This window comes from Cutibacterium acnes, from assembly GCF_003030305.1.
In the GTDB taxonomy this organism is placed as follows: domain Bacteria; phylum Actinomycetota; class Actinomycetes; order Propionibacteriales; family Propionibacteriaceae; genus Cutibacterium; species Cutibacterium acnes.
Window position 1 is genome coordinate 344924 of the sequence record NZ_CP023676.1, and the last position, 110610, is coordinate 455533.

A 110610-nucleotide genomic window follows, 5' to 3' on the forward strand; every position below is an offset into this window, starting at 1 on the left:
GTGAGTACTCGGCCAAATTGACGGAAATTCCGGGTATGGGTCACATTGAGCCCGTCCAGGAAAGGGTCGACGCGAATAACAGGGCGGGTCCTGGGGCAGATGCGAGTGGAGTTTCGACGGAACCTTACGGTGCTGTCCGAGTGATCTTCGGCTTGATGACGACCCATGCGAGGGCTGCGCCGACGACGAGCGCGACGGCACTGATGGCGAGCGGGACATGAGTCCCTTGACCACGGGGGGAAGCCACAGGGTGTAACCATAGAAACCGCCCATGAAACACAGGTAGATGGCAATGAGTTGCCACACGTGTGCGCTGCGGGCGGCGGCTAGGTACCCACCGTCGCCATCGATGATGGGTTTGTTGGCCTCGTCGGCAGCCAGTTCGGCCTCGATGTATTCGCGTTCGGCGCCGGATGCCCATTTCGCATCATGAGGGTGGTCGGTCCAAGAATATCTCGGGTCACAGGCTAATGAGGCTACCTCGTCGGTGCACTAGACCGTCATCGAGTAAGGATTCCAGGCACCTCGATGCCTGATCGGGCTCGGGCCAGGCGGAAAGAGCCATCTGGACCTTCACCCCGCGAGGGCTGTTGCGCACCACGTCCATAATCACGCCGCGGCACTGGCGGTCCGTGCCCTTCCATGGCTGTCCTCGACGGGCCGGGGCATTGTCCGGCTTGCCGTCGATCACCCACCTGCAGCTATCCCGGATCGGGCAGACCTCACACTGCGGAGACCGCGCCGTGCATACCAGTGCCCCCAATTCCATCGACGCCACCGCCCACTTGGCCGCTCGGACGTCTTCGTCGGGAACCAACGCGTCGGCGACTACCCGCTCAGCCCTCGTCACCGAGGTTGGACAGTTTGCGATCCCAGACTCTGCTCTAGCGATGAGGCGACGTACATTGGTGTCAAGCACTGTGGCGCGGCCGCCAAACGCAAAGGAGACGACTGCGCTAGCGGTGTAGTCGCCAATACCCGGGAGGGCGACGAGCTCGTCGTAACTGTTGGGCACAACCCCGTCGTGCTCGGTGGCGATCGCGACGGCACAGGAATGCAGGCGTAAGGCCCGGCGCGGGTAACCCAGGCGCCCCCACGCGGCAACCGCTTCCCCAGAGTCCTCCTCCGCCAAATCATCAGGGGTGGGCCAGCGGTTCATCCACTCGTGCCACGGCCCGATCACCCGGGACATCGGGGTCTGTTGGCTCATGACCTCGCTAACCAGCACGCCCCACGCGGAGGTGCCGGGTCGGCGCCACGGCAGATCGCGTCCGTTGGCGTCGAACCAGGCACAGATTGCCTCGATGACCTGCGAAGTCAGCCCGGTGTCAGGCACTGATCACCTGGGAAGCCGCCTGGGCAGCCTTCGGCAGGGCGGCGCGGAAAACCTCGAAAGCTTCGTCGTCGTGAGCGTCGGAGAGGAACCAGGCCTCAAAGCACGATGGCGGCAGGTTGACCCCGGCATCTAGCATCGCGTGGAAGAACGCGGTGTAAGCCTCGGCATTCTGAGACTTGGCGTTGTCGTAATTGCGCACCGGAGAGTCGACGCCGAGGAATACGCTGAAGAGATTTCCGGCGTTCTGCAGGCGGTACGTGACGCCGGCTGCGTCAAGCGCGGATACGAGCTCACTGCGCCATTTCTCAGAGCGCGCATCGAGGCGCTGGTACACCCCGGCGTCGGCCAGCTGCAGGGTTTTGACACCCGCGACGGTGGCCAGCGGGTTACCGGACAAAGTGCCGGCCTGGTAGACGGGGCCGGTAGGAGCCAGCAAATCCATGACCTCGGCGCGCCCACCTAGGGCAGCCAGCGGCATACCACCGCCGACGACCTTGCCGAACGTGAAAATATCGGGAGCGAAGTCCTCGCCGGCCTGCTGTTGCAAACCCCAGAATCCCGACGGGCTGCACCGGAATCCGGTGAGTACTTCGTCGGTGATCATGAGGGCACCGTGCTCGGTTGTGAGGCGACGAATCGCGGCATTGAAGCCGGGTTCGGGGGGAACAACTCCCATATTGGCCGGGCAGGACTCCACGATCACTGCAGCAATCTGGTCGCCACGCTCGGAGAACACCGCGTCGAGGGCGGCGACGTCGTTGTAATCCACCACAATAGTGTCGGCCGTCGAGGCGGCTGGCACACCGGCCGAACCGGGCAGGCCAGCCGTCGCCACGCCGGAACCGGCGGCGGCGAGCAGGACGTCAGAATGGCCGTGGTAGTTACCGGCAAACTTGACGATGACGTCACGCCCAGTGGCGCCACGGGCTAAACGGACCGCAGTCATTGTCGCCTCAGTGCCTGTTGAGACGAAACGCACCTTCTCGACCGGAGCCATCCGCTCGATGATGGCATCCGCTAGTTCGGTTTCGGTGCGGGTCGGGGCGCCAAAGGACAGCCCTTTCGACGCGGCCACCTGAACCGCAGAGACGACCTCGGGACGGGCGTGCCCAAGCAAAGCCGGACCCCAGGTGCACACCAGATCGACGTAGCGCGTGCCCTCGGCGTCCCAGATCCACGGGCCTTGGGCCTTCTCAATGAAGCGAGGAACCCCGCCCACCGAGCCGTAAGCCCGCACCGGGGAATCAACCCCGCCGGGAATGACGGCCTGGGCGGCGGAGAACAGTTCGGCGTTGGAGGTCATTTCTTCCTTCCGGTGTGGGGGTTTGTGGTGAGCATGATCACGACGGGTCAGAGGTCCTCGCGAAACATCTGCGCCGCCTCGATTGCCCAGTAGGTCAAGACAAGATCGGCACCGGCACGCACGATCGAGGTCAGGGACTCTCCGATGCAACGTCGACGATCGATCCAACCGTTTGCGGCAGCGGCCTCGAGCATGGCGTATTCTCCAGAGACCTGGTAAGCGGCAACCGGTACCTGCGACACCTCGGCGACATCGGACAACACGTCGAGGTAGTGGGAGGCGGGCTTCACCATGACCAGGTCGGCTCCCTCGGCGAGGTCGAGAAGGGTTTCGCGCAGGCCTTCCCGGCGGTTCGGTGGATCCTGCTGGTAAGTCTTGCGATCACCCTTAAGGGAACAGTTGACGGCGTCGCGGAAGGGGCCAAAGAAGGCTGAAGCGTACTTAGCTGAATAGGCCATGATGGACACATCGGTGAATCCCTCGCGATCCAGAGTATCGCGAATGACAGCGATCTGACCGTCCATCATCCCCGACGGGGAGACCATGTGGGCTCCGGCGCGCGCTTGGGAGACCGCCATCGCGGCATATAGCAGCACAGTGGAGTCATTATCGACGCGACCATCAGGGGTCAGAGCTCCGCAGTGTCCATGATCGGTGAACTCGTCTAGACAGGTGTCGGCACAGATCACCAGATCGTCGCCGACGGCCTCGCGCACCGCGGAGATGCCGGCGTTGAGGATGCCTTTCAGGTCCCAGGCCTGAGAACCGATCTCGTCTTTGTGCTCCGGGATACCAAACAGGTCAATACCACCAATACCGGCCTCGGCAGCTTGGGTGGCGAGCTCCTTGATCGACTCGGTGGAGTGCTGGAATTGGCCGGGCAGGCTGGTGATCTCGACGGGGGAATCGATCCCCTCTTTGACGAACGCCGGCAGCATTAACTGGGCGGGGGCGACGCGGGTTTCGGCGACCATCCGGCGCATCGCAGGAGTGGTGCGTAGTCGACGCGGACGAGAAACAGGACGCAGCCCCTCGGGCAATGGCTTGACCCCAGCCATGCGGGGATCACTGGCATCAGGCAGGTACGGGTTCATGATCAACTTCCTTCGCGAACGGCCGTCGGTCAGGCGACCAAGGACTCAACCGCCTCAAGGACGGCTTCAGGAGTGGGGGAGGAGGCCACCGCATGCGCTGGGTGACCGAGTACTTCGAGTGTTCTTGCAGTGGGCTTACCGAGGGCGACGAGCTTCTGACGACGCCATCCCAGCGGCTCCACCAGCTCGACGAGGGCACGTCCCACCGAGGAGGCAGTGACGACGACGACCCCGACAGACGGCCACGACTGGGCGATGACCTCAGGCAGTTTCTCGACGGCAGCGGTGGTATAGATCTCCAATCGGTTTACCGTGCAGCCGACCTTCGTCAGCCCCAGCGGTACGGTATCGGCGGTTAACTGGGACGCTGGTAGGAGGATACTGGCGACTCCACCTGGCCACTCGGCGACCAGACCAGCGCCGCTGTGATTCTCGGGGACGAAGTCGACGTCAATCCCACGTGTGCGCAGCGCAGCAGAGGTAGCGGCGCCGACCGCAGCTACTTTGATGTTGGGATTCGGCAACGGGGTAGGGAGCAGTCCGACGGTGGTCTTCGAGGTGACGACCAGCCAGTCGGCCTGCCACAGGTCAGGGGCAGTAAGCCTCTCCGCATCCGGCAAGGTGACGGTGCGCGTCAGCGCTGTGTGGATCACTCCATAACCGGCCTGCTTCAAAGTCGTCACGAATTTGTCGTGGGAGTCGTCACGGGGAACAACAACTGGGGGCTTGACGAGATCGGCAGGATTTGTGGTCATCGAGTGCTTCCTGAAGCTTTGAGATCTGCAACGTCGGCGGCACCATCGTCCAGTAACTCTTCGGCAGCCGTCACCCCCAGCGTATGCGCCGCCGCCAGCGCTGGTTCGACCTCCGCGGGTAATTCGACGCTGACCTGTTCCCGAACGGTGCGGGAACCGTCGACAGCAGCCACTACAACATCCAGGGTTAACACTTGTAGGGATTTTCCCGAAACAGGCTTGAGTTGAGCTAATGCTCCGATGGGGGCAGCGCACCCCGCCTCTAGATGGGAGAGCACCGCACGTTCGGCGGTGGCGGCCAGCCTGGTTCTGCGGTCGTCAATCCGTGCCAGCGCTTTGGCGAGCTTGCCATGACGTGAATCAGCGGTCCGGCATTCGACGGCTAGCGCTCCCTGAGCAGGGGCAGGCAGTACTACCGACGGGTCGAGGAACTCAGTGACGGCGCCGCTATGACCTAGTCGAGCTAGTCCGGAGGCTGCGAGCACGACGGCGTCGAGGTCCTCCTTGCCACCGTTTTTGGCGTAGCGGCCGAGTCCTTTGACGCGACCCAGCCGAGTGTCGACATTTCCACGGATATCGACGATCGTCAGGTCCGGTCTGACCGCCAACAACTGTGCGGCCCGACGTGGCGAGCCCGTCCCGACGCTAGCTTCTTGCGGGAGGTCGTGAAGGGTGAGCCCATCGCGGGCCACCAAAGCGTCACGCGGGTCTGCTCGAGCTGGAACGGCACCGATCGCCAGTCCTAACGGACGTCCTGTCGGTAGATCTTTGAAGGAGTGGACGGCAATGTCGGCTTCTCCCTCGAGGAGGGCCGCACGGATCGCCGAGGCGAACACCCCGATTCCTCCCATGGCCGCTAACGAGGCCGTCGAGGTGTCCCCGTGAGTAGTGATCGTCGTCAGATTGACGTCCAGCCCCTCCGACCTGAGCAGCCCCGCAACCATCTCTGATTGAGTAGTGGCCAGAGTGCTGGCACGGGTTCCCAGACGGATCGCAGACATATTGCCTATTGTGGCACTCAGTACCGACGCCGATTCCAGCCTGCAATCAGACAAGTTGACGGACAGTTCGGCGGGCCTGCGGCACCAGAGCGGCAATGCCCGAACCCGATGCCCACGACCCCACTAAGCCGATCCGTCCCTGTCCAGACTGGTTCAATACCTCTAGCTGGCGGTGCAGACCATCGCGCCATGCTCGGGCCTGTGGAGTCGTCGGTGCGAGGGAACCTGTCCAGTGAATGATCTGGGAGTCTACGACCTGCTCCGCCGAGAGGTCCACGCCGAGTAGGACGGAAGCGTCCGTTAGAGCCTGATCGACGCTCAAAGCGACATTCGCTTCACCAGATCGACCATAGGAAACCCGTAGCAAGTGGAGACCTTCGGGACACGATTCTCTCAAGCTGGGCCACTTCGCCGACATGTGAGTAAGTGCCTTGGCAGTAACGGTGGTCGTTCCGGGGGCCACCAGCATGCCGTTTCCGCGTGGGCTCGAGTCCAGCGCGGGTGCCTGCAAGGCGAGATTGACGTGGCCGATCGGCGCGCCCGGTGCCAACTCGGGCCCAACGGTGTCGATGACATTGCTGAGCAGTTTTGTGGCAGGTCCAGCTGAACAGGCCACGACGACCCGAGGGGTCAGGAAGGAACGAATCTCGCCGTCGGTGACGGGGGGCAAAGATGGATCCGGATTGCGGGAGGTACCAGCGGTCTCCACTAGCCACTGATCTCCGTGGCGGGTTAGCCCGCGAGCTCCTACTCGGGTCATGGTCGTCGCGCCGGCCTGTTCTGCCTGACGACGCAGTTCGGCCGGCATGATGAACATGCCACCGGCTACCGACGCGACTGCAGGCCCCGCTGGCATCCGTGAGCGGCACAGCGCAACTCCCGCTGCTAGCGATCCGGTGGCCTGGGCGGCGGCCCTCAGACCGGGGGAGACGACGTCGACTGACAGTAGATGTGGGTCGGCGGCGTGGATTCCCCCGGCGATCGGGGTGACGAGACGCCGCAATACCTCTGACCCCATCCGGGAGGCAACGAGCGTACCCAGGTCGCGAGGGAGATCCTCAGGCATGGGTGCGCGATCAAGTTCGGCGGCGCGGGCAGCCTCTTCCGCTCCCAGGGCGATGATGACGGCTGGGTCCGACAAGTTCGCCGGGATGCCAAGAATGGCATTATCGGGCATCGCGAAGCAGGCGTCATCGAAGTACACCCAAGACGGGGCGATGGTCGGCTTCTCAACCGTCAATCCCAACTCGGTGGCCAGTTCAGCGGTGTCTGGTAGACGGACCGCCCACCCCTCGGCCCCGATGTCGTAGCTGATTCCGGCCAGCGTCGACCTGGCAATCAGCCCGCCGGTGTACCCGCGGGATTCGACAAGTACCGGGTGCAGACCTTCCTGGGTGAACTGCCAGGCGGCCACGAGGCCAGCCATGCCCCCGCCAATGACGACGGCGTCGACGTGCTGCGGATCAGAAATGTTCATCGTCGCTACTCGGCTCACAGGGAGTGCACCAGCTCCACCAGCCGTGTCAAGACGTTGGGGTCGGTGTTGGAGGGCACACCGTGACCCAGATTGACGACGTGTCCAGGGGCCTGACGTCCTGCCGCGACGATATCGCGGGTGGCGGACTCCAGCGGTTCCCATCCGGCGAAGAGCAAGGCGGGATCGATGTTGCCCTGAACCGGCATCTCCATCCCGGAGACCATAAGAGTGGCGCAGGCCTCATCGAGGCTAATCCGGTGGTCGACACCAAGTACTGGGTACCGTGACGCAGTAGCTGCCACCTGCGCAAACTCAGATAGCAGATGGGTGGCATTGATGCCAAAGTGAACCACCGGGATGTTCGGATCGACGGTAGCCAGAGCCCGCTGAGAGAACGGTGCGACGCTGGCTCTATAATTGCTTGCGCTCAGCGACCCAGCCCAGGAATCAAAGAGCTGGAAGGCACGCGCCCCGCCGCGCAGCTGAGCAGCCAGGAAGGCAGCATCCAAGTCGGCAACCCACTCCATCAGCCTTGCCCAGGTCTGTGGGTCTGAGTGCATCATCGCTCGGGCAGACAGATGGTCGCGGGAAGGGCCGCCCTCGACGAGGTAGGCGGCGATAGTAAACGGGGCACCCGCGAAACCGATGAGCGGTGTGGCGTCGCCTAACTCGGTGATCGCCAGGCGTGTAGCCTCCTCGATAACCGAGGGGTCCTCGACATGACGTCGAGTAATGCGGTCAACGTCGGAGGCAGTGCGGACGGGTTCGTCGAGAACGGGCCCGACTCCTGGCTCAATGCGCACCTCTGCCCCCGCCAGAGCTAGCGGCACCATGATGTCGGAGTAGAGAACGGCCCCGTCGACGTGGTGGCGGCGCACAGGTTGGCAGGTAATCTCGGCGGCGAGCTCAGGGTTGAGGCAAGACTCGAGCATCGTGGTGCCCTCTCGGGCTTCGCGGTACTCCGGTAGCGAACGGCCTGCCTGGCGCATAAACCACACCGGGGTGACGGTAGGGCGGTGCCCAGTCATGGCTTGCAGAAGCGGTGAATCTGCCATGAAGGTAGTGGTCTCAGTCATCACCCCGATTGTGCCCCACCACGTGCAGATGCCGCCCACAGGACGGTTATTGGGCGAGTTATGAGCTTCGTATGTACTGGGGTTCGTCGTTACAGCATGGTTGAATAACGCTTCGTGGGATTGTGTGTCTTGACCGTGGATCATGCCGAGCAGGGGCTTGACGTCGTTTCCGAGGCGGCCGCGCAGGTTGACGGACTTGGCCTGGCATTGACCGATCATCCCCAGATCCGGGGCGCCCTTGTGCTGTCAACGTGCAACCGGGTGTGCCTGATCGTTGAAACCTCCCCTGAAGCCGTCGCGCAAGGGTTCGACGAGGCCGCGTTACGCAGGTGCATTGCCGATCACGGAGCAAACGTGTTAGCTGAATCTGCCCAGCTCGTCTGTGAGAACGACGCCGTTTGGCGTTTGTTCCGTGTGGCTGCGGGCATGGAGTCGATGGTTTTTGGGGAACGTGAGGTCGCCGGACAGATGAAGCGTGCTCTCAGTGAGGCGCGCCGTGAACAGACCGTCTCCTACACCATTGGTCACGTCGTTGAGGAAGCTCTCAAGACGTCACGTCATGTCGCTACCGAGACTGCGTTGGCTGCTGAGGGACGCACCGTTGTCGCGGTCGGGCTTGACCTCGTTGCCCAGCGGATGGACTTGGATGGCGCTCGGGTGCTCGTTATGGGGACTGGCTCCTATGCCGGTGCGTCGTGCGCCCAGCTGAGTTCTCGGGGAGTCGCCGAGATTCAAGTCCATTCAGCTTCCGGACGTGCCGCCGGATTCGCTCGACGCCACCGGGTCAGTGAGGCTCTCGACATCGACGCCGCGCTGGCACAAGCTGATCTTGTCGTCACCTGCCGTGGGTCGGGAGTTCCTGCGTTGTCTGCTGAGGCTGCTCGGCGCGCGGTCGACGCTCGAAGGGGCCGCGATCTCATGGTGCTCGATTTAGCAATCAGCGGGGACGTTGAGGAGCCTGTCCCCGCTGGGGTAGAGGTCATCGACCTTGAGACGATCCGGCAGGCTGTTCCCGCCTCTGCGGAAGCTGAGCGGGCCGCCGCCGAACACATCATCGCTACGGGAGTCCGTCACTTTGCCGTAGACCTCGAACGTCGTCGGATGGCCCCGGCTGTCGTCGCTCTGCGCGACGTCATTTCAGATCTCGTTACTGCTGAACTGGAGCGTCTGCCCGAAGAAGGCTCGGTCCCTGTCGATGAGGTAGCGGCGTCTCTTCGACGACTCGCTGCATCTATGGCGCACATCCCGTCGGCTCGAGCCAGGATGGCCTCTGAGCAGGGCTTGGGCGATCGCTGGCTTAACTCATTGTCGGATGTATTGGGGATTGACGTGGATATCGCGGCACCCGTCATCGACATGTCCAGCTTCGCCAATGCTGACTGCATGACGTGTCCGGTTACCGGCCTGCGGGTGGAGGACCTTGCCACAGATGCGGCACCCCGAGGTGAGGAGAGGACATCGTGACCGCTAATCCCTACGCTGCTCCCACGGACCCGTTGGCCCCTTATAGCGCCGTGCTTGTCGTTTCTTTTGGCGGTCCGCGTTCCCCTGAAGAGGTCATGCCTTTTCTGAGAAGGGTCTCCCACGGTCGCATTCCTGAAGAACGCTTGGCTGATGTCGCCCGACACTATGACCGTTTCGGCGGTGTCAGCCCGATTAACGATGCGACGGACGTTTTCGTCAACGCGATTGGGAATGAACTGCGCCGTCACGGAGTACGAGTTCCAGTGCTGTTAGGGAACCGCAACGGCACCCCCTTCCTTGAGGAAGCGCTGACTGACATGCACGCGCACGGGGTGCGTCGGGTGTTAGCGGTTGTCACCTCTGCCTACGCCAGTTACTCCGGGTGCCGTCAGTATCGCGAGGAGATCGCGACTGCCCTGGCTCACGCCGGTATCACCGATATGCAGGTCGACAAGGTACCTCCCTTTAACGAGGCGCCGGGATTCATTCGCGCTAACGCGGAAGCTCTGATGCAGGCGTTTATGCGGATCCCGCCTACTCCTCTTGAGGCTACCCGCGTCGTTTTCGTCACTCACTCCATCCCTGACTCTATGCAGGACGCATCTGGCGCTGGGCAGCCGGGGACGGATTACATTTCTCAGCACAAGGCGGTTTGTGAGAGGGTCGCTGGTCAGGTGCGCCAGGTCTTCGGGAATATGCCGCAGTGGGACTTGGCCTATTGCTCGAGGTCGGGGCGACCCAGCGACCCGTGGCTTGAACCGGACATTATCGATCACCTCCGCAGTCTTCCCGAACAGGGCGTGCAATCTGTTGTCGTCGCTCCAATTGGCTTCGTTGCTGACCACATGGAGGTCGTTAATGACCTTGATTACGAGGCCGCCGAGGCAGCTAAGGAGTCCGGGCTCGCCTTCACGCGGGCGGCGACCGCTGGTACCCATTCCGCCTTTATCGCTGATCTCGCCGGGCTCATCTTGTCCCAGGCCGCGGCGGCTCGTGGTGAGGGTGGCAATCTAACGTCGTGGCCGGCTCCTTGCGTCGCCGGTTGTTGCCGACGCTACCCGGACGCTCAGGACATTCCAGCCGTCTCCGGTGGTGATGTCGAGTCCGTAGCTGCCGGTGCCGATGTAGTCGATGCTGAACCAGGAGGTGTGGATTTTGTGCCAAGCGGCTCAGCGAGTGCAGTCGATCGCCCGGGGCCAGAGGCGGTCGAACTGGAGACTCCTCCTTCCCCCTACAACCCGTTGACTAAGGAGACCCCCATGTCTGATCATTCGAGTGCTGATTCGGTGATTGAGGGACCACGCGACGACGAAGTTCCCGCCGGCTCCTACACCGCACCGACCGATCCCCGCGATACCCCGGTCATTCCCGAGGAGGTCAACGCCTCCAGCAAGTGGGCGATGTACTCGGTATTCCGCGTCGCGACCGCGCTTCCTGCCGAGGATGACGAGCGTCGCCGCCTTGTTGAGGGCTCCGACGAGTGGGCGGGACAGTCCGGTGTCGACACCCGAGGATGGTACGACCTGTCGGGCCTGCGCGCTAACGCCGACCTGCTGGTGTGGTGGGTTAGCGACGATCCGGCGGTGCTGCAGGATGCCTACCATCGTTTCCGCGCATCTGGGCTGGGGCGCCACCTGGAACCGGTGTGGTCGAACGTAGGAGTTCATCGTCCTGCGGAGTTCAACAAGTCTCACCTGCCCTCATGCTTTGCCGGCATCGCCCCGAGGCGTTGGGCTGCGTTCTACCCCTTCATTCGCTCCAAGGAGTGGTACCTCCTTCCGGCGGCTGATCGTTCCCGCATGCTGCGCGAACACGGCATCGTCGGCGCGGCCAGCTCCGACGTCAAAGCGTCGACGTTGGCGGCATTCGCGCTCGGGGACTACGAGTGGATTCTCGCGTTGGAGGGTGACGACCTCGCCCGTATTGTCGATGTCATGAAGGACCTTCGTTACGTTGAAGCCCGTCGTTATGTCGACGTGGATACCCCCTTCTTCACCGGCGAGCGCGTTTCTCCGGTGGTGTGGGCCGACCGTCAGATGAGAGCCTGATGACGTCATTGCGTGGTCTGACTGACCCAGTGGGGCCAGAATCTCCGCAAACATATTGGGTGCGCCGACTGATGTTGTTGGTTGTCGTGGTCGTCGTCGTGGCGTTGGTAATTGCCGGAATTGCCAAGCTGGCAGGGGGGTCGAAAGAGTCGGCTGCTCCAGCGGCTTCGTCGTTCACACCGGACCCGTCGTGGACGGACACTGCGTGGGCGTCGGTGACTCCTTCAGCAAGTTCATCCGCAGTGAGCCCAAGTAGGTCTGCGCCCCGGACGGAATCCCCATCGCCGTCGGCCTTGGCATCGACTCCGTCGGCGTCGTCAACGATGTGTGAGGGTTCGCAGCTGTCGGTGAAGGTGACCGGAGATACCAAAAAGCCCCATGTGGGTGACACCGAGACTTTCACCGTAGAGGTGAGTAGCTCAACTAGTTGCCACTGGGACACCCAGAAGGTGAAACAGACCCTCACCGTCACGTCTGGGTCGGATCGCATCTGGTCGACCGATGATTGCGGTTCCTGGGGGCCGAAGGGTGTGCACGAGATCAAGTCCAAGAACCCTTGGACCTACAAGATCTCATGGCCGACGAAGCGTTCTACGGGTAAGTGCAAGCTGTCTCAGGAGTCCCTAGGTGCGGGGTACTATGTCGCCACTGTAAATCTCGGTGGCGGCCCTAGCGGCCGCTTCGTTATGCGGATGGGTACCTGAACCCTGTCGACACACGTGTCAATGCATATGCGGATCTAATGATGATGGGTGCGCTGATCGCCTTCAAAGATCGACTCTAACCCTTGGCGAATTTCACGGGCCCGTCTGAGGCCGACCCCCTTAATATCGCCGAGCTCGGAGGTGGATGCTGACACCAGGCTTTGCAGATCGCTGAAGTGGTCAATAATCCGCTGGATTGTGCGTGACGACAGGTCCGTCATGAGTGTCAGCTGTCGATGACCGCGTGCCCGAATGGGGGAATCCAGCGGGTGTTCAGCAGGACCGAGGTTGATGGTCTCGGCCACCATGGTCACATTGAGCAGATCTTCCCAGGACAGTTTCTGTAATCCTGACAGGGAAAACCCGCCAGGAGCGACGGAATTGGGACGATAGTCATCAGTGAGCAACCGGCCTAGGTCTTCTACGCCTAGGGACAGTTCGTTGCGTTGTAATTGGACAAGGCGTCCCTCCACACCCAGAGCAGAGACATATCCACGGACCTCGGCATCGATACGACGCCACATTTCGACCCGCTGGGCGACAGCGGCGACGTCACGCACCTGGACTTGGTCGCGAATCTCTAAGGTGGTGAGGTTCTCGGCCTCGTCGACCAGACGCCCGCGGTAGCTTGCCAGGGTGGCAAGGGCCTGATTGGCTCGAGCGAGCAACTGTTCAGGCCTCTCGATCAGGTACCGACGGCCGTTAAGGAAGAGCGACATCACTGACATCGACGCCGAGACGACTACCACCGGCACACCGGTTTGTTGGGAGAGCCGATCTGCCGTGCGGTGACGGGTACCAGTCTCCAACGTGGGCAGGCTACCGTCGGGGACGAAGTGGACCGCAGCTGCTTTGATGCGCTCGTGATCACTCGAGACCACTAGCCCACCGTCCATCTTGGATAGCTCGCGCAGAGCCTGCGGGGTGAGTCTGACGTCAAGGGGGAATCCGCCGGAACAAACCCCGTTGATCTCTGGCCCATCACCGAGCACGATGAGACCACCAGTGCGTCCGTTAACGATGCGATCTAGTCCTTCCCGGATGGGCGTGCCAGGGGCCAAGAGGGCCATTAGATGGCGCACCTGTTCCGCCTGCATCTCCCGGGACGTCTCGGGATCGGGCTGGACGTCGTTCATGAGTCGACTCTAGTTCGCTGTGCCGCGGTTCTCACCTCAGATGTCCTTACTATCACTGGTTTACTTTCCGCTGTCGGCGCAGGTTAAGCACCGAAAGAGCTTCGGCCACACTCCCGACTTCGATGACGTGCAACCCGTGCATCGTCGGGATCTTGGTATGTGCCTCCCGAGAGTTGCGTGGCACCACTGCCAGGCCGAACCCCAACCGTGCCGCCTCACCCACTCGTCTCTCTAGTCCTGGAACGCGGCGCAAATCTCCCGCCAGACCGACTTCTCCCAGAGCAACGACTCGGGTCGGGAAATTGGTATCAAGAACTGCGGAGGCGACCGAGACCGCGATCGCTAGGTCAGCTGACGGGTCGGACACCCGGGCGCCACCCACCGTCGAGACGTAGACGTCTCGGTTGCTCAACGGCAAACCTGCTTTACGTTCCAGCACGGCCAGAATCATGGCCACCCGACCGCCCTCGACCCCATGGGTGATGCGACGCGGGTATTTCTCGGAAGCTGACGGAGCTACCAACGCCTGCACCTCTGAGAGTAGGGGACGGCGTCCCTCTATCGTCACCGTCACACAGGTGCCCGGCTGAGGATCGGCGTTGTCTGAGGTGAATAGGCCAGACGGGTCCGGAACCTCCATGATTCCGGCGTCGGTCATCTCGAAGCAGCCCACCTCGTCGGCTGGGCCGTAGCGGTTTTTCGTGGCGCGGACCATACGGAATCCGGAATGGCGGTCACCCTCGAAGTTGAGGACGACGTCAACGAGATGTTCCATGGTGCGCGGGCCAGCGATCGACCCTTCTTTGGTGACATGGCCGACGATGATGACTGCCATCCCGCGTCTCTTCGCCACCCGCACCAGGGCCCCGGTGACCTCCCTAACCTGTGAAACGCCGCCGGGGGAGCCGTCAGCCTGGCTGGTGCCAACCGTTTGTACGGAGTCCAACACCATGAGGGAGGGCTCGGTTTGCTCGATATGTCCAAGCACCGTACCCAGATCGGTCTCAGAAGCTAGGTAGAGTTCGTCGGCTAGCGACTTCGTGCGACCAGCCCGCAGCCTTACCTGGGCAGCCGACTCCTCCCCAGTGACGTAAAGGGTGCGCCTGCCCGCTTTAGCCCATTTGGCCGCAACGTCGAGCAACAGGGTCGATTTTCCGACTCCTGGCTCTCCGGCGAGCAAAACCACGACTCCAGGCACTAGACCACCACCCAGTACCCGGTCGAGTTCGCTGATCCCGGTGAGATGACGATTAGCGGCTTGTTCACTGACTTGACCGATGGGCACAGCCTTCGACGTGGGCGTCGATGAGGTGACCTCAGTGAGCTTCGGTGCCCCCTTTTCAACTACCGAACCCCAGGTTTGACACTCGCCGCATCGGCCAACCCATTTGGTCGTCGTCCAGCCGCACTCGGTGCATACCCACGTCGGAGTTTGCGTCTTCCTCGCCATGGCGTTTACCCTGCCAGCAGGAACCGACAGGTTCGACTACGACGGTGTTCCACGCTGTGTCCCGGTCAGCCCACCGGCGGGTAATGCGGCCACCACATGGCATCTTGCACTGCCTGGACGACGTTGCTGGGCTTTTTGGTGGCAAGGCCCTCCTCGATGGCAGCTTGCACGACCGCCACTGCAACGGTGGCCGAGGAGGCACGTAGGTTCTCCACCGCCGGTAGCAGGGATGACCCAGCCGGACGCGGGTCAACTTGGGAGGCCACCGCTTCGGCGGCGGCACGGATCATGCGGGCGCTCACCCGTTCGGCTCCCGAGACGATAACTCCTAGTCCTAGGCCCGGGTAGAGGAGGGCGTTATTGCCCTGCCCAATCTCGTAACGGGTGCCTTCATAATGGAAGGGCGCTACCGGAATTCCAACGGAAACCAGAGCTTTCCCCTTTGACCACGCAATAACGTCGGCAGGCATCGCCTCGATCTTCTCAGTCGGATTCGACAGCGGCATGATGATGGGGCGCTCGACTTCTCGGCACATTTCCTCGACGACCTGCTGGGTAAAAGCGTCGTGGTCAGTGGAGGTCCCGATGAGGATCGTCGGGTGAATTCGTCGGATCGTCTCGGTAAGACCAATGTGTCGATTCGTGTGAGCCCAATGACGAGTTTTCTCAACTGGCTTAGCGTAGGGCTCTTGGTAGTCGGGTAGGCCCTTCATATCGTCAGTGACCAGGCCATTGCGGTCGACGAGCCAAATCCGATCGACTGCCTCCTGCTGGCTTAACCCGTCACTGATCATGGCTGCGCGGATTTGGTCAGCAATTCCGGTGCCAGCGGTACCTGCCCCGTATACGATCAGGCGCTGATCAGCGAAGGATTGCCGGGTCACCTTAAGCCCGGAGATGACGGCTGCCAACACGATGGCTGCTGTGCCTTGCATGTCGTCATTAAAGATGCGGTGGTTTGCGGCATTCTGTACCAGAATGCGGCGAGCATTAGAAGCACCGAAGTCCTCGAAATGTAACAGTGCGTGTGGGTACAGCTCGCTTGCAACTTCGAGGTACTCGTGGATCAACTCGTCGTAGCGTTCCCCGCGCACCCTGGCGTGACGATTGCCAAGATAAGACGGGTCGTTGAGCAAATATGCGTTGTCGGTGCCGACGTCCAGATTGACGGCGATAGTGCGTTCCGGCCGAATACCGGCGGCCGCAGTGTAGACGGCGAGCTTGCCGATGGAGATATCGGTTCCGTTGACGCCCCAGTCTCCAATTCCCAGGATTTGTTCGGAATCGGAAACGACGAGCAAGTCGACGTCATCAGGCCCCAGCTCGAGAGTCTCGAAGGAGGGGCGGACGTCCTCGATATGGTCTACTGACAAATAGACCGCCCGGGAGCGTCGGTAGGCGTGGCTCCACTTCTTAATAGCCTCACCGACGGTGGGATCATAGATTACCGGCAACAGCTCGACGAGGTGATCGACGAGGAGTTTGTAATAGAGGGTCTCGTTACGGTTTTGGAGCTCCTCCAGGAAGACGTAGCGATCAATATTGCAGCCCAATCCCTGAAGCTGGCGGTAACAGCGTTGGGCCTGTTGCTCCAAGGTTTCGACGGCCGCCGGAAGGCGTCCGATCATGCCGTGCTCCAACCGTTCAGCTCGGGTAAAGGCCGTCCCCCGATTCGTGATCGGGTTGGTCATGGGCTCAGGTTTTCGTGACACGGCTATCTCCCGGTGGTGGCTTCTCTTCTCACACTACCGGGAGGATCTGTCAGTGCTGAAACGTCAGATGCGAACACATCCGCGTGAGGGGGTGTCGAAGGTTACAGCGTCAATGCCAGGGTGGCCGTTCGGACTGGCGAAATTGAAGGTGATTCCCTCGACCTCGTCCGGGATCGTCTCCCCCAGCCAATCCTCTACACGCTGACGCGATCCGGACATCTCGACGGAGGTCAGGGTGACGTTGCCGCTCAGGCTGGAAGGCAACAGTTCGGTCGGAGAAGTCCACTTGATGAAGAAGGGTAACTGCGGGTCTGCCATCAGGCCCTTAATCCCGATTTGACGCCATTCGAGGTGACGACCGTCGGGGAAAGTACGCTTACCGGGCACCGACTGGCGCTCAAGGCGCTTCTCATAAGGAGCGAGATCGTCGACGGAGACGGCCCACCCCATCCAGCCGCCGCCCTGCTCTTGGCGTGCACGCACTGCCTGTCCGAAGACCGCTTTTTCTGCGGCTGGGTGATCGAGGACCTCCACAATCTCGATGTAACGCGGGCCGGACAGCGGCAAGATGCGATTGCGGGTGCCGAAGCTGGGATGGACTCCGCCGTTGATGAAGGAGGTTCCCAAGATTTCGCCGAGGCGAGCGGCGTCCTCATCGAGACCTGCGGGGCCAGCGGCGAACATGAGATGGTCGACATGCATGGCAATATTGTCCCCTTTGTGCTTCCCATGATGAAATCGGCCCTCGGCTGGCTGTCGTAATGGGGTCTAGCATCACGATTCATCGTGACGTGAGCGCAGCGCATCCGGTGCCTCCGTCACGGTATCGGTTTGGGCACGGTAGGTTGAGCATGTGCCTGACTGTTTCGGACTTTCTGAAACGACGACCACGTCTGCCTCAGTCGCCCCCCGTGTGACGTTGTCGACGACCTCGGTCTACCCTGAGTCGACCGCCGACGCTTTCGCTCGCGCTAAGGCTATCGGTTATGACGGAGTCGAGTTGATGGTCGGTATCGATCCAGTCGCCGCAGACGTTGACCGGATCGTCGATTTGTCGGCTGAGTATGGCGTCACAGTGTCGTCGATCCATGCGCCGTGTCTGCTCGTTACGCCAAATGTGTGGGGTAGTGACCCGTGGGGCAAGTTGGATAACGCCGCCGAAGCTGCTGGACGGCTCGGCTCCAAGCTCATTGTCGTTCACCCTCCCTTCCGCTGGCAGCGTGACTATGCGGGTAGATTTGAAGAAGGTATTGCCAAATTCAACGAGAAGTACTTCCCGCTCGTCTTTGCCGTAGAAAACATGTATCCGTGGCGTACTCCAGCGGGTCGCTTTGCTGCTTATTCGCCGGGGTTTGACCCCACAAACCTCAGTTACGACCACCTCGTCTTGGACCTCTCTCACGCCGCAACCGCCCAGATGAACTCTCGTACCCTGGTTGATCTGTGGGGTTCACGATTGCGTCACATCCACCTGACGGACGGCTCTGGTACCTTTAAGGACGAGCATCTTTTACCCGGCCAGGGAAACCAGCATGCCTGGGAGGTCATCGAGCGAGCGGTAACGGGTGGATTTGACGGGGACATTGTGTTAGAGGTCAACACTCGTAAGTTCTCTGGCGAGGGTGCGGGCCAAGGTGCTCGCTTCGAAGCATTGTCTGAAACTCTGACGCAGACCAGGTTGGCGATTGATCGTGGCATCTTTGCTCGCCGATCTGGCCAGGCGTGGGAAGGGGCCCGGTAGTGACGGAGAGTCGACATGATTTCCGGGGCAGAGCTCTGCTGGCATCGGGTCGACGTCTTGCGATGCGATTGGCGATGGACCCCACGATCGCTCACAAGGTGTCCCGATCTCGAATCGCTCGTGAGATTGCTGTGACGTACGTTGCGGGGGAAGACGTCGCATCGGCGGTCGATAAGGCTGCTGATCAGGTGTCTAAGGGCCTAGACGTCAGCCTGCACCCCCTTGATCCCGATCCCGCTGACCTAGCCCAGGCCCGACGAGCAATGGTCAGGCTGTGCGGGGTTATCGAGAGACTCGGCGCTGATCCGTCCTTTAATGGTCATGCTGAAGTGTCGATTAGCTTGGCGGCTCTGGGGCTGAAAGTCAGCGACGATCTGGCCCGGGACCACGCCCGACAGGTCTGCCAGGTTGCTCGCGACAACCACGTTGCTGTGACCGTTGACGACGAAGGCCCCGACATCCATGACCGCTCGCATCGCATTGTGATGGATCTGCTGAGCGAATACGAAAACACCGGCATCGTCATCCAGGCTGCACGCCACGATTCCCTCATGCAGGTTCGAGAACTGGCTGCTCCGGGACGCCGCATCAGGCTGTGCAAAGGCTCGTACACCGGCCCTCGTTCCGTTACTTTGATCCGTCCACACGACGTCGATCTGAGAATGGCGGCTTGTCTGCGCGCTCTCATGACCGGTCCTTCGACGGTGATGTTAGCCAGCCATGATCCCGTCTTTGTGGCGCTCGGTGAGCAACTTATGGCAAGTCTGGATCGTCAGCTGGAGTTCCAAATGCTGCAAGGAATCCGTCCCTTAGAGCAGCGGAGACTGGTGGACATTGGCCATCGGATGAGGGTTTATCTGCCCTATGGCCATGACTGGTACCGGTACTGCACTCGACGAATCGTCGAGAGGCCGGGCAATATTTGGCTGTTTGGGCGATCGCTGGTGGAGAGGCGTTGATGATGCGGAATAACACGAGCACCCTCGGCCCTCGCCGGTGCCTGGATGAGAGGCCTCGTCGGGGGATGATGAGGGATCGCGCGGCGGATCGGCGCCTGCTCTGGGAGACGATGTTCGTGCTGGCTGTCAGCTTGGGGCAGTCAGCGTGGTACTCAATTCTGCGGATGATCGAGCGCCTCACTCGAGGTGTGCCGATGAACCAGCAGACCTCCACGCTCAACTCCTCCGTGACTCCGGGGCGTCCATGGCTCGATCTGCTGTATCAACTGTCTGACATCGCTTTCGGAGTCGTGCCAGCCTTGCTGGCGGTCCTCCTGCTTGCCCAGGTCAAGCCGCCGCGACAGGGCGTCCGTCGCGCTTTGGGGCTGGAAGCGCCAGGATGGGGACGTGACGTCGGAGCTGGGGCGATGCTGGCTGCCATTATTGGTATCCCCGGGCTTGGTTTCTACTGGGCGGCGCATGCTCTCGGCTTCAACACCACTGTTCGGGCCGCTGACCTGCAGCATGTGTGGTGGACGGCCCCGGTTCTCATCGGGCTGGCAGGGATGAACGCAGTCCTTGAGGAAACTGTCATGATCGGCTACCTCTTTACGAGGTGGGGTCAGATCGGATGGTCGACGACGATGGTTATCGTCACCTCGGCCATCATCCGCGGCACCTACCACCTCTACCAGGGCTGGGGCGACTTCATCGGCAACATCGTCATGGGCCTATTCCTGGGCTGGGTTTTCTCTCGTCGCTGTCGGCTCTTACCCCTCATCGTGGCGCACGCCTTCCTCGACATTGTCTCCTTCCTGGGATACGCCTATCTGGCTGGTCGCGTCAGCTGGTTATAAGGCAATTCGGACACTCACCGAACCTGTCGTCCCCTGCCCGTACCATGGGGATCATGAAGCTTGGAGTCTTCGGAGCCACTGGACAGGTTGGCCGGGTGATGCGCACCCTGCTAGCCGAGCGTCATTTTCCCGCCGATGAAGTGCGGTTCTTCGCTTCCGCCCGTTCGGCTGGTCAGAAGTTGTCGTGGAATAACGGTTCGGGTGACAGCGAAGTCGTCGTTGAGGACACCGCGACGGCTGACTTTGCTGGACTTGATATTGCGATCTTTTCTGCGGGTGGCGGAACCTCCCGCGAGTTTGCCCCTCGCGTGGCGGCTGCCGGGGCTGTCGTTATCGACAACTCCTCCGCCTGGCGACGCGATCCTGACGTCCCGCTGGTTGTCAGCGAGGTCAATCCCGAAGATGTCGCTAAGCGTCCCAAAGGGATCATTGCTAACCCCAACTGCACGACGATGGCCGCAATGCCGGTGCTCAAACCGCTACATGACGCTGCCGGTCTGACTCGCCTTGTCGTCGCTACGTACCAGGCTGTTTCGGGGTCTGGGGTGGCCGGAGTACGAGCCCTCACCGACCAAACCACGGCTATTGACGATCCGGCAGGCCTGGCGCTGGACGGCCGTGGTGTGCCGGTGGCGGACCTTGGGCCTTACGTCGCACCGATCGCGTTCAACGCTCTTCCGGTGGCGGGAAACTTTGTTGACGATGGCAGCGGCGAGACTGACGAGGAACAGAAACTTCGCAATGAGTCTCGCAAGATCCTTCATATTCCTGATTTGCTGGTTGCGGGGACCTGCGTGCGGATTCCGGTGTATAGCGGTCATGGGCTTGTCGTCCATGCTGAGTTCCGTGAGAGCCTCAGCCCTGAGAAGGCCACTGAGCTATTGACGCAGGCACCTGGAGTCAGGGTCGTCGACGTCCCGGATCCCCGGTCGGCAGCCGGAATTGACCCCTCGTTGGTTGGTCGTATTCGTGCTGACCAGTCCGCACCGGCTGGCAAAGGTCTGGTGTTCTTCTGCGCTGCGGACAATTTGCGCAAGGGCGCGGCCCTCAACGCGGTGCAGCTCGCTGAGCTGGTGGCTGCCGAATGAGCGGGAAGATTGCCGTCCTGGGCTGTGGAGCGATGGCTGGGGCGCTTGTTGGTGGACTCATTGACGCTGGACAAATGAAGGCCGAGGACGTCGTGGCAACCGCGCGATCGGCGTCCCATCGCGACGAAATCGCCAACACTTTGGGTGTAACTACGAGCGGTGACAACACCACAGCTGTGCGGGACGCCGACCTCGTCATCCTCGGCGTCAAGCCTTACGCGGCCGTTGACGTGCTGGAAGAAGTCTCGGGTGCTCTGAAAGCTGATGCGGTGGTTGTCTCCATTGCTGCCGGTGTCACTACTGAGAAGTTGCTCATGGCATGGCAGGGAAAGATCGTCCGTGTAATGCCAAACACCCCAGTTCGGGTGGGCAAAGGGGCGTTCATTGTGAGTTCCGCTCCCGGCTCCGAGGATGCGGCTAAGAAGGTGGGTGACCTACTCGAATCGGTGGGAGTCGTCGTCACTGTGCCTGAGGAGCTGCATAATGCTGCCACAGCCGTGTCGGGATCGGGTCCGGCGTACGTTTTCTTGGTAGCAGAGGCCATGATCGATGCTGCCGTCGCGCTGGGTGTGCCGCGCGACCAGGCTAGCCAACTTACTGTAGCGACGTTAGCCGGTTCGGCTGAGTTGTTGGCAGGAGGCGAGCACCCTGCGGTCCTGCGATCCAAGGTGACGAGCCCGGGTGGTACCACTGCGGCTGCCGTAGCCGCATTGGAGGCCGGAGGTGTGCGCTCCGTTTTCGCCGATGCGATGACGGCATGTCGGGACCGCGCCGCTGGCCTGTCCTGATGAGTTGGTGCGGCGATTTTGGATCCCATGGTCGACACAGCGTAGAGTACCCCTCTGTCCGCCTTGTCGGTGGGCCAAGAACTTCGCACCTACCTGGGTGCACCAAGCTTTCAGTTTCAACGAAAGAGGTTGACCGTGGGATCCGTGATCAAAAAGCGTCGCAAGCGCATGGCGAAGAAGAAGCACCGCAAGTTGCTCAAGAAGACGCGCATCCAGCGTCGTCGCGCCGGCAAGTGACACTTCGGGCGGTTGTGACATGTGGCGGCATCAACATGGCATGGCTGCCCTCCGCAGCGGTGAATTACGGCCCCTCGACCCGCTGGTCGAGGGGCGCGTCATTATTGTCACCCGACAGGGCTGTCATTTGTGCGATGAGGTCATCGGCCTCGTTGCACGTTTGAGACAGGAACATCGCGATCTCGTGCCTGAACCGATGATCGTTGACGTCGATGCCAATGAGGACTTTCGCTCCCGCTGGGGCGATCATGTCCCGGTAATTTTCGTTGATGGCACGCTTATCTCCTATTGGACCCTTGGCGCTGACACCTTCCTGTCAGCCTTACGTGATGGCCCCTCGCTCCCGGCAGTGTTGCCCTGATAGCCGGGACGTCCAGTTGACGGGCAGGTTTGCGCCTTTCCTCACAGACCAGCACTATTGACCTCGATGCCCGATGCCGGAGCACACCGCCTGGCATGACGACAGACACCGGAAGGACTCCAGATGACTGACGAGGCTCACCAGCCGACGCCGCAGCCGGCCGGTGATCTGGGCACTGCGTCGTCTCAGGCCAGGGTGCAGTTTGTGGGTACCGGTCCAGGAGATCCGAATCTGTTGACCCTTGGAGCTGTTGACGCCATCAATCGCGCTCAGGTCATCGTCATTTCGTGCGCTGAGCACCGCATGCTGCTGGGCAGTGATTTTCTTGGACTTCGCCCCGACGTCAGAATCGTGTTGGCGGGTGGTGTTGATGAAGAAGCCGCCGTCCTACCCAGTCAGCCAGGGACTGGCGCTCCGACTCCCGTCGACGTGGACGAACACTGCGCTGACGTTACTGCCACCGTTATTGATGCCGCCTCCCAAGGCCTTGAAGTCGTTCGTCTCGTTTCTGGGGATCCTTTCCTTGATGGCGATATTGGCGCGGAGGCTGCCGCTGTGGCTCGCGCTGATTATGACGTCGACGTTGTTCCCGGTGTCACTGGCATGACCGCTGTCCCGGAGTACGCCGGACTGACCTTGCATGGCCATGACGTCCAGCTCATCGGGGACGCTGCATGTCAGCGCGATATTGCTGGACATGGTTCGAACTGGTCAGATCAGGGGCTTGTCGTCGTCAATACCGAGGCAGGCAAGCTTAAAGAAGTCGTCAAACACGCGATTGAATCTGGACGCGGTGAGGATGAGCCCGCGGCCCTTATCTGCCATGGCGCGACGACCCAGCAGACCACTCATACCGTCACCCTCGGTGAGTTACCACAGACCGCTAAGACAGCGCGCCTGGGTGACGCTGAGCCGGTTCACGTCGCCATCGGCAAAGTTGTCGAAGCCCCCGAACGTGAGCAGCTCGATTGGTACGAGTCCAAGCCGTTATTTGGCTGGAACATTCTCATCCCGCGCACCCGTGACCACTCCGCGACCCTGCCCTCGCGACTACAGAGTTACGGTGCTCATTCCCTTGATGTTCCCACGATTTCGATGGAGCCTCCGCGTACTCCTCAGCAGATGGATAAAGCTATTCGCGGTCTTGTTGAGGGACGTTACGAGTGGGTCGTCTTTACTTCTGCCAACGCGGTACGTGCCGTTTCGGAGAAGCTAGAGCAGATCGGTCTGGACGCTCGCGCGTACTCAGGCTTGCGGATTGCCGCGATCTTCGACTCGACTATCAACGCTTTGGCTGAATGGGGTGTTCGACCCGATTTCGTGCCATCGGGCGAGCAGTCCACCCGAGCTCTGGCCGCGGTATTCCCGGCCTTTGACGAGGCCCTCGACCCCATTAACCGCGTTTTCGTGCCGCGTGCCGACATCGCCACTGAGTCCCTGTCGGCCGACCTATCTGAACTGGGATGGGAGGTCGAAGACGTCGTCGGGTATCGCACCGTGCGAGCTGCCCCGCCGCCAGCTGAGACCCGTGAAGCCATTAAGACCGGCAAATTCGACGCCGTCGTGTTTACCTCCTCGACGACTGTGCGCAACCTCGTCGGTATTGCCGGAAAACCACATAAGCACACCGTGGTCGCCGCCGTTGGTATGCGCACCGCTGAAACCTGCCGTGAGCACGGCCTGACCGTCGATGTCATAGCCCCCGAGCCGACTGCGTTGAGCTTGGCTGACGCCTTGGCGGATTTCGCTGCGAAGCGCCGTGACGACATGGTTGCCAAGGGCCTGCCGGTAGTTCGGCCCTCCCAGCGCAAGCGTCGTGGCCGTCATCCGTCACGCTGACACAGCCCCATGACGTAAGGTCATGGGCAGGGCGGGGTTCGCCGCCCGCGAGGTATCGGAAAGGGAGACGATGGGCGCCACGACGACTGTCCACCTGCTGCGCCACGGTGAAGTCGATAACCCGACTGGGGTTTTGTACGGCTGTATGCCTGGGTACCACCTATCTCCGTTGGGGCGAAGGATGGCTGCCCGTGCAGCTGAGCACTTTGCCGGTGCCGAGCTATCGGCCTTGGTGAGTTCCCCTTTGGAGCGCGCCAGGGAGACGATGGCCCCCATCGCCGCGCTGCATCCTGGACTTGAGGTGCGCATCGATTCTGACGTCATTGAAGCGGCCAACGTCTTCGAAGGCCAGGTCTTTGGCAAAGGCAACAAGGCCCTGCGCAGTCCTCGTAATTGGCGCTATCTGTCGAATCCCTTGACTCCTAGCTGGGGTGAGCCTTACGTTGAGATCGCCGAGCGAATGACCCGGGCTATCATGCGAGCGGCGGAAGAGGTCCCCGCAGGCGGTCAGGCTCTCATCGTCTCCCACCAACTGCCGATCTGGATTGCGCGCTGCGCAGCCGAGGGACGACGCCTTCCTCACGATCCGCGCTTTCGTAAGTGCACCCTAGCCTCGGTCACGAGTTTTGGGGTGCTACATGGTCGCATCGTCCGCGTTGACTATTGCGAGCCGGCACGTGACCTCATTCCGGCGAAGGATCGTCGGGCCAATATCTCTGCAGGTGGTGCCCAGGGGTGAAGACTCGGCTCATCGCCACCCTTGCTGCGGCGACTCTTGTGGTGACCGGAGTTTCGGCATGTTCGTCAACCTCGGCCAGTGATGACAAGGGATTCGCAGCCGGAGACGGATCCTGGTCAAAACTTCCAGCCGATAAGCGGGAGCCTGCCGCGGTCCTCACCGGGACCGATCTGAACGGTAAGAAGATCAGCACCGCTGACGCCAAGGGCAAGGTCATCGTCGTCAATGTGTGGGGATCATGGTGCGCGCCGTGCCGTCATGAGGCTCCTGCCTTGGTGAAAGCGGCTGATAGCACCAAGAACGTCGCAGCCTTTTATGGGATCAATACGCGCGATCTTGACCCTGGACCGCCGCAGGCCTTCTCCCGAACGTTCCATATCTCCTATCCGAGTTTCTATGACCCCGATGGGGCATTGCTGCTCAAGTTCACCGAATTGCCTCCCAAAGCGATTCCGTCCACCCTCGTCATCGATCGCAAGGGCCGCTCGGCCGCCCGATTCGTGGGAGAGGTGAGCACCGCCACCCTGGTCCAGGCGATTAATGATGTTGCCAAGGAGAGCCAGTGACGCCACTCGACCTGGGATCGTGGGCAGCCGGGGCACTGACTGGATCGATGGCCGGAGCGATCCCGGTGGCGGTATTTGCCGGTTTGTTGTCCTTCTTTTCCCCTTGCGTCTTGCCTCTCATCCCTGGCTATCTCAGCTATGTGACAGGCCTGGGGGCCGCAGACGTCATTGAAGGACAGCGTCGGGCACGTACTGTGGTGGGCACAGTCCTTTTCGTGGTGGGTTTCACCGTCGTCTTCGTCGCTACTGGGACGATTATTGGCACCCTCGGCAAGGTACTCGTGGGCCATCGTCGCGCCATCGAGATCATCGTTGGAGCGCTGACCGTCGTACTCGGGGCGATGTTTGCTGGGCTTGTTCCGCTAGGCCGGCGCGAACTGCGGATCCATCGTCTGCCCCGAGCAGGGTTGGCCGCCGCACCGATTTTAGGAATCGTCTTCGGGCTGGGCTGGACCCCATGCATTGGGCCGGCGCTGTCGGTGGTTTATGGGCTGTCCTTGACCCAGGGATCAGCGGCCCGAGGCGCGGTACTGGCCACTTGCTACTCGTTGGGTTTGGGAATTCCGTTTATTGCGGTTGCTGCTGCTGTGGTGTGGATGGGTCGCACGATTGACGCAGTGCGGATCCATCAGCACGGTGTGCAGCGCTTCGGGGGAATACTCCTGATGACTGTTGGTGTGCTGCTGGACACCGGATGGTGGGAATCGATTATGGCGATGCTGCGAGCCTGGGCAGCTAAGTTCGGAGCGGTGATCTGATGGGTGATTCCGTGACGGATTCGAAAGTGACGAAGACCTCAACGTCTGGGAACAGCGGGCTGGGTTTCCGCTCATTCATGCGTTGGTTGTGGGGCCAGTTGACGAGCATGAGGACGGCCCTCATTTTGCTCTTTTTGCTTGCGCTGGCTGCCATCCCAGGCTCGGTGGTACCGCAGAGCGCTCAGAGCGTGGTGAAGGTTTCTGACTTCGCCGCCAACCATCCGACTCTGGACCGCATATGTCGTCCGCTGGGGATGTACCACGTCTACACCTCGGTGTGGTTCTCGGCGATCTATCTACTGTTGTTCATAAGCCTTATCGGCTGCATTGTTCCGCGCATCGTCAGCCACGCAAAGGCCCTGCGCCGTCAACCTCCCCGCGTTCCGGCCAGGCTGGACCGGCTAGCAGCCCACGCCTCGATGACCACCTCCGCTTCCGCAGCGGAGGTTAGTCAACGCGCTCAGCAGTGGTTGACATCACACCGGTATCGGTTCGTTGTTGACGACGACGGCTCCCTTCGCGCCGAGGCCGGACGTCATCGCGAGACGGGCAACCTCGTATTCCATATCTTCTTGGTCTTTGTCCTTGTTGGCGTCGGCTGGAACACTTTATGGGGGTTCAAGGGAACTTCTGTCGTTGTGGAGGGTCAGGGTTTTTCCAACAGCATCACTCAGTACGACGAGTTCAAGGCTGGGGCGATGGTCGATACCGATAATCTCACCCCGTTTTCCATGAAGCTGCGCAAATTCGTGGTCTCTTTTGAGACTGGTACGGTGCAGCGCGGCGCCGCCCGTTCCTTCGACGCCACTGTCGACCTCACCATGGGCGGCAAGACGCAGACCCGAGATTTGCAGGTCAACCACCCACTGCGGATTGGATCAACAAAGGTACACCTGCTTGGGCACGGATACGCCGCGGATGTCGTCGTCCGCGACGGTGATGGCAAGGTGGCTTATTCCGGACCGGTTGTCTTTTTGCCACAGGACGCCAACTTCAAGTCTGTCGGGGTCATCAAAGCTCCCGACGCCCGTCCGGATCGTCTGGCCTTTCAAGGGTTCTTTCTACCGACTGGCGCCATCACGGCCGGTGGCCCGACGTCGCTCTTCCCCGACGCCCTTAACCCGCAGCTGTATCTGACCGCCTGGTATGGCAAACCGACTGTGGAGACGGGGGTGCCGTCAAATATTTACACCCTCGACACCACGGGACTGACCCAGGTGACGAACGGTAAGGACAAGGCCCGCTTTGTGCTATCCCCAGGTCAGAGGTACAAACTGCCCGACGGCAAGGGGTCGATCCAATTCAATGGCTGGCAGAGGTGGGCCAAGATCCAGGTGTCCCAGAACCCGGGGCTCCCGTTGACGTTCTTGTCGGTGGTGCTGTCAGTGGCAGGGCTATGTGTGAGCTTGTTTTCGCGGTCCCGGCGGGTGTGGGTGAGGACTATTCCTGGTGATGACGGCTTGAGAGTAGAGATTGGTGGCCTAGATCGCAGTGACTCCCGATCCGGGGCTGTGGACGACGTAAACTCTCTGCTGGCTGCGCTACATGGGGATAGCATGTCTGGCGATGTCGGGGAGGAGCACTCGTGAGTGTGGAGAATCTGTCTGCCGTTGGCATCGTCACCGCGGCGGTGCTCTATATGCTTGCCTTCCTCGCCCACGCCGTGGAGTGGGCCAGTGTGCGGGGGACCGAACATCCCAGCCACGAGGAGCGTCTGCGCTCGGAAACGTGGGGCCGTATGGGGCTCAACCTCACCGTGCTGGGTGCGGTTTGCGCAGCAATCGGTGTCGTCTGCCGTGGTATTGCTGCTCGTCGGTTGCCCTGGGGCAACATGTACGAATTCGTTACCTCGGCGCTGTTCTTCGTCGTCATCGCCTATCTTGTGCTCGTCGCCATCCACCACGTCAGATGGATGGGTATCGCCGTCACCCTGCTGCTAGCAGTTGGTAACGGGCTGGCAGCAACGGTGTTCTACGTGGCCGTAGCGCCGCTCGTGCCGGCTCTGCATTCTGTGTGGTTCGTTATTCACATCGTTGCCGCTTGTATCGCTGCAGCCGCCCTCAACGTCGGGGCTATCGCCTCAATCATGTACCTCATCGCCACGAACGCCCAGGCAAAGGCCCAACGGACCGGAGTTCCCGTCAAGGGTTTGGTGGCAAAATTGCCTCCCCTGGAATCCATGGACACTCTGGCATATCGCGCCCACGCGATCGGCTTCCCGATCTGGACCTTCACTATCGCTGCTGGTTCGGTGTGGGCTGACTACGCCTGGGGACGCTTCTGGGGATGGGATCCCAAGGAGACGTGGTCTTTGGTGACCTGGGTGGTCTACGCGGCTTACCTCCACGCCCGGTCCACTGCCGGATGGCGCGGTCGCCGGGCCGCCCTGATAGCGATCGTTGGTGCGGCCTGTTTCTGGTTTAATTTCGTCGGTGTCAATTTGATCTTTAACGGTCTTCACTCGTATGCCGGAATCTGACATGACAGGTTCCTTTTCTGAATCCCGCGACGATTGGCTTCCCCAGCTCTACCAAGAGAGGTGGGACGCCTTCGTGCGGTTGGCCACCTTGCTGTTGGCGGACCAGCAAGTAGCTGAGGATGCGGTGATCGCGGCCTTCGCCACAAGTTACTTGCGTGATCCGAAACTACATTCGTATGAGCATGCCGTGTCGTATGTGCGCACTGCTGTCGTGAACAAGGCGAGGAGCCGTCAGCCAGCTGAGCGGGATGCCACCCCACCCGAAACTCCTGAAGACCTGGCCTATTGGTGCCTGAGGGGTCTGCTGGCTCGTCAGCGCGAGGTGCTCGTTCTTAAGTTGGCTACGCCGGACCTCTCCGACGATGACATCGCTGAGACCCTTGGCATGAGCGTCAGCGCAGTGCGCAATAACGAGACCAAGGGCCTTATTGCCATTGGAGAGAGGCTGCGTCCGGGATCGCAAACGAATCCGGGCCACGCCGACCCCCGAGTCGAAGCAGTCGTGCGTTCTGCGTTAGAAACCTTCGCGGAGTCGATCCATCCGATGTCGCGTTATGACGCCATCATATCCCAGATCGCGCGCCGCCCCCATCGTGGCAGGCCTACCACCTGGGTGATTGTGCTCGCCTGTGGGCTAGCCTTCCTGGTCGATGTACTTTTGCCGTTGCTGGGGTCGGGCAACGGCTCGACGATGGGGGATCCGGAGGCTTTACCGTCTATCCGGACCCCAGAGTCCAATAGCCAGTCACTGTCGACTCTGCAGACCGATCTCGACGTGTTTTACCTGGGTCGCGACGACGGCCTCATCCACCGTGAGCTGCGTGACCTTCCCACCTCTGGTGACCGGCTAGGAACGGCCGTCGGCGCCGTCCTCAATGTTGCACCTCTAGACCCGAATTACACCTCGGGTTGGGCAGCTGGGCAGGTGAATCGGGCTACGGTGAAAGGTAACCGGATCACTCTCGACCTCTCCGCATCAGCTTTCAGTCAATTCAAGAACGGTGAGCAGGTGCAACGCGCTATTCAGCAGCTCGTCGTCACGGCTACGGCTGCCGTCGGTGACCGTACCGGCGACAAATCAGTGCGCATCCTTGTTGACGGCTCTCCGAATCTGCCCATTATCGGCAAGCCGGCGACGGACTTCGTCGACGAGGGGTTTGCTCGGTGCGCCCGGGTGTGGGTGGACTCGCCTCAAGCTGGTGCCGACATGTCGGCTGGCACGATCACCATTAGTGGTGTGGCACAGCCGACGGTATCCGTCATGAGCTATGAAGTAAGGCCCCCTCAGAGTAGCCGGATCATCACGAGCGGACAGATCAATCTATCGGCTAACGATGGTGACAAGTGGCGGCCGTGGCACGCCACCTTCACCATGCCGAAAGGGGAATACGACTTAATCATCCGCGAGGGGACCCACATCGCCGACGAAAAGGTCATCACGGCCAAGTAGGTGCGTTGGCTTCAGACCTGGAGGTACTTCTCGGATTGAGTCATCACCAGCCGCGCCGGTAGATGTGGCGCCAGCCGCGCGACGGTGCGGTTAACGAAACCGTCAACGGCGTAGGGGCGATGACGGGCTAGAGCGTCGAAGGCGGTACGGACCACGTCGTCTGGGTCGCGCCGAGCACCGGCCGCCATACGCGGTACCCCGGCGACGTCGAAGAACCCGGTTTCGGTGGGACCAGGGCAGATCGCGGTGGCGCGCACCCCGGTGCCATTGGTCTCAGCCCATAGGGCACGGCTGAAGGACAGCACGAAGGACTTCGATGCCGCGTAGGTGGCGAACTGCGGAATGGGCTGGAAAGCCGCAGTGGAGGCGACATTGATAATCGACCCACGTTTGGCTGTGATCATGCCAGGCAGCAGTAACCCACACAGGTGCACGACAGCCTCGCAGTTGACCTCTACCTGGGAGGTTTGACGCTCCGGGTCGGTCTCAGCGATGCGGCCAGCAGCACCGAATCCAGCATTGTTGACGAGGGTGTCGATGATGATCCCGCGTCCCGCAATTTCGTTGACAAGGGCTAACCGCTCTGATGCCGAGGAGATGTCACAAGGATGAACGATGGTTTTGATTCCGTACCTGGTGGTGAGCTGGTCGGCGAGGTCGTCGAGGACGTCATGCCGCCGTCCGGTCACAACGAGGTTGACGCCGCAGCTGGCCAGATGGCGGCTAAATGCCTGCCCTAGACCACCACTGGCCCCGCTCACCAGTGCCCACGGGCGTTCGTCGCGAGTCGCCTCCATATCATTCATGTTTCAAGTCTTCCACGCTGTCACCGGAGTGCATGCTGCGCAGGTGAGTTCGGGGTGCCCAATCGTCTGTAGTGCGCGTGGGTCTTGGTAGGGCTGTCTGGGGGATTGGCAGTCAAACTGGTTGTACGCGGGCATGCCAGCCTGGGAACGAGTTGGCAGCCAGCTTTGCGTCTAAATGTCTGGATCTGTGGGGTGGCTGGTCGGTTCCTGAGACCGTTAGAAACGTGGACGTTGAAATGGATTAATGACCATTCCCAGGAGTCGGAGGCGGGACGATTCCTTCGGGGCATGTCCAACTGTGTCTGGCTCTACTATTTGTTGCGGCTCCGACATTCTCAACGTCTGAAGCTGATCTTGCAGATCACGGATATGATTTTGCTGGGAGACGACTTCGTTGGTCCTATTGTGCGCGATAAGACACATAATAAAAGTGGGGGTAATGAGCCAGATATCTATGACCAAATATGGTGTCGATGCTGATGTCATTTTTGAGGATCCAAACTGAAATGACAGCAGGAATAGAAGTACTGAAAACAGAAAATCAAGGATTCTGGTTGACATCTTGTATATTCCAGTCCATCGGGCTGTCACTGGGAGAAACATTATAGCTAAGACCACGGAAAATAGTACAGCGGAAATAATGAATACCGCGATTTCTATAGGTGATAGGGATGTTGTGGCGTTTGGCAGGCTGAAGATTAACAAGATGACGAAAAAGGTTGCTGAAAGTAGAAGTAGGGCTCGGTAGTTTGGCTTTGCGTAGTCGAGGCTATTTTTTACGGCTCCGAGGCTGTGTGACATGTATTGTTCCGCTGCTGCCCAGACGGCATGCGGGGTGGCATCGCATCTAGCTCCGGTGTCGCACAGGCATGAGCGGAGCTCGGTGACGCTTGTTGTTGGCCTGGCGTTTTGCTTGTAGGTTGAACATATATCGTAGAATATCTTTTGATCTACTGTCTTGGCTCTATTGTAGTAATATGAGTTAAATCTATCGCAGAGGCCTCCTATTTGGAGACGAAATCTATTAAAAAGATTATAGTTCTGTCGCTCTATCGTTCTTTGTTCTATTTTCTTTTCGTGTAGCATCTCGCACACATCAAAAATACTTTTGTTGTATTTTACGGCTACTCCCCCCAATGCTACTGCTTGTTCGGCGACATTTTTACCCGGCCTGCCTGTTCTATGGGGTGATTTTGGCTTGGTGATGTCACTGTATAGATCGAATATTTCTGTTTTTATTGCTTGAGCGTCTTTGGATTCTGTTGTGCTTTGGTTGCTGGTGCTCATGTGATGATATTCTAGAAGTTAGATGATGTGATAGTTAGCCCTGCAATGGTGGAACGTCGGCCATGGGGTTCGTGTCGATGGGTTAACCGTCGCTGCCGACCGATCTGTTTCGGTCGACTCTGCTTGTCCGGTGATGTGCCCGCGTATGGACCTGATGGTCTGGGGGCTTTGCTGCTTGCCAGTATCGACCGGTGGCCTCCACGTCACAGGTCAGGGGTGGAGGTGTGCCGTGAAAGGTATGACGGGGGACAACAGTCCGGTGCTCATCCACGCCATGCCGAAGGCCATGGCGAAGTCAGCGAGCCCGGAGAGCCGGATTGCGAGGGGCTCGGTAGCGACTACGTGGCAGGTGGGCGCCTTGCCTGGGTTTTCCGCGCGGCCGCTGATGGCCCGCCATAGCCCGGCGACGGCCATGGCTAGCAGGGCGACCATAAGCGGAACACCGACCACGGCGTAGTCGTGCATGGCAGCATTCATAGCCGTCTGCATGCCGGGACCATGCATGCCACTGTGCGTGTGATTCATCTGGCCCATGCCAGAATCCCGGGGGGCAGTCATGAGCGAGGACATCTTGCGCATCGCGGCCAGGTGCCAGACCATCGCTGCGAACATCGCGGCGTGACCCCATGACGACCACGAGGATCGCCACGCGGCCATGAACACCATCCATGCGGTGCATATAGCGAAGATGATGACAGGGGTAATGGGGCCGCCGATGGCAGGGACAATGGGTTTCCACCATGACTTCGGCACCATGAGGATCATGGTCACGGCCATGACGACGTGGACCCAGGTGGAAATTCGTGTCACGACAGTGGGGGCTTTGATGGCATCTCGTACTGACCATACGAGTGACCAGGCAAAGAGGATCAATAGCCCGATGAAGGTGACGGGCGTTGAGGTGAGGGTGAACATTCCGCTCCTGTGAAACCGGCTGGGGCTGGCGATCACCCTACATGGCATTGCTCGACATCACTGGATCCGCGCCTGCAGCAGGTTGACGGGATCCGCGTGGGCCCGGGATGACACACTGGTGACATGGAGCATTACGACATCGTCGTCATCGGTTCGGGGTCGGGAAACACGATCCTGGATGAAGACTTCGCAGATCGACGCGCCGCGATCATCGATTCTGGTGCGTTTGGGGGCACCTGCCTCAACGTCGGCTGCATACCTACGAAGATGTTCGTGCTCCCGGCGGACTTTGCGTCCTCGCCGTCCGAGGCTGTCCGAGTGGGAGTCGACCTGCAGTTCCGCGGAGCATCCTTTGCCTCGATCCGTGACCGGATCTTTGGCCGAATCGACTCCATATCTAAGGCCGGGCTTTCGTACCGACAGGGACTAGACAATATTGACGTTTATACCGGCGAGGCGGCATTTATCGATGCACACACCCTTGAGGTGGGAGGCAGGTGTATTACTGCTGACCAGATTGTCCTGGCGGCTGGATCGCGTCCGCGAGTGCCTGATGTGCCTGGTCTCGACGATCCCAGCATGGCTGGGTTGATTCACACTTCCGACACCATCATGAGGCTAGCGGAGCTTCCGCAGCGTCTGGTGATCCTTGGTGGCGGGCTTATCGCGGCGGAGTTCGCTCACATCTTCTCTGGGCTCGGGTCCCAGGTGACCGTTATCAACCGTTCTGGCCGGATGCTGCGTCATGAGGATCGCGACATCTCGCAGCGCTTCACTGAACAGATGGGACGCCGGGTGCGTCTGCGGATGGCGGAGGGGCTGGTGGGTGTTGACCGTGACCCCGGCGGTCACCTGGTGGTGCTGACCGTCGACGGTGATGGGGTCGACTACGACTATCCGGCAGATGTCGTCCTCAATGCCGCCGGTCGGGTTTCCAACGGGGATCGCCTTAACCTGCCGGCGGCCGGTGTTGACGTTGACGACGACGGGTTCGTGGTGGTCGATAAGCACCAGCGCACCAACGTTGAGCATATCTGGGCCTTAGGCGACGTGTGCTCCCCCTGGGAGCTCAAACACGTGGCCAATCATGAAGCGCGTGTGGTCCGTCACAACCTGTTGCATCCTGACGATCTGGCTAGTTCTGATCATCGCTTCGTGCCGCACGCGGTGTTTTCGAATCCGCAGGTGGCGTCGGTTGGTGCCACGGAGCAGGAACTGTTGCAATCCGACACTCTTTACGCGGCGTACCTTCAGGAGTACGCGGACGTCGCCTATGGCTGGGCCATGGAGGACGAGGGGCACTGCGTCAAGCTGCTGGGAGATCCGCAGACGAGGACGTTGCTGGGGGCGCACATCATTGGGCCTCAAGCGTCCACCCTCATTCAGACCTGTATTCAGGGGATGAGCGTTGGGCAGACGGTCGACGAAATGGCGCGTGGGCAGTACTGGATCCATCCTGCCCTCTCTGAAGTCGTCGAAAGTGCCCTGCTGGGGCTTGGCAAGGAAATGGATACCACGAGGTGACGGGTCGCCGCCCGCATCCCCGAATGCTCCGCTGCGGGCACTCGGGGATGAGAGACGGTGCGCCCTCATGAACTCATCGTGGTCACTTCTTGTCCTTGATGAGATCGTGCAGCTTCTCGGTGCCGGTGATCGTCAGCGGGGTCGGGGGATCGGTCAGCGCAAAGGACATCGTCACCACGTGACCTTTCTTGACGGCCTTAAGCTCCTTGGCTCCTTTGAAGGATAGGAAGGTCGGTTCCACCTTCGACATCGCGCCAGCACCGGCCAACAGCACAATCCACTCCGGGTTCTTATGCAGGAGGTCCTCCATGTCGGCGTCGAAGACCCGCGTGGTGTTTGAGTGGTACATATTGCGCAGACCGTTGGCGGCAAACATCGGTTCAATCATGCTCGAAGAACCGTAGGTGTAAAACTCGGTGCTACCCGGGGTGATGTACAGGGCGACGGCATTGGCTTTGGCCCCAGAAGCGGTCTGCTTCTGGATTGTGGAGATCTTGGCGTCGAGCTCTTTGTTGACCTGTTTTGCCTTATCCGGAACGTCAAAAATCTGTCCGACCTTGGTCACCTCGTCCTTGACCTGGGAGAAGGTGGCGGGAGCCGGCGGTTTCTTGTCGGTGCACATGGCGTCGGTGCTGTACATCTTGACGCCGGACTTGCGCAGGGCGTCGCGGTCGACCCCGGTGTCGTAACCGATGACGAGGTCAGCGTGTTGGTCCAGGATCGTCTCGGTGGACACTTTGACACCGCCGGTGTTCAGCTCCTGCGAGGCGATTGTTGGGATGGCCTTGAGCTTGGCAAGGGTCTTGGCGTCGTAGGCCCCCTCCTTGATCCGACCGGCCCGTGCGACGACATGGTTGAGCACCCCGAGAGCATTCATGGTGGAGGCGTCGGTGTCGCCGAGCATGATAACTCGTTTGGGAACGCTGGTGAAGGTGAGCTTCTCGTTGCAGCTCATGACAGTGCGGGCTGGCTCCGAGCTGGACGAGGACGACTTCTCGGTCGATGATCCGGCGCAGGCGCTCATAGATATCGCGCACAGGCCGGTGAGGACTGCTGCCGTGATGCGAGTCGCGCGACGGCGAGTGTGAGGGGTGGACATGATGTTCTCCTTCATCGTGGTGGGTTAAACAAAAGATGGATGTGGCCGTTGTGGGTGATCCGTTCGACGTTCACCTCATAGACCTTCGAGAGCAGATCGGGCTGCAGGACGTCTTCGCAGGAGCCGGTGGCGACCAGATGCTTCTCGGCGAGGAGCACCAGCTGGTCGCATACCCGGGCAGCCAGATTGAGGTCATGTAGCACGATGACGGTGGTTGCCTTGATGGTTCGGACGAGGTCGAGCAGGGCGAACTGATGGCCGATGTCAAGGTGATTGGTGGGTTCGTCAAGAAGGAGATGGCCGGCTTGTTGGGCAATGGCCCGAGCGACGAGCACCCGCTGACGCTCCCCGCCAGACAGTTGGGTGACGAGTCGGTCAGCCAGGTCGGTGAGGTCGGTACGGGTTAGGGCCTCTTCGACGATGTTGCGATCTGCAGCGTCCCCGTATCCCATGAGGGACCGGTGCGGCAGTCGACCGAGGGCAACGGTGTCTCGAACTGTCAGTGGTAAGGATGGATCGGGGGTCTGGGAGACGACGGCCACCTCGCGGGCGATCTCCCGTCGACTCATCGAGGCTAGATCGTGGTCGCTGACCGTGACCTGCCCCGAGGCGATCGAGACGTTGCGATAGAGGGCCGACAGCAACGTGGACTTTCCGGCACCGTTGGGGCCGACGACCCCCACCGTCACCCCTTGGCCTGCGGAAAAATCGATGTTCTCTAAAACGATTCGTTGCCCGCGTCGGACTACCAGCTGAGAGGCATTGATCATGCCAACGTCCCCCTCTTTACGAGTACGAGCAGGAAGGGTGCGCCGAGTAGACCGGTGATGACGCCGATCGGCAGTTCCGCCGGGCTGAAGACTGTGCGGGAAAACGTGTCGGCCCACACCAGGAAGATCGCTGCTGTAATCGCTGAGGAGACGACCAGACGGCGGTGGCCGTGTCCGATGAAGGAGCGCATGAGGTGGGGGATCACTAACCCGACGAAACCGATCCCGCCCGAAATCGCGACGGCGATCGCGACCCCGGCCGAAACGGGGACGAGGAGCAGAACGCGGATCATCGCTGGGTCGATTCCCACTGCAGTAGCTGTGGAATCACCGGAGGCCAGGGCGTCGAGCCACGGAGCACAGATCCACAAGAGTATAGAGAGCACGACCGCCACGACGATGCTCGTCCACCCTTGGGCCCAGCTGGCCCGGGACAGATCGCCGAGGGTCCAGAACATTACCGCCCGGGCGGTCTCGGGAGAGTCGGACGAGAAGATAATGAAGTTGGTGAGAGCTTGGAACACGAATCCCACTGCGAGTCCGGCCAGGATGAGGCGAAGGGTCGACGAGTTGCGCCCGCCGCCCATGAACAACACGATGGCGGTTGAGGCAAGAGCTCCCAGAAACGCCATGCCGGCCACTCCGAAAGTTGAGGAGATACCGACGAGGATGATTGCTGTGGCAACCCCCGACGACGCTCCGGCGCTGACTCCCAACACATACGGCTCAGCGAGCGGATTGCGTACCACCGCTTGCAGGGTCACCCCGGCCGCTCCCAGGATCGCTCCTACCCCCAGCCCAGTGACTATCCGTGGCATTCGGTTCTGCCAGACGATGGCATCGGTGATGGAGTCCCAGGAGAGGTGGACTGGTAGTCCGCAGTGATCGGCTAAGACCCCGAGCACCTGGCCTATGGGCACTGGGGCGGCGCCGAAGGCGATAGACAGCACTGGGGTGAGGACGAGCAACGCCACCAGCAGAATGAATCGCACTGGTGTGCGGCGATGCAGGGATCGAACCAAGAAAGCCATCCTCGTTGGGGCCGAGTCGCGCGGCCGTCGGGTAAGTGTGGTCCGGGAGGTTTTCGGACTTGGCATCATCCGAACGAGCGCCTTCCCGGGTTGTTCCCAGTGGCTTGCTACTTGCCCGTCTGCGTTACCGCTGCGCGTCAGTCCCCGATTCTCACGGGGTTCCCTGCATCGGACGGCGGTACTTTAGCACAACCTTTAGTACTACCTCATCTGGCCTTTAGTACTACCTCATCTGGCTGAACCGGCGCACTCACATCCCCGCGCTGCCGTGTCTCCAATAGCTCATGAAGGCGATGTGACGACGATCGACGCCGTGATCGTTGACGAGGATCCGTCGCAGGCGGCGCACCATTGTGGACTTGCCGGCAATCCACGAGTAAAACTCTTGCGGCGGGCTAGCAGGGGTGTCCCACAACAGATCGTCGGGTCCCTCCTCAGGAGAGTCCTGTTGGCAGCGCGGCAATGGGAACCGATGCAGGTGGTCCTCGATGGCCTCGGCCAGACGGTCCCCTCGCTCGCCTAACCGCTCCTGCCACCTAATGTTGATCCGATTGCCGCGCGAGTCGGTCCAGTGGCCGTCCGGGCCGGCTTCGATCTTCCGGGCCAGCTGTGGTACCTCCACCACGGCTTCGACCTCTGCCGCATGGGTGGGCAGTTGCTCCAGGATCGAGCACACTGCGGGTGCAGCAGCGTCGTCACCCAGGATCAGCAGCCGTTTAGCATCCCCGGGGTGGAAATCGATACCGGTCTGCTCTGCTCCTGGGGCGGTGGCGTCCAACCCGATGACGAGTACCTGACTGCCCAACGGAGCACTGGTGGCAAACCTGTGCCCCGGGCCGTCCCCGTCGTGGCAGGCGACATCAATGACGATGCCGTTCTCTATCACCCGGCGCACGGTGTACGTGCGCATCTCGGGCCGGGCGGGATCGTCGAGCCAGAGCTGGTACCAGCCGTCTCCGACCTTGGGATCGGTGAGCGCCGGGTTTGGATGCTCCCCGATGAACAGCAGTTTGATCCGCCGGTCAAGGCACGGCTGGGGGAATCGCACCTCGTCGCCGGTGAGAATGAGTCGGATGAAATTGGGCTCGACGAGGCTTCGCGACGACAACCTCATGAGGTAGGGACGGTACTCAGCCATGGTGGGTCTCCAGGATTTCGAGGGGAATGACGATCGGTGAGGCGGTCTCCGGATCGTTAATGATCCTGGGGCAGCGGTGTTCAGCGAGCAGCTCCGGTGAGTGCTGGCGCTGTTAGTCAACCCTAAGATTAGGAATCGAGCAAGGGGAAGCCGGTCAGGTCAGCGCGGAGACATTCGTTGCCATGCTGGTTGAAACGCAGCGGTGTGATGGAGCTGTCGAGGTCTCTCAGCCGAAGCGGCCCGAGATGTAATCCTCAGTGGCTTTTTCCTTTGGGTTGGAGAAAATTCGCTCGGTGGTGTCGATCTCGACGAGACGACCGGGCTCTCCCTGAGCTTTCAGGTTAAAGAAGGCGGTCTGATCAGAGACCCGGGCAGCCTGCTGCATGTTGTGGGTTACGATCACCACGGTGAAGCGCTCCTTGAGCTCACTGACAAGATCCTCGATGGCTAGGGTCGAGATCGGGTCCAGGGCCGAGCAGGGCTCGTCCATGAGTAGGACCTCGGGCTCGACGGCAATGGCTCGGGCGATGCACAGTCGTTGCTGCTGGCCACCCGAAAGGGAAGCGCCGGAGCGCTCCAGGCGGTCCTTGACCTCGTCCCACAGGTTGGCGCCGCGTAGCGACTTCTCACAAGCCTCATCGAGTAACTTGTTGTCACGTACGCCGTTGAGCTTCAGCCCTGCTACGACGTTATCTCGGATGGACATTGCCGGGAAGGGGTTGGCTCGCTGGAAGACCATGCCAACATTGCGTCGCACGGCTACCGGGTCGACGCCTTTGCCGTACAGGTCAACCCCGTCGAGCTCTACCTTGCCGGTGCAGTAGGCACCTGGAATGACCTCGTGCATGCGATTGAGGGTCCGCAGCACCGTCGACTTGCCACACCCGGACGGGCCAATGAAGGCCGTCACAGTGCGAGGCTCGACGATCAGGTTTACCGACTCGACGGCGTGGAAGGACCCGTAGTAAATGTCGAGGTCTTTGGTCTCGATGCGCTTTGCCATATGCAGCTCACTTTCATGTCACTTGCCCATGCGGCGCATGTAGCGGCGGGAGATCCGACGGGCAATGAGGTTGAGTCCCATGACCAGGATGATGAGGGTAATAGCGGCTCCCCACACCACCGGGGTATCGACGCCGCCCTGGGTGTAAGCGTTAGTGATGACGGTCGGCAGCGTCGCGAAGTTTGGTGTTGACGGATTAAAGGTCAACTCGGTGTTGAACTGCAGCAACACGATCAGCGGAGCCGTTTCGCCCATAACTCGAGCTAAGCCCAGCACGATACCGGTGAGGATGCCAGTCATGGAGGTTGGCAAGACGACCTTCATGATCGTCTTCCATTGAGAGACGCCCAGGGCGAAGGAGGCCTCACGCAAAGAGTCTGGCACGAGCTTGAGCATTTCCTCGGTTGATCGCAGCACCGTCGGAACCATGAGGATCATGAGGGCCAACGAGGAGGCCCACGCGGATTGGGTGCCACCGAAGGTGGTAACGACTACGGCGAAGACGAAGAGGGCCGCGACGATTGAAGGTACACCGGTTAGCACGTCGACGGCGAAGCTAATGACCTTGGCGATCTTAGTTCCGCGGGCGTACTCGACTAGGAAGATCGCGGTCATCAGAGCGATCGGTACCGAGATAATCGATGTAATAAGGCCAATTTCAAGGGTTCCGACGATAGCGTGGATGGCGCCCTGCTCGGCCAAGTCGAAGGAGGGATCCATCGAGTGGGTCCACCACGACGCGTGGAATAGTGATCCGATGCCGCGCCGGACGGCCGCGAAGAGCAGCCAGACCAGTGGGATAACAGCCAGTACGGTGGCCACGATCATGAATGCTGAGGCGCAGCCGCTCTTGATAGTCCGTTTACCAGACGGGCGGGAGAGATCTAGCTGTCCGGGCGTGTTGTCGCCATGGTGGGTGATGTGGTCAGGGGTGGTGGCGCTCATCGCTTAACCCCCTTCGCCGCAATCAACCGGGCAGTCGCGTTGACCACGAAGGTAATGACGAACAGGGCCAGGGCCGACGCCACGAGGGCACCCAGCGAGGTGGGATCGCTAATGGCCTCGGAGAAGTTACCGGCAATCTTCGACGCGAATGTCTCACCACCGACGAAGATCGACAGGTTGAGGTTCTGTTTGAGCGCCATGGGGCTCATCGTCTGCAGGATGAGGGTGACAGCCAGGGTCTCGCCGAGGGCGCGTCCTAGACCCAACATGGATCCGGAAATGATGCCGGACCGCGAGTGGGGGAGCACTGCAAGCTTGATGACCTCCCAGCGCGTCGATCCGAGGGCGAGCGCGGCCTCGACTTGATCATGGGGCGTCTGGGCCATGACGTCGCGGCTAACAGCAGTGATAATTGGCAGGATCATGATGGCCAGGACGAGACTGGCAAGGTAGACCGTGCCAGTAGCCGAGGACCACGACGGATCCTCGGAAAAGATCGGAATCCAGCCGAGCGCTTTGATTATGGCCCCGCGTAAACCGTTGATGATTCCCGACGATCCGAAGACGATGCCGCCCCACAGACCGAAGACGATCGAGGGGACTGCCGCCAGCAAATCGACGACGAACGCGACCGGGCTAGCGAGCTTCCTGGGTGCGAGTTGGGTGATAAACAGAGCGATGCCCACCGAGAGTGGCACTGCGATGAGCAGGGCAAGCAGGGATGAGATGACTGTCGTCCATAGCAGGGCCTGGATACCAAAGGCCGGCGGGTTCTGATCCGTTGTCCAAGCCCGGGACGTGAAAAAGTTATCGGTGTTAGCCAACAATGTTGGGGCTGCCGTCTTCATGAGGAAGACGAACATCAGGATGACGATGATGGCCAGGGCTATGGCAATAACCGACGAGGCGCCAGCGAAAATCGTGTCCCCGACCCGCGACACCGGCTTCATGCGGGATGCCGCCGTGAGTTTCCGCTGTGCCGGCGATGTGGTTTCAGCCATGGGCTTCCTTCGTCGCGATCATGGTCGTGTTGTGGTGAGGGGCGGGAAGACGACTGGCGTCCTCCCGCCCCGGCGCGCCGGGGCGCTTGTCCCCGGGCAGAGAGTCAATCAGGAGAGGGCCTGGGCGGAACCCAGAACCTTCGAAGCAACGTCGGAGGGTAGCGGAGCGTAACCAAGGTCCTGGATCTTCTTCTGCTCCCTCTCAGAAGCGTAGAAGGACAGGAAGTCCTTCAAGAGCGCGGCCTTGCCGGAGTCCTGGCCCTTGGAACAAGCGATCTCGTAGGTTACGAGAACGGCCGGATACACGCCCGCCGGGGTGTTCTTGTACTGGAGCTCGAGCTGCAGGTCATGGCCCTGTCCGACGACCTTAGCGGCCGAGACGGCCTTACCGGCAGACTCACCGGTCAGCTTGACCGGACCGTTTCCGTTATCGATGGCGGCCATGTCGAGGCTGTTCTTTGTAGCGTAGGACCACTCGTCGTACGAGATCGAGTTCTTGGTGCTCTTGACAGCCTGGGCGATGCCGGCCGACTTATCGGCGCCCTTGCCCGCACCTTTCCATGTCTTGGAGTGCTTCTCAGTCCAGATGTCACCGGCCGCCTTGTTGAGGAACTTGGTGAAGTTGTCGGTGGTGCCCGACTCGTCCTTGCGGTAAAACACCTCGATCTGGGCCGACGGCAACGCGGCTTTCGGGTTCTCCTTCTTGATGGCGTCGTCGTTCCAGTTTGTGATGGCGCCGGAGAAAATCTTGGCGAGGGTCGCGGTGGAGAGGGTTAGATCTTTGACGCCGTCGACGTTGTAGACCACGGCAATCGGGCCAGCAGCCATCGGGAGGTGCCATGGGTCGGCGTTGCAGCGCTGCTTGGCCTTATCAGGCTCCCCCTTGTCAGCGTTGAGGACGGAGTCAGAACCGGCCCAGTCGGTTTGCCTACCGATGAAGGACTTCACGCCAGCGCCGGAGCCGGTGGGGGAGTAGTTGACGGTTGCTGAGGAACAGGCAGCCTTGTAGCCGGAAATAACTTGGTTGATGGCGTTCAGCTGAGCCGAGGAACCAGCACCGGAGATGCTGCCACCAGGGCAGGCGGGCTTGAACGAGACAGCGTCAGCCGAGGAATCGCTGGGCTGGGCGGCGGAGCTGGCAGTCGAGGTGGTCTTGGAGGACGAGGCAGAACTGGAACCCTTGTCACCATTGGCACCACAAGCGGTGAGGGAGATGGCGCTGATAGCAGCCAGGGCAGTGATTTTGGCGAAACGATTCACGGCACATCCTTCTTCGAGTGATGTACTGGGGCCGCCGTTGCGGTCCTTGGTACAGGGATGACGTTAGGGTTTGGAAATGTCGCAGGGATCGCGTCAAGGTGAACGCAACGTGAACACCGTCGCCACTTTGACCGAAGGAAATCGCCTAAGACGCAGTTTGTGACCTGCTGGTTTAGTACCGTGATGAGTGCCACTCTTGGCGGATTGTGCGTCCCGTTTCATCGAGGTGAACAATCAGGCACTCCGCAGTTGACATAGGGCGATTCGCCCCGCCAAGGGCGTCTCGCATCGTCGGCAGTACCGGACGATGGCCACAAATGGCAATTGGTTGGTTGGGGTCTGCCAACGCGCGGCCAATAATTTTTCTCATAGCTGACGTCGCCTTGTGGGGGTCGGCTTCGTGTGTCTCCTCGCTCAGAGCATCAAGCCCGGTGATCTGCGCTCCAATGGTGTCGGCATATGGCTGAAGAGTTTGCATACATCGCGTCGATGATGAGCTTGCAAGGCGGGCCACCCCAAAGGCGCTCAGCAAGTCGGCCAAGGCCTTGGCCTGACGGCGACCGCGCCTTTCCAACGGGCGTGTGGCGTCTTTACCGTGTCTCTTACGGGAGTTCCACTCTTTGCGTGAGACAGCTTTGCCATGTCGTACCAGGATGATTGTTGACGTCGACGGCAAGTCGAGGGCCTCCTCGAGCACCTGGACGTCGGTGGGATAGGTGAGGCGCTCAAGAGCCTGGTCGGTTGGCATCCAGAAGGCGCCATCGATCTCCTCAGGACTGGCTGTCGCATTCTCAATGGACCCTCCGATGGCGACCCCTAGCCACCAGGAGACGACTTTGGCGCGCGACTTTGGCTTGCCGTCACGTGTGGAGTATTTGACGGTGTACTCGATGGGTTGCAGAGGCATCGTCAACCGGATATTAATGCCGGTTTCCTCGGCCACTTCGCGCACTGCAGTGGTGGGAAGATCCTCGCCAGGTTCGAGTTTTCCCTTAGGTAGGGAAAGGTCGTCGTAACTGGGACGATGGACGACGAGTACTTCACGAGCCCCGTCATCAATGTCGCGTAGTACGACGGCGCCAGCTGCCTGGATAGGCCCCTTGTGTCCCCCCATCTCGGTTTCACCGCCTCCTGTCGCGGGTGCGTCGGATGAGTTCTTCTTGTAAGTCAGTTAGGGGGATGTCGTCCGGTCCGCGTGACACCTCGGTCCAAGTGCGATCCTGCAGGTGCCACGACACCGTACCTGGGTCGAAGGCCATGTCGAACATCTCTTCAACCTCCGCCACGTGCTGCTTGTTGGACAAGCCGACAAGGGCTTCTACCCGGCGGTCCAGGTTGCGGTGCATGAGATCGGCTGAGCCGATTGCCACCATCGGGCGACCACCGTTGGCGAACCAGAAGATGCGGGAGTGTTCTAGGAACCGGCCCAGGATAGAGATGACCCGGATGTTCTCACTGAGCCCGGGAACCCCCGGTCTGATAGAGCAAATACCACGTACCCACAGGTCTACTGGAACACCGGCGCGGGAGGCGCGGTAAAGGGCGTCGATGACGCGCTCATCGACGATGGAGTTGACCTTGATCCTCACTCCGGCAGGCAACCCAGCCTTCTTATTGTCGATCTCGCGCTCAATCGCGTCGATGATGCCGCTCCGGATGCTTTCAGGGGCTACCAGGAGACGGCGGTAACGTTTCTCAGCCGTCATCCCGGATAGGTGATTAAACAGCCTCGCGACGTCTTCGGTAATGATCGGGTTGGAGGTTAGTAGACCGAGGTCCTCGTACTGGCGAGCCGTCTTGGGATTGTAGTTTCCGGTGCCGATGTGGGCGTAGCGGCGCAACCCTTCGCCCTCGTCGCGGATTACCATGGCCAACTTGCAGTGGGTCTTGAGGCCCACCATGCCGTAAACGACGTGGACTCCGGCCCGTTCCAGCAGTCGGGCCCAGGTGATGTTGGCCTGTTCGTCGAACCTCGCCTTAATCTCCACGACCGCCAGCACCTGCTTGCCAGCCTCGGCGGCATCGACGAGGGCGTCAATGATGGGGGAGTCGCCGGAAGTGCGGTACAGGGTTTGTTTGATGGCCAGCACCTGGGGGTCTTGAGCAGCTTGCTCGATGAACCGCTGCACGCTGGTGGCGAAGGAGTCGTAGGGGTGATGGACGAGCACGTCGCGACGACGGATCGCGGCAAACATGTCGGCTGGGCGAGCCGTCTCCACCTCGGCCAAGTGCGGATGCGTGATGGGCAGGAAGTTCGGGTAGGACAGATCGTCGCGGTCGACGTCGGCCAGCGAGAACAGGCCGGTCAGGTCCAGTGGGGCCGGCAGCCGGAAGACCTCCTTGTCTCTGATGTCAAGTTCACGGGTGAGTAGCTCGAGCATCTCCGCGGAAATGTCGTCCTGGACCTCCAATCGCACCGGAGGGCGGCCCACCTTGCGGCGCAGCAGCTCCTTCTCGAGAGCGAACAGCAGGTTCTCGGCGTCATCCTCCTCGACCTCGAGGTCTTCGTTTCGAGTGACGCGGAAGGTGGTGTGTTGCAGCACGTGCATGCCGGTGAACAGTTGGTCGAGGTGACGACTGATGATTTCCTCTAGCGGAAGGAATCGTCCCTCGCCCAGGTTGACCAGCCGAGGCAGCACCGACGGCACTTTGACCCGAGCGAACTGCTCTGCGCCAGTAATGGGATTTGCCAGCATGACGGCCAGGTTGATCGATAGGCCGCGAATGTACGGGAAGGGGTGGGATGGGTCGACGGCTAAGGGGGTAAGAATGGGGAAAATCCGTTCCGAGAACAAGGTGCGCATGCGGCCCTTTTCATCATCGGACAGCTCGGCCCAACGCAGGATCTCAATGCCTTCATCTACCAGCCCGGGGCGCACCTCCTCAGCGAATACCCGAGATTGTTCAGAAACTAGGTCATGGGTGCGGGCCAGAATGGCATCGTGGAGCTCACGAGGTAGCATCCCAGCGACGGAAGGCACGGCGACTCCAGCGTCGATACGGCGTTTGAGACCGGCGACTCGCACCATGAAAAATTCGTCGAGGTTGGACGAGAAAATGGCCAGAAACTTCGCTCTCTCGAGCAGAGGGATGCGTTCGGTATCGCGCGCAAGATCCAGCACCCGTTCGTTGAAGGCGAGCCACGATAGCTCACGATCGCTGTAGCGACCCTCCGGCAGCTCGTCGGGAGAAGACGGGGAAGTCCCGGGGGTGGGCTTCTTGGCCATGGACACACTCCTTGGAGATTCGTCCGCTCACCATCGGGTGAGCGCAGCTGCATTCAATCTATCGGACGGAGCCCGCTTGCAGGGCGTGCAACTTTCAGTTGGCCCTACCGTCCGAGCGAATTTAACGTTCCGCCTGGAATCGGTAGCCCACCGACCGCACCGTTTGGATGTGGCCTTCGTACTCTGGGCCGACTTTGGCGCGCAGACGACGGATATGGACGTCTACGGTCCGGGTACCACCGTAGTAGTCGTAACCCCACACGTCTGACAACAGGAGGTCTCGGGTAAGTACTCTACCGGGGTGTCCGACGAGGTACTTCAGCAGCTCGAACTCGGTGTAGGTGAGATCAAGGTCCTTGTCCCCGACACTTGCTGTGTACCCGTCCTCGTCGACGGTGAACGGTCCGGCCACGAGCTGGTTGGTGACCTGGATCGTAAACAGACAGCGAAGCCGGGTCTCGGCTTCCGATGGGGTTGCCGAATCGCACAGAAAGTCGTCCATTCCCCAGTCGGGGCTGATGACCGAGAGAGTGTCGGAGCCGACCAACAGCAGGACCGGCACTCGTCTCTCGTGACAGGACAGCCGCAGACAAGCCTCGCGCGCCTTGGCCGGTTCGTCGTGGCAGTCGACGAGCACGACGTCGACCCCTTCCAGATGAGACATGCATTCCTTCAGGTCGTCGTAGCGAGAGATGCTGTGCGGTAACAGTTCCAAGGCCTGAGGTAGCGGGGCATCTAACGGACCCAGCAAGGACAGTCGTGCCATCCGGATGCCCTCCCATGCTGAAATCGCGTTGTTCGAGATCATGTCGTCAACGATGTCGCATCCCATCATCCCACGGGGGACCGAGCCGTCTCACAATATCGGCACTACGATTTGTGTCGTGACGAGGATGCCTGACGAGTGGTTCCGTCCGGATGAGGAGGAGTCCGGGCCGGGCGAACCCTGTCCGGCGGAGAGCGTTGAGGGGCCTCAAGAAAACGAAAATCCGCCTTCTCGTCATGCGGACTCCGAGGAGACTCCGATCTCCTCAACGACTAGCGGCACAATTCGCGTCCTGACCGATGACACCGGGCCGAGTGTGGTGGTTGGTCACGCCCGTGCTACTGGCGCCTCGGCGTCCTCACATCACCGGCATTTCCCGATCTGGATCCTGGGGGTGGCGGCTGCGCTAGTCGTCGGATTGGTGCTAGGTACCTTCATCACCCAGTCCCGTGACAGCACCGGCGCGGCGCAAATCGCCCCTAGGGCCTTGGTGCCTGCGTCGACCTCCACAGCAGACATGCCATACCAAGGGAAGGTCAAGGCGATTGGCGGTGTGAAAGCCACGGCATCGTGCGTGTCCGACCCTGCGGTTGGCTCTCGGCATGAATTGGTTCGCTATGACGCTAAGTACGTGGTCGACGACAAGCCGGAGACGGCGTGGCGGTGCAACGGTTCGGGCGAGGGTCAGCAGATCACCCTCACTCTGCCCCACCCCTCCCGGATTGTTGGTGTGGGGATGATCAACGGCTATGCGAAGGTGTTCGGAAACGTCGACCTCTATCCGCAATACCGCCGCGTGCGCACGGTGCGTTGGACGATGCCTGACGGGACGTGGTTCAACCAGGATTTCACCGATGACGATCAAGATCTGCAGAAGGTCATGATCGCCCCACGTACTGTCAAGGGGGACATCACCCTCACCATCATCGCGTCGACCCAACCCGGTTCGCTCGGCGAGCCCACCCGGGACTCGGTGCTCATCTCATCGGTGCAGTTGTACGAGGAATCTTGAGTTGTACGGATTGTTCAGTGCCAATCATCGGTGTCGATGAGAATCGTCATCGGGCCGTCGTTGACTAGACCCACCTTCATATCGGCACCGAAGATTCCGGTCTCGACGTGGGCTCCCAAGCTGCGCAGGTGGGTTACGAAGTGGTCCACCAGCGGCTCGGACACCGGCCCGGGTGCCGCAGCACTCCACGACGGGCGGCGCCCCTTACGGGTACTGGCGTAGAGGGTGAACTGGCTGACGACGAGCAGCGGGGCATTAAGGTCGCTGGCAGATTTCTCCTCGGACAGGATGCGCAGCCCCCACACTTTCTCGGCCAGTTTTTCGGCCGTGGTGGCGGTGTCGGTACCGGTGACCCCGACGAGCACCACCAGCCCGGGAGTCGTCAGTGACCCGACCGTCCGGCCCTCGACGACGACCTCGGCACTGGTTGCTCTCTGTATGACGACCCGCATGGAATCGAGTCTACGCAGCTGACCTCGTAGAATCGTGACGTGGCTGAAGCTGATCTTGTGGTTCTGGTGACCGTTGCGGTGGTGGGTGCCGTGTTACCGCTGGTTGCTGTGACCAGGGCTCTGATCGCAGCTTGGCGAGGCTGAGCACGGCCATCGCTCCGTCTTTCCCGAAAATCTACGACGACACGAGGACCCATGCCTTTCCAGATTCCTGACGACCTGAATCGTGATCTCATGCCCTTGGCCTGGATGATCGGCCACTGGGAGGGGGAGGGACACGGAAACACTCCAGACGACGGTGAGTTCAGTTTCGGGTGCCAGGTCGACTTCACTGACAATGGTGGGGACTACTTGCACTACATCTGCCAAACGTTCACCATGAATCCCGACGGCACCCCGGCCGCACCGTTGCGTATGGAGACCGGTTTCTGGCGTCCCAACGTCGACACTCGCAAGGTCGATGTCCTGATGGCTGCCCCGGAGGGCTGGGCCGAGGTGTGGACCGGGAACATCGACGGCGCCAAGATCGAGCTGGTCACCGACGCGGTGGCTCGTACTGAGGAGGCCCTGGTGCCCTACACCGGCGGGCAGCGTCTCTATGGTCAGGTCGAAGGCGATCTGTTATGGACCTTCGACCGGGCCACCGTCGATGCCCCCCTGCAGCCCTACATGTGGGCTCGCCTCAAGAGGTCTTGAGATGTCTGATCCGGTATTGCTGACCGACGGTCCGGACACCGGTCTGGTCTCCCACATGAGGAACCCGATCGCTGAGCAGCGCCTGATGGTCGACGGAGGTGGGAGCGTCGAGCTATCCAATCGCGAGGTGCTGGCAATCTCCGGTGTCGACCGGCTGGGCTGGCTGCACTCTTTGACGTCACAGTTTCTTGACGGCATGGAACCGGGGCGCACTACGACGAGCCTCGTATTATCGCCGACCGGCCATGTTGAGCACGTCTTGCACGGCGTTGATGATGGCCAGACCTTTTGGGCCTGGACGGAGCCGGGTCGCGGGGCTGATCTGGCGGCGTGGCTGGACTCCATGCGCTTCATGATGAGGGTCGAAGTTGCGTTGCGCCCGGACATGACCGTCCGATGGTTCGGCCATGACGTCGCCGTTTCCGATGGCGTGGTCCTCGACTCGGAGGTGGCCGGTGGACACGAGGTGATCCTGCCCGTTGACGCCGAGATCCCTGGGGATGCCGATCCGGTCGGGGTGCTGGCCTGGGAGGCGTTACGGATTGCTGCCGGCATTCCGCGGATTGGGCTGGATACCGACGATCGAACCATCCCTAATGAGATTGGTCTCTACGGCACTCATATGGATAAAGGGTGTTACCGCGGCCAGGAGACGGTTGCCCGGGTGTACAACCTGGGGCGCCCGCCGCGTCGGTTGACTCTGCTGCAGCTCGACGGCTCCCGCGCCGAACTTCCCGAGGTCGGTGCCGACATCCACGCTGGTGGGCGTCGGGTCGGGGCCATGGGGTCGTCCGCCAACCATGGCGTCGACGGTCCGATCGGTTTGGCCCTAGTGCGTCGTGGTGTCGATGTCGGTCTGGAGCTGGAAGTCGACGGGATCGCGGCGGGTCAGCAGCCCCTCGTCGATCCTGAAGTTGGCTTGCACGTCTGCCCGGTAGTGTGAGTCTGTTCCCCTGTGCCCACCAGGGTCGAGGAGGAAGTACGTGAAGAAGGATTATTTCAACCGCACCCAGAAATTGGTGACGGTCCTCATTGACGCCATCGTCTTTGTGGTCGGCATCTTTTTGTCATTCTGGATGCGTTTCGGAATGGTCATTCCGCAGCGAAATCTAGATGACGGAAAAGCCGCGCTCATGGCGTCGGTTATTGCGTTCCTTATTATCAATGTCTTGTCTGGTGTTTACGTCCTGTATAACAAGACATTGTTAGATATAGGAATTATCACGGTTGTCGACCAGGTCATGGTGACTATCGTGATTATGGCGTTGACCTTCTTTGGGCGATGGTTTGCCTTCCCGCGGTCGGTCCTTCTCATCAACTTGGTGGTCGGCATCGTCTTGCTCCTTGTGTGGCGCAGTGTCGAGGTCGTAGCCTATCGCCATCTACGAGGGGCTAAGCGGGTGATGTTGCTCGGTCCTCCTGAGATGCTTAACCGGGCCGTCATGAACTACATGGCGAATAAGGCGACCCGTCATCGCCTTACTCATGTGGTGCGTGGCCACTACTTGGAGCAGATTCGATCTCATATCAACGAGTTTGATACTGCCCACGTTTCTGACGATATTCCTTCCTCTGAGCGAGTCGCTATTTATGATCTGCTGCTGAGTGAGGATAAGGAAATCTTCATGTCCACCTCGTTTGAGCATATGATGCTCATCAATCCGACAATAATGTCGATTGAAGATGAGACGATCATTGCTGCGAGCCCATTTAAGATTCCGGCAGAAATGGATATTGTCAAGAGGTTCTTTGACATTTTACTGTCGCTAATCGCCCTGGTTGTCGCGTCGCCAATTATGTTCGTCACCGCGATCCTGGTGAAAGCCAGCTCTCCCGGTCCGGTTTTCTACCGTCAGACCCGCATCACTAAGGACGGGCGCGAGTTCAAGATCCTCAAATTCCGTTCTATGGGTGTGATGGCCGAAAAAGAGTCCGGCCCCATGTTGGCCACTACCAACGACCCGCGCGTGACCACGGTGGGCAAATACTTGCGTAGCTTGCGCATCGACGAGATCCCGCAGCTCATTAACGTGCTCATCGGCGACATGTCGATCGTCGGTCCTCGCCCCGAACGACCCTTCTTCGTCGACCAGTTCCAAGAGCAGAACGCCCACTACACATTGCGGCACAACGTGCGCGCTGGCATCACCGGGTACGCGCAGGTCTACGGTAAATACGCTTCAGACTTCGCCGCCAAACTCAACTTCGATCTTATTTACATCAAGCAGTACTCACTTGTTCTGGACGTCAAGATCATGATCCAGACCATCAAGATCCTCTTCGACAAGGTCTCTTCGCGAGGTGTTGACGAGACAGCTGAGCCCGACGAGAACATCCACCTGCCTGCGGAGGTCCAGCAGCTGAACTGACGGGCAGGGGAGTCCTCCTGAATCAGGATTCGCGTGCCACCTTGTACTGGGCGGCCTGGGCGCGAGGACGGACGATCATTCGATCAATGTTGACGTGGCTGGGCAGCCCAGAGATCCAACGTACGCATTCGGCAATGTCAGCGGCGACCAGGGGAGAGTCGACCCCCTGGTAAACCTTGTCAGCTTTGGCCTGGTCGCCGTGGAAACGCACCAGGGAGAACTCCTCGGTGTGCACCATGCCGGGGCTCACCTCGCACACCCGCACCGGATGGCCACATAGTTCTAGGCGCAGGGCTTCGACAACAGCTCTCTCGCCAGATTTAGCAGCACAGTATCCGGCACCGCCCTCGTAGCCCCATTCAGCGGCGGTGGAGGTGATGGTGATGATGGTGCCTTCAGCAATTTCGAGCGCGGGCAGGAGAGCCTTGGTGACCTGCCCCATGCCTAGCACGTTGGTTTGGTACATCGTCGTCCAGGCATTGAGGTCAGCCTCAGTGACGGGTTCTTGACCGACGGCGCCACCAGCATTGTTGACGAGGAGATCGACCTTGCCGCCGACAGTCTTGACGAGGTTGGTGACAGACTCGTCGCTCGTCACGTCGCATACTACGGCTTGCCCACCGATCTCGGCGGAGAGTGGCTCGATGCGCTCGACTCGGCGGGCTGCACAGATGACGTGCCAGCTATCGCCCGCTAGAGCGCGGGCCGTGGCCGCGCCGATTCCCGAACTCGCTCCTGTGACCACTGCAGTTTTAGTCATGGCCCTATTGTCCTCCCCCTGCGGAGCATGCTAAAGCCCCCTCTGCGGGGGCTTTAGCGGATTGAGGATCGTGTATCAGCTGACAAGAACCTCGACACTCGGGTCAGCTAGCTTCAGGGCGGCCGTGCGGGCCTCTTCTGGGCTGCAAGCGGCCAGAGCGGCGTCGGCAATTCGGCGGCACTGCTCTAGGTTATGACGAGATAGGGCCGCCTTGACGGCGGTGATCTTGCCGGCGGCCATCGAGAGCGAACGAATTCCGACGCCCACGAGGACCAAGGCCAGCAGAGGATCACCAGCAGCCTCTCCGCACACGCCAATAAGCCGCTCGCCGGCTCCATCACAAGTGGCTTTAACCAGCTGAATGACGGCGGGCTGCCACGGCGTCAAAAGTTCGGCCAACTCGCCTTGCAGGCGGTCAGCGGCCATTGCGTACTGGGTGAGGTCGTTAGTGCCAATGGAGGCAAAATCTACCGGTTCCAGTACCTGGGACGACCGTAGAGCCGTCGAGGGCACCTCGACCATGATGCCTACGGTCTTGATACCTGCGGCACGGGCACGGGAGGAGAACCACTCGGCTTCTGCCTTCGTGGCGACCATCGGGGCCATCACGTACGGGTCACGACCTGTCTGCTCAGCAGCCTTGGCGAGTGCCTCCAGCTGGGCGTCGATGAGGTCGGTGCGCACCTGGGACAGACGCAGCCCACGACGTCCTAGGGCCGGGTTTTCCTCAGCGCCCAGGTTGGCAAACGCCAACGGCTTGTCGGCTCCGGCGTCTAGAGTGCGAAAGACAACCTTGGCGCCCTCATCAAAGGTCTTAAGTACGGTGGCGTACGCCTCAGTTTGCTCGTCAATAGTGGGGGCGTCTTGCCGGTCCAAGAAGAGGAACTCGGTGCGGAACAGGCCGACTCCCTCGGCACCTTTCTTCTTCGCCGTGGGGGCGTCGGAAGGATTGCCGATGTTGGCGAGTACGAGGATGCGTTCGCCGTCAGTCAGTGTGGCGTCGCCGTCAGGGGCTGATGCCAACACCTCGGCGCGGCGATTGGCACGCTCGGTGAGCTCGGAGACGGATGCCTCGTCGGGCTCGACAAGGACCGTGCCGGTGACACCGTCAAGGGCTAGCGGAGTGCCATCTTCAATGTCACGAGCCTCGCTACACCTCACCACAGCGGGAATACCGATCTGGGAGGCCAGGATCGCGGTATGGCTTGTCGGGCCGCCAGCCGCAGTGATGAGACCACGGACCAGCTCTGGGTTGAGGGTCGCAGTGTCAGCCGGGGCGAGATCTTCCGCGACGAGAATCACTGGTGAATCAAAGGAGGGAACACCAGGCTCAGGCAGTCCTTGCATGACGGCGACCGCGCGATCGCGGACGTTGCGCAAGTCAGTGACGCGTTCGGCGAGATAGCCGCCAGCTGCGCTGAGCTGAGCGCAGAAATCGTCGAAGGCTGCCCACAACGCGTGGGCCGGACCATGCCCGTCGGATAGGTGGGACTTGACGCTGGTAAGCAGCCCGGGATCGCGAGCCATCATGGCAGTGGCCTGCAGTACTGCAAGGGCCGACGGATCGGCGTGAAGGGAGCGCTCATCGAGACGATCAGCAACCTTGCCGAGGGCGGCCTCAACCTTGGCCAGGTCTGCCTCTGCGCCTCGGCTGGGATCTGAAGCGGGCAGTCCGGGGGCGGGGGAGACGACAAGCGCGTGGGCCTGTCCGACTCCTGCCGAGACCCCGAGCCCCGAGAGGGTCCGCATGGGATCAGGCCTCCGGGTCGGTTTGCAGGTTCGCAACGAGGGCATCAAGCACCTCGTCGGCGTTATCACCCTCCGCGGTCAATTCGACGGTCTCGCCGTGCTTGGCGCCAAGCCCCATCACCGACAAAATCGAGCGGGCATCCACCGGCTCTTCGCCAGGGCGTCCGATTTTGACGGCCAGGCCGGACTTCGACGCCGCCTGAACGAACATAGCTGCGGGACGGGCGTGCAGGCCGCTCTCGGCTGCAATAGTGGTGGTGCGGCTCGGCATGATTGCCTCCTTGGTGGGCTGAAAATGTCAGGGACGACGATAGCCGACTGCGCGATGATACGACGTGGTGGGTCGGGGCCGATAGAGTGCCAACCATGGTTGATGAGCACACCCCGCCGGTCGTCGCGGTTGTCGTCGCAGCCGGTATGGGGACACGGTTCGGCGGTTCCGTTCCCAAGCAAGTTACCTCGCTGACCGGAAAGGCCGTCGTCGCTGTTGCCGTGGAATCCCTAGCCGCAGGCGGTTGTGATGAGGCCGTCGTCGTCGTGAAGGAGGGTATGCACAACCACTTACAGCTAGCCCTAGCTGCATCTCCGATACCGGTTCACTTCGTTACTGGGGGCAATACGCGCCAGGAATCGGTACGCAACGGGCTGAGGTTTATCGCTCAACATCATCGGTTGAGCGACGCTACAACGGTGCTCATTCACGATGCAGTGCGTCCGCTGGTTCCGGCATACGTCGTCGAGAATGTTATCGCGGCCGTGGAGAATGGTGCTGTTGCCGTGACTCCGGTGGTCGATGTGGTCGACACCATACGTCAGGTTGACGGAGACACGTCATCGGTCGTTGACCGCTCGACCCTGCGTGCTGTTCAGACCCCCCAGGGATTTAAACGGGCCATCATCACTGAATGTCATGAGCAGCTATCTATCGAGGGCGGTTCGGTGACTGACGACATTTCGTGTTGTGAGCGATACGGCCACCATGCCACCCTCGTCGAAGGCTCCAGGATGTCCCTCAAGATCACTGAGCCGGTCGATCTCGACATCGCAGAGGTGTTTGCGAAAGCGGCTGCCGGTGCCGGGCATCATTCGGGACGTCGTATTGGCAGGATGCTGCGTGCTGCTAAGCCGTCTACCGTTGTTAGAAAATTGGGTCACGGGAGTCGGCGGTGATGGAAATTCGGACGGGGATCGGGACGGATGTCCACCAGTTAAGCGCGGGCGTGCCGATGCATGTTGCCGGGCTTTCTTTCCCTGACGAGAGGGTTGGGCTGGTCGGTCATTCTGACGGTGACGTTGCCTGCCACGCCATATGCGACGCGCTGTTATCGGCGACCGGACTGGGCGATATCGGCTCAGTATTTGGCACCGCAGATCCGCAGTGGGCTGGGGCGGCTGGTGCCGACTTAGTTGGTCATGTGGTAGCTCTCATCGCCGGGAAAGGATGGACAGTCCAGAACGTCGCGGTGCAGGTTATTGGTCAGAGACCGCGTATGGCCGCTCGCAGGGCCGAGGCGGAGACCGCCCTGGCACAAACCGTCGGGGCTCCGGTTTCCGTGTCGGCGACGACGACCGATCACTTGGGGTTTACCGGACGTGGTGAGGGAGTAGCAGCGGTTGCGTCAGCCCTTGTCACTCGAGGGCTCAAAAGTGAGGATAACTCTCTGATCCGGTAGCTGTGGTGGTGGCCCGGACACCTTGATAGCTCCAGCAAGTAGAGATTGGTCGGGGGAATTGAAATACAACGCGACGTGGCCGAGATCGCTGAGATTTGAGGTTGCGGCTTCTCCGACCTCATCGATGGTGTAGCGAGTGCCAGCGAAGTTGAGGACATCTCCGGGTAGTAGTTCGCGCTGAGGAGTCAGCGGGGAACGACCACCGCGATTGTGAACTACGCAAATATCAGACAAGGCATCGGGCACGGGCTCTCCGAACAGCACGATGACTCCGGTATCCAACATGTCCTGGGCGCCTTTGCCGATGCGGAGCACTACGGCGTTCCACAATGTGCTAGACGTAGTCGCCATGGCTGACCCCCTTGAGTATGGACTCTGTGCCCTTCACGGCACGGTATCATTACCATCAGTCTTCTAAGGTGTCATGATCGTAGCGGACTAACCCCCTAAAAGGGGCGCGTTTAACATCGTGAAAGAAGCCCTTGGTAGACCACATCCAAGGGACGATGAGGTTTCCCAGAGGAGGAGTGGTCACCATGATCGAGAAGAAGATTCTTGTTTGCTGTGGCACTGGTACTGCGACGTCAGTGCAGGTTGCCAACAAACTTCAGCGGTTGCTGCGTGAGCGCGGGATCAACGCCCGGATGGAGCACTGCCGTGTCGCGGAAGTTCCGCGGGTGGCTGAGAGGTTTAGCCCTGATGTGATTGTCTCAACGACCGCAGTGAAGCAGCCCACCGAGAACGTCAAAATGTTCCGCGGCGTTGCATTCCTTACCGGTGTTGATGAAGGGCAGTTGGCAGACGAGATTGCGAACGCATTGAAATCGTGACGATCCCGTGACAGGCGACAAGGCATGAGAAACGGGGATTCACCCGAAGTGTGGTGAATCCCCGTTTTCGCAATGAGAATGAATCAGGAGGCGAGAACCTCGTCGAGCATCTCCTCAGCCCGGTCATCAGCTACCTTTTTGGCGAGGGCTAACTCAGACACCAGGATTTGACGAGCTTTCGAGAGCATCCGCTTCTCGCCGGCGGACAGACCGCGGTCACGTTCGCGGCGCCACAGGTCACGGACGACCTCGGCAACTTTGAGAACGTTGCCAGAGTGGAGCTTTTCAAGGTTAGCCTTGTAACGGCGAGACCAGTTGGATGGCTCCTCAACATTGGTCTTACGAAGGACCTCGAAAACATTCTCGAGACCCTCGTCATCAACGACGTCACGAACGCCGACAAGGTCAAGATTGCTGGCTGGCACTCGCACAACCAAATCGTTTTGTCCGAGAATCCTCAGAACGAGGTAGAGCTTTTCCTCGCCTTTAATAGTGCGAGTCTCGATATCCTCGATCACGGCAGCGCCATGATTCGGGTAGACAACGGTTTCACCAACGTTGAAAGTCATTTGTGCGGCCCCTTTCGGGGGTTAAGTATATCACATAATAATAGTTGCGGTCAATATTAATTTTGTACGAATGTCCTCAATAGCGTCACGGCGCGCCGGCCTCATTGGTTGAAGGCCTTACACATGAACCCGGGGTTCCTTGGCGCTGCCGACGGGTCGCCTTGCTCTAGTGGATGAGGCCCTCATGGACGCCGACTCGGCTAAACTCAACGACGATATGCGCCCCGGAAGAGGAGATTCCACGATGATCGACCGTCGCCGGACGACTGCTGTCCTTGCTGCCGTCGGGGTTCTTGGTGTGGTGGCTTGTGGCGCCGATCCTAAGGTCCTTACCAGTTACACCCCGGCGGCTGGTGTCAATGGCAAGTCCGACACCGTCAAAGTGCAGAACCTGGTGCTCATCAATGGCGGCGGTCAGGCCCGTGTATCCGCCGCAGTTGTTTCTCGCAAGGATGACAAAATTGTCGGGATTACGGGGGAGCCGCTCACGTCGAACAACTCTCTATCCGGGCGGTCCTTCACCATGAGGACGGTGAACGTCAAACTTCCGGCCCAAACGTCGGTGAACCTTACTCAGTCCAAACTTCAGGTCCCCGTTGAGGGGCTGTCGAACGGGCTATTGGCCAAGGTGACGATCAAGTTCGCGAACTCAGCGCCAGTTACTCTGGATGCTCCAGTTGTGTCGTCCACCCATCCGGACTTCGCGGAGTACGCTCCTTCAGGAATTCCGTCAGCTCGGTCCTGATCAGCCGAATACACCATTCCTGCGTGGTGCTGCTTTCCTGCGTGGTGTTGCTTTAGGCCTGAAACTTGTAGCCCAGTCCGCGTACGGTGATGATGCGCACCGGACGGGATGGGTCATCTTCAATCTTTGCGCGCAGCCTTTTGATGTGCACGTCAAGAGTTTTAGTGTCGCCAACATAGTCGGCTCCCCACACTCGGTCGATGAGGGAGGCTCGGGTCATGACACGTCCTGCATTGCGCAGCAGCACCTCAAGTAGGTCGAACTCTTTGAGGGCAAGTCGCACTGCCGTCCCGCCGACGCTGACCTCATGCCGCTCAACGTCCATCCTTACCCCGCTCTCCTCGAGCACATCGGGGGAAACCTCTATCTCAGGGCCGCCGCGACGAGTCACAGCGCGGATGCGCGCGACCAATTCTCGGTGGCTAAACGGTTTGGTGACGTAGTCGTCGGCTCCGAGCTCCAGCCCGACAACCTTGTCGATCTCCGAATCCCTAGCCGTCACCATGATGATCCCGACATTGCCGCGCTGGCGTAGCTGACGGCAGACTTCGGTCCCTGGAAGCCCTGGCATCATGAGGTCGAGCAGTACGATGTCGGCACCGTTGTGCGAGTAGATTTCGAGACCATCAGCGCCATTGGCGGCAGTATTGACCTCAAATCCCTCTTTGCGCAGCATGAAGGCGGTGGCCTCGCGATAGGACTCTTCGTCCTCGATGATGAGTACACGGGTCATGACTCCTCCTGATTGGATTCGTTGTGGTGATCAACGTCGAGGGTTGGAAGTCGAAGGGTGAACGTGGACCCCTGGCCCAATTTGCTCCACACATCGACAGATCCCCCGTGTGCCTGGCAGGTGTGCTTAACCAGCGACAATCCCAGGCCGGTTCCACCGTTTTCCCTGGAACGGGAGTAGTCCACCCGATAGAACCGTTCGAAAATACGCTTTTGGTCAGCCTCGCTAATACCGATTCCGTTGTCGGCGACGGCGATTGCGATGACGTCGGTGTCGACGTCACGGACTCGCCGGGCGGAGACCACTACCCGGGCCTTTGGTTCGGAATAGACAATGGCGTTGTGAACAAGATTGGCGACTGCTTCGGTGAGCTGGCTTTGATCCCCGAGGACCCACAGGTCGTCGTCGCAGCGCACTACCAAGGACACCTCTCGATTGGCAGCTTGTTCGCGGTGGCGTGAGACGGCCTCGTCAATGGCGTCTGCGACAGCCACTGGTTCAGCGCGCAGTAGTGGTTCGTCGGCTTGTAGCCGGGACAAGTCGATGATCTGGGTGACGAGGGCAGACAGTCGTGAGGACTCTGCTGTTAGCCGCTGGGAGAAATGTCGGACGGCCTCTGGGTCGTCAGCTGCACCTTCGATGGCTTCGGCGAGGATGGAGACAGCACCGATGGGGGTCTTCAACTCGTGAGAGACATTGGCGACGAAGTCTCGGCGGGTCTCGGCCAGCCTGACATGTCGCGAGCTGTCACTGGCAGAGATAACGGCGTTGCCGTGATCATCGAGAGGACCGACTCGCACGGTGAGAATGAGGTCGGCCCCCGTGGAGGCCCGTTTCATCTCCATGGTGTCGACGATGTCGCGCCCCTCGCGCCGGGCAGTACGCACCAGTTTGAGCAGAGCCTCGTCAGCGATACGTGAGCCGCGTACGAGTTCCATCGATCGCGCACCCAGTGTGGTGTGGAGGACCTCGTCATGCGGTCCGACGATGACGGCTGCCTCGGTGGTTAAGTCGAGAGCTCGGGCGAGGGCCGAATCGACTTCGATAGCCTCGATGTCGGTGGCGAGGGTGTCCACGGGATGACGAGACGACTCCACCACGCGGCTCACGAGGACCGTCAATCCAGCGCCGACGACGGCACCAATGATCGCTGACAGAATCATGCCCACAGTTCGCATAATAGGGGGATGGTCGTCATGCTTGTCACCCGCGTGTCACGGAGGGCTGACGAGGTTACTGGTCGTTCACTTAAGGTTCATGGTGGCGCTACACGGGAGAAATGTCTGAGTCGACAAGGCCGATAGGCTTGGCTGCACCCCACTATGGAAGGACACCGGCATGCGTGAGAGCTATCACGACGAGCTCAATGCCACCAGCGGCAGAATTCTGACGATGGCGGAGCTGGTTCGGGTCGCCGTCAAAGATGCCACGGCGGCTCTCATCGGTGCGGACCTGACTACCGCTGAGCGTGTCATCTCTGACGACTCGAAGGTCGACTCGTTGAACGAGGAGATCGAACGTCGTTGTTTTGATCTGCTGGCCCGTCAAGCCCCAGTGGCCGGCGAGTTGCGCACCATTGTCGCGATGCTACGGATGTGTTACGAGCTTGCACGTATGGGCGATCTTGCTGCCCACGTCGCTAAGATTGCCCGCCTTCGTTTCCCTGAGGTTGCGGTGCCTCCGCAGGTCGCTGACCAGTTCGTCGAGATGTCGAAGATTGCCGACTCCATGATTGGCAAGGCTGAGAAGACTCTTGCCGATCGCGACGCGGAGGCCGCCGAATCTCTGGCGTCTGAGGACTCCAAGATGGATGATCTGCGACGCGATCAGTTCCGTCTGTTACTGGGCGACGACTGGACTTACGGGGTGGAGAGCGCCGTCGACACCGCTTTGTTGGGCCGCTACTACGAGCGTATCGCCGATCACGCCGTGGCCGTCGGTTCCCGTGTCATCTACATCGTCACTGGTGAGGGCCCCGCTGGTGAAGACTGGCCGAGCGCGTACTGATCAATCTGCCCCTCACGTCGGCGTTTCCCGTCGGTGTGAGGGGTTTGCTGTGTCGCAGTGACAATGCCTTGTACTGAGTACGTACAATTGAGATGATTAATGTGTCGTGGTACACGGCTGATAATTCTCAGTGAGGTCTTGTCATATGGCTTTTGCCTTCCGTAGCAAAACGATAGCTGGCGCTGTCGTTGTCGTCACTACCGTTTCGATGGCCATCGCCGGGTGCGCGAGTAGTGACCCAGAGTCTGCTAGCTCCTCGTCGAAATCGGGTGTGAGCTCTGCCCAGTCATCTTCGCAGCCGTCGCCATCGAAGAGTCCCATCGCGAAGCCCAGCATTTCCAGCGGCGCTAGTGCCCCGGCGGGGTTGCCGAGCGGTCCGGTGCCCGCCGGCGTATTCGGTGTTGGTGCGGCCGTCACCAAGCCCGCCTGCGCTGAGCCGCCGTCGAATTACTCCCCGCTTAAGGTTCCGGGCACTGTCGTCAAGGACATCGACGGTCTGGAAGCGGGGACGAACCACGGCAGGGCTGCCGACAAGTATGTCTACTCGGCTTCGGTGGTGAATCAATGGTTGGAGAAGCCTTCCACCCAGCCCAAGAACAAGAAGATCGTTTTCGTCACTTTTGACGACGGTCCAACGACCAAATTCACCGGCGAGCAGCTGGATAATCTGGAGAAGGCAGGTGCTCGTGCCACCTTCTTCATGATCCCCCCGCAGATGCGTGACGTGGGCAAGAACATGCTCAGCCGCTCGCTCAAGATGGGCAATGCGCTGGCCATCCACTCGTACTCCCACGACTACAAATACCTGTACCACGGCAGCGCTGCGAACAAGGCCAAGCACATCAGTTGTGACTGGGACTGGGCAATGGCTCAGAGTCGTGCCATCCTCGGGTCGAATTACTTCTCTTCGGCCTTCCGCTACCCGGGCGGCCACATGTCCTGGACTAATCTGTCTCAGGCTGACGCTACGCTGGCTAAGCGCGGGGTCGGCTGGATCGATTGGAACGCGATGAGTGGAGATGCTGACGCCCAGCGTCCCACGACTGTTCCTGGATATCTCCAGATGGTTAAGAAGAGCATTAAGGAGTCCAATAACCCGAACGTCGTGGTCATCCTCAATCACGACACCTACGGCAAACAGATGACGGCTAAAGCCATGCCTTCCATCCTCGCGTGGCTCAAGAGCCAGGGCTACGAGTTCGGCGTTATTGCCTAAAGCTCTAGCTTCATGCAACTCGACGGTGCCCCGATATTTCTGGCGGCACCGTCGAGTTGCATCAAGCAGCTTCAGCAGCCTGCGGGCAGGCTTACTTGTTTCCCTGGTTAGCGACTGCCTTGGCGCCGGCGGCAGCGGCCTCAGGGTCGAGGTAGCGGCCCCCCCTAGTCACGGGCTTGAGGTTGTCGTCAAGCTCGTAGAACAGCGGGATACCGGTCGGGATGTTGAGGCCGGCGATGTCCTCGTCACTGATCTCGTCGAGGTGCTTGACGAGGGCGCGCAGGGAGTTACCGTGAGCAGCCACGAGCACCGTCTTGCCGTCCTTAAGGTCGGCAGCAATATCAGAGGTGAAGTACGGCACCATGCGGGCCACGACGTCTTTGAGACACTCGGCGACCGGACGCTCGGACGCCGGGATGTCGGCGTACCGCGGGTCATGGAACTGGCTGAATTCGCTGTCGCGGTCAAGGTCCGGTGGACGAACATCGTAGGAGCGACGCCAAGCCATGAACTGGTCGTTGCCGTACTTCTCCTTGGTCTCAGCCTTGTTGAGACCCTGCAGCGCACCGTAGTGACGCTCGTTGAGGCGCCAGGAGCGATGCACCGGGATCCAATGGCGGTCGCAGCCGTCAAGGGCTAGGTAGGCGGTATGGATAGCACGACGTAGCAGCGAGGTGTGGACGATATCGGGCAGGAGGTTTTCCTGCTTGAGCAGGTCGGCGGCGTGACGAGCCTCGCCCTCGCCCTTCTCGTTGAGATCGACGTCCACCCAGCCGGTGAAGAGGTTCTTGGAGTTCCATTCGCTCTCGCCATGGCGGAGCAGGATGAGCTTTGCAGTCATGGTTCTACCATAGTGTGTCTGGGGAATAGCATTCGCGTCCCCTACCCCATCTGCGGGATTGCAGTCGTTATGTCCCTCGGTAGTTAGATCCGGTGATCTCGGTGTTCGCCCTGACACAACACCGTCAGTCTTCTACCGTTGCGAGGACGTCCGGGAGTGTATTCGCGACCTCCGCGTGGCTGCCGTGCAGCAGAATGCGGTACGACGACTCGTCTTGGATGAGTGTGATGACAGCTTCGAGCATGTCGATTTGATTGCCGGGGTCAGTGACTAGGGGCCAGATGCTGAGCTGGACGTCGAGGTTGCGCTCGGGATCGTCCATGGCGTGGAAGGTTGTCGATGCACTATTGCGGCATACCAGTAGCCCCGGGGAGATGACGTGTTCGGGATCGATGTGCGGAATAGTGATGGACACGTAGCCGAAGTCAAGCCCGGTGGGGAATTTCTTCTCTCGTGCACTCACCGCGTTAAGGAATGTGGATTTCACCATGTTGTCAGCGGTGAGACGATCATTGACCTGGGCGTAAAGGTCATTCTGGCTGGTGGCCGTCACGTCGGCCACGATAAGACGGGGCGTCGGCATTGTTTTACTTTCCTATGGGGGCTTCGACCGGTGACTTGTGTCCTTCGACACGGCCAGCGGACCCGGACACCTTTGCGCGTCTGATCGGGGTGAGGTGGTCGGCTCATACGTTCGGTTCTGCCCGACAGTTCGGGGGACTAACCAAGTTAGTTACGCACTTATGTGTATTTACGCCCATGAGGTAGGCGACGGGCAATGAGACGTTTTGCCTATTCCACCTGCAGCAATGACAGCTAGTGACCTGTCAGGCTTTGAGGTCGCTAGCGATCTGGTCTGCGAGTTCCTCGGCGTCAACACCGGTGAGCAGCGGCGTGCCTCGGTAGACCTTGATCTCCTCATCTGGAGGGGTGATAGCGGTGGTGACGACGATGGCGTCAGGCTGGAATGTCGTCATTTGGGCGGGGACGTTGGCCGTTTTGCATTCCTTCATCGTCGCGGTGATGCCCCGATCACGCAGCATCCGCTGCAACTTGTTCGCCACTTGGACGGAGGTTGCGATGCCAGTGCCGCAGCAGACCAGAACCTTCTTGTTGACCATCAATGCCTCTCCTCACGTGGATGTCGAACCCACCTCGTCGGCCACTTCGGGGTGCGGCACGAAGGGGGCGGCGATGCCCTCATATTTACCCACCATGCCTCCATGATTGTCCACGGACAGGCCGTTAGCTAGTGCTAGCGGAAAATCTCACACTTTTTGCGACGAACGTGCATCAAAACTGGGCCCTTGGTGGGAAAGTGTGATAATTAGACGCTGATCTCACCAGCGATGTCGGTCTCGATCCATCGCTTGAGCTCTTTGCCGTGCAGCCCTTGAGAGAGCAGAAAGACTAGCTTGGCATAGAGAGCCTCGAGAGTCATGTCATGGGCGCTGACAGCTCCGCCCTCCGTGAGGGCATGACTTGACTGGTATTGACCCAGTTGGACATCAGCTTGCATGCATTGGGAAGCGACGACGACGGGGGTGCCGGCGGAGATGACATCGAGGATGGCGTCGACGACGCCGGGTTCATCACTGGGGATATTTCCGACCCCGAATGCGCGCAAAATGACGGCTTCGGGCAAAGGGTCGAGGACGGCGCGGAGGCGTCGAGCGCTGATGCCCGGAGATAGATCAACGACGAGGACGTCGTGACGCTGGTATGGGCCGGGGTTGAGCCAACCGCAACCCGTCGATTCATTCTCGACCCATTGCCACGGTGCTCCGGTGCGCGCTAATTGTGGGACGGCGGGCGAATCGAACCCGTTATAGGCCCACGAGGAGAGTTTCGTGACGCGATTGCCACGCAGCAGTTTGTGGCCAAAGAAGACCGCGACCCCGTTGAGGCGCCCGCTCGTGGCGGCTCGCAGCGCTCCCGTGACGTTTGGCGCAGCATCTGTTCCGACGACTCCCAATGAGTACTGTGCTCCGGTGACGACGACCGGCTTACCGAACTCGGTAAGGGCGTAGGACAGCGCGGCTGAGGTGTAGGCCAAGGTGTCGGTTCCATGAAGAACAACGAATGAGTCGGCATCGTCGCGATGCTCCCACAGATCGTCGACAATTCGGCGCCAGTCATCGGGAGTGGCGTTGGCCGAGTCAATGAGATGCTCGAAACTCAGGGTCTCAAAGGTTCCGGCGAGTTCGGTGCCAGATAGTAATTGGTTAAGCCAACCCGTCAGATCAGCACCTGGAGCTAAGCCGTTAGGAGTGGACACCATTCCTAACGTTCCGCCGGTGTAGAGAACGTGGGTTTGCATCATTCACATCCCCTCATCGCTTGGAACCACGTTGTCGAGCAGGTCGGGTTTGATGCTGTTACGGACTGCGTACCACCCGGCGACCATGGCAATTGCGACCAGGGCGAAGAGGGCTAGTGTCCAGCGCCCCGATTCCGAAGTGACGTTCGACAGTACGACGATCAGCAGGAAGGCCAATGAGATGTAGTTCGTGACCGGGGCACCAGGCATGCGGTATTCCGGTCGGTTGTCCTTGCCCCGCCTCACTGCGCTCACGAAACGGGTGTGGGCGAGCAGGACCATCGCCCACGTGCCGGCGATACCGATGCCGGCGAGGTTCATGACGATCTCGAAGGCGCTATCCGGGAGGAAGGCGTTGAGGGCAACGCCCAGCAGACCGAGGGCGGCGGTCATGGCGATGCCGCCAGAAGGCACGTGGTGACGGTTGAGTTTAGCAGCGGCTTTTGGTGCTTCGCCGGCAACCGCCAATGACCTCAGGGTGCGTCCGGTCGAGTACAGGCCAGCATTGAGCGAGCTGAGGGCAGCCGTCAGGACGATTACCTGGATGATGTCACCAGCGTAGGGAATTCCGATTCCGGTGAAGAAGGTGACGAACGGGGATTCATTGCTTGAATAGGCAGTGTACGGCAGTACCAGCGCCATCAAGATGATCGAACCGACGTAGAAGACGAAGATACGCAGGATCATCGAGTTGATGGCCTTGGGCAAGATCTTGCTCGCATCCTTGGTCTCGCCTGCTGCTACGCCGACCATCTCGGTGCCGCCGAAGGCGAAGATCACTCCCAGAGTGAGTGCAAAGACCGGCGCCAGCCCAGCGGGGAAGAATCCGCCATGCTGGGCGATGTTGTGAAGGCCTGCGGTGTAGTTGCCAACCCGCGCACCCGTGACGATGGCCCAGATGGCCGCGATCATGAACAGGATGATCGCGGCTACCTTGATAGCAGCGAACCAAAATTCGGCCTCGCCGAACATCTTCACGCTCAACATGTTGAGGGTAAACACCACGCCGAGGGCGATGAGCGCTAACACCCATTGTGGGATGGCACGCAAGGGCGTCCAATAATGCAGGTACAGCGCCACTGCGGTGATGTCAGCCATCACCGTGACCGACCAGTCAAGGAAGAAGAACCATCCGGTGGCGTAGGCGCCCTTCTCACCCATGAATTCACGCGCGTAGGACACGAAGGCGCCTGAGGACGGACGACGAATAGCCATCTCACCGAGGGCCCTCACCATGAGGAAGGCGAAGATGCCACAGACGGCGTAGCTTATCGCCAATCCGGGGCCACCTTGGGCAAGGCGTCCGCCAGTACCCAGAAACAAGCCGGTGCCGATTGAGCCGCCGATGGCGATCATCTGCAGGTGCCTGTTCTTTAAGGCCTTGTCGTAGCCGGCATCCCCCTTATCAACGGTGGTGCTGGTGTGCGGGGTGACAGAATCACCTTCCTGCATGGGAACCTCCTCGTGACGGAACCACCCGGTCTAGCACGGGAATGCTAGCCCCGAAGGGGCCACTCTGCACCGAAAATAAGTATCTTTACAAACGGATCAGAAACGAGTGGGCCGGTTGAATTATCGGCGTGGGCGTGTGATAAGGCTCCGTCTGATGAGATGGACGATTGGGGCGTCTCGTCCCCAGGCTGTCGAGGTCGCAGGATCAGGGTCAGGGAGCCACAGGAGCGAAGAAAAAGGGCAGCGACGAGAAATCGACGGCCCATGTTCTGTTCTTTGCAGAACGTGGACCGCCGATCGAAACGGTGCGGAAATTTCGTGAGTGGATACTTGGTGAGAATCCCCGAACTAGGAATCAAGGGGGATTGAGCCCCGTCAGGCCAAATCCAGCCCTGGGTAGAGGGGGAAGTTGCCCAGCAGCTCGTCGGCGGCGTCATGGACCTTCTGCGCCACACCGTCGGCAATTTGGTATTTGGCCTTGCCGGGCTTGCCGGTGGAGGCCGTCATCGGGGTGGTGGCCTCCAAGGTAGTGACGATGAGCTCGGCGACCTGATCGAATTCGTCGGGTCCGAATCCGCGGGAGGTCAGTGCCGGGGTGCCGATGCGTATGCCAGAGGTGTACCAGGCGCCGTTCGGGTCAGTCGGAATGGAGTTGCGGTTGGTGACCACACCGGCGTCCAGCAGCGCGGCCTCGGCCTGACGACCGGTCAGCCCGAAGCTCGTCGTGACGTCGAGCAGGTTGATGTGGTTGTCAGTCCCATCGGTGACGAGCTTGACGCCACGTTTCATGAGTCCTTCGGCTAGGGCCTTCGCGTTATTGGCGACGCGCTGAGCGTAGTCGCGGAAGGTCTGGGTGCGCGCTTCTGCCAGAGCGACGGCCTTGGCAGCCATGACGTGGGACAGCGGGCCGCCGAGCACCATTGGGCAGCCGCGGTCGACGTCGTCGGCGTAGTCCTTAGTCGTCAGCACCATGCCGCCGCGCGGTCCGCGTAGCGACTTGTGGGTCGTCGTCGTCACGACCTGGGCGTGGGGGATGGGGTTCTCGTCACCAGTGAAGACTTTGCCAGCTACCAGGCCAGCGAAGTGGGCCATATCGACCATGAGCACAGCACCGACTTCGTCGGCAATCTCGCGCATCTTTGCGAAATTAACGCGGCGCGGGTAGGCGGAGTATCCGGCGACGATGACAAGCGGCTTAAACTCGCGGGCCAGCTCAGCGACCTTGTCGTAGTCGAGCAGGCCCGTTTGCGGATCGGTGCCGTAGGAGCGCTGGTCGAACATCTTTCCGGAGATATTGGGGCGGAAACCGTGGGTAAGGTGGCCACCAGCATCGAGGCTCATGCCGATCGCCCGCTGGTCATTGAAACGATGACGCAGGGTGTCCCAGTCAACTTGAGTGAGGTCATTGACAGTGCGGGCGCCAAATTCTGACAGGGCTGGGGTCTCGATATGGTGGGCCAGGATCGTCCAGTAGGCGGTGAGGTTGGCGTCAATGCCGGAGTGGGGCTGTACGTAAGCGTGCTCAGCGCCGAACAGAGCGCAGGCATGCTCGGCGGCGATCGTCTCGACGGTGTCAACGTTTTGGCAACCGGCGTAGAAGCGGTGGCCGGCAGTACCTTCGGCGTACTTATCAGAGAACCAGGTACCCATGGTCGCCAGAACTGGCAAGGATGCGTAGTTTTCGGAAGCAATAAGTTTGAGGGAATGACGCTGGTCGGTGAGTTCAGCACGGGTGGCCTCCGCGATCCGCGGCTCGACCTGTGCGATCGCGTCGAGCATGGTGCGGTAGGCCGGGGCTAGCTTCTCGGCAATGTCACGGGCAGTGGGATCGACGGCACGGGGATCACTCACGGATGGCTCCTGTCATGACGGGACGGTAAGCACAAATCTACTCGTCCCGGGAGCCACTTGGGGCTATAGCCTGAAAGGACGGCGAACGGCTCGCCGTCCTGCCACGGATCGGATCAGCGTTTCACTCGTGCAGATCCGCCTGCTGCCAACGATTCCACCTCGCAGCGGGTGACCATCGAGGTATCGCCGGGCGTCGTCATGGCCAGAGCGCCGTGGGCGGCTCCCAACTCGACGGCTTTCTGCAGGTCTCCAGTCTCCATAAGACCAGCCACGAGACCAGCTGCGAAGGAGTCACCACCGCCAACGCGGTCGAGGATTTCCAGGTTGGGGCGTTCGACCGAGCGGACCAAACCAGTGTCCTTCGACCACGCAATAGCTGACCAGTCGTTACGGCTAGCAGTACGCACCTGACGCAGGGTCGTGGCGACGACGGAGATATTCGGGAATTTCTCGATGACCTTGTCAATCATGGTGGCATACGAGTTGACGTCGAGATGGGAGAGGTTCTCGTCGTTGCCCTCCACCTCGAATCCCAGACACGCCGTGAAGTCCTCCTCGTTACCGATCATGACGTCGACCAACCTCGCCAATTCGCGGTTGACACGGCGTGCCTCCTCTTGACCGCCGATCGACTTCCACAAGCTCGGGCGGTAGTTGAGGTCGTAGGAGATAACGGTGCCGTTAGCGTGGGCAGCTGCCATGACAGCCTTCGCGGTCTGAGCGCTGCTCTGTGACAAGGCGGCGTAGATGCCTCCGGTGTGTAGCCATCGCACTCCCAGTTGTCCAAAGAGACGGTCGACGTCGATGTCTTCGGCACGCAGCTGGCTGGCAGCACTATGGCCACGGTCGGAGACCCCGACGGCGCCGCGGACACCGAAGCCACGCTCGGTGAAGTTGAGTCCAGTGCGCACTGTGCGGCCGACTCCGTCAGAGGGCACCCAGGTGATGAACTGGTCGTCGACTCCACCAGCAGTGATGAGGTCACCGACAAGATGTCCAACCGGATCGTCGACGAGGCTGGTAATGACGGCGGCGTGTTTGCCGAAGACGCGGGACAAGCCGCGGCTGACGTTGTACTCGCCGCCGCCCTCCCAGGCGTCGAAGGACCTAGCGGTACGGATGCGACGCTCACCTGGGTCGAGTCGCAGCATTACTTCGCCGAGGGAGACGATGTCGTAACAGCACTGATCTGCGGGGCGAAGGGTGACGGGGCTAGTCATGACTGCTCCTTGACGATGTGGTGGGCGCTATCGACGGCTTCGCGGACTAGGTTGGCGATGGTGTGGCAGTCCCGGGCGGCGACGGCATCAGCCGGGGTGAGCCAGGTACCTCCGACGGCAGGAATATTGGCGCGGGAGAGGAAATCTGCGAGGTTGTGCGGCTTGACCCCACCGGTGGGGACGAAACGTAGGTGCGGGAAAGGGCCTTCCAGCGACGCGATGGTGGCTGCACCGCCGAAGGTGCCGGCTGGGAAGAACTTGAAGGTGTCGAGTCCCATGTCGATGCCAGCCATAATTTCGGTCGGGGTGATGGCCCCCGGCAGAACCGGGATGGCATGGTGCCGACATCGATCGACGACCTCGCGGGAGAGGCCGGGGGAGACGACGAAGCTCGCCCCGGCGCTCACCGCCTCATCGACTTGGCGGGCATTGATGACGGTTCCGGCGCCGACGGTGATCCGGCCGTCACCGGCCATGGACTCGATGGCGGCTGGGGCGGCATCGGTACGGAAGGTCACCTCGGCGACCGGAAGGCCACCGACGACCAGCCCGTCGGTGACGGCTGGGGTAGTGGCGGCGTCATGGATGACGACTACTGGGATGACCAGATGTGACAACACAGTGTTGAGTGCTTCATTGCTCATGTTCGATCTCCGACATTGGGTATTGTCCAAGGTTGTCTAGCGGTCGGCGGCCACGGCGACGAGTTGCCACGATTTCCCGTAGCTGCGGGCGGACCACCCGATGCGCCGATCCGTGAGGACTCGAGACGCTGTGGCCAAGGACACTCCTGTTCGATGACGGGGGGAGACTCTATCGGTTCTAACAGGCTACGGGCGGCATATCGACGAGGGGACCGTCGTCCTAACGAGTCGGATCGAGCCTAGCAATGTTCCCCTGATGATGGTGTCAATTTTGGTGTTCGAAGCGGTCCTCTAGTGGGGCGGTGAAAGCGATTTCTCACGTTCGTTTAAGACGGGTCCGGGTTCCTTGTAAAGAGTAAGATGGCGAATGATCCGAAGTTGACGATGGTGGACCGAAAGGATGAAACCAGCAATGACAAGACCCTGTGTGGTGCTGTCCGTTCTGGACCGGTACAAGCCGATGTCTTTCACTGTTGAGGCCATGGAGCGTCTTGGTGAGTTGGCGGAATTGCAGATAGACCCCGACCCGCAGTTCCATGCATCTGCGTAGAGCCGCCAAATGCTCAAGGATGCAGAGGTTGTTGTCACCGCATGGGAGACTGGCGAGCTCACTGATCTGCTGGATTACACGCCACGGTTGCAGATGGTGATTCACTCGGGGGCTCGGTCAAGGATGTTATTGGAATGCAGAACTACGAGCGAGGGGTGAGAGTCTCTTCCCAGAGATCCAGCTCAATGCCGAACCCGTTGCTGAATGCTCTTTAGCTATGATCATCCTGGCTGCCAGAAGGGGTCTTCCCATCACGGCGTCGGTACATAGAGAACCGAGCCAAGGAGGAGACGTTTTGGGGAACTTCACGGAAGTCGGGCTGTATGGTGCGCAGATCGACTCATTGGGTGTCGCGAATTTCGCGTTGGGTCATTGACATGCTGGCCCCCTTGCACGATGACATTAAGGTGTCCTCCCACCATCTCAACAAGGCACAGGCCCGTAACTCGGCGTCACTGCCGCAAACATCGAGGACATCATGCGTACCTGCGACGTAGTCTCTTTGCACTCGGCGTCGACCCCGCGGACCTACCACATGCTGGGAGCCGAAGACTTTGCTACCATGGAAGATGGGGCCGCCTTCATTAATACCGCGCGGGGCGCCATCTGTGGCCAAGATGCTCTCATCGCCGAGCTCCAGCGTGACAGAATCAATGCCATCATGTGATGTCACAGATCCTGAGGCCAACGTTCCCGATTCGCCGTTGTGGACGTTACCCAACATTATGCTCACTCCATACGCGGCCGGTTCTGTCGGCAAGGAGCTTCGTCGTCTTGGTGACGGGGCCGTAACGACTTGGCCCGCTACATCGTAGGTAGCAAGGTGGTCGGGGAAATCCTGGTCGATCAGTACCGCAGGGCGAGCTTGACCGACCAGGGGCCTACTTTTATTGCTCAGGAGCTAGTGTGCGGCAGCCCGAGGGGGTAGGACGAGGCACGGAGGCTTGGCTTTGTCGGTTTGGGCAGCGCAGGGGACAGTGTGACTCTGATGGACTGGCCGCCTAGGTCTGCGGTGTTGATGCGTAACGTCGTGGTCTTGTCACTTCGGCTGACGCTGATGCGGTCGCTGGAGTTCTCAACTGTCCAAACGCCCTCGATGGCGACGGTGAGTGAGGGCCTCTTCTGGGTGGGTTCGGACATGATGACCTCGACCCGGCTTCCCTGGGCCTGCGTCTGTATTATGGCGGGTGCGTCCGCCGTCATCCCGGCACATGTGGCGGGCTTCCAGAAGGCATAGGTGGTAACCACAGTGGGGTCTTTTGTGAGCAAGCAGCCGGTTGAGCGTACAGCCTGCACCATACGGTCGTTCGATAGCACGATGAACAGATTGTCGACAGGTCGCTGAGCCAGCGCCATCGTTTGGGATCGGCTGGCGGTGGGCAACACGGCCCAGGCCACCGGACGATTGTGGTGGGTGACGTGGAGAGAGGCGTAGTTGCGCTCAATGGCTTCGTTGAAGCCCTTGACCGTGCGTGCCGGGTTGACGTCGATCCATGAGCCTTTCCTTTTCTCCAACTGAGCGGTGAGATCGACGTCAGTGGCGAAGACGTATCCACCGACTCCGCGCAGGTGTGCCCAGTGGGGGTTGTCGAAAGACGTCTTCGATGTGATGGTAATGCCGTCGACTAGCAGTTCCGGCGGTGTCTTACCGACCTTGCGGTGTTCGACCACTGTGGTGGCCTTGGAAGCGTCGGTGGAGACATCGGTCGTCAGCTCCAACAAGGCATCTTTGAGCCCCACCCACAGCCGCCGGGCTTTCAAGGTGGAGTCCTGAGAGGTGATTTGTGAGGCGGCGGCAGACCACTCTCCTGACGCCAGCCCACCGGACCATTCATTGTCGGGGGTTCTCTCTGCCCACGCGGTACCGACGGCGCGTTTCAACGGAGTGGAGTCCACGGTCGTGCCCGTCGGTGCGGAGTAGTCGACGGTAGCCCAGAACCCGTCCTCGTACTGGCCCATGTCCTCAGGCAACATAAGATAGCGCATTCCTTGGCTGGTCCTTGACGCCCACTCATTTTCCGAGTTGCCATACTCGTACCACGAGATGCGGTTCGAGCAGTTAGAGACGGCGATGAGCCAATTTGGTGTTCGGTGCACCAGCCGGTCGATAGAGGCAAAATAGGTTGGAGTGGACGATTCTGGTATCGGTCGGACATTGGCGGCGGTGTCGAAGAGATCGATATCCCTCAGCGAGGCAGGTTCACTCAGGTGGTCGAAGGTGTTGCGGGTCATCCATCCGTGTACGGTTCCCCGCCACAGTTCGGCACGGTGAGCGGGGATGGCATTGGCCATGAGCAACATGGATCGTGCGATGGACATGCCGTGCATGGCTGCGGGTTCATCGATGCGCGAGATGGAGCGGCCGCGCACACAGTCGAGGATCTGGCCGCCATACATCACGGGCACGATGCCGCGCTCCACTTGTGAGAGGAGATTTGCTTGTGCCGAGTCGGTGATGTCGAAGCGTGTCCCCGCCACCAATGGGAGCAGCATTGCCAAGCCGCTCAGCAATACGTCGCCGTAGGAGCCGGTGTAAGGGACGTGAGAGTGCTGGATGAAGCCGCCGTCGGCACGAAAGCCGTCGCCTTCGGCGACCGTGCGCCAAGAATCGGGGAGCCCCTGGACCGCATGGCGGAGCTTGGACTCGTCGCCAGTGGCAATTGAGCGACATATCACAGCCCGGGTGAGGTCCATTCGGTTCGCTCCGGTCGAGATGACCGGTTGTGTGGGATGGGCGGTCGGTTTCACCGATTCTGGTTGCTGATACCAAGGATCGGGGACGAAGTGGTCGATGCCGGCTGCTGCTGCAGCCATGACGTCTGTGGGCAGGGCGTCGTGCAGGATACACATGACATCGCCGATGGCACGGGATGCGCCATCCTCCCAGTCCCACCAGTTGCCGTACTCGTCCTGTGAGGGGTGGTAGCGAAGACGACAGAAGTCCTTCAGAGCGTCGATGCAGGCAGAGAGGACATGAGGTTCGGCATGGTAAGCGGAACCAGGAGTGGCCCAGGCGCACGCGATGGAACTAATGGCACGGGCGGTTGTGGTAATGAAGGAGGATTCTTCCTTCTGCAGGTTTGCGGAGAGTAGGACAGTGGTCCTACTGCTGCTAGATGCGAGGTCGGTGAGGATTGTGGCCACCCTTTTGTCGGTCTTAGCGATGATCGCACGAGCTCGTGGATCAGCGGTTTTGGCCGCGTTGCGTCCAGTGATGATGTCGGTCCATTTTTCGCACAGTGCCGACCAAATATCGGGATCTGGTGAGGCGAAGGCATCGGGCATCTCAGGGGAAGCGGCAATCGCGATGGCTGATAGTGCGGACAAGGATAGGAAGGTCCGTCGCGAAGGGACTTGATACGGGATGTCGAACATTAATCGCGCTCCTAGAGCAAGTGTGACAACGGTGCCACGCGGATGGGTATGGGTTCCTAGCAGATTACGGGAAAGCGGTTACCGATAGTGTCGATTTGACGATACAGGCATTTTGCAACTTTATCTAACAGTGGTTCGAAGATGACCGTTGGGGAGCGCTCGCATGATCGAAACGAGTTTAGGAACGCGAGTACTGGTGCAAACTGGCTGATCGACTCCTGGATGCCGCGATCGCGCAGGCGACCCTGGGACATGCACGGATTGCTATGCCGGGTGCACCTGGGGGGTTGGGAACCGACGTCGACGGACTGGAGGGATTCGCCCGGGTCGGACCGTTGGCGGGGGCACGATTCGTGGGGGAGCAGGGGAAAGCCCTTCATGAGCTGGCGTCGTGGTGGGCCAACGGCGTCGATCCCAAATCCAGCGAGCGTTGGTTACGCCCGTCTGAGCATCGGCAGGCAGTGGTCGAGGCATGTTCACTTGCTTTGTTGCTTCACTTCGCCAAACCTTGGATTTGGGAACACTTGTCCCCCGCAGACGCTGGAACAGCCGGTCGAATGGTTTCAGGACGTACGAAGTCCTCAGATTCCCGACAACAATTGGATCTGGTTCCAGATTATCGTCGAGACTTTCCTGCGCGGAGTGGGATGAGGATCTAGTTCGACGGCACCGCGCCCGTCATGAACAGTGGTATCGCCGCGACGGATGGATAAGCGACGGACCGAGACGATGCTTCGATCGCTATGTCGGATGGGCGATGGAGACGTTGCCCGCACTGTGGACCCTCCTGGCCCCGGACTGGGACGTGGCCAGGAAATTTGCGGACATCCATGGGCCCCGGCTGGCACGCTATCTCGAGGGCGCCCCTTACCTCGTCGGGGCCGACGTGGGAGGCAGTCGGGGAGTTGCCCCGCTTATCCAAGGCGTAGTCTCATATATCGGTGGTGCACGTGCGCGCCCCTATGGGCAGGGGTATTCATGAAGGTTTCGCCCCTATCGCCGGGATTAACCAGGCGAATCTGCTCGGGGACAGTGCGCCATTTCCTCGATCACGGGGTCACCAGCGCTGACATCCTCACAATGGTATGGTTTCACGAGTTCCGACCGATGGCCCAATCTTATTCCGGAGTGGGATCCCCCTACTGGGCGGCAAAGGGAATGTTGGGACTGGCGTTACCGCCAGATCACCCGGTGTGGACCGAGCCCGAGGAGCCCATTCCGGTCGAGGCGAGTGATATTTATCGCATCATCGCTGTTCCCGGATGGATGGTCAGCGAAACTTGTCAGGACGGGATCGTGAGGGTTCTCAACATCGGTACCGATGGGCAGGACGAGGGAGAACTCGTTGGTGAGGCCCCGCTATACACGTCCCTAGGATTCTCGACCGCCACGGCACCTCCTCAGGCGGGGGAGTGGAAGCTCCGGTCGGTAGCCAATGTAGTAGGGCTCAGGGACGGACAAGGGCAGGTTTCTGCCCGTTCTGACCAGAGGGTTGAGCGGTGCGAATATATTGGTGAGGTGGTCGTCGGTCAGTCGTCGTGGCTGGCTCACTGGGTTCACGATGACGTTGATGAAGGGGCCGGTTATGGTGCTCGCGGCATTGTGGAGATCGGACCGAAGATTGTGTGCGCCCATGCTTGTCACCGTGGTGTCGAGGTGCGTTGCGTATGGGTGGAGGGAGCATTGTGTTCGGGGGTGGTCTTGATGGCGGGATGGCCGACTGATCCTTGCGATGGACCGGAGTCCTACCTTGAGCCGGTCACGTCCTGGAGCCATCGTGAGCGTTTGGCGGGTCATCGGGTTACTGGTCTGTCGAAGCTAACGACCGTTGAGACCTTGAAGACTTCGCTTGCGGGGGGAGGAGCCTTATATCGCATTGGTCGGGTTAGACCAATGCGAGCCTCGCCCACAGGTGAATGTAAACGGCGGTGACGTAGTGGTGTCTTTCCCCGGGCAACCTACAGTCGTGCTGAAATCCGAGTACTTTCACCGTTGAGAATCGCGATGCGTAGTTGGTTGGTTAGATGGTCTTAAGGCTGGATACAGAGTATAGTCCACGCCGTGCAGCTGGCCAGAGAAACGGAGCTGACCATGACGAGTTTCGTGCGACACGTAAACGTGGGATTTGGAGTTGTACCTGACGATCTTGGATCGTGCTCACCGCGGCGGCATTTCCGGATGCGGCGATGCTCCATGCGCTCCGTTTCACTGTCTGGCGTGTCGTGCAAGGTAACGCGGTGACGATGGCCGTTGGTCCCGGCCAAGGCTGGAGCTCTAGTCGAAATCGGTGTCATTGAATAGCCCGGCGCGATTACTATTGCCTACGCCATGGCCGGCCTAAGTATCTGAGGATCATTCCCCCTTTGGAACTCTCATGGCTCGCGCAGACGAATTCGCGAATGCGAACCTACCCCATAGTCCACAGAGCTGCGGCTCTCACTCGGATGTCACAATTTCGCTCCCCGCATCCTTGCCGCCTCATACAGCGCAATGGACGCTGCGACTGAAGCATTGAGGGATTCAACGTCGCTGCTGATGGGGATCGACGCCAGCACGTCGCACGACTGACGGGTAAGTCGGGCCAGACCGTCTCCCTCTGAACCGACAACAATCACCAGGGGGCCGTCGAATCCAGGAGCTGAAGCGAAGTCCGAGTCGGCCTCGCCAGCTAGCCCGACGATCATCCAGCCAGCCGCAGCGAACTTGCCGAGAGCCTGGTTGAGGTTCGTTGCCATCGCCACCGGGATGCGCGCCGCGGCCCCGGCTGAAGTCTTCCACGCCGCAGCCGTCATCGATGCTGACCGCCTCGACGGGATGAGCACACCCTGGGCGCCAAAGGCCGCAGCAGAGCGGATAATCGCTCCCAGATTACGCGGATCGGTGACCTTATCGAGGGCCACCACGAGCCCACCGCGGTAGGTCTGGGTACCGGCTGCGATGAGGTCACCGACGGTGGCGTACTCGTATTCAGGCAGGCGCAAGGCCACTCCCTGATGGTTAGACCCACCTGTCATGCGGTCGAGTTCGCCGCGAGTGGCCTGCATCAACGCGATGCCATGATCAGCGCAGAAGGTGAGAATCGCCCTCAGCCGAGAGTCATGCTCAGCTCCCTCGGCAACGTAAGCAGTGCGTACTGGAAGACCAGCATGTAGGGCCTCGAGCACAGGATTACGACCGATAACCCACTCCGGGCCCGCCCCCGTCGACTGTCTATTCGCCGGTTTGCGGGCTGCAGCGCGGGCTAATTTCTCCTGCTTGGCCTTGTACGCCTTGTGGTAAACGCGGTCTTCTGCCTTGGGAGTGGGGCCTCGGCCTTTGAGTGCTTTGCGGCCTCGCCCACCGGAGCCGACAGCGGAACTCTTGCTCTTGTGCCCCTCGCCGCGGCGCTGGGAATTTCCTGCCATGTCAGTCTCCTTGTCAGCTCAGCGACCAATGGGCGCCGGTGGGGGTGTCTTCGATCGTCAATCCAAGGTTTGTCAGGGTGTCGCGGATGGCGTCAGCCGTGGTCCAGTCTTTGCGGGCGCGAGCCTCGGCACGCTGGTCCAGCATGGCCTGCACCAAGCCGTCAACGACCGGTTCTAGACGGGCGTCGCCTGTTGCGGTGTCGGCCCACTCGGGGGCCTGAGGATCGAGTCCGAATACCGCGAGCATGGCTTTAACCTGGGACAGGTGATGACGGGTGGCCTCAGCATCGCCGATCGACACGGACTTATTACCTTCGGTGATTTGGCTGAACAGGGCCGCCACCGCCTGGGGAGTACCAAGGTCATCGTCCATCGCAATGACGAACGCCTCCGACAATTCATGCGAAGCCGTCACCTGCTCGCCAACGAGGTTGCTGGCGCGGTCCAGGAAGGAATCGATGCGCTCGATGGCTTTGGTGGCCTCATCCAGGGAGCCCTTGGTGCCCTCGTCGGAGGGGCTGAACTCGATCATGGAGCGATAATGCGGGGCCAGCAGGAAGTACCTGACGGCTCGCGGGCTGTAGGTCTTGGTGACCTCAGACACTTGGGCGGTATTACCCAGGGACTTGCTCATCTTCTCCCCAGACATCGTCACCCAAGCGTTGTGCATCCAATAGTGGGCGAAAGGACGCCCAGCTGCTGCTGACTGAGCCAACTCGTTTTCATGGTGAGGGAACCGCAAGTCGATACCGCCACCGTGAATATCGAAGGCCTCGCCCAAATACTTCCCGGACATCGCCGAGCACTCCAGGTGCCACCCAGGTCGACCGCGTCCCCACGGAGACACCCACGACGCTGTTTCGGGCTCGTCCTCTTTATGGCCCTTCCACAGTGCAAAGTCACGTGGGTCGCGTTTACCACGCGGGTCTGAATCCTCGGCCGGGCTCATTTCGTCGACACGCATCCCGGACAATTCCCCGTAGCGCGGCCAGGATCGAACATCGAAGTAGACGTCACCGGAGCCATCGGGGGCAGGATAAGCGTGACCTTTTTCGATGAGGGTCTTCACCAACTCGATCATCTCCGGGATGTGACCGGTGGCTCGAGGCTCATAGGTCGGCGGACGGCATCCCAATGCTTTATACGCCGCATGAAGCTCATTTTCGTAGTGGTACGCATGGGCCCACCACGGGGTGCCGGCAGCAGCGGACTTAGCGAGGATCTTGTCGTCGATATCGGTGACGTTGGCGACAACGGTCACCCGGTAGCCAGAACACTCCAACCAGCGCCGCAGGACGTCGAAGACGACCTCCTTGCGGATATGGCCCAGATGTGGACTGGACTGCACCGTCATTCCACAGTGGTAAATCGACACCTGGCCCTCACGAAGGGGCTTAAAGGTCTCGATGCCATGGGTAGCGGTGTTGTAGAGCTTAAACGTCACATGACTTAGGTTACCGGTGTACCCTGACACATCACTTACCATGAGGGTATGGCCGAGATTCGCAAGCACAAGCCGTCGTCCAGCCCCATAGCCCGGGCCTTGGAGGCCGCAATGGGTGAATCCATCAAGCCGGTTGTCCCCGGATCGCGCCCCGACAAGGGCGTTGAGGAGCCGGAGACGAAGCTCGAGTCCTCCCCATCGGTCGCCGCAAGTCCCGCCCAGTGGGGGTCCTTCACTGTGGCGATGCCGCCGAAGTCCTCAGATTGATCAGGCTGTCCTAGCGTTTCATTCGGGCTCGTAAGGCGTCGATGTCGAGACGTGACGCAGACTCCACGTCGATAGCTTCGGCATGGGCCTCCCACGGGTCGTAGGGAGCGTCCTCCTCTTCGTCCTCAACGTATCCGAGCGACGGGTCGTAGACGTTGACCAGTTCATGTCTGCTGTGCGCCGGTGAACCGTCCACCGGTACTACGGATTCTGTGCTTATGGCCTCGTCGGGCAACTTGGCGAGAATGTCACGGACGTAGCCCTGGGCTGCTTCAACGTGGGGGACTTCCCGTTGCTGACGCTGAGACTCGTACCACCGATAGTCGAGGACCTCGTGGTAAAACTGCGCGAGCTCGCGTTTCCGGGACAGTTCCGGCGGAATTTGCTGGACGACTGGCTCGAAACACTCGGTGAGCCAGCGGTGAGCCGCGACTGCCTCGTCAACCCCCTGAAGCCCATTGCGCGCCCGGAAAGTGTCGAGATCGTTGAGCAGACGCCGTGCCTGGAATTCTTCGGTGTCTAAGCCAGTTAGGCGCAGCAAGCGACGCTGGTGGTGCCCGGCGTCAACGACCTTGGGCTGGATGCGTAGTCGCTGGCCGTCCGGCGAGGTTTGGATGTCCAATTCGGCGACGTCGAAGCCAAGAGCATTGAGGCGACGTACCCGCGACTCGACCTGGGAGTAATCGCCTCCGTCGAATTCCTCGGCCGCAGTGAGTTCATTCCACAGGTCGTGATAGCGGTCCTCGATAGTCGTGACCAAGCCCAGGGGGTCCAGGGCATCGTCGAGCATGTCGCCCTCTTCAAGGTCGAGGAACTCGCCATAGAGATTCGTCCGGGCGATTTGTAGGTCGTGTTCCCGCTGGCCGGTGGTCAGGTGATCGTGCAGCTCACCGGTCTCGGCATCGACTAGATAGGCCGCGAAGGCCTCGGCATCTCGTCGGAACAGTACGTTCGACAGCGAGATGTCACCCCATAAGAAGCCCACCAGATGAAGTCGCACAAGAAGAACGACGAGGGCGTCAAGGAGCCGCATGACGGTTCCTTGACGCACACCAGAATGGAAAAGGGACCTGTAGGGCAAAGAGAACCGTAGGTGGCGGGTGAGGATGATCGGCTCCAGCGGTTCACCGTTGGACGCAACGCGGTCAGTAATGACGCCGATGGGCTCGACCGACGGGGTATCGAGCCTCATGAGGTCGTGCAGCAAGCGGTATTCGTGAATTGCGAGGTGCTCGACGACCTCCTTGGCGGCGTAGACATCGTCGTCGACAGTGATGAACCGCACCACGTGACGAGAGATGCCCCGAGGCAGCGCGACGAGCCGCTCCTGCGGCCACTGTGCCAACGGTGTGCTCCACGGCAACGGAAGCAGGCGGGAGTCGGGCTTCGCGCTGAGGAATCGGGTCACGAGGAACAGTTTGCCACCCACACTCGGGTTAGGTGGTGTGCCACCTAGTCAGAGGGGGAATTCAGACAGTCGCGGCGCCACCTTCGAGGACCGTCAGTCCCTGCATGGTGGTGGACATCGTCATGGTCCCTCCTGTCATCGGGTGTTTCTGGAGGTAGCTAAGCCAGGGCGTCGGAAATTTTCGACCAATTTTCGGATCCGCCGTGACGAATGTTCCCCCTAGACATCTACACATATGAAAGTCCCCACACATCGAATGGAGATGAGCCGATATGACTGACAACAAGACCGCTTCCGCTAAATCCGATGCCACGAAAACCGAGAACCTGCCAGAGACAACGACCAAAGAGACCCTGCCTCCCTCGCCGCTGCACACCGATCACGGCTCCACCCTCATCGCTGAGCAGGTAGTCCAGAAGATTGCCGGTATTGCCTGCCGTGAAGTCCCCGGTGTGCACGCCATGGGATCCACTGGTCGCCGGATGCTCAGCTCTATCACCGATCGCATCCCCGGATCGACTACCAACGTGTCGAACGGCGTCCAGGTTGAAAAGGGCGAGCGTCAGTGCGCTATCGATCTGTCCGTGGTTATTGAGTACGGCTACTCAGTTGTTGAGGTCGCCAATAAGCTCCGCGAAACCATTATTGACGCCGTTGAGTACGGCACCGGCCTTGAGGTCGTTGAAGTGAATGTCCAGGTCACCGATGTCTACATTCAGGGTGAGGACGATCACGACGACGACCAGTCTGATCAGGTTGCCGGCCAGCGCAAGAACACCGAACTTTCCTGAAAGGCGACACTATGAATGCATCGCGCATCGGAGCACTCGTTGGACTGCTGTTGGGTGTGATTGCAGTCTGTGTTGGTGTGTGGCAGGCGATTGTCGTGCTGGTGCTGGGGCTGCTCGGTCTCATCATTGGCCGGATCATTGACGGTCAGCTCGACGTGCACGACATTTTCGGCAAACCAAGTCAACGGAACCGTTGATGTCCGCCGGCACCACACGCGTACGTTCGGTGCCCTCGCTGGCGGTCCACAATCGTGAGAAGGCTAGTCGTGGAACCCTAACGGTCACAACAGCGGTCGTCGAGAAAGTCGCTGCTCGCGTGGCGGCTCAAAGCGAGGGTTTCGGGGCTCCCACCTCGTCCTTCTTCGGATCAGGCTCGCGCGCCGACTTCGACCGAGGCCCGAAGGTTAGTGCGGTCCTTACCGGCCGTACGGCTGATCTTGAGGTGGAGGTTGCCATTGGCTACCCCGCCCCCGTTCAAGCTCAGTGTGATGATCTGCGAGCCCGATTGACCGAGCAGGTACCGAAGATGTCCGGAGTGGATATTCGCACGATTGACATCCTGGTGAGCCGGGTCGTCAGCAAAGCCCCGACGATGAAGGAGTTGACCTGAGATGAGCAAGCAGTACGTGTCTCCTCCTCTCATTCGTCGACCCTCCCGGACGCTTCCGGTGACGATCCTGGCTGTCGTGCTCCTGGCAGCCGGGGTGGTGGCCATCATCGCTGCTATCCAACGACTCCAGCACGGATCCTTGCCGCAGTGGGTGGCCTGGGGGCGTGGTCACATGACCACCGCGTCATGGCTCAACGACACTGCCCTGACAGTGGCCATTGTTATCGGTGTCGTCGCGCTGCTGTTTCTGATATGGGCCTTCAAGCCGGGACGGACATCTGGGGTGTTTCTTCAACCGAGCGAGGGTGCTCCTGACAATCGGGAGATCGTCATGGACAACTCGGACCTGACAGGGTGGCTGTCTCGCTGGCTTGACGAGGAGGACGGCGTCGCATCATCAGTAGTAAAACGTCGTGGCAAAACTCTCAAGGTCCACGCCGAGACTGACGTCAAGGACCCAGAGGTGATGCGGGAGCAGCTCACGACGAGAATCGCTGCCCGCGTTGATTCGCTGGGGTTGGAACAACCCCTGAAGGTGGAAGTGAGGTTGCGATGAAGGGCCGCGCAAATAGAACACGACTCGCCGTCGTCGGGATCATCGGTCTGGTAGTGGTTGCGTGGTTCATGCTGGTGCGGTTCAACGTCGTCTCGTCGTGGGGATGGCGGCAGCCCAAACCCGACGCCCCTATCGTCGACGTGCCGAAGGCATGGCGAACTGACTACGCATCATGGGCTCTGCTCATTGTCGGGATCTTAGTCGCGGTGATTGGGTTGGTCTGGCTGCTTCGTCAGTTCTCGTCGAGCAATCGGGCCCACACCTACGGCATGAGCCACGAGGCGGACCACGGCTCAACAGTGCTGTCCACAGACGCTCTGGGAAGGGCCGTTGAGGAGCAGATCGAGGAGTTCCCCGGAGTCAGTAGCGCTAGCGTGAGATTCTTTGGAGCCCGTGTGGCTCCCGAGATGATGGTTCAGATCGACATCGATGACCGCGCCGACGTGCGAAAGCTCGTCGACCGGTTGGAGTCCGAAGTGGCTCGCGACGTCGAGGCGACCCTGGACGCGAAGCTGGTGCGGTTTGGGACGAAACTGCGGACCGGAGCACACGTCACTGGAATGGGCGTGAGCCACGTCGGTGTGACCGAAGTGCCCAACATTGACGATTCGGGAGACAGTCTTCCTGCCAATCCGATGCCGAAATCGACATTTCTTCAAGAAAAGTCCGACCGGGCCAAGCCGAGGACTCGCGAGGGGAAGGTGCTCGCCTAAGGTGCGCTGGCGGTCGAGGACACAGAAGTGCCCTCGACCGCTGCTAGCGTCTAATCATGGTCAGCAGAGTCGATGGTCACGGTGGCGACGAGGTCATCCTGGCAGACATTCGCGCTGCTCAGGACGGAGATGCCGGCGCTTATGCTCGCATCGTCAAATCGTGGGGCGGGCGGCTTTTGAGATTCTGCCGTAACAACCTTCCGGCTACGATAGACGCCGAAGATGTCGTTCAGGACGTTTTGCTCACTGCCTGGCAGAAATTGCCTGGCCTCGACGACCGGTCCAGATTCAGGGCGTGGATGTACACCATCGCTCGTAACCGGTGCCGGGAGGTTATTCGGACCGCAGGGAGGCGCGCTACCGATCCGGTGTCTCCGGAGGAGGTTGCGGTAAAGATCGATTCCAGGCAGGACCCAGCGAGGGCTCATGCCAGAGACGCAGCAATGATGGCGCTGCGAAAGAGTGTTGCTGGGTTACCGGATACCCAGAGAAGTATTTGGGTAATGGCCCAGATAGACGGTCTCGGATATGCCGAGATCGCCGATATTGAGGGATTACCATTGTCCACCGTCCGGGGTCGTTTAGCTCGGGCGAGGGCCACCATTGCGAAGGAGATGGAGTCATGGAGGTGAAGCTCGCTTGTGGCGCGGATATGAACCGCGTTTGGGAGGGAGCGACACAGCCTCTCACAGAACATGAGGCCGAGTGCCCAGCTTGCCAAGCTGTGCGCATTGAGGCTCTTCGTGCTGATCAGCTGCGTGACGACACGGTTGCTGAGGATGCGCAGACCAAGGTAGTCGTCGATCCACTGAAGCTAAGCTCAGTGTGGAGGTCATACGCTGCTGACCTCTCGCCGCGCCACTGTGTTTTCGATGATGACGGCGGTCAAGTGGAAGTCCGAGAAACCGTGCTTGCCGCGATTGTGCGTAACAGCCTTGCCGACTGCGAGGACGGGAGACTTAATCGGATTCGGTTCTCGGTGCCCCACACCCCATTGAGACTTCGCATTGATTTATCTGTCGCGCGAGGGGTGCGGATACCTGATTGTGCCGAGCGGGTGCGTCACCGCATTTCGACGGCGATGACCCGTGAGCTTGGTGGCCGTCCGGAAGCGATCGACATCATCGTGGAGGATATCCATGTCTGAGCTTAAGAACGACGACGTCGTCTCTGGAACGCTGCTGACGGGCGAACACATCATCGATGACCTAGCGGGGATCATTGTCACTACCGTCCGTAACACCCCGGGAGTGACGCGACTCGTGAAGCCGTGGTGGCGTCGAATTGGTAATGATGACCGCTCAGCGATACGGATCAGCGAGGAGGATGGGCTTAGCGAGGTCAAGGTGGAGGTTACTGTCGACCTGACGGTGCCTATCGTGCAGTTGACACAGGACCTTCGTCACCGGGTTTCTACCGCCATTACCCAGTCGGGACGCACTCCAGGCAAGGTAGACATTGTCGTATCCAAAGTTGAGCCCAATAACGAGTGATCTGAACCCATGAAACACGACGAGGCCCCCAGTCATACCGGGGGCCTCGTGGCGTTCATCGAGGGTCAGGAGATGCGCTCGGTGGTCTCCTGGCTGAAGACGTGGACAGAGGCAGGGTCTACGCCCAGACGTACCTGCTCGCCACGCTGCGGAGGACGACGCGAAGAAATACGGGCGACAACCTGGTGAGCCTCGCCATCCTCGATGGAGGCCTGCTTGCCGGATCCGACGAGGGAGCCGTACAGGTAGGCGTCAGCTCCGAGCTCCTCGACAACAGCAACGTCGAGTCCGATGCCCTCGCTGGCGAGGGTGAATGCCTCCGGGCGGATACCGAGGGTGAGCTTGGTCTCGTTCGGGACCTTAGCTAGGACGTCGCGAGAAACCGGGACAACGTAGTCACCGAGCTCGACGCCGCCGTCAACGACATCACCTTCCATGAGGTTCATAGCGGGGGAGCCGATGAAGCCAGCGACGAAGAGGTTCTTCGGAGTGTCGTAAAGAGCGAGAGGAGAATCGACCTGTTGTAGAACGCCGTCCCTCATAACAGCAACGCGGTCGCCCATCGTCATGGCCTCAACCTGATCGTGGGTCACGTAGACGGTGGTCACGCCAAGGCGTTGCTGCAGGGCGGCGATCTGGGTACGGGTCTGGACGCGCAGCTTGGCATCGAGGTTCGACAATGGCTCGTCCATGAGGAAGACCTGTGGGTTACGAACAATCGCACGACCCATGGCGACGCGCTGACGCTGACCACCGGAGAGTGCCTTCGGCTTACGGTTAAGGAAGTCCTCCAGGCCGAGAAGCTTGGCGGCTTCCAGGACGCGCTGCTGGCGTTCAGCCTTCGGCACGTTCTGCATCTTGAGGGCAAAGCCCATGTTGTCGGCCACGGTCATGTGGGGGTACAGGGCGTAGTTCTGGAAGACCATGGCGATGTCACGGTCCTTCGGGGGAAGATCAGTGACATCGCGGTCCCCGATCCAGATGGAGCCGGCATTGACCTCTTCGAGGCCGGCTAGCATTCGCAGAGAGGTCGACTTACCGCAGCCAGACGGTCCCACGAGGACCATGAACTCCCCGTCGCCAATGTCGAGGTCGAGCTTGCTGACGGCTGCGCGATCGGTGCCCGGATAAACCCGAGTCGCCTCCTTATATTGCACGGTTGCCATGACCGTTGTTCCTTTCCACGGGCAGGTACGTGCCCGACGATCCGTTGTGGAAAATCGGTGACGGATGTCACCGGGTCCCTCCGAGGTTTCGAGGAGCCAAAATTGATCATAATGGACACAACCCACAAAGGTGGGCCGGGGGGTGAAGATGCAGCGATTCTCCTTGTCAAGTGGCGAATTTTCCGCGTGAGGGGAACTATGAATGAGGTCTTGCCGCAATCTGGCACAGGATGGTCGTCCCGGGACGTGCGCAGAGGACCACCCCTCATGTTCTTCTACATCGCGGCCCACTGGACTGTGGATTCACGGTTGTTCCCATGCGAGGCTGGTTCAGCTTAATCGCCGTCAAGGTCGAGAAAAAGTTTGTCGGTTGTTCCCATGCGAGGCTGGTTCAGCTTGGTTCGCTTTTCCGTTTCTTTAACCACCGGTCGCTCCCTTGCGGCAGTGACGGTATGTGGGGTGATTAACCACGGATTTGTGTAATAGATTCCCTAGGATTTTTGCTTGATCCTCCCGCGGTTTATCCCGCCTTTTATGGTGGAAAGTGTGGGCGGCGTTCGGGGCCAGAGGGTGTGGGCTCGGCCGTGCCAGGGTTGTCAGAGGATTCCACTGTGGTGCCCGTTCCTGCCAAAAATGCAATGGACAATTGTCAGATCAGCGGTGAAAAAACAGGGGACAACGTGTTGAACCGCCAATCCCGGCCCCTCGATGCGCCGAGCTGCTAGCACTCGCGTTGCCAATGCGCCGAGCTGCTAGCACTCGACGATATTCACGGCCAACCCACCGCGCGCCGTCTCCTTGTATTTGACCTTCATGTCGCGTCCGGTCTCCATCATCGTCTTCATGACCTGATCCAGACTGACGATCTGGGAGCCGTCCCCAGCCATGGCTAGGCGGGCAGCTGTGACGGCCTTGATAGCACCAAGGGCGTTGCGTTCAATGCACGGGATCTGTACTAGGCCCCCGACGGGGTCGCAGGTGAGCCCGAGGTGGTGCTCTAGGCCAATCTCGGCGGCGTTGCAGACCTGGGTCGGCGTCCCGCCCATGACCTGAGCTAGACCAGCCGCAGCCATTGAGCAGGCCACGCCGACCTCGCCCTGGCAGCCGACCTCGGCCCCAGAGATCGATGCGGACTGTTGGTAGATCTCCCCGACGGCGCCGGCCGCTAGCAGATAATTGACGATGAGGTCGTCATCACCGGTATCGACGCCAGGAGTGCCCGAATCGATGTCCGAACCGGGGGAGAGGAACTTCACCGCAAAGTGCAGGCAGGACGGGATGATGCCGGCCGCGCCGTTGGTAGGGGCGGTAACAATACGTCCACCCGCGGCGTTCTCCTCATTGACTGCCAACGCCCACACTGTTAGCCAGTCAACCGAGCCGAATGGTTCCGGCTTGCCCGGGGTGATCCGCTCCCGGGTGACAAGATCGTGGTGCATCTTCATGGCGCGGCGGCGCACATGCAGACCGCCCGGAAGAACGCCGGCGCGCGAGCAGCCGCGCTCGACGCAGGCGTGCATGACCGCCCAGATGTCGAGGAGCTGGCCGCGTATTTCCTCCTCTGCACGGAGGGTCATCTCATTGGCCATTGCGACTTCGGGGATGCTCATCCGATAGTCCGAGCACTGCTCGAGAAGTTCCTTGCCGGTCTTGAAAGGGTAAGGGACCGGTGCCGAGTCGCGCACGATGGCGGGGTGCTCGTCCTCTCCGTGCTCAACGACAAAACCGCCGCCGATGGAGTAGAAAGTGCGCTCGACCACGACTTCCTGGCCAGACCAGGCGGTGAACGTCATGCCGTTGGGATGAAAAGGGAGGGACCGGTTGCGGTGAAGGACAAGGTCGGTCGTGACGTCAAAGGAAATCTCCCGACCGCCATGGACAGCATCCAGAGTGATACGGCCATCATTGGCGATAGACGCGGCTCGAGCCGGAGTCTGATCCGTGTCGACGGTGGCCGGATCTTCGCCTTCCAGACCCAGCAAGACGGCGGCCTCAGACCCGTGTCCGTGCCCGGTCGCTCCCAACGAGCCGAAGAGCTCCGCACGCACGCGGGTGACCTCAGGCCATACCGGTGACTGAGCCAGATCAGTCACGAAAATCCGGGCGGCTCGCATGGGGCCGACGGTATGAGAACTAGACGGACCGATGCCGACCTTGAAGATATCGAAAACGCTGACTGCCACAGACATGATTCTGCCAAACCCGGGGCTGGAATGTTGTCCAAAGAGGTTGTGTCGGTTCACGGTGAAGCATGGTTCGCGAACCGAATAGACCAAGGCTCTCGAACCTGTCCCTGGGCCCTATGCACCATCGATGATCTTCTGGGGCGGCTAACCGGCCGGGGGCGGCCCTGCTCGACCTATAACCACTCGTCCCGGATGCGCGATGCCAACCAGATTTGCTCGAAGACCTTGACGAGCGTGCTTGCCGGGTTCAATATGTAACCACCTTTTGAAATACGCTTTCGAAACGGTTTTCCATGAGTTTCCGAGAGCGGGCACGAGATAAGCCCGGACAGGAGTGGCTGACGATGACCTCACAGGAGAGGCCGGCCGGTCGGGGCCAGCGCAAGGACGATGTGCTGCGCGAACTGCGTGCTGACGGTGCTCTGACTGCCGCTGAGCTGGTCGAACGCACCAGTCTGTCGCGGCCTACCATCATTTCGCTGCTGCGTGAGCTGGAGGAGGATGGATGGGTTTCCAGTGAAGTAGGTGGTCACGGTGCTCCTGGACGGCCTGCGACCGCGTGGGCTCCGGCTAGCCGTGCGGGGATCGTCATCGGCGCTGACGTGCTGGTCGACTCGATGCTGACTGTGGTGTCCACGTTTCACGGGAGAGTTCTCGAGGTCAGGACCGACCAACTCGTCGACCGGTGTCGTGAAGCGCGGCTCGATGTTGTTGCCGGTGTGATCGGGGAGGCGCGGGATCGTTGGTCGGAAGGGTTCGGCCTGCTCCGACAGGTCGCGGTGTCCACCACCGGAGTCGTCGACGGTCACGGCACCGTGCTGCGCAGCGATCTCGTCCCCCAGTGGGAGGGCCTTGATCTGGCTGCAGCGTTGGTGCAACGGCTCGGTGTGTCTGTTAGCGTCGAGAACGACATCAACATGGCAGCCTGGGGCGAATTTTGCTGCCGGCGTGGCCAGAGCCTCAGTTCCGACGGCGACATGCTGTTGGTGCAGATGACCAAAGGGCTGCACACCGGTCTGGTCCTAAGCGGGCGAATCCACCGTGGTCGGCAGTGGAATGCTGGCGAGATTAGCGACGTCCTCGACCTGCGTCTGGAGGACGGGCAGCACCCCGACGACGAGTGGATCGATCGGGCCGCCTTGACCATCGGGTCGGTGGCCGGGGTGGTGGATCCCGATCTCATTGTCGTAGCGGGGCCGACCAGCCGATCTTTGGACGTCATTCGACAGGTCATTGCGCGTCTGCATCAACGTCGGGTACCCGGTTCCGTCCCGGTACCGGCCGAGGTCGCTGCCCTGGGCCGTGCTGCCTCCGTCGTCGGAGCCGTCGACGTCGCACTAGGTCATGCGTCCGCGGCGTTCCTTGGTGTCGAGCGACCGCACCCGGTGGCTTTACAGGGTGTCGAGCGAATCCACCAAGAGGTCGAGAAAGGTCATCACAGCGTTATGGCGACAACAAGAGACAAGCGAACTATAGAGGTCCTGAGAGTAGGCGTGGTGGGAGTAGGGGCGCGTTCTCGACTCGCCCTGAATGCCGAGCTGGAGGGTAATGGCGGTGCCATCGTGGCCGTCTGCGAGCCTCACCACCTGGCCCGCCGACGGGTGGCGGATCGTCTCGGCAAGGACCCCGACTCCATCGTCATCACCAGCGACGTCGCGGGGCTCATCAGGGCAGGGATTGACGTCGCCTTCGTCACCTCCCCTGACGACACCCACGTCGAGGTGACTTGCGCCTTATTGGAGGCCGGTGTCCCCGTCTACTTGGAGAAACCATTGGCGATCACCCTGGAGTCGGCAACCAAGGTGCTGGTGACAGCCCATCGGACCGGGACGAAGCTGTACGTCGGCCACAACATGCGCCACATGAACGTCGTGAGGTCGATGCGTGACCTCATCCGTACCGGACGGATCGGTGAGGTCAAGGCGATTTGGTGCCGTCACTTCGTTGGCGCCGGAGGTGACTTCTACTTCAAGGATTGGCATGCTACGCGCGAGCATGGCACCGGGCTGCTGTTGCAGAAAGCAGCCCACGACATCGATGTCATGCACTGGTTCGCCGGCTCCCACACTACTGACGTCGTGGGTATGGGGGGACTGACTCTCTACGATCAGATTACCGATCGTTGTGACCACTCCGATGAACTCATGGGGGACTGGTACTCGTTGGACAACTGGCCGCCGTTGTCCCAGAAGGGGCTCAACCCGGTCATCGACGTCGAGGACCTGTCGATGGTGCTCATGCGCATGGAATCGGGGGTGTACGCCTCTTACCAGCAGTGCCACTATACGCCGGACTACTGGCGCAACTACACCGTCATCGGGACCGAGGGGCGCATCGAGAACTTCGGTGACGGTGAAGGCGGCGTCATTCGGCTGTGGAACACGCGCACCCACTACAACGCCGAGGGGGACGAGACCTTCCCGATCATTGGGGACGCCAATGGCCACGGAGACGCGGACGTGCTCACCGTCACTGAGTTCCTCAACTTCGTGCGCAACGGAACCCGTACCGACACGTCCCCATTGGGAGCCTGGTATGCGGTCGCGGCAGGAATCGAAGCCACCGAGTCCCTGCGGAGCGGGTCGACGCCGAGGATGGTGCCGTCCCTGGATGCGGAACTCGTGGAGTACTTCAACAACAACCAGGTCAAGTAAGGACCACGACCGAAGGACGATCATGGATCGAAGAGGATTCATCGCAGGTGCGGCGCTCGCCACTCTGGCTGTCGCAGGTTGCTCGTCGAGCAAGAAGGAGGCTGGCAGTGGGACCGCCAGCATCGCCCCTGACACCTCGGCGGAACTTGTTCTCGCCTACTGGGACAAGAACCAGACCAGGACCATTAAGGAGAATATCAAGTCGTTCAACAAGAAATATCCGAATGTCAAGGTCACCACGAATCTGGCTGGATATGAGGACTACTGGAAGAAATTGCGCACCCAGGCGCAGGGAAATGAATTGCCCGATGTTTTCTGGATGAACGGTCCCAATATTCAGCTCTATGCCGGCAACGGGATGCTGGCGCCGATCGACAAGGTCACCGATGCCGGTGTCAAGTGGTCGGACTACCCCGAAGCCCTCGTCAAGCTGTACACCTACGACGGCAAGCACTACGGCGTCCCCAAGGACTTCGACACCATTGGTGTCTTTTACAACAAGAAAATCTTCAAGGATGCTGGTGTTGAACTGCCGACCGCTGACTGGACATGGGATGACTTCCATGACAAGGCGAAGAAGATCTCCGACTGGGGCAAGTCGAAGGGGATATACGGCTGTGCGACGACCATCAACGGTGATGGCCAAGGAACGTACTACAACACCATCTTCCAAGCTGGTGGATTCGTCATCAAGGATGACAAGTCAGGATTTGACGATCCGAAGAGCACCGAGGGATTGCAGTGTTGGGCGGATTGGGTCAAGGACGGTTCGGTGGCGTCCCTGAAGGTCATCACCGACACCAAACCCTCTCAGATGTTCAAGAGCGGGAAATCGGCGATGTACTGGTCCGGTGACTGGACCGCCTCGGAACTTGCTGAGGAGTTTAAGGGACACGAGAACGACTATGACGTTATTGTCCTGCCCAAAAAAGACAGGAAGGCCACTGTCATTCACGGCCTGGGATGGGTGGTTTCAGCCAGGTCGGCCAACCAAGCCGCCGCACTGGCCCTCGTCGCCCACATGGGCTCCAAGCAGGCACAGGAGACGGAAGCTCGGAACGGTACCGCCATCCCGGCTTTCCACGGGACCCAGGATCCCTGGGTCAAGGCGTTCCCGCAGTGGAACTGCAAGATGTTCGTTGACGCTGCCACGACGTACGCAGTCACGTACCCGGTTAGCAGAAATACCAGCGTGTGGGCTGATAAAGAGGCTGACTACGTCAACCCGGCATTCTCCGGTGAGATGCCTGTCCCGGAGACGGCGAGGAAGCTCGCGACGTTCATGAATGATGCGCTGGCGAAGGAGAAGGGATGATTCACCCCGGCACGCGGGGCGACACCGCCGTCGCCCCACTCTCGAGCCGGTCAGGACACCGCAAGAAGAAGGACCCGACCAGCGTCGGAGCGTGGCCGGCCCTGTTCATCGGCCCGCTCATGCTCGGCATCGCAGTGTTCTACTACTGGCCGATTTTCGAGAACGTTGTTGCGTCGCTGAAGCAGACGAACGCTTTCGGTGGGAACCCACAGTTCGTCGGATTCGAGAACTATCGGGAACTGTTTGCTAGTCCGGACCTCAGGTCAGCGATCGGCAACACCTTGCTCTACACGGTCATCGTCCTGCTCGGCATTCCACTGTCGGTGGCTGTAGCGGCCATGATCGAGCTGCCCGGCCTGAGGTTCAAGGGGCTGTACCGGATCCTCTACTTCATGCCGTACCTTGCCATGCCGATGGCCGTCGCTCAGGTGCGGAAGATCGTCTACAACGGTCAGTTTGGTCTGCTTAACCAGATTCTTCGGAGCGTGGGGGTCTCCGATCCGCCCTACTGGCTGGTGTCACCTGGATGGGCGTTGTTCGCTGTTGCCCTGTTTGGGTTGTGGGCGTCGATCGGGTTCAACGTGATCATCCTGTCTGCGGGGCTGAAGTCGATCCCGCGGGAGCTGTACGAGGCCGCGTCCATTGACGGTGCCTCTGCCTGGCGACAGTTCCGGATGGTCACGGTGCCGTTGCTGTCCCCGTCGATCTTCTTCCTGACGATCATGACGACGATCGGTGGGTTCCAGTTGTTCGACGCGCTGTACGCGATGATCGGAACGGGGAACCCGGCTGAGCCGAGGACTCGCTCGTTGGTGTCGCTGTTTTACCGACAAGCCTTCGTCAACCATGACCAGGGGCTCGGTGCCGCCGTGGCGATCGTTATCTTTGCTCTCGTCGCCATCGTGACTCTCGCCCAGTTCCTGGGGCAGAAGAGATGGGTGAACTATGTCTGAGGTGAGTACGGGGTCCGAACTCTCCGCTGTAGAGGTGGCGGCCCTTGCCAAGCGGGGCGACACCGTCTCGCAGCGGCGCTTCGTCGGGGTGCACATCCTTCTGCTGCTCGGCGGAGTGCTCATGGTGTTCCCATTCGTGTACCAGATCCTCATGTCCTTGTCGACGAACATGGAGATCCAGTCCGTCCCGCCGAAGCTCATTCCCGACCGCTGGCAGTTCCACAATTACACCGAGGTGTTTACCCGTCTTCCTTTCCTCAAACAGTTTGGGGTGTCGGTGACGATCACGGTGTTGAGAACCGTCGTCCAACTGATTCTGTGCTCGATGGGGGGATATGCCTTCGCGCGAATGAAGTTCGGTGGCAAGTCGGTTCTCTTCGGGTTCGTCCTTGCAATCCTCATGGTGCCCGGGCAGTCGTATCTCATCGGCCAGTACGAGATCATTCGCGAACTGGGATTGTTGGAGACGCCATGGGGCATCGTCCTTCCTGGCTTCTTCTCGGCTTTCGGAGTGTTTCTCATGCGGCAGTCCTTCATGAGCCTGCCGGCCGAGCTGGAGGAGGCCGCAAGGCTCGATGGCTGCAATCCGTGGCAGACGTTTTGGCGAGTCATGGTGCCCGTCGTCAAACCAGGCTTGTTCGCGCTCATGATGGCGGCCTCCGTGATGGCCATGGCGCCGATCTTCCTCCTCTTCTTCTCGATGCAACGCAAGGTCATCGAGGGGCTCGCCAGTTCGGGGCTCAAGGGTTGAGCGCGGGTCGCTGGTTGTCGGGGGCTTCTGCCGGCATTGCCAAGACGTTTCCGGGGAAGTGGTTCGAGCGAGCCGATGTGGCTCATGTGGCGACGGATGGCCATGTCCTGACGGTGCCCAGGCGAGGCCTCTTTTTCGTAACGTTCTGCACGTGAGATATGGAGGAGTTGCAGACTAATTGGCGTGAGGACGTACCCGTCCGTCGAATGTCTGGCACATCTCAACGATGCCCCGTTTGCGGCTACGGGAAACGCTCACGGGAGATATCATAACCGCTGTGCTGCTGTGACGATGGTGGCACAGTGGTGTCAACACGAGGAAGTGTGGGGCGCTGCCCCGGAAAGTGAGGCTCGATGAAGGCTTTGGTCAAGACCCGCCCGGAGCCGGGTCTGGAGCTGGTGGAGGTCCCCGACCCGGTCGCTGGCCCCAACGACGTCATCGTCAAGGTGATGCGGACAGGAATCTGTGGCACCGACGTTCACATCGATAAATGGGACGGGTGGGCCGCCAAGACGGTGCACACCCCGCTGGTCCTCGGCCACGAGTTCTGCGGTGAGATTGTTGAACTCGGTTCGGAGGTCAATGATCTGGAGGTCGGACAGTTCGTCTCCGGCGAGGGGCACTATGTCTGCGGACGCTGCCGGGCCTGCCTAGCGGGCAAACGTCACCTGTGCCGCAACACCCAAGGTATTGGATATGCGGTCAACGGTGCCTACTGCCAGTACTTCGTCATGCCGGCTGGCAACGTCTGGGTACATCACATCCCGGACCTTGACCCCGACGTCGCGGCGATCTTTGACCCGTTCGGCAATGCCGTACACACCGCCTTGCAGTTCCCCTGCCTGGCCGAGGATGTCCTCGTTTCAGGTGCTGGGCCGATCGGCATCATGGCGGCCCTGGTCGCTCAGTTCCAAGGGGCGCGCAATGTCGTCGTTACCGACCTGTCCGACGAGAGGCTGGAGCTGGCTCAGCAACTGGGCCTGAAGAACGCCGTCAATGTTTCCCGCGAAGGTTTGGAGACGGTCTGGGACCGATTCGACATGAAGGAGGGGTTTGACATCGGCCTGGAGATGTCCGGGTCGGGGACAGCTTTAACATCCATGATTGACAATATGACTCATGGTGGACGGATTGCGTTGCTGGGAACCCCGAGCACTGACATCACCCTCGACTTTTCCAAGATCATCTTTAACATGATCACAATTCAGGGAGTGACCGGGCGTCAGATCTTCGAAACGTGGTACACCATGGCCTCCCTCATCCGTTCCGGTCTGGACATCTCCGGAATCATCACCGACCGATACCCCATCACGGAATTCCGGGAAGCCTTTGACGTCGCAGGCTCGGGCCACGGCGGCAAGGTTGTCATGAACTGGGAATGCCTCGACTGATAAGCGACTTAGAGGAAGGACAACTATGTACGGACCTATGAAAGACGAACTCAGCGCCAAGATCGCAGCCCTTAAGGAGGAGGGGCTGTATAAAGCTGAAGCCCCGCTGACCAGCCCCCAGTCGGGCAAGATCACCGTCGATGATGGGCGCGAGGTCATTAACCTGTGCGCGAATAATTACCTCGGTTTGGCTGATTCCCCGGTGCTCATTGAGGCTGCCAAGAAGGCTCTCGATGAATGGGGATTTGGGATGGCCTCGGTGCGGTTTATTTGTGGCACCCAGACCCTCCACCAGAAGCTCGAGCGAGCCATCACCGAATTCCTTCACCCCGATGACCCCGACAACTGGGACACCATTCTTTACTCATCCTGCTTTGACGCCAACGGCGGTCTTTTCGAGGTCCTTCTCGGCCCTGACGACGCGATCATTTCCGACGAGCTTAACCATGCCTCGATCATCGATGGGGTCCGGTTGTGCAAGGCCCAGCGCTTCCGTTACCGTAACCAGGACATGGCCGATCTTGAGGCCCAGCTGCAGGCTGCGAAGGACTGCAGGCACATCATGATCGCCACCGACGGCGTTTTCTCGATGGACGGGTTTGTTGCCCCGCTGCCGCAGATCTGTGACCTCGCCGAAAAGTATGGTGCCATGGTTATGGTCGACGACTCCCACGCTGCCGGGTTCGTCGGTGAACACGGCGCCGGGACCCCCGAGCAGTGGGGCGTTCGCGACCGCGTTGACGTCCTTACAGGCACCCTTGGCAAGGCATTGGGCGGTGCCTCAGGCGGCTACACCTGCTCCCATCGGGAAGTCGTCGAGATGCTGCGACAGAATTCGCGGCCCTATCTGTTTTCTAACTCGCTTGCCCCATCGATCGCCGGAGCATCGCTTGCTACCCTTGACTTGCTCAAATCCTCCGGCGACCTGCTCACCAAACTGCGCGAGAATACCGAGTACTTCCGCTCCGAGATGACTCGTCGCGGTTTCGAGATCCCCGAGTCAGATCACCCGATCGTGCCCGTCATGGTGGGTGACGCGGTCAAGGCCGCGAAGATGGCCGACGCCATGCTCGCCAAGGGCATTTATGTTCGCGCCTTCAGCTACCCGGTGGTTCCTAAGGGGAAGGCTCGCATCCGTACCCAGATGTCTGCCGGGCTCACCCGGGAACAGCTCGACAAGGCTATTAAGGCCTTCGAGGAGGCACGCGCGGAAATAGGCTAAACCATTGGCTGGCCGATTATGAGGCCAGCCCCCTTTGTGCTAACCAATCCTTGGCGATGGTGGCTGCGGATGCTTTTTCGTCTCCCTGAAAGCGCTGGTTCATCCCGATGAGATCGTCGGTGGTCAGCGCTTTCGACACCCTGGCCAGTTGGGCACGTGCCTTGTCATCAACCTTCTTACTTAAAAGTGGGACGACGTTTTGCGGCACGATGAGATGCCTGGGGTCGGAGAGGACGACGAGGTGCTGTTCCTTAATCGCTGGGGTCGTTGTGTAGAGGTCAACGAGATCAACCGTCCCCGAGGTCAGTGCCTTAACGGTGAGCGGGCCCGAGGAATCTGATAGGGCGGTGAACTTGACTATGGAGGATGGTACGCCGTACGCCTTCGTCAACCCCTTCGGGCCGTAGGGTCGTTCTTTGAGTTCGGGGTTGCCGCCCACTTTGAGGGAATCTAACGTGGCTAGATCGGTGAGGGAAGTCACCTTGTGGGTGTGTGAGAATTCGGTGGTGACGCACCAGGAATCGGCATCCTGAGCTGCCGAGGGTTCTCCCACCGACATACCGGCGGGCACGGCTTTGCGCAGGGAGGCCATGACGGACTTCTCGTCGGAGGCGGACGATGCCCCCTGGAAGAACTGCAGCAGATTTCCTGAGTACTCCGGGACGAGGTTGACCGAACCGTCTTGAAGGGCCTTGACGTAGACGTCTCGGGCACCGATCTGCATGCGACGTTTGATCGTGATCCCGACCGTCTCGAGACTCTGAGCGTAGACCTCGGCGATGATCTCAGATTCGGTAAAATTCGCCGAACCGACGATCAGGTCTGCGCTACCGGATCCCGAGCCATCCGAATTGAGGGGGTCGTTTGAGGAACATGCTGCCAGACCGGTCAGCAACGCTGTTCCGAGCAGGGTTCGGCGGGTCATGGGCGTTGTGATCATCGGGTGCTCCATTCGATGGGATCACTGCGGGGTGAGGGCCAAGGCGTGTCTGACACCCGGGCCAGTGAGTAAGCGGGTAACGAGGCAGAGCAGCCCGTCAACAACCAGAGCCAGCACGATGATGACGATGGATCCGGCGAGCATCTGTGGGTAGTCGGAGACCGCCAGCCCGTCAAGGATGAAACGGCCAAGACCCCCCATGCCCAAATATGAACATATTGTCGTCGTCGCGATCACCTGCAAGGCCGCCGACCTCAACCCGCCCAAGAGGAGGGGAGTGGCTAGCGGCAACTCGACGCGGCCCAGTACCTGCATCTCTGTCATGCCGCAGGCTCGAGCGCCGTCAGCTACCTCGTCGTCAATGGCGTCTACGCCGGAATAGCTACCGGCCAGCAGGGGTGGAATCGCCAGGATAGCTAGCACGATGGTGGAAGGTACGACGGGATTCTCGATTCCGATCGTTGTCGAGATCGCTAGCAGAGTGAGCAAGCCGAGAGAGGGGAGAGCACGCAAAGCTCCAGAACAAGCCACTGCGATAGTCTTTCCACGACCGGTATGACCGATAGCTAGCCCAGCAGGAATGGCGGTGATGGCGGCGATGGTGAGTGCCAGCAAGGTGTACCAAAGGTGCTCGCCGATGCGGACCCCGATAGATCCGGAACCGGCCCAGTGGGAGGAAGTCGTCAACCAAGTGAGAGCTGCTGCGATGTGGTTCATATCGTCGCTGCCCTCCGCCACGGAGTCAGGAGGCGACCGACGCAGACGATGACGAGATCGAAGATGATCGCCAGTACCAGGGTCCCGATAATTCCTACCCAGATCTCGGTGGGGAAGGAGCGCTGGTAGCCATCGGTGAAGAAGTAACCCAAAGAGGGCACACCGACTAGGGCTCCAACGCTGACTAAGGACAGGGTGGACGCCGAGACCACCCGCATTCCGGCAACGAGCGCGGGAACGGCGAGCGGCAAGGCGACCCGCCAGAACACCTGGGAATCCGAGTGGCCTATGGCGACGGCATCACGGCGTACCGATCGTCCCACCGAATCGAAGGCATCAGTGGCGGTGCGCACCAGCAGGGCAATGCCGTACAGGGTCAGCGCGACGACGACGTTGATCGGATCAAGGATCTTCGTTCCGAGGATGAGCGGCAAAAGGACGAACAGTGGCAGAGAAGGGAGGGCGTAGAGGACTGACGCGCCCGGCACAAGAATGCGCCTGGCGGTTCGCGCGCGGTGCGCCCACCATCCCAACGGGACCGACAGTAATAGGCTCAGTAGCACGGGAGTGACGCCTAGCACCGCGTGGTGGCTTGTGAGCTGCCAAATCTGATCCCAGTTCTCGCTAATCCATCGGGTGTTCACGAATTCTCCCGGACGGTTGTCGATGGCTGGTTGGCGAAACGCCCCACGAGTCGACCACCGGCATCAACGATGGTGGGGTGGTCATCATGTCGCTCCATGTGAAGGTTCCGGCGATCGCCACCAATGAAGGAGGAGACGAAGTCGTCAATCGGATGGAGGAGGACGTCGTCGGGTCGCCCTCGTTGCGCGACCTGGGCTTCCCGCCGCAAGACAAGCACCTCGTCGCCGAGCAGGAATGCCTCGTCAACGTCATGGGTGACGAAGACGATCGTCTTTGCTAGATCCGCCTGGATTTGCAGCAGACCCTGCTGTAACTCGGTCCGCACCACCGGGTCGACAGCACCGAAAGGCTCGTCCATGAGGAGGATGTCGGGGTTGGCGGCCAGGGCGCGTGCCACCCCGACTCGTTGTCGCTGCCCGCCTGATAGTTGGGTGGGGTATCGACGCGCCAAGGAAGAATCGAGGCCGACTCTTTCGAGTAAGTCCATCGCTCGGGTACGGGCAGCAGTCCGCGAAACCCCCGAGAGAAGGGGCACAGCGGCGATGTTGTCAACAACAGTGCGGTGGGGGAGCAATCCGCCCGATTGCATGACGTATCCGATCTGGCGGCGCAGCTTGACCGGATTGACGGTGGCGACATCAGTGTCGTCGATGAGTATTCGTCCTTCAGATGGATCAACCATCCGATTGACCATCCGCAGCAGGGTCGTCTTGCCACACCCCGAAGACCCCAGGAGGACCACCAGGTGGTGTGATTCCACTGTCAGTTCGAAGTTGTCGACGGCGACTGTTCCGTCATCGAAACGTTTGCTGACGTGGTCGAAACGGATCATGTGGTCCTTCCTCGCCCGGCGGGGTTAGGGTTTGCTGGGTGAAGCGAGATACCACGCTACCGCTGAGATAGGGCTGTGAGTAGGGCGTTCCCCTCTCGGCAGATATTGCCGATGCAGGGTTGTCACCGGTTCTGGGTATCCTCAACGGCGTGCAGAATGAGATGAGCACTGCGGCGGCAGGTGAGAAGGATTCCTTTGCCGTTGCCGCCACCTCCCTGGCTGTGGCTGAAGACGAACTGGCGCGATCCTCCACCGGAACCGAGTCCTCAGCAGAGGAGGAGTGGTGGAAGGCCGAGGGCATGCCGTGGAACCACAAGCCGGGTCGCTCCGACTACTGGTGCATGGGGTGGATCGGTTTCCTTGGCATCTTCTCCTTGGCGATGCTCCCATTGCGCGGTTGGCTGCTCGGTCTTGATCCGCCCATCCTCATGGGGTTGACCGGGTCTCGTACCGGTGCGGCTGCGACCGGGGCGCTGGCATCAGTGGGGCAGGCTCCGTACTGGCTTTGGTGGCTGTTGTTGGGCTCGATTATGTCGATCAAACTCGACTGGGTCTACTGGTGGGCCGGCAAGCTGTGGGGCCGGGGCATGATCGAGGTCTGGGCTGGACGATCCGAGCGGGCGCATCGCAGGTATGACCAGGCGGAGAAATGGGCTCGCAAGCTTGGCTGGCTGGGAGTGCTCGTCGCCTATGTGCCGATCCCGCTTCCGATCATGCCGGTTGTGTTCGTCTTAACGGGGGCATCTGGGATGAAGGTGAGGTGGTTTATTGCTCTGGACTTCGTCGCCGCGACCATCTGGAGTCTAGGATATCTGGGACTGGGCTGGGGAGTGGGCGATCCCATCGTTGACGCCCTCAAGTACTACGCCAAGATTGCTAATTGGGTGGCTATCGCTCTCATCATCGTCATCTTGGCACCCATCTTCGTCAAAAAGAAGCAGAAGGCTTAACCCTCGCGTGACACAGTGGAAGACATGACGATTTTCCGCGCAGTGAACATTCGTGATGACCTCAAGAAGGGCCCTGCCGAGGGGTACCGGGTATTGGTTGATCGGATGTGGCCGCGAGGGGTCAAGAAGGATGACGCTCGACTCGACGAGCGGCGCACCGATCTTGCCCCGTCCTCCCAGCTGCGTACGTGGTGGAACCACGATCCTGAGCGTTTCGACGAGTTCGCAGGCCGCTATGAAGTCGAGCTTGACGAGTCCGGTGCCGCGAAGACATTCCTGGAGGAATGTGCCGGGCGCGATGAGGTGATTTTGCTCTATGGTGCTGGTGATCGCGAGGTCAATCACGCTGTTGTGCTGGAACGCATCCTTACCGAGCTAGCTAACTAAATTGTCGGCGTCCTCGCCCGAATACCCGGATCACTCCTCTCCGAGGGCAGCTCGATAACCGGCCTCGGCCTCGGCATTGAACGCAACGAGGTAAATCGTGTCTACCTTGGTGACGGTCTGTCGGCAGGTCTCGACGGCGATCCGAGTCGCCTCGTCCATCGGGTAGCCGTAGACCCCGGCAGAGATGGTCGGAAAAGCAATGGTTCGCGCGCCGATCTCGTCGGCCACGTGCAGAGAGGTGCGATAGCAGGAGGCGAGCTGGTCAGACTTGTCGATGGTCTTAGCCCATACCGGGCCGACGGTGTGGATGACCCACTTCGCGGGCATCTTTCCGGCAGTGGTGGCTACCGACTGACCGGTGGGCAGACCATCGGTCAGGGTGGTTTCGCGTAGCTTCCGGCATGCCTGTGACAGTTCTGGTCCAGCGGCCCGGTGGATGGCTCCATCAACCCCGCCGCCGCCAGCCAACTGACGGTTTGCCGCGTTGACGACAGCATCGACGTCGAGGGTGGTGATGTCTGCTCGAAGGATCGTGATGTCAGCCATGGCCCCTATTGTGCATGACCCGCGATCACCCTCCGCGGAATCGTCTGGTGTGACCGCGATGCTCGCGCGAGAGTTGGCAAGTAATGCTGTAGCGGTGTCGAGAAGAGGAGTACCCCCATGAGCACCACACGTCCCACGACCACCCGTGCCGTCCACCTGGCCTCGCGCCCGCACGGCGCACCGACCGAGGACAACTTTCGCATTGAGGAGATCAGCCTCCCCGAGCTATCCGACGGTCAAATCCTGGTTGCCAATGACGTCATGTCGGTCGATCCGTACATGCGTGGTCGGATGAACGACGTCAAGTCCTATGTGCCGCCTTTCCACATTGACCGCCCCCTTGACGGGGGTGCCGTCGGTACCGTCATCGAGTCGCGCAGCGAGGATATTCCGGAAGGTAGCCACGTCAGTCACCAGCTCGGGTGGAGAGAGCATGCCGTCCTTAACGCCGGTGATGCACACATCATTGACACCGACATCGCCCCTGCGTCGGCATATCTGAGTGTGCTGGGAATGACTGGGCTCACCGCCTACGCTGGCCTGACTCGTGCCGCCGAGATGAAGGCTGGTGACGCCGTCTTCGTTTCTGGAGCTGCCGGAGCCGTCGGATCGATGGTTGGTCAGCTAGCACGGCTGCTCGGTGCCTCTCGGGTCATTGGTTCGGCTGGCACTGACGCTAAGGTTGCCCGGTTGCGTGAGCTCGGCTTCGACGCCGCTTTCAACTATCACGACGGTCCGAGTACCGAGTTGCTTGGGCAGGCAGCCCCCGATGGCATTGACGTCTACTACGACAACGTTGGTGGCGATCATCTGGAGGCCGCCATTGATCATCTCAACATCGACGGTCGGGTAGCGATGTGTGGGGCGATATCCCAGTACAACTCCGTCGAACCGCCTTGTGCCCCCCGAAATCTCGCATTGGCCATCGGGAAACGCCTCACCCTACGTGGCTTCGTCATCGCTAAGTATGCCGAGGAGGTCCGTCCGGAGTTCCAACAGCGGATGGCCGAGTGGCTGCCGGCCGACGAAATCCACTGGGACGAGACTTTTCGTGACGGCCTCGACGCGGCTCCACAAGCGTTCATCGACATGCTCGACGGCGCCAACACCGGGAAGATGCTAGTCCGGTTGTGAGTTGCGGGGGCCAGCCAACTCGTTAGCACGTTCTGATTGTCAGCCCACGCTGATGGCCGTGACGAATGTCATGGCCAAGTTGTGACATTGAAGGATGGTGGCTCCAGTCTTGTCGATTCGAGACTGGAGCCATGGACAAACCAGCGATAGAGATACGCGATCTCGTCAAGTCGTTCCCCCAAACCGGCAGCCGCGAACGCCTCATTGCCGTCGACCACTTGTCAATGACGATCAACCGCGGAGAGGTCGTGGCCTTCCTCGGGCCTAACGGAGCCGGCAAATCCACGACCGTCGACATGCTTCTTGGCATGACCAGACCCGACAGTGGGAAGGTCAGTGTCCTGGGCTCCGATCCGAGAACAGCCGCACGTACTGGTTGCATCAGCGCCGTCTTTCAAACCGGCGGGCTGCTACCCGACTTCACCGTCGCAGAGACCATGAAGGCCATCGCTGCCGCACACGGGCAGCGTTCGAGGGTCAAGCCCCTCATCGAAAGGTGGGAGTTGGCCCCATTCGCCGGAACCAAGGTCGGCAAATGCTCGGGGGGTCAGCGGCAGCGACTTCGTTTCGCCCTCGCGATGCTGCCTAAACCCGATGTGCTTATCCTCGACGAGCCGACAACCGGCCTGGACGTTGAGGCTCGTCGCCATTTCTGGCAGGTCATGGGTGAGGAGGCCGACGCCGGGCGTACGGTCATTTTCGCCACCCACTACATCGAGGAGGCCGATTCCTTCGCCCGTCGCGTCGTCCTCGTCAGTGGTGGACAGCTCGTCGCGGACGGTCCCATCAATGAGGTTCGCGCCTCGGTGTCCGGATCCATTGTCAGGGCGACCCTCACCGATCCCTCCGGACTGGCCGAGGGTCTGCACACCTTCCCTGGGATTAACGACGTCACCGTCCGGGGCCAGCAACTCATCGTGCACACTAGTCAGCCTGACGACCTGGCTCGTTACCTTCTGGCCCACACCGACGCTCACGGACTGCTCATCTCGACGACGACCCTTGAGGACGCCTTCGTCCGGCTCACAGGCTCCAATGATTCCCGTGACGATGCTGACGACTGGGAGGCAGCAGCATGATCACCTACGCGCTTCTCGACATCCGCAGGTTGCTTCGCAACACCGGCGGCACCATCTTCACCGTACTCATGCCTGCCGGTTTCTACCTCATCTTCGGAGCCACCCAGTCGTACACCGACGCCGCCGTTGCCCACGGAAACGTCAAGGCAACGATCATGGTCTCCATGGCCGTTTACGGGGCCGTCCTGGCCGTCACCACATGGGGATCCCACGCCGCTCTCGAACAGCAGCGCGGATGGGGTCGTCAGCTGGCGCTCACCCCGATGACACCGTTGAAATACGTCTTTTCAAAGGTGCTGGCGATCGAAACTGTGGCTTTGGTTCCGCTGGCGGTCGTGTTCGCCACGGGTGCCATCACCAATGCCCGCGTCGATGGGTTGCGCTGGTTGTGGTCCTTCCTGCTGTGCTGGGTGTGCTCGATGCCCTTCACTTTGTTCGGTCTGGCCGTCGCCTTGCTGGTGCGTGGCGAGGCTGCGACTGGGATCACCTCCTTCTGTACCGTTGCCGTGGCCTTTCTAGGCAATATGTTCATCCCGCTGAATGGATTCATGCTCAAGCTGTCACGATTCACCCCAATGTATGGGCCCGGCCAGCTGACGCGGATGCCGCTCATCGGGCAGCAGATGGTGACGATGCGTGGCGTGATCGACGAGCCGGTGTGGCGTCCTGTCGTCAGTATCATCGCTTGGACGATAATCATGGGGATCGTGGCAGTGCTGGCGGGTAGACGTCGTCAGAACCGCTGAGAGGATCGGAGCAGACGAGAAATCCACATCGGGGACGAAATCGATCAGGACAACACCCCTGGAATGCACGAGGCTAGCAGGAAGGACTCCGCCATGGTAGTAATCGTAGGGGCATCGCATCCGATTCCCTTGCGGCGTCGCAACCGCAACGCCCTCGCTGCTGGTATCTGGCTCGTCTTCCTCGCCTATACCGTAGTGTCCCTTCAGAGCTCGCATTTACCGCCATGGCGCATCGCTTTGGGCTGGGTGGGGCTGACCATCTTCGCGCTGTTCTATCTGACGCTGTTCTGGTGGCATGTTGACGGGCTGGAACTGTGGTACACGAAACGTCAGGTTCGTAGAAGCGCCATCGTGGGTCAGGTTGTGCTCGTGGTCTTGTGCGCCCTGTTGGCCCTTGTCAGCCCCAAGATGGTGGCAAGTGCGCTGGTATACCCGATAGCCTTCGCTGTCTTCCAGATGCCTGAGGTAGCCCTAGAGATCACGCTCGCCATCGAGGTCGTCGGGATAGCTGTGCTGGTGTGGACCGTGCCGGACCTGATGCCGTGGGCGATCAGTTGGGCCATCTCGGTTGCTCTAGTGACGGTGATGGGGGTCTTGGAGCGGACGGCCTGCCGGGGGCAGTTGGCTTGTCAAGCAGAGCAGGACGTCCTGGCACGTCTGGAGGAACGCGAACAGGTCGCCTCTGATGTCCACGACCTGCTCGGCCAGACGCTCACGGTTATGGCCATGAAGGCTCAGTTGGCGGAACGCCTCATTGGCACCGACCCGGACGCTGCGCGTGCCCAGGCGGCCGAACTGCACGGATTGACGCGCCGTGCTCTGGCGCAGGTGCGAGAACTGGTCAGTGACATGGCCCACATGGGAGTCGATGCTCAACTTGCCGCAGCTCGTACCGCACTCGAGGCTGCCGGTGTTGAGTGTGTGGTCTCCGACACGCGTACCGATGTCCAAGGCGGGTGCCATGGCGAGGGCTCGGAGTTCGACACGGTGCGCGGATGGGTGCTGCGCGAGGCGGTAACGAATGTGGTGCGTCACGCGCAGGCCCATACCTGCTGCGTCGAGATCGATGACGAGATTCTGGTCATCAGCGATAATGGTCGCGGTCGAGGAGGCGCTCCCGAGGGCAACGGTTTAACGGGTATGCGTCGACGGGTTGAGGCAGCCGGGGGAGAGTTGTGGATCGGGCCGGGGGAGCGTGGCCACGGTACCCGGATTGTCGTGACAGGCTGAGGCCATGATCGACAAGACCCCGATCAGACTCGTGCTAGCCGACGACCAGACCCTTGTACGCGGAGCTCTGGCAGCCCTGCTCGGCATGGAGGACGACCTGGAGATCGTCGGCACGTGCGGGCGAGGTGACGAGGTGGTTGGCCTGGTGCAGGATACTTACGCTGACGTGTGTTTGCTCGACATCGAGATGCCTGGTCTTGACGGGATCACGGTCGCCGCCGAGCTGAGGGACCAGGCGCCGTGGTGTCGAAGTTCTCATCGTGACGACCTTCGGGCGACCGGGATATCTGCGGCGAGCCATGGACGCCGGTGTGGCTGGATTCCTTGTTAAAGACACCCCTGCCGAGGATCTGGCCCAGGTGGTGCGCAAGGTCCACGCCGGAGGTAGGGCCATCGACCCGGCCTTGGCCGCTGAATCCCTCATCGAGGGTCACAATCCCTTGTCAGGCCGGGAACGGGAGATCCTGCGGCTGGCCGAGTCGGGAGCATCGATCTCCCTCATCGCTTCCGAGCTGTGCCTGTCAGTGGGTACGGTGCGTAACCACGTGTCCTCGGCTATTGGCAAGACGGGCGCGGCGAATCGCACTGAGGCGGCTGTCACGGCTCGACGTCGGGGGTGGCTGTGAGGGTCGTCGTTCGTGATGTGGCCCAGATCATTGCTCGTCGGCAGGGATGCAGCCAGCCAACAGTCTGACATCGCCAAGGCTGAGAGTATGACGCAGATTGCCCGCAGCGTTCGAGTCGGTCGCGAATCCCGCTACACGTCTCCCAGTGCTACGGGAAACATCTTTTCGGACGATCGTCGAGTACGCGCTCGATGACGTGGAAAGTACGGTCTTGCGGGCTTCGGGGGTGGGGGATGGAGCGTCCGGTTGACTGGTTACGACCGCAAAGGCCGTCAATGTAATTCGCCCAGGTCCACATTTCGTACCATGACGCTTCCGTTCGTCAACGAGAGATCCCAGTCGAGGTCCCGGTGACTACGACCATCGAGAATCCCCAGTAGGATCCGCATAGTGTCACCGTGCGTGACGAGCACGATTGCCGACAGATGACGAGCTGCTAAGTCGTCCAGCAGGCTGTGACACCGCTCAGCCACATCTGCGAGCGACTCCCCGCCGGCCCATCGCACGTCGGCCGGATGTACCCCCGTTGGCTGGGGGAGAGGTTCGAGCTCATCGGCGGTGTGCCCCTCCATGGCCCCCAGCCCCTGCTCTCGCAGCCGCGGATCCGTCATCACCTGCACTCCCAAAACTCGTGCGATGGGACGGGCCGTTTGCACTGCTCGCTTCTGGTCCGAGGCGATGGTCGGGGTGCCGTGGGGCACCAGATCTGCCACCGTGCGAGCGGCCTGGCGAGCCTGACTTCGTCCGCGCATCGTTAGCCGAACACCCATGGTCTGTCCTTGGATGCGTCCTTGACGATTCCATGTTGACTGTCCGTGCCTGACGATGACGATGCGGCTCACCTTAGGAAGGCTACCGGGGCCGCTCGATAACTCGATCTCGATAAGGTGTGAGGCATGTCGATCACGCCACGCCGCCACGTTGCCGTCGGTCTGCTCTGCCGGGCTGCTGGTCTGGGGCTGGGCATTATCGCCGACCACATCGTGCCTGACCCGCAAACCCACCATCCGGTGGCCGTCTTCGGTGCGGCGGTCGCCCGGCTAGAAAAGACCATGTACGCGGATTCGACGCGACGCGGGACCCTCTTTACTGTCACCTGCTTGACGCCGCTTGCGGTGATCGGAGGCGCCGTTGATCGCCTCACCCGAAACCGACCGGCGCTCCGTATCGCCACCACCGCCTTGGCCACGTGGGCCGTCGTCGGGTCCGCATCTCTGGCTCGCGAAGGCCGGGCGATGGCCGGCCATTTGGCCAATGGCGACCTGGTTGCCGCGCGGAAGCGTCTACCGCACCTGTGTGGGCGTGACCCTGACGCCCTCGACGCCGCCGAGATAGCCCGGGGCGCCGTCGAGTCGATGGCCGAGAACGCCTCCGACGCCGCAGTCGCATCGCTCTGGTGGGGCGCGGTCGCCGGGTTGCCTGGGCTGCTCGTCCACCGCGGGGCCAACACCCTTGACGCCATGATCGGCCACCATAACGACCGCTACGAGCACTTCGGCAAGGTGGCCGCTTACCTCGACGACGTTGTCAACTGGGTGCCAGCTCGGTTCACCGGAGCCTTGGCCGCTGGGTGTGCCTCAACGGTCGGAGGCGATCGGAAAACTACATGGCGAGTGGTGCGGGCCGAGCATGGCCACCATCCCAGTCCCAACGGTGGCTGGTGCGAGTCGGCCTGGGCAGCGGCCCTCGGTGTTCAACTCGGCGGACGTAACGTCTACTACGGCAACCGGGTGGAGTTCCGCCCCTTACTGGGGTCCGGGACCCGTCCCGATGCTGACAAGACGGCCGACGCGGCGCGCCTGGTCACCACGGTCACCACGGCAGCCACCTGGTGTGCTGTCGCAGGGCTGGCCAGTGTGGCCCATGTGCTGTTCTACGGCGGCCTGATTCCGCGCGGTCTTCTGCCGCACAGCACAAGGCGTTGATGACAAGGAGACTCACCATGACCGGAATCCTCGTTGCCGGAACATCGTCGGACGCGGGTAAATCCCTCGTCGTTACCGCCTTGTGCCGGGTCGCCCGACGTCGCGGCGTCGACGTGGTGCCTTTCAAAGCCCAGAACATGTCAAACAACTCGATGGTGTGCGCAGACGGTTCCGAAATCGGCCGAGCCCAGTACCTCCAGGCCACTGCAGCCGGGGTCACACCAACATCTGCCATGAATCCGGTGTTGCTTAAACCGGGCACTGATCGGCGCTCCTTCGTCGTGTTGCGGGGAAAGCCCGGTGGAGTGTTGGAGGCGGGGGAATACACCACCGGACGGCGATACCTGGCCGAGGCCGCATGGGCTGCCTATGACGAGCTTGCCGCGTCCCACGACATGGTGATCTGTGAGGGAGCTGGGTCTCCGGCCGAGATCAACCTGCGCCGAGGCGACTACACGAATATGGGGTTGGCTCGGGCCAAGAACCTGCCGGTCGTGCTTGTCGGTGACATTGACCGCGGCGGGGTTCTGGCAAGTCTCTTTGGCACCTGGGCACTTCTCGACGATGACGACCGGGCTCTGTTGGCCGGTTACATCGTCAACAAGTTCCGTGGTGACGATGCCATCCTCGCTCCCGGGCTTGAGGAGATCACCGATCGTACCGGGATGCCGAGTTTCGGGGTGTTGCCCTGGGTCCCGGGGGTGTGGCTCGATGGCGAGGACGCCTTGGAAGTGGGGCGGTGGCGTCACGAGGGAGACGCCGTCGACCCGTCATCCTTACGGGTTGCGGTGGTGCGGTTCCCGCGCATCTCCAACGCCACCGACGTCGACGCCATGGCTGGCGAGACGGGGGTGGACGTCCAGGTGACGACAAACCCGGATACGTGTCAGGCCGCTGACGTTCTCGTTCTGCCGGGGTCGCGGTCCACAGTGTCCGACTTGGAATGGTTGCGACGCTCGGGCATCGCTGACGTCGTGGCTCGCCGTGCCGAGCAGGGGCGCACCGTGGTGGGCATTTGTGGCGGGTACCAGATGCTGTGCCGGACTATCCTCGACCCCGATGGTCAGGAGACGACTCCAGGAAGTGTCGTCGAAGGGCTTGGACTGCTGCCGGTCGAGGTGGACTTCGCCGCCACGAAGACCCTTGCCTTGTCGCACGGGACATGGCGGGGGATCGAGGTTGGTGGCTATGAAATCCATCACGGCGTCTGTCGTTCGCTTGAGGACGCTGAAGCCTTCCTCGACGGCGTACACGTCGGTCCGGTATGGGGGACGATGTGGCACGGGGCATTCGAGCACGACGAATTCCGTCGCACGTGGCTGGCTGACGCGGCCCGTCACGCTGGTTCATCCTGGCGTCCGCACTCTGACGAGCTGGGTTATCAGGCTCGACGCGAGGCGATGATCGAAACCCTTGCCGACGCGTTAGAGGCTCACGTCGATGTCGATCGGATACTGCACCTGGTGCGTTGATCTGGCGGTTGAGGATTTTCCTACTCGGCGATGAACTCGGCCACCTTGTTCTCAGATGACCTGGTTCAGGCTGTGAGTGTGCAAGAACACCACGGCGGCGACAGAGAACCCGTTATGCGGTGCGGTGATGTGTTCCTCGCTACCGCAGCATTAGGTGTGTGTGGTGTCTCGTCTCGGCTATGCTCGATATGCGATCGAGCGATGAGCAATCCGGTGAGATTCCGGAGCGGTCCCGCCACTGTGAGACACCCCATGCGGTGCAGCCAGACGCTCTGCCCGGTTCCTGCCGAACAAACCGTCAGGCGAGGGTACCTGAGGAGAACCACATGAACGATGCCACGTCACGCACGCTTTTCGGAGTGGGAGTCGGCCCGGGCGACCCGGAACTGGTCACCGTGAAAACCGTACGCATCTTGCGCGAGGCAGACGTGATCCTCGTTCCCTACACCGAGGCCACCACTGATGGTCCGGGGCGTGCCGAGAGCATCATCACAGCTGTCGCCCCCGACATCGCCGGGCGTATCAGACGCATCCCCTTCTCAATGCGGGAGAGGTCCGGTGTCGGTGAAAAGCGCAAGGCCTCCTGGCAGGTCTCCTCCGACGCCGTGGTTACAGCTTTTGATGAGGGAGCCCGTACCGTCGCCCTTGCCACCGTCGGTGATCCGACTGTTTTCTCTACCTTCACCTATCTGCGTGCCAACGTTGAGGAGAGGCTGCCCGACGTCACCGTCGAGTTGAGCCCTGGCATTACCGCCATGCAGGCCCTGTCGGCTGCATCCGGGCGTCCACTCGTCGAGGGCAAGGAGATCCTGGCCCTCGTCCCG

General features: G+C 60.6%; 115 protein-coding genes, 4 pseudogenes and 2 riboswitches (2 of these 121 only partly in view). Of the genes and pseudogenes, 63 read left to right on the top strand and 56 right to left on the bottom strand.

Going from position 1 to position 110610, the window contains the following annotated elements; translation table 11 throughout:
- Positions 1-221 carry the 3' portion of a hypothetical protein gene (locus CPA42_RS01655; protein WP_002518709.1) on the top strand. It extends 22 nt beyond the left edge of the window, so 221 of the gene's 243 nt are visible here — the last part of the coding sequence; its start codon lies off the left edge, out of view; the stop codon is at positions 219-221.
- Here CPA42_RS01655 and CPA42_RS13495 read toward each other — a convergent pair.
- The 8 genes and pseudogenes from CPA42_RS13495 to hemE all read right to left on the bottom strand — a co-directional run.
- Positions 208-444 (bottom strand): annotated as a pseudogene (locus CPA42_RS13495) (MFS transporter); the annotation flags it as partial. The gene CPA42_RS01655 and the pseudogene CPA42_RS13495 sit on opposite strands and share 14 nt — an antisense overlap.
- Before the next feature lie 16 nt (positions 445-460).
- Complete coding sequence (locus tag CPA42_RS01665) at positions 461-1336, bottom strand: HhH-GPD family protein (RefSeq protein WP_002517053.1); 876 nt, start codon at positions 1334-1336, stop codon at positions 461-463.
- Positions 1329-2639: a glutamate-1-semialdehyde 2,1-aminomutase gene (gene hemL, locus CPA42_RS01670; protein ID WP_002517127.1), complete on the bottom strand. Its 1311-nt coding sequence runs from the start codon at positions 2637-2639 to the stop codon at positions 1329-1331. The genes CPA42_RS01665 and hemL overlap by 8 nt, the downstream gene beginning before the upstream one ends.
- A gap of 47 nt (positions 2640-2686) precedes the next feature.
- On the bottom strand, positions 2687-3733 hold the full coding sequence (gene hemB / locus CPA42_RS01675) for a porphobilinogen synthase (RefSeq protein WP_107127872.1): 1047 nt from the start codon (positions 3731-3733) through the stop codon (positions 2687-2689).
- 29 nt (positions 3734-3762) lie between these two features.
- The gene (locus CPA42_RS01680; protein WP_002517184.1) at positions 3763-4488 is read right to left on the bottom strand and encodes a uroporphyrinogen-III synthase; all 726 of its coding nucleotides are present in this window, start codon (positions 4486-4488) and stop codon (positions 3763-3765) included.
- Positions 4485-5489 (bottom strand): hydroxymethylbilane synthase, encoded by a 1005-nt coding sequence (gene hemC / locus CPA42_RS01685; RefSeq protein ID WP_002518712.1) that lies wholly within the window; start codon positions 5487-5489, stop codon positions 4485-4487. Before hemC ends, CPA42_RS01680 begins: the two co-directional genes overlap by 4 nt.
- A gap of 46 nt (positions 5490-5535) precedes the next feature.
- Positions 5536-6966 (bottom strand): protoporphyrinogen/coproporphyrinogen oxidase, encoded by a 1431-nt coding sequence (locus CPA42_RS01690; RefSeq protein WP_002518713.1) that lies wholly within the window; start codon positions 6964-6966, stop codon positions 5536-5538.
- A 14-nt stretch (positions 6967-6980) separates the two neighbouring features.
- Complete coding sequence (gene hemE, locus CPA42_RS01695) at positions 6981-8042, bottom strand: uroporphyrinogen decarboxylase (protein ID WP_002518714.1); 1062 nt, start codon at positions 8040-8042, stop codon at positions 6981-6983.
- Positions 8043-8171: 129 nt separating this feature from the next.
- On the opposite strand from hemE, the gene CPA42_RS01700 reads away from it, so the two are divergent.
- From CPA42_RS01700 to CPA42_RS01715, 3 genes are all read left to right on the top strand, one after another.
- Entirely contained in the window at positions 8172-9506 is a 1335-nt protein-coding gene (locus CPA42_RS01700) for a glutamyl-tRNA reductase (RefSeq protein WP_002518715.1), read from the top strand.
- Positions 9507-9556: 50 nt separating this feature from the next.
- The gene (gene hemQ / locus CPA42_RS01705) at positions 9557-11554 is read left to right on the top strand and encodes a hydrogen peroxide-dependent heme synthase (RefSeq protein WP_254932573.1); all 1998 of its coding nucleotides are present in this window, start codon (positions 9557-9559) and stop codon (positions 11552-11554) included.
- A gap of 323 nt (positions 11555-11877) precedes the next feature.
- Positions 11878-12258, top strand: a complete 381-nt coding sequence (locus CPA42_RS01715) for a hypothetical protein (RefSeq protein ID WP_002519992.1) — start codon at positions 11878-11880, stop codon at positions 12256-12258.
- A 35-nt stretch (positions 12259-12293) separates the two neighbouring features.
- On the opposite strand, the gene disA is transcribed toward CPA42_RS01715, so the two are convergent.
- From disA to CPA42_RS01735, 4 genes are all read right to left on the bottom strand, one after another.
- On the bottom strand, positions 12294-13394 hold the full coding sequence (disA, locus tag CPA42_RS01720) for a DNA integrity scanning diadenylate cyclase DisA (RefSeq protein WP_002517230.1): 1101 nt from the start codon (positions 13392-13394) through the stop codon (positions 12294-12296).
- A gap of 52 nt (positions 13395-13446) precedes the next feature.
- Positions 13447-14844: a DNA repair protein RadA gene (gene radA, locus CPA42_RS01725; RefSeq protein ID WP_002517052.1), complete on the bottom strand. Its 1398-nt coding sequence runs from the start codon at positions 14842-14844 to the stop codon at positions 13447-13449.
- 65 nt (positions 14845-14909) lie between these two features.
- Complete coding sequence (locus CPA42_RS01730; protein ID WP_002517195.1) at positions 14910-16556, bottom strand: NAD-dependent malic enzyme; 1647 nt, start codon at positions 16554-16556, stop codon at positions 14910-14912.
- Between the two features lie 63 nt (positions 16557-16619).
- Complete coding sequence (locus CPA42_RS01735; protein ID WP_002517132.1) at positions 16620-17258, bottom strand: VOC family protein; 639 nt, start codon at positions 17256-17258, stop codon at positions 16620-16622.
- Positions 17259-17469: 211 nt separating this feature from the next.
- Between CPA42_RS01735 and CPA42_RS01740 the strand changes: the two genes are divergently transcribed.
- The 14 genes from CPA42_RS01740 (at position 17470) to CPA42_RS01805 (ending at position 30397) form a co-directional block, all read left to right on the top strand.
- On the top strand, positions 17470-18297 hold the full coding sequence (locus CPA42_RS01740; protein WP_002518719.1) for a sugar phosphate isomerase/epimerase family protein: 828 nt from the start codon (positions 17470-17472) through the stop codon (positions 18295-18297).
- 62 nt (positions 18298-18359) lie between these two features.
- Positions 18360-19256, top strand: coding sequence for a proline dehydrogenase family protein (locus CPA42_RS01745; protein WP_002518720.1), 897 nt, complete (start codon positions 18360-18362; stop codon positions 19254-19256).
- Positions 19257-19321: 65 nt separating this feature from the next.
- On the top strand, positions 19322-20092 hold the full coding sequence (locus CPA42_RS01750; RefSeq protein ID WP_002517211.1) for a CPBP family intramembrane glutamic endopeptidase: 771 nt from the start codon (positions 19322-19324) through the stop codon (positions 20090-20092).
- 44 nt (positions 20093-20136) lie between these two features.
- Positions 20137-21180 carry an aspartate-semialdehyde dehydrogenase gene (locus CPA42_RS01755; protein WP_002517116.1) on the top strand — a complete coding sequence of 348 codons (1044 nt, stop codon included), beginning with the start codon at positions 20137-20139 and terminating at the stop codon, positions 21178-21180.
- Positions 21177-21968: a pyrroline-5-carboxylate reductase gene (gene proC / locus CPA42_RS01760; RefSeq protein ID WP_002517123.1), complete on the top strand. Its 792-nt coding sequence runs from the start codon at positions 21177-21179 to the stop codon at positions 21966-21968. The genes CPA42_RS01755 and proC overlap by 4 nt, the downstream gene beginning before the upstream one ends.
- Positions 21969-22103: 135 nt before the next feature.
- Positions 22104-22205 (top strand): 30S ribosomal protein bS22, encoded by a 102-nt coding sequence (locus CPA42_RS01765; protein WP_002550589.1) that lies wholly within the window; start codon positions 22104-22106, stop codon positions 22203-22205.
- A 40-nt stretch (positions 22206-22245) separates the two neighbouring features.
- The gene (locus tag CPA42_RS01770) at positions 22246-22566 is read left to right on the top strand and encodes a glutaredoxin family protein (protein ID WP_008598906.1); all 321 of its coding nucleotides are present in this window, start codon (positions 22246-22248) and stop codon (positions 22564-22566) included.
- A gap of 123 nt (positions 22567-22689) precedes the next feature.
- Positions 22690-24405 (top strand): bifunctional uroporphyrinogen-III C-methyltransferase/uroporphyrinogen-III synthase, encoded by a 1716-nt coding sequence (locus CPA42_RS01775; protein WP_002517192.1) that lies wholly within the window; start codon positions 22690-22692, stop codon positions 24403-24405.
- Positions 24406-24427: 22 nt separating this feature from the next.
- Positions 24428-25144, top strand: coding sequence for a histidine phosphatase family protein (locus tag CPA42_RS01780; RefSeq protein ID WP_002517064.1), 717 nt, complete (start codon positions 24428-24430; stop codon positions 25142-25144).
- Entirely contained in the window at positions 25141-25710 is a 570-nt protein-coding gene (locus CPA42_RS01785) for a TlpA family protein disulfide reductase (protein ID WP_002517223.1), read from the top strand. Before CPA42_RS01780 ends, CPA42_RS01785 begins: the two co-directional genes overlap by 4 nt.
- Before the next feature lie 47 nt (positions 25711-25757).
- A complete protein-coding gene (locus CPA42_RS01790) occupies positions 25758-26468 on the top strand; it encodes a cytochrome c biogenesis CcdA family protein (protein ID WP_002518724.1) in 711 nt (236 codons plus the stop codon).
- Positions 26468-28057, top strand: a complete 1590-nt coding sequence (resB, locus tag CPA42_RS01795) for a cytochrome c biogenesis protein ResB (RefSeq protein WP_002517159.1) — start codon at positions 26468-26470, stop codon at positions 28055-28057. Before CPA42_RS01790 ends, resB begins: the two co-directional genes overlap by 1 nt.
- Positions 28054-28947 carry a c-type cytochrome biogenesis protein CcsB gene (ccsB, locus tag CPA42_RS01800; protein ID WP_002518725.1) on the top strand — a complete coding sequence of 298 codons (894 nt, stop codon included), beginning with the start codon at positions 28054-28056 and terminating at the stop codon, positions 28945-28947. Before resB ends, ccsB begins: the two co-directional genes overlap by 4 nt.
- Complete coding sequence (locus tag CPA42_RS01805) at positions 28934-30397, top strand: GerMN domain-containing protein (protein ID WP_107127873.1); 1464 nt, start codon at positions 28934-28936, stop codon at positions 30395-30397. Before ccsB ends, CPA42_RS01805 begins: the two co-directional genes overlap by 14 nt.
- Positions 30398-30408: 11 nt before the next feature.
- Here the strand turns inward: CPA42_RS01805 and CPA42_RS01810 are convergent, their stop codons facing one another.
- The 4 genes from CPA42_RS01810 to CPA42_RS01825 form a co-directional block, all read right to left on the bottom strand.
- Positions 30409-31203 carry an SDR family NAD(P)-dependent oxidoreductase gene (locus tag CPA42_RS01810; protein WP_002517070.1) on the bottom strand — a complete coding sequence of 265 codons (795 nt, stop codon included), beginning with the start codon at positions 31201-31203 and terminating at the stop codon, positions 30409-30411.
- A 216-nt stretch (positions 31204-31419) separates the two neighbouring features.
- Positions 31420-32490 (bottom strand): hypothetical protein, encoded by a 1071-nt coding sequence (locus tag CPA42_RS13500; protein ID WP_002517203.1) that lies wholly within the window; start codon positions 32488-32490, stop codon positions 31420-31422.
- 18 nt (positions 32491-32508) lie between these two features.
- The gene (locus CPA42_RS13505) at positions 32509-32697 is read right to left on the bottom strand and encodes a hypothetical protein (RefSeq protein ID WP_002525213.1); all 189 of its coding nucleotides are present in this window, start codon (positions 32695-32697) and stop codon (positions 32509-32511) included.
- A 3-nt stretch (positions 32698-32700) separates the two neighbouring features.
- A complete protein-coding gene (locus tag CPA42_RS01825; RefSeq protein WP_306400426.1) occupies positions 32701-33255 on the bottom strand; it encodes a DUF5134 domain-containing protein in 555 nt (184 codons plus the stop codon).
- On the opposite strand from CPA42_RS01825, the gene CPA42_RS13040 reads away from it, so the two are divergent.
- Positions 33146-33418, top strand: coding sequence for a hypothetical protein (locus CPA42_RS13040; RefSeq protein WP_002518729.1), 273 nt, complete (start codon positions 33146-33148; stop codon positions 33416-33418). The two genes, CPA42_RS01825 and CPA42_RS13040, sit on opposite strands and share 110 nt — an antisense overlap.
- A gap of 110 nt (positions 33419-33528) precedes the next feature.
- Entirely contained in the window at positions 33529-34929 is a 1401-nt protein-coding gene (locus CPA42_RS01830) for a mycothione reductase (protein ID WP_002517098.1), read from the top strand.
- 82 nt (positions 34930-35011) lie between these two features.
- Here the strand turns inward: CPA42_RS01830 and CPA42_RS01835 are convergent, their stop codons facing one another.
- Positions 35012-35884 carry an ABC transporter substrate-binding protein gene (locus CPA42_RS01835; RefSeq protein ID WP_032497223.1) on the bottom strand — a complete coding sequence of 291 codons (873 nt, stop codon included), beginning with the start codon at positions 35882-35884 and terminating at the stop codon, positions 35012-35014.
- Here CPA42_RS01835 and CPA42_RS01840 point away from each other — a divergent pair.
- A complete protein-coding gene (locus CPA42_RS01840) occupies positions 35832-36017 on the top strand; it encodes a hypothetical protein (RefSeq protein WP_002518731.1) in 186 nt (61 codons plus the stop codon). The two genes, CPA42_RS01835 and CPA42_RS01840, sit on opposite strands and share 53 nt — an antisense overlap.
- A 22-nt stretch (positions 36018-36039) precedes the next feature.
- On the opposite strand, the gene CPA42_RS01845 is transcribed toward CPA42_RS01840, so the two are convergent.
- From CPA42_RS01845 to CPA42_RS01895, 10 genes are all read right to left on the bottom strand, one after another.
- Entirely contained in the window at positions 36040-36798 is a 759-nt protein-coding gene (locus tag CPA42_RS01845; RefSeq protein ID WP_002517171.1) for an ABC transporter ATP-binding protein, read from the bottom strand.
- Entirely contained in the window at positions 36795-37829 is a 1035-nt protein-coding gene (locus CPA42_RS01850) for a FecCD family ABC transporter permease (protein WP_002518732.1), read from the bottom strand. The genes CPA42_RS01845 and CPA42_RS01850 overlap by 4 nt, the downstream gene beginning before the upstream one ends.
- A 27-nt stretch (positions 37830-37856) precedes the next feature.
- A riboswitch (cobalamin riboswitch) is annotated at positions 37857-38053 on the bottom strand.
- 26 nt (positions 38054-38079) lie between these two features.
- Positions 38080-38967 carry a siderophore-interacting protein gene (locus CPA42_RS01855; protein WP_002517083.1) on the bottom strand — a complete coding sequence of 296 codons (888 nt, stop codon included), beginning with the start codon at positions 38965-38967 and terminating at the stop codon, positions 38080-38082.
- Between the two features lie 226 nt (positions 38968-39193).
- On the bottom strand, positions 39194-39970 hold the full coding sequence (pstB, locus tag CPA42_RS01860; RefSeq protein WP_002513066.1) for a phosphate ABC transporter ATP-binding protein PstB: 777 nt from the start codon (positions 39968-39970) through the stop codon (positions 39194-39196).
- 18 nt (positions 39971-39988) lie between these two features.
- Positions 39989-40915, bottom strand: coding sequence for a phosphate ABC transporter permease PstA (pstA, locus tag CPA42_RS01865; protein ID WP_002517105.1), 927 nt, complete (start codon positions 40913-40915; stop codon positions 39989-39991).
- The gene (gene pstC, locus CPA42_RS01870; RefSeq protein ID WP_002517183.1) at positions 40912-41916 is read right to left on the bottom strand and encodes a phosphate ABC transporter permease subunit PstC; all 1005 of its coding nucleotides are present in this window, start codon (positions 41914-41916) and stop codon (positions 40912-40914) included. The genes pstA and pstC overlap by 4 nt, the downstream gene beginning before the upstream one ends.
- Before the next feature lie 108 nt (positions 41917-42024).
- A complete protein-coding gene (gene pstS / locus CPA42_RS01875) occupies positions 42025-43176 on the bottom strand; it encodes a phosphate ABC transporter substrate-binding protein PstS (protein ID WP_002517082.1) in 1152 nt (383 codons plus the stop codon).
- 172 nt (positions 43177-43348) lie between these two features.
- Complete coding sequence (locus CPA42_RS01885; protein WP_002517143.1) at positions 43349-44290, bottom strand: NUDIX hydrolase; 942 nt, start codon at positions 44288-44290, stop codon at positions 43349-43351.
- Between the two features lie 7 nt (positions 44291-44297).
- Positions 44298-46403, bottom strand: coding sequence for an RNA degradosome polyphosphate kinase (locus tag CPA42_RS01890; RefSeq protein WP_002517234.1), 2106 nt, complete (start codon positions 46401-46403; stop codon positions 44298-44300).
- Between the two features lie 121 nt (positions 46404-46524).
- Positions 46525-47238 carry a winged helix-turn-helix transcriptional regulator gene (locus CPA42_RS01895; RefSeq protein WP_002517181.1) on the bottom strand — a complete coding sequence of 238 codons (714 nt, stop codon included), beginning with the start codon at positions 47236-47238 and terminating at the stop codon, positions 46525-46527.
- A gap of 58 nt (positions 47239-47296) precedes the next feature.
- Between CPA42_RS01895 and CPA42_RS01900 the strand changes: the two genes are divergently transcribed.
- Positions 47297-48181 (top strand): NADase-type glycan-binding domain-containing protein, encoded by an 885-nt coding sequence (locus tag CPA42_RS01900; RefSeq protein WP_002518733.1) that lies wholly within the window; start codon positions 47297-47299, stop codon positions 48179-48181.
- A gap of 14 nt (positions 48182-48195) precedes the next feature.
- Here the strand turns inward: CPA42_RS01900 and dtd are convergent, their stop codons facing one another.
- Positions 48196-48633, bottom strand: coding sequence for a D-aminoacyl-tRNA deacylase (gene dtd / locus CPA42_RS01905; RefSeq protein ID WP_002517054.1), 438 nt, complete (start codon positions 48631-48633; stop codon positions 48196-48198).
- A 195-nt stretch (positions 48634-48828) separates the two neighbouring features.
- On the opposite strand from dtd, the gene CPA42_RS01910 reads away from it, so the two are divergent.
- The 3 genes from CPA42_RS01910 to CPA42_RS01920 are packed head-to-tail and all read left to right on the top strand — an operon-like array spanning position 48829 to position 51698.
- Positions 48829-49329 carry a nitrobindin family protein gene (locus tag CPA42_RS01910; RefSeq protein WP_002517150.1) on the top strand — a complete coding sequence of 167 codons (501 nt, stop codon included), beginning with the start codon at positions 48829-48831 and terminating at the stop codon, positions 49327-49329.
- Between the two features lies 1 nt (position 49330).
- Complete coding sequence (ygfZ, locus tag CPA42_RS01915) at positions 49331-50272, top strand: CAF17-like 4Fe-4S cluster assembly/insertion protein YgfZ (RefSeq protein ID WP_002517076.1); 942 nt, start codon at positions 49331-49333, stop codon at positions 50270-50272.
- A gap of 40 nt (positions 50273-50312) precedes the next feature.
- On the top strand, positions 50313-51698 hold the full coding sequence (locus CPA42_RS01920) for a sugar transferase (RefSeq protein ID WP_002517180.1): 1386 nt from the start codon (positions 50313-50315) through the stop codon (positions 51696-51698).
- A gap of 22 nt (positions 51699-51720) precedes the next feature.
- Here CPA42_RS01920 and CPA42_RS01925 read toward each other — a convergent pair whose 3' ends face one another.
- The 3 genes from CPA42_RS01925 to CPA42_RS01935 form a co-directional block, all read right to left on the bottom strand.
- Complete coding sequence (locus CPA42_RS01925; RefSeq protein WP_002517239.1) at positions 51721-52458, bottom strand: SDR family NAD(P)-dependent oxidoreductase; 738 nt, start codon at positions 52456-52458, stop codon at positions 51721-51723.
- A 75-nt stretch (positions 52459-52533) separates the two neighbouring features.
- Positions 52534-54207 carry a phosphoenolpyruvate--protein phosphotransferase gene (gene ptsP / locus CPA42_RS01930; protein ID WP_002517095.1) on the bottom strand — a complete coding sequence of 558 codons (1674 nt, stop codon included), beginning with the start codon at positions 54205-54207 and terminating at the stop codon, positions 52534-52536.
- Positions 54208-54211: 4 nt separating this feature from the next.
- The gene (locus CPA42_RS01935; protein ID WP_002513080.1) at positions 54212-54478 is read right to left on the bottom strand and encodes an HPr family phosphocarrier protein; all 267 of its coding nucleotides are present in this window, start codon (positions 54476-54478) and stop codon (positions 54212-54214) included.
- 95 nt (positions 54479-54573) lie between these two features.
- On the opposite strand from CPA42_RS01935, the gene ispD reads away from it, so the two are divergent.
- Complete coding sequence (gene ispD, locus CPA42_RS01940) at positions 54574-55377, top strand: 2-C-methyl-D-erythritol 4-phosphate cytidylyltransferase (RefSeq protein ID WP_002517178.1); 804 nt, start codon at positions 54574-54576, stop codon at positions 55375-55377.
- Positions 55377-55880: a 2-C-methyl-D-erythritol 2,4-cyclodiphosphate synthase gene (ispF, locus tag CPA42_RS01945; protein WP_002518734.1), complete on the top strand. Its 504-nt coding sequence runs from the start codon at positions 55377-55379 to the stop codon at positions 55878-55880. Before ispD ends, ispF begins: the two co-directional genes overlap by 1 nt.
- On the opposite strand, the gene CPA42_RS01950 is transcribed toward ispF, so the two are convergent.
- Positions 55827-56231 (bottom strand): PTS glucitol/sorbitol transporter subunit IIA, encoded by a 405-nt coding sequence (locus CPA42_RS01950; RefSeq protein WP_002517227.1) that lies wholly within the window; start codon positions 56229-56231, stop codon positions 55827-55829. The two genes, ispF and CPA42_RS01950, sit on opposite strands and share 54 nt — an antisense overlap.
- A 185-nt stretch (positions 56232-56416) precedes the next feature.
- Between CPA42_RS01950 and CPA42_RS01955 the strand changes: the two genes are divergently transcribed.
- Positions 56417-56710 (top strand): PTS sugar transporter subunit IIB, encoded by a 294-nt coding sequence (locus CPA42_RS01955; RefSeq protein ID WP_002517094.1) that lies wholly within the window; start codon positions 56417-56419, stop codon positions 56708-56710.
- An 83-nt stretch (positions 56711-56793) separates the two neighbouring features.
- Here the strand turns inward: CPA42_RS01955 and CPA42_RS01960 are convergent, their stop codons facing one another.
- Positions 56794-57279, bottom strand: a complete 486-nt coding sequence (locus tag CPA42_RS01960) for a CarD family transcriptional regulator (protein ID WP_002517055.1) — start codon at positions 57277-57279, stop codon at positions 56794-56796.
- Between the two features lie 139 nt (positions 57280-57418).
- Here CPA42_RS01960 and CPA42_RS01965 point away from each other — a divergent pair, with 139 nt between their 5' ends.
- Positions 57419-58024 (top strand): hypothetical protein, encoded by a 606-nt coding sequence (locus CPA42_RS01965; protein WP_002525210.1) that lies wholly within the window; start codon positions 57419-57421, stop codon positions 58022-58024.
- 52 nt (positions 58025-58076) lie between these two features.
- Here CPA42_RS01965 and CPA42_RS01970 read toward each other — a convergent pair whose 3' ends face one another.
- Positions 58077-58757: a response regulator transcription factor gene (locus tag CPA42_RS01970; protein WP_002517140.1), complete on the bottom strand. Its 681-nt coding sequence runs from the start codon at positions 58755-58757 to the stop codon at positions 58077-58079.
- Entirely contained in the window at positions 58754-59935 is a 1182-nt protein-coding gene (locus tag CPA42_RS01975) for a sensor histidine kinase (RefSeq protein ID WP_002517494.1), read from the bottom strand. Before CPA42_RS01975 ends, CPA42_RS01970 begins: the two co-directional genes overlap by 4 nt.
- A gap of 160 nt (positions 59936-60095) precedes the next feature.
- Between CPA42_RS01975 and phoU the strand changes: the two genes are divergently transcribed.
- Positions 60096-60764: a phosphate signaling complex protein PhoU gene (phoU, locus tag CPA42_RS01980; protein ID WP_002513088.1), complete on the top strand. Its 669-nt coding sequence runs from the start codon at positions 60096-60098 to the stop codon at positions 60762-60764.
- 141 nt (positions 60765-60905) lie between these two features.
- Here phoU and CPA42_RS01985 read toward each other — a convergent pair whose 3' ends face one another.
- Entirely contained in the window at positions 60906-61100 is a 195-nt protein-coding gene (locus CPA42_RS01985) for a hypothetical protein (protein WP_002517137.1), read from the bottom strand.
- Between the two features lie 43 nt (positions 61101-61143).
- Here CPA42_RS01985 and CPA42_RS01990 point away from each other — a divergent pair, with 43 nt between their 5' ends.
- Complete coding sequence (locus CPA42_RS01990; RefSeq protein ID WP_002517112.1) at positions 61144-61980, top strand: polysaccharide deacetylase family protein; 837 nt, start codon at positions 61144-61146, stop codon at positions 61978-61980.
- A 91-nt stretch (positions 61981-62071) separates the two neighbouring features.
- Here CPA42_RS01990 and CPA42_RS01995 read toward each other — a convergent pair whose 3' ends face one another.
- From CPA42_RS01995 to eda, 8 genes are all read right to left on the bottom strand, one after another.
- Entirely contained in the window at positions 62072-62821 is a 750-nt protein-coding gene (locus tag CPA42_RS01995) for a phosphoglyceromutase (protein ID WP_002517074.1), read from the bottom strand.
- 124 nt (positions 62822-62945) lie between these two features.
- Complete coding sequence (locus tag CPA42_RS02000; protein WP_002517174.1) at positions 62946-63404, bottom strand: PTS sugar transporter subunit IIA; 459 nt, start codon at positions 63402-63404, stop codon at positions 62946-62948.
- Between the two features lie 244 nt (positions 63405-63648).
- Positions 63649-63942: a PTS sugar transporter subunit IIB gene (locus CPA42_RS02005; protein WP_002517063.1), complete on the bottom strand. Its 294-nt coding sequence runs from the start codon at positions 63940-63942 to the stop codon at positions 63649-63651.
- Positions 63943-64148: 206 nt separating this feature from the next.
- Positions 64149-65144, bottom strand: a complete 996-nt coding sequence (locus tag CPA42_RS02010) for an asparaginase (protein WP_002517044.1) — start codon at positions 65142-65144, stop codon at positions 64149-64151.
- Entirely contained in the window at positions 65145-66593 is a 1449-nt protein-coding gene (locus CPA42_RS02015) for an amino acid permease (RefSeq protein WP_002517164.1), read from the bottom strand.
- Positions 66594-66968: 375 nt separating this feature from the next.
- Complete coding sequence (locus CPA42_RS02020; RefSeq protein ID WP_002517066.1) at positions 66969-68444, bottom strand: glycine hydroxymethyltransferase; 1476 nt, start codon at positions 68442-68444, stop codon at positions 66969-66971.
- A gap of 113 nt (positions 68445-68557) precedes the next feature.
- On the bottom strand, positions 68558-69664 hold the full coding sequence (locus CPA42_RS02025; protein WP_024513539.1) for a sugar kinase: 1107 nt from the start codon (positions 69662-69664) through the stop codon (positions 68558-68560).
- Positions 69661-70308 carry a bifunctional 4-hydroxy-2-oxoglutarate aldolase/2-dehydro-3-deoxy-phosphogluconate aldolase gene (gene eda, locus CPA42_RS02030; protein ID WP_002517175.1) on the bottom strand — a complete coding sequence of 216 codons (648 nt, stop codon included), beginning with the start codon at positions 70306-70308 and terminating at the stop codon, positions 69661-69663. The genes CPA42_RS02025 and eda overlap by 4 nt, the downstream gene beginning before the upstream one ends.
- A gap of 412 nt (positions 70309-70720) precedes the next feature.
- Between eda and CPA42_RS12650 the strand changes: the two genes are divergently transcribed.
- Both CPA42_RS12650 and CPA42_RS12655 read left to right on the top strand, forming a co-directional pair.
- Entirely contained in the window at positions 70721-70858 is a 138-nt protein-coding gene (locus CPA42_RS12650) for a hypothetical protein (protein ID WP_002518738.1), read from the top strand.
- A 478-nt stretch (positions 70859-71336) separates the two neighbouring features.
- Positions 71337-71525 carry an NAD(P)-dependent oxidoreductase gene (locus CPA42_RS12655; RefSeq protein ID WP_002550604.1) on the top strand — a complete coding sequence of 63 codons (189 nt, stop codon included), beginning with the start codon at positions 71337-71339 and terminating at the stop codon, positions 71523-71525.
- A gap of 227 nt (positions 71526-71752) precedes the next feature.
- Here the strand turns inward: CPA42_RS12655 and CPA42_RS02040 are convergent, their stop codons facing one another.
- Positions 71753-74233, bottom strand: coding sequence for a polysaccharide lyase 8 family protein (locus tag CPA42_RS02040; protein ID WP_002517162.1), 2481 nt, complete (start codon positions 74231-74233; stop codon positions 71753-71755).
- Between the two features lie 245 nt (positions 74234-74478).
- Here CPA42_RS02040 and CPA42_RS13350 point away from each other — a divergent pair.
- From CPA42_RS13350 to CPA42_RS13360, 3 genes and pseudogenes are all read left to right on the top strand, one after another.
- Positions 74479-74700 (top strand): annotated as a pseudogene (locus tag CPA42_RS13350) (DUF2264 domain-containing protein); the annotation flags it as partial.
- Positions 74612-75215: pseudogene (locus tag CPA42_RS13355) on the top strand (DUF2264 domain-containing protein). The pseudogenes CPA42_RS13350 and CPA42_RS13355, both read left to right, overlap by 89 nt.
- Entirely contained in the window at positions 75212-76165 is a 954-nt protein-coding gene (locus CPA42_RS13360; protein ID WP_002518743.1) for a DUF2264 domain-containing protein, read from the top strand. The pseudogene CPA42_RS13355 and the gene CPA42_RS13360 overlap by 4 nt, the downstream one beginning before the upstream one ends.
- Before the next feature lie 515 nt (positions 76166-76680).
- On the opposite strand, the gene rlmB is transcribed toward CPA42_RS13360, so the two are convergent.
- Both rlmB and cysS read right to left on the bottom strand, forming a co-directional pair.
- Positions 76681-77637, bottom strand: a complete 957-nt coding sequence (gene rlmB / locus CPA42_RS02070; protein ID WP_002518745.1) for a 23S rRNA (guanosine(2251)-2'-O)-methyltransferase RlmB — start codon at positions 77635-77637, stop codon at positions 76681-76683.
- Between the two features lie 13 nt (positions 77638-77650).
- On the bottom strand, positions 77651-79081 hold the full coding sequence (gene cysS / locus CPA42_RS02075; protein WP_002550607.1) for a cysteine--tRNA ligase: 1431 nt from the start codon (positions 79079-79081) through the stop codon (positions 77651-77653).
- Between the two features lie 48 nt (positions 79082-79129).
- On the opposite strand from cysS, the gene CPA42_RS02080 reads away from it, so the two are divergent.
- Positions 79130-79348, top strand: a complete 219-nt coding sequence (locus CPA42_RS02080) for a hypothetical protein (RefSeq protein WP_002517304.1) — start codon at positions 79130-79132, stop codon at positions 79346-79348.
- 10 nt (positions 79349-79358) lie between these two features.
- Here the strand turns inward: CPA42_RS02080 and CPA42_RS02085 are convergent, their stop codons facing one another.
- Entirely contained in the window at positions 79359-80777 is a 1419-nt protein-coding gene (locus CPA42_RS02085; protein WP_002515096.1) for a DUF4032 domain-containing protein, read from the bottom strand.
- A gap of 251 nt (positions 80778-81028) precedes the next feature.
- Here CPA42_RS02085 and CPA42_RS02090 point away from each other — a divergent pair, with 251 nt between their 5' ends.
- From CPA42_RS02090 to CPA42_RS02125, 8 genes are read left to right on the top strand one after another with little or no spacing between them, the layout of a single operon-like run.
- Positions 81029-81547 carry an Asp23/Gls24 family envelope stress response protein gene (locus CPA42_RS02090; protein ID WP_002515072.1) on the top strand — a complete coding sequence of 173 codons (519 nt, stop codon included), beginning with the start codon at positions 81029-81031 and terminating at the stop codon, positions 81545-81547.
- Positions 81548-81558: 11 nt separating this feature from the next.
- Positions 81559-81744 carry a DUF2273 domain-containing protein gene (locus tag CPA42_RS02095; RefSeq protein ID WP_002515062.1) on the top strand — a complete coding sequence of 62 codons (186 nt, stop codon included), beginning with the start codon at positions 81559-81561 and terminating at the stop codon, positions 81742-81744.
- Positions 81744-82157, top strand: coding sequence for an Asp23/Gls24 family envelope stress response protein (locus CPA42_RS02100; protein ID WP_002515081.1), 414 nt, complete (start codon positions 81744-81746; stop codon positions 82155-82157). The genes CPA42_RS02095 and CPA42_RS02100 overlap by 1 nt, the downstream gene beginning before the upstream one ends.
- 1 nt (position 82158) lies before the next feature.
- Positions 82159-82713, top strand: a complete 555-nt coding sequence (locus CPA42_RS02105; RefSeq protein ID WP_002515082.1) for a DUF6286 domain-containing protein — start codon at positions 82159-82161, stop codon at positions 82711-82713.
- Positions 82710-83426 carry an alkaline shock response membrane anchor protein AmaP gene (gene amaP / locus CPA42_RS02110; protein WP_002515053.1) on the top strand — a complete coding sequence of 239 codons (717 nt, stop codon included), beginning with the start codon at positions 82710-82712 and terminating at the stop codon, positions 83424-83426. The genes CPA42_RS02105 and amaP overlap by 4 nt, the downstream gene beginning before the upstream one ends.
- Positions 83427-83482: 56 nt before the next feature.
- On the top strand, positions 83483-84058 hold the full coding sequence (locus CPA42_RS02115; protein WP_002515077.1) for an RNA polymerase sigma factor: 576 nt from the start codon (positions 83483-83485) through the stop codon (positions 84056-84058).
- On the top strand, positions 84049-84573 hold the full coding sequence (locus tag CPA42_RS02120; RefSeq protein ID WP_002515097.1) for an Asp23/Gls24 family envelope stress response protein: 525 nt from the start codon (positions 84049-84051) through the stop codon (positions 84571-84573). Before CPA42_RS02115 ends, CPA42_RS02120 begins: the two co-directional genes overlap by 10 nt.
- Positions 84566-84919: a hypothetical protein gene (locus tag CPA42_RS02125; protein ID WP_002515092.1), complete on the top strand. Its 354-nt coding sequence runs from the start codon at positions 84566-84568 to the stop codon at positions 84917-84919. Before CPA42_RS02120 ends, CPA42_RS02125 begins: the two co-directional genes overlap by 8 nt.
- Before the next feature lie 65 nt (positions 84920-84984).
- Here the strand turns inward: CPA42_RS02125 and CPA42_RS02130 are convergent, their stop codons facing one another.
- The gene (locus CPA42_RS02130) at positions 84985-86085 is read right to left on the bottom strand and encodes an ABC transporter ATP-binding protein (RefSeq protein ID WP_002515080.1); all 1101 of its coding nucleotides are present in this window, start codon (positions 86083-86085) and stop codon (positions 84985-84987) included.
- A 752-nt stretch (positions 86086-86837) separates the two neighbouring features.
- Positions 86838-88274, bottom strand: a complete 1437-nt coding sequence (locus CPA42_RS02140; protein ID WP_002515101.1) for an L-serine ammonia-lyase — start codon at positions 88272-88274, stop codon at positions 86838-86840.
- Between the two features lie 24 nt (positions 88275-88298).
- Here CPA42_RS02140 and CPA42_RS02145 point away from each other — a divergent pair, with 24 nt between their 5' ends.
- From CPA42_RS02145 to CPA42_RS02175, 7 genes are all read left to right on the top strand, one after another.
- Entirely contained in the window at positions 88299-88529 is a 231-nt protein-coding gene (locus CPA42_RS02145) for a hypothetical protein (protein WP_002515089.1), read from the top strand.
- Between the two features lie 35 nt (positions 88530-88564).
- Complete coding sequence (locus CPA42_RS02150; protein WP_002525207.1) at positions 88565-90925, top strand: ROK family protein; 2361 nt, start codon at positions 88565-88567, stop codon at positions 90923-90925.
- Between the two features lie 22 nt (positions 90926-90947).
- Entirely contained in the window at positions 90948-92240 is a 1293-nt protein-coding gene (locus tag CPA42_RS02155) for an ABC transporter substrate-binding protein (protein WP_002515100.1), read from the top strand.
- Positions 92237-93193 (top strand): carbohydrate ABC transporter permease, encoded by a 957-nt coding sequence (locus tag CPA42_RS02160; protein WP_002515059.1) that lies wholly within the window; start codon positions 92237-92239, stop codon positions 93191-93193. Before CPA42_RS02155 ends, CPA42_RS02160 begins: the two co-directional genes overlap by 4 nt.
- Positions 93186-93944, top strand: a complete 759-nt coding sequence (locus CPA42_RS02165; protein ID WP_002515107.1) for a carbohydrate ABC transporter permease — start codon at positions 93186-93188, stop codon at positions 93942-93944. The genes CPA42_RS02160 and CPA42_RS02165 overlap by 8 nt, the downstream gene beginning before the upstream one ends.
- Before the next feature lie 353 nt (positions 93945-94297).
- A complete protein-coding gene (tdh, locus tag CPA42_RS02170) occupies positions 94298-95335 on the top strand; it encodes an L-threonine 3-dehydrogenase (protein WP_002515111.1) in 1038 nt (345 codons plus the stop codon).
- Positions 95336-95372: 37 nt separating this feature from the next.
- Positions 95373-96557, top strand: coding sequence for a glycine C-acetyltransferase (locus CPA42_RS02175; RefSeq protein WP_002518749.1), 1185 nt, complete (start codon positions 95373-95375; stop codon positions 96555-96557).
- A 16-nt stretch (positions 96558-96573) separates the two neighbouring features.
- On the opposite strand, the gene CPA42_RS02180 is transcribed toward CPA42_RS02175, so the two are convergent.
- The 4 genes from CPA42_RS02180 to CPA42_RS02195 are packed head-to-tail and all read right to left on the bottom strand — an operon-like array spanning position 96574 to position 99691.
- A complete protein-coding gene (locus tag CPA42_RS02180; protein WP_002518750.1) occupies positions 96574-97509 on the bottom strand; it encodes an ABC transporter substrate-binding protein in 936 nt (311 codons plus the stop codon).
- Between the two features lie 9 nt (positions 97510-97518).
- Positions 97519-98214: an ABC transporter permease gene (locus CPA42_RS02185; RefSeq protein ID WP_002515074.1), complete on the bottom strand. Its 696-nt coding sequence runs from the start codon at positions 98212-98214 to the stop codon at positions 97519-97521.
- Entirely contained in the window at positions 98211-98858 is a 648-nt protein-coding gene (locus CPA42_RS02190) for an ABC transporter permease (RefSeq protein ID WP_002515068.1), read from the bottom strand. The genes CPA42_RS02185 and CPA42_RS02190 overlap by 4 nt, the downstream gene beginning before the upstream one ends.
- Positions 98855-99691 carry an ABC transporter ATP-binding protein gene (locus CPA42_RS02195; RefSeq protein WP_002515103.1) on the bottom strand — a complete coding sequence of 279 codons (837 nt, stop codon included), beginning with the start codon at positions 99689-99691 and terminating at the stop codon, positions 98855-98857. Before CPA42_RS02195 ends, CPA42_RS02190 begins: the two co-directional genes overlap by 4 nt.
- 119 nt (positions 99692-99810) lie before the next feature.
- Here CPA42_RS02195 and CPA42_RS02200 point away from each other — a divergent pair, with 119 nt between their 5' ends.
- Both CPA42_RS02200 and CPA42_RS02205 read left to right on the top strand, forming a co-directional pair.
- On the top strand, positions 99811-100641 hold the full coding sequence (locus CPA42_RS02200; RefSeq protein WP_002515067.1) for a DedA family protein: 831 nt from the start codon (positions 99811-99813) through the stop codon (positions 100639-100641).
- 24 nt (positions 100642-100665) lie between these two features.
- Positions 100666-101028: a DUF488 domain-containing protein gene (locus CPA42_RS02205; protein WP_002517429.1), complete on the top strand. Its 363-nt coding sequence runs from the start codon at positions 100666-100668 to the stop codon at positions 101026-101028.
- A 30-nt stretch (positions 101029-101058) separates the two neighbouring features.
- Here the strand turns inward: CPA42_RS02205 and CPA42_RS02210 are convergent, their stop codons facing one another.
- Positions 101059-101574 (bottom strand): O-acetyl-ADP-ribose deacetylase, encoded by a 516-nt coding sequence (locus tag CPA42_RS02210; RefSeq protein ID WP_002515104.1) that lies wholly within the window; start codon positions 101572-101574, stop codon positions 101059-101061.
- Between the two features lie 117 nt (positions 101575-101691).
- Here CPA42_RS02210 and CPA42_RS02215 point away from each other — a divergent pair, with 117 nt between their 5' ends.
- From CPA42_RS02215 to CPA42_RS13665, 6 genes and pseudogenes are all read left to right on the top strand, one after another.
- The gene (locus tag CPA42_RS02215) at positions 101692-102708 is read left to right on the top strand and encodes an NADP-dependent oxidoreductase (protein ID WP_002515058.1); all 1017 of its coding nucleotides are present in this window, start codon (positions 101692-101694) and stop codon (positions 102706-102708) included.
- 131 nt (positions 102709-102839) lie between these two features.
- On the top strand, positions 102840-103787 hold the full coding sequence (locus tag CPA42_RS02220; RefSeq protein ID WP_002517453.1) for an ABC transporter ATP-binding protein: 948 nt from the start codon (positions 102840-102842) through the stop codon (positions 103785-103787).
- Positions 103784-104533, top strand: a complete 750-nt coding sequence (locus CPA42_RS02225) for an ABC transporter permease (RefSeq protein WP_002515065.1) — start codon at positions 103784-103786, stop codon at positions 104531-104533. Before CPA42_RS02220 ends, CPA42_RS02225 begins: the two co-directional genes overlap by 4 nt.
- A 63-nt stretch (positions 104534-104596) precedes the next feature.
- Entirely contained in the window at positions 104597-105763 is a 1167-nt protein-coding gene (locus tag CPA42_RS02230; RefSeq protein WP_002518752.1) for a sensor histidine kinase, read from the top strand.
- Between the two features lie 4 nt (positions 105764-105767).
- Positions 105768-106389: pseudogene (locus CPA42_RS02235) on the top strand (response regulator).
- 15 nt (positions 106390-106404) lie between these two features.
- Positions 106405-106584 (top strand): helix-turn-helix domain-containing protein, encoded by a 180-nt coding sequence (locus CPA42_RS13665; protein ID WP_002523078.1) that lies wholly within the window; start codon positions 106405-106407, stop codon positions 106582-106584.
- Between the two features lie 77 nt (positions 106585-106661).
- Here the strand turns inward: CPA42_RS13665 and CPA42_RS02245 are convergent, their stop codons facing one another.
- The gene (locus CPA42_RS02245; protein WP_306387886.1) at positions 106662-107216 is read right to left on the bottom strand and encodes a histidine phosphatase family protein; all 555 of its coding nucleotides are present in this window, start codon (positions 107214-107216) and stop codon (positions 106662-106664) included.
- Positions 107217-107399: 183 nt separating this feature from the next.
- Here CPA42_RS02245 and cbiB point away from each other — a divergent pair, with 183 nt between their 5' ends.
- The 3 genes from cbiB to cobI form a co-directional block, all read left to right on the top strand.
- Complete coding sequence (cbiB, locus tag CPA42_RS02250; RefSeq protein WP_002518755.1) at positions 107400-108314, top strand: adenosylcobinamide-phosphate synthase CbiB; 915 nt, start codon at positions 107400-107402, stop codon at positions 108312-108314.
- The gene (locus CPA42_RS02255) at positions 108314-109786 is read left to right on the top strand and encodes a cobyric acid synthase (protein ID WP_002518756.1); all 1473 of its coding nucleotides are present in this window, start codon (positions 108314-108316) and stop codon (positions 109784-109786) included. The genes cbiB and CPA42_RS02255 overlap by 1 nt, the downstream gene beginning before the upstream one ends.
- A gap of 144 nt (positions 109787-109930) precedes the next feature.
- Positions 109931-110091, top strand: a riboswitch (cobalamin riboswitch).
- 21 nt (positions 110092-110112) lie between these two features.
- A protein-coding gene (gene cobI, locus CPA42_RS02260; RefSeq protein WP_002525205.1) for a precorrin-2 C(20)-methyltransferase crosses the window boundary here: on the top strand, positions 110113-110610 show its 5' portion. It continues 258 nt past the right edge of the window; 498 of the gene's 756 nt are visible here — the first part of the coding sequence; the start codon lies at positions 110113-110115; its stop codon lies off the right edge, out of view.

What these genes read in the sequence shown, in the direction of transcription:
- hemL (WP_002517127.1), bottom strand. Translation starts at nt 2,639, where the DNA reads ATGACCTCCAACGCCGAACTGTTCTCCGCCGCCCAGGCCGTCATTCCC.
- hemB (WP_107127872.1), bottom strand. Translation starts at nt 3,733, where the DNA reads ATGAACCCGTACCTGCCTGATGCCAGTGATCCCCGCATGGCTGGGGTC.
- CPA42_RS01680 (WP_002517184.1), bottom strand. Translation starts at nt 4,488, where the DNA reads ATGACCACAAATCCTGCCGATCTCGTCAAGCCCCCAGTTGTTGTTCCC.
- hemC (WP_002518712.1), bottom strand. Translation starts at nt 5,489, where the DNA reads ATGTCTGCGATCCGTCTGGGAACCCGTGCCAGCACTCTGGCCACTACT.
- CPA42_RS01690 (WP_002518713.1), bottom strand. Translation starts at nt 6,966, where the DNA reads ATGAACATTTCTGATCCGCAGCACGTCGACGCCGTCGTCATTGGCGGG.
- hemE (WP_002518714.1), bottom strand. Translation starts at nt 8,042, where the DNA reads ATGACTGAGACCACTACCTTCATGGCAGATTCACCGCTTCTGCAAGCC.
- CPA42_RS01715 (WP_002519992.1), top strand. Translation starts at nt 11,878, where the DNA reads ATGTGTGAGGGTTCGCAGCTGTCGGTGAAGGTGACCGGAGATACCAAA.
- disA (WP_002517230.1), bottom strand. Translation starts at nt 13,394, where the DNA reads ATGAACGACGTCCAGCCCGATCCCGAGACGTCCCGGGAGATGCAGGCG.
- radA (WP_002517052.1), bottom strand. Translation starts at nt 14,844, where the DNA reads ATGGCGAGGAAGACGCAAACTCCGACGTGGGTATGCACCGAGTGCGGC.
- CPA42_RS01735 (WP_002517132.1), bottom strand. Translation starts at nt 17,258, where the DNA reads ATGCATGTCGACCATCTCATGTTCGCCGCTGGCCCCGCAGGTCTCGAT.
- CPA42_RS01745 (WP_002518720.1), top strand. Translation starts at nt 18,360, where the DNA reads ATGCGATTGGCGATGGACCCCACGATCGCTCACAAGGTGTCCCGATCT.
- CPA42_RS01750 (WP_002517211.1), top strand. Translation starts at nt 19,322, where the DNA reads ATGATGAGGGATCGCGCGGCGGATCGGCGCCTGCTCTGGGAGACGATG.
- CPA42_RS01755 (WP_002517116.1), top strand. Translation starts at nt 20,137, where the DNA reads ATGGGGATCATGAAGCTTGGAGTCTTCGGAGCCACTGGACAGGTTGGC.
- proC (WP_002517123.1), top strand. Translation starts at nt 21,177, where the DNA reads ATGAGCGGGAAGATTGCCGTCCTGGGCTGTGGAGCGATGGCTGGGGCG.
- CPA42_RS01770 (WP_008598906.1), top strand. Translation starts at nt 22,246, where the DNA reads ATGGCTGCCCTCCGCAGCGGTGAATTACGGCCCCTCGACCCGCTGGTC.
- CPA42_RS01775 (WP_002517192.1), top strand. Translation starts at nt 22,690, where the DNA reads ATGACTGACGAGGCTCACCAGCCGACGCCGCAGCCGGCCGGTGATCTG.
- CPA42_RS01780 (WP_002517064.1), top strand. Translation starts at nt 24,428, where the DNA reads ATGGGCAGGGCGGGGTTCGCCGCCCGCGAGGTATCGGAAAGGGAGACG.
- CPA42_RS01790 (WP_002518724.1), top strand. Translation starts at nt 25,758, where the DNA reads ATGGCCGGAGCGATCCCGGTGGCGGTATTTGCCGGTTTGTTGTCCTTC.
- resB (WP_002517159.1), top strand. Translation starts at nt 26,468, where the DNA reads ATGGGTGATTCCGTGACGGATTCGAAAGTGACGAAGACCTCAACGTCT.
- CPA42_RS01805 (WP_107127873.1), top strand. Translation starts at nt 28,934, where the DNA reads ATGCCGGAATCTGACATGACAGGTTCCTTTTCTGAATCCCGCGACGAT.
- CPA42_RS01810 (WP_002517070.1), bottom strand. Translation starts at nt 31,203, where the DNA reads ATGAATGATATGGAGGCGACTCGCGACGAACGCCCGTGGGCACTGGTG.
- CPA42_RS13500 (WP_002517203.1), bottom strand. Translation starts at nt 32,490, where the DNA reads ATGAGCACCAGCAACCAAAGCACAACAGAATCCAAAGACGCTCAAGCA.
- CPA42_RS13040 (WP_002518729.1), top strand. Translation starts at nt 33,146, where the DNA reads ATGAACACCATCCATGCGGTGCATATAGCGAAGATGATGACAGGGGTA.
- CPA42_RS01825 (WP_306400426.1), bottom strand. Translation starts at nt 33,255, where the DNA reads ATGATCCTCATGGTGCCGAAGTCATGGTGGAAACCCATTGTCCCTGCC.
- CPA42_RS01830 (WP_002517098.1), top strand. Translation starts at nt 33,529, where the DNA reads ATGGAGCATTACGACATCGTCGTCATCGGTTCGGGGTCGGGAAACACG.
- CPA42_RS01840 (WP_002518731.1), top strand. Translation starts at nt 35,832, where the DNA reads ATGATAACTCGTTTGGGAACGCTGGTGAAGGTGAGCTTCTCGTTGCAG.
- CPA42_RS01835 (WP_032497223.1), bottom strand. Translation starts at nt 35,884, where the DNA reads ATGAGCTGCAACGAGAAGCTCACCTTCACCAGCGTTCCCAAACGAGTT.
- CPA42_RS01845 (WP_002517171.1), bottom strand. Translation starts at nt 36,798, where the DNA reads ATGATCAATGCCTCTCAGCTGGTAGTCCGACGCGGGCAACGAATCGTT.
- CPA42_RS01850 (WP_002518732.1), bottom strand. Translation starts at nt 37,829, where the DNA reads ATGGCTTTCTTGGTTCGATCCCTGCATCGCCGCACACCAGTGCGATTC.
- CPA42_RS01855 (WP_002517083.1), bottom strand. Translation starts at nt 38,967, where the DNA reads ATGGCTGAGTACCGTCCCTACCTCATGAGGTTGTCGTCGCGAAGCCTC.
- pstB (WP_002513066.1), bottom strand. Translation starts at nt 39,970, where the DNA reads ATGGCAAAGCGCATCGAGACCAAAGACCTCGACATTTACTACGGGTCC.
- pstA (WP_002517105.1), bottom strand. Translation starts at nt 40,915, where the DNA reads ATGAGCGCCACCACCCCTGACCACATCACCCACCATGGCGACAACACG.
- pstC (WP_002517183.1), bottom strand. Translation starts at nt 41,916, where the DNA reads ATGGCTGAAACCACATCGCCGGCACAGCGGAAACTCACGGCGGCATCC.
- CPA42_RS01885 (WP_002517143.1), bottom strand. Translation starts at nt 44,290, where the DNA reads ATGGGGGGACACAAGGGGCCTATCCAGGCAGCTGGCGCCGTCGTACTA.
- CPA42_RS01890 (WP_002517234.1), bottom strand. Translation starts at nt 46,403, where the DNA reads ATGGCCAAGAAGCCCACCCCCGGGACTTCCCCGTCTTCTCCCGACGAG.
- CPA42_RS01895 (WP_002517181.1), bottom strand. Translation starts at nt 47,238, where the DNA reads ATGATGGGATGCGACATCGTTGACGACATGATCTCGAACAACGCGATT.
- CPA42_RS01900 (WP_002518733.1), top strand. Translation starts at nt 47,297, where the DNA reads ATGCCTGACGAGTGGTTCCGTCCGGATGAGGAGGAGTCCGGGCCGGGC.
- dtd (WP_002517054.1), bottom strand. Translation starts at nt 48,633, where the DNA reads ATGCGGGTCGTCATACAGAGAGCAACCAGTGCCGAGGTCGTCGTCGAG.
- CPA42_RS01910 (WP_002517150.1), top strand. Translation starts at nt 48,829, where the DNA reads ATGCCTTTCCAGATTCCTGACGACCTGAATCGTGATCTCATGCCCTTG.
- ygfZ (WP_002517076.1), top strand. Translation starts at nt 49,331, where the DNA reads ATGTCTGATCCGGTATTGCTGACCGACGGTCCGGACACCGGTCTGGTC.
- CPA42_RS01925 (WP_002517239.1), bottom strand. Translation starts at nt 52,458, where the DNA reads ATGACTAAAACTGCAGTGGTCACAGGAGCGAGTTCGGGAATCGGCGCG.
- ptsP (WP_002517095.1), bottom strand. Translation starts at nt 54,207, where the DNA reads ATGCGGACCCTCTCGGGGCTCGGGGTCTCGGCAGGAGTCGGACAGGCC.
- CPA42_RS01935 (WP_002513080.1), bottom strand. Translation starts at nt 54,478, where the DNA reads ATGCCGAGCCGCACCACCACTATTGCAGCCGAGAGCGGCCTGCACGCC.
- ispD (WP_002517178.1), top strand. Translation starts at nt 54,574, where the DNA reads ATGGTTGATGAGCACACCCCGCCGGTCGTCGCGGTTGTCGTCGCAGCC.
- ispF (WP_002518734.1), top strand. Translation starts at nt 55,377, where the DNA reads ATGGAAATTCGGACGGGGATCGGGACGGATGTCCACCAGTTAAGCGCG.
- CPA42_RS01950 (WP_002517227.1), bottom strand. Translation starts at nt 56,231, where the DNA reads ATGGCGACTACGTCTAGCACATTGTGGAACGCCGTAGTGCTCCGCATC.
- CPA42_RS01955 (WP_002517094.1), top strand. Translation starts at nt 56,417, where the DNA reads ATGATCGAGAAGAAGATTCTTGTTTGCTGTGGCACTGGTACTGCGACG.
- CPA42_RS01960 (WP_002517055.1), bottom strand. Translation starts at nt 57,279, where the DNA reads ATGACTTTCAACGTTGGTGAAACCGTTGTCTACCCGAATCATGGCGCT.
- CPA42_RS01970 (WP_002517140.1), bottom strand. Translation starts at nt 58,757, where the DNA reads ATGACCCGTGTACTCATCATCGAGGACGAAGAGTCCTATCGCGAGGCC.
- CPA42_RS01975 (WP_002517494.1), bottom strand. Translation starts at nt 59,935, where the DNA reads ATGCGAACTGTGGGCATGATTCTGTCAGCGATCATTGGTGCCGTCGTC.
- phoU (WP_002513088.1), top strand. Translation starts at nt 60,096, where the DNA reads ATGCGTGAGAGCTATCACGACGAGCTCAATGCCACCAGCGGCAGAATT.
- CPA42_RS01985 (WP_002517137.1), bottom strand. Translation starts at nt 61,100, where the DNA reads ATGCTGGGCTTCGCGATGGGACTCTTCGATGGCGACGGCTGCGAAGAT.
- CPA42_RS01995 (WP_002517074.1), bottom strand. Translation starts at nt 62,821, where the DNA reads ATGACTGCAAAGCTCATCCTGCTCCGCCATGGCGAGAGCGAATGGAAC.
- CPA42_RS02000 (WP_002517174.1), bottom strand. Translation starts at nt 63,404, where the DNA reads ATGCCGACGCCCCGTCTTATCGTGGCCGACGTGACGGCCACCAGCCAG.
- CPA42_RS02005 (WP_002517063.1), bottom strand. Translation starts at nt 63,942, where the DNA reads ATGGTCAACAAGAAGGTTCTGGTCTGCTGCGGCACTGGCATCGCAACC.
- CPA42_RS02010 (WP_002517044.1), bottom strand. Translation starts at nt 65,144, where the DNA reads ATGATGCAAACCCACGTTCTCTACACCGGCGGAACGTTAGGAATGGTG.
- CPA42_RS02015 (WP_002517164.1), bottom strand. Translation starts at nt 66,593, where the DNA reads ATGCAGGAAGGTGATTCTGTCACCCCGCACACCAGCACCACCGTTGAT.
- CPA42_RS02025 (WP_024513539.1), bottom strand. Translation starts at nt 69,664, where the DNA reads ATGACTAGCCCCGTCACCCTTCGCCCCGCAGATCAGTGCTGTTACGAC.
- eda (WP_002517175.1), bottom strand. Translation starts at nt 70,308, where the DNA reads ATGAGCAATGAAGCACTCAACACTGTGTTGTCACATCTGGTCATCCCA.
- CPA42_RS12650 (WP_002518738.1), top strand. Translation starts at nt 70,721, where the DNA reads ATGACAAGACCCTGTGTGGTGCTGTCCGTTCTGGACCGGTACAAGCCG.
- CPA42_RS12655 (WP_002550604.1), top strand. Translation starts at nt 71,337, where the DNA reads ATGCGTACCTGCGACGTAGTCTCTTTGCACTCGGCGTCGACCCCGCGG.
- CPA42_RS02040 (WP_002517162.1), bottom strand. Translation starts at nt 74,233, where the DNA reads ATGTTCGACATCCCGTATCAAGTCCCTTCGCGACGGACCTTCCTATCC.
- CPA42_RS13360 (WP_002518743.1), top strand. Translation starts at nt 75,212, where the DNA reads ATGAAGGTTTCGCCCCTATCGCCGGGATTAACCAGGCGAATCTGCTCG.
- rlmB (WP_002518745.1), bottom strand. Translation starts at nt 77,637, where the DNA reads ATGGCAGGAAATTCCCAGCGCCGCGGCGAGGGGCACAAGAGCAAGAGT.
- CPA42_RS02080 (WP_002517304.1), top strand. Translation starts at nt 79,130, where the DNA reads ATGGCCGAGATTCGCAAGCACAAGCCGTCGTCCAGCCCCATAGCCCGG.
- CPA42_RS02090 (WP_002515072.1), top strand. Translation starts at nt 81,029, where the DNA reads ATGACTGACAACAAGACCGCTTCCGCTAAATCCGATGCCACGAAAACC.
- CPA42_RS02095 (WP_002515062.1), top strand. Translation starts at nt 81,559, where the DNA reads ATGAATGCATCGCGCATCGGAGCACTCGTTGGACTGCTGTTGGGTGTG.
- CPA42_RS02100 (WP_002515081.1), top strand. Translation starts at nt 81,744, where the DNA reads ATGTCCGCCGGCACCACACGCGTACGTTCGGTGCCCTCGCTGGCGGTC.
- CPA42_RS02105 (WP_002515082.1), top strand. Translation starts at nt 82,159, where the DNA reads ATGAGCAAGCAGTACGTGTCTCCTCCTCTCATTCGTCGACCCTCCCGG.
- amaP (WP_002515053.1), top strand. Translation starts at nt 82,710, where the DNA reads ATGAAGGGCCGCGCAAATAGAACACGACTCGCCGTCGTCGGGATCATC.
- CPA42_RS02115 (WP_002515077.1), top strand. Translation starts at nt 83,483, where the DNA reads ATGGTCAGCAGAGTCGATGGTCACGGTGGCGACGAGGTCATCCTGGCA.
- CPA42_RS02120 (WP_002515097.1), top strand. Translation starts at nt 84,049, where the DNA reads ATGGAGGTGAAGCTCGCTTGTGGCGCGGATATGAACCGCGTTTGGGAG.
- CPA42_RS02125 (WP_002515092.1), top strand. Translation starts at nt 84,566, where the DNA reads ATGTCTGAGCTTAAGAACGACGACGTCGTCTCTGGAACGCTGCTGACG.
- CPA42_RS02130 (WP_002515080.1), bottom strand. Translation starts at nt 86,085, where the DNA reads ATGGCAACCGTGCAATATAAGGAGGCGACTCGGGTTTATCCGGGCACC.
- CPA42_RS02140 (WP_002515101.1), bottom strand. Translation starts at nt 88,274, where the DNA reads ATGTCTGTGGCAGTCAGCGTTTTCGATATCTTCAAGGTCGGCATCGGT.
- CPA42_RS02145 (WP_002515089.1), top strand. Translation starts at nt 88,299, where the DNA reads ATGTTGTCCAAAGAGGTTGTGTCGGTTCACGGTGAAGCATGGTTCGCG.
- CPA42_RS02150 (WP_002525207.1), top strand. Translation starts at nt 88,565, where the DNA reads ATGAGTTTCCGAGAGCGGGCACGAGATAAGCCCGGACAGGAGTGGCTG.
- CPA42_RS02155 (WP_002515100.1), top strand. Translation starts at nt 90,948, where the DNA reads ATGGATCGAAGAGGATTCATCGCAGGTGCGGCGCTCGCCACTCTGGCT.
- CPA42_RS02160 (WP_002515059.1), top strand. Translation starts at nt 92,237, where the DNA reads ATGATTCACCCCGGCACGCGGGGCGACACCGCCGTCGCCCCACTCTCG.
- CPA42_RS02165 (WP_002515107.1), top strand. Translation starts at nt 93,186, where the DNA reads ATGTCTGAGGTGAGTACGGGGTCCGAACTCTCCGCTGTAGAGGTGGCG.
- tdh (WP_002515111.1), top strand. Translation starts at nt 94,298, where the DNA reads ATGAAGGCTTTGGTCAAGACCCGCCCGGAGCCGGGTCTGGAGCTGGTG.
- CPA42_RS02175 (WP_002518749.1), top strand. Translation starts at nt 95,373, where the DNA reads ATGAAAGACGAACTCAGCGCCAAGATCGCAGCCCTTAAGGAGGAGGGG.
- CPA42_RS02180 (WP_002518750.1), bottom strand. Translation starts at nt 97,509, where the DNA reads ATGGAGCACCCGATGATCACAACGCCCATGACCCGCCGAACCCTGCTC.
- CPA42_RS02185 (WP_002515074.1), bottom strand. Translation starts at nt 98,214, where the DNA reads ATGAACCACATCGCAGCAGCTCTCACTTGGTTGACGACTTCCTCCCAC.
- CPA42_RS02195 (WP_002515103.1), bottom strand. Translation starts at nt 99,691, where the DNA reads ATGATCCGTTTCGACCACGTCAGCAAACGTTTCGATGACGGAACAGTC.
- CPA42_RS02205 (WP_002517429.1), top strand. Translation starts at nt 100,666, where the DNA reads ATGACGATTTTCCGCGCAGTGAACATTCGTGATGACCTCAAGAAGGGC.
- CPA42_RS02210 (WP_002515104.1), bottom strand. Translation starts at nt 101,574, where the DNA reads ATGGCTGACATCACGATCCTTCGAGCAGACATCACCACCCTCGACGTC.
- CPA42_RS02215 (WP_002515058.1), top strand. Translation starts at nt 101,692, where the DNA reads ATGAGCACCACACGTCCCACGACCACCCGTGCCGTCCACCTGGCCTCG.
- CPA42_RS02220 (WP_002517453.1), top strand. Translation starts at nt 102,840, where the DNA reads ATGGACAAACCAGCGATAGAGATACGCGATCTCGTCAAGTCGTTCCCC.
- CPA42_RS02225 (WP_002515065.1), top strand. Translation starts at nt 103,784, where the DNA reads ATGATCACCTACGCGCTTCTCGACATCCGCAGGTTGCTTCGCAACACC.
- CPA42_RS02230 (WP_002518752.1), top strand. Translation starts at nt 104,597, where the DNA reads ATGCACGAGGCTAGCAGGAAGGACTCCGCCATGGTAGTAATCGTAGGG.
- CPA42_RS13665 (WP_002523078.1), top strand. Translation starts at nt 106,405, where the DNA reads ATGTGGCCCAGATCATTGCTCGTCGGCAGGGATGCAGCCAGCCAACAG.
- CPA42_RS02255 (WP_002518756.1), top strand. Translation starts at nt 108,314, where the DNA reads ATGACAAGGAGACTCACCATGACCGGAATCCTCGTTGCCGGAACATCG.